Below are 113184 nucleotides of genomic sequence, written 5' to 3' on the forward strand. Positions count from 1 at the left end.
ACGGCCTGCTCGCGGACAGCAACGACAGCCGGGCGGCGGTGATCAGGGCCGTCGAGAACATCAAGACCTGCACGAACCTCGGCCAGGCCGCCGAGGACCTCCGCGGCGCCGCGGGCCAGCGCAACGGTCTTGTGACCCGCCTCGAGAAGCTCTCCGTGGACAAACTGCCCGACCACCAGGCGCTCACGTCATCCCTGACGAGCGCCTGGAAGGCCTCCGCGTCCGCAGACAACCACTACGCGGCGTGGGCGGACCAGGTCGCAGCGGGCGGAAAGAAGACCTGCCGGGGCGGCAAGGCGCGGGTCACGGGCCACACAGCCGCGGCCAACAGGGCGAGCGGCGACGCCACCACCGCCAAGAAGCAGGCGTCCCGCCTCTGGAACTCCATCGCCGAGGAACACGCCCTCACCCAGCGCCAGTTCACTCAGCTCTGACACCAGCGCCTGGTCGGAGGGGCTGCGCCCCTTGGGGCTGCGCCCCTCCAACCCACTTGGGCGGGTGGGTGGGAAGGCGGCCCGCCCCGCAGGGCGGGGCGCTGCTGAGCCGACGCGCGGGACGGGCGGAACTTCCGCTTCCCGAGGAAGGCGCCTCAGCCTTCCTCGGGCCCGCGCTTCAGCCTTCCTCGGGCCGGTCCTCGAGCGTCTTCGTGACGTTCACCGACCCGTTCCCCACCGGCACCAACCGTCCGCCCCGTACCTCCTGGTACGTCACCATCGCGTTGGTTATGCGCGGAAAGCCCCGTACCGCCAGCATGTCCTCGTACCGCCAGCTCAGCTTCGGCGTCAGCCCGCCCGTGTCCACGCCGTCGTCTCCGATCCGCCCGTCCAGCGTCCGCCGTACGGATCGCGCCGTGACGTCCCCGCCGCCGAGGGACTCGACCGCTGCGCGGAGCACCGTGTACGCGATCCACGTCGTCTGGACGCCCGGGTCCGCCGGGTCGATGCGGTTGTCTCCGAACGCGTGCTTGTTGACGACCTCGCGCATCGGCTCCCAGCGCGGGTCGCTCGCGGCCGGGTACCACCCGGTCACGGACGCGCCCTCCAGCGGGCTGGACTTGCCGCCCGTCCGCGTCACCAGCGCCTGCTGCACGCTGCCCAGCACCGACGCGATCTTCACCTTCTGCCCCTCCTCCTGGAGGCGGCGGAAGGAGTCGAAGAAGGTGTCGGTGCGGTCGCCGAGCGCCGCGGTGACGCACGCGCCGCCGGCCGTCGCGGCGTACGTCCCGGTCCCGAGGAGCGCCGGGTCGGCGCCCGCGCGCGCCAAGGCGCTCTCCGCCTGCGGCGTGTAGTCGGTCGCGTCCTCCGGTGCCCGTACGTCGCTGGCGGGCGTGTGGCGCGCCGCCCGCAGGCCCGCGTTGAGCAGGGACGGCATCTGGTCGCCCGCGATGGTGTCGGGCCGGACAAGGGAGATCCGATCGCAGCCGCGCGCGAGCTGCCGCCCGTTGCCCGCAAGCAGCGTGGCCATACCGCCGTTGACGGGGTACGAGAGCGGGCTGGTGAACTCCTCGTCCGTGGCGCCATATCCGCCTATGTACGGAATTCCGGATGCCTCCAGCTGCGACATGAAGGACCGCCCGTGCTGGCTGTACGAGCCGACGACGGCGACGACGTTCTCGGCGATCGCCCGCCGCGCGCAACGGCCCGCGTTCACCGTGTCGTTGCGCTCATTGCAGGTGAGGACCTTCAGCTCGCGGCCGCCGAGCCCGCCCCTGCTGTTGATCCAGCGCGCGTACGCCTGCGCCATGGCGGGCATGCCCGGCACATTCGTCGCCTTGGTGCCCTCGGGGGCCCAGGTCATCACCACAACCGGATCCTTGGAAGCCCCCGAAACCGCCGGGAGCGAACCACAACCGGCGAGCACCGCCGCACACGTCGCCAGGGCGCTCACTGAGGCAATCGCCACAGCCTTGACGGGGCGAGGCGGGCGAGCCGGGCGAGGAGAGCCAGAAGCGCGAGTAGAGAGAGAAGAGAGAGAACTGCGAGTGGGGCGCGAAGGGGAGCGTCGCCGTCCGGTCATACCGCATAACCCTTCCGGCCGCCCCATAACGGAGGAGTGATGTTTGGGCAACGCACGGTGGATTGAGGGTGAACAGCGGGGGACGGTTCGCGACAGCTTTGTGAAGAACGTACGATCGGCTGCCGTGCAAGGTGCTGAGAAGTCTTCCCGTCGCGGCCGTCGCTCCCCCACCATGGGCGGCATGCCACTCAACGACATGCCGTGGTGGCGCTGGCGCAGCAATGTGCGCTCCGCGCTGCACATGCTCTCGGACCCCGTCTTCCAGCAGGAGTGCTGGCTGGCCGGCCGCGAAGGCTACGGGGACGTCACCGACGCCGTGTACCGGCTCGTCGAGGACACCTGGCTGGACAACTGGTCGGCGGAGAAGTACGTCGGGACGATCTTCCGCGACTCGCAGGAGGCGGCCCTCGTGGACGTCGCCGTACTGCGGGTGCTGCGGATCATGCACCAGGTCGGGCCGGACGCGCCGGTCGCGGCCTACATCGAGCACCACGGATGGTCGGAGGCCGTACGGGCCGCCCGCGAGGCTCACGTACGGCTCGCCACCAACGACGGCGACGACCCGGACTCGCCGCCGCGCTCGCTCGAGGTGCTCGCGATCATGAACCGGGCGGTCCAGCAGCAGGGATCGGCCCAGTAGCCCTGCCCGGTCCGGCACGGGGCGGACAAGGCCCGGTCGGGCCCGCGCCGGACAGAGGCGCTGTCCAGGCCCAGTCCAGGCCGGGTCCAGGTCCGGTCTGCGGGTGTGCGACCCTATTAGGTCATGAACGAGTCGCAGCACGCCGCGTCCCCCCAGGCCCCCGAGCAGGACCCTGAGCAGTACGTCCTCACCCTGTCCTGCCCGGACAAGCAGGGCATCGTGCACGCCGTGTCCAGCTACCTCTTCATGACCGGCTGCAACATCGAGGACAGCCAGCAGTTCGGGGACCACGACACGGGGCTGTTCTTCATGCGGGTGCACTTCTCGGCCGACCGGTCGGTGACGCTGGAGAATCTGCGGGCCAGCTTCGCCGCCATCGGCGACAGCTTCCGGATGGACTGGCAGATGCACCGGGCCGACGAGAAGATGCGGATCGTCCTCATGGTCAGCAAGTTCGGGCACTGCCTGAACGACCTGCTGTTCCGTACGCGGATCGGCGCGCTGCCGGTGGAGATCGCGGCCGTGGTCTCCAACCACACGGACTTCGAGGAGCTCGTCTCCTCGTACGGCATCCCCTTCCACCACATTCCGGTCACGAGGGAGAACAAGCCGGAGGCGGAGGCGCGGCTGCTGAAGATCGTCGAGGAGGAGCGCGTCGAGCTGGTGGTGCTGGCTCGCTACATGCAGGTGCTCTCGGACGATCTGTGCAAGGCGCTGTCGGGGCGGATCATCAACATCCACCACTCCTTCCTGCCGAGCTTCAAGGGCGCGAAGCCGTATCACCAGGCGCACGTGCGCGGTGTGAAGCTGATCGGAGCCACGGCGCACTACGTGACGGCGGATCTCGACGAGGGCCCGATCATCGAGCAGGAGGTCGAGCGGGTCGGCCACTGGGTTACGCCGGACCAGCTCGTTGCGGTCGGCCGCGACGTGGAATGCCAGGCGCTCGCGCGAGCGGTGAAGTGGCACAGCGAACGCCGAGTTCTCCTCAACGGCGCCAGGACGGTCGTCTTCGCATAAGGGTTGTGGGCGTGCGTTCCGCGGGGCGGAACGCATGCCCACAACCCCGCTACAAGCGCGACAGCGAGGCCGTTGCCGCGAGGACGTCGCGGATCGCCTCGCGGTCGCCGTCCTGACCCGCCGCCGCGTCCTCCGGCAGCACATGCCCCGCCGCCAGCTGGCAGAACTCCGTCGCGTCCAGCGCCACCCGCGCCACCTCCTCGTCCGGCGAAGCCACCGCGGCAGGCGAGTCCAGCGGGATGAACCAGTGGCCGCCGCCCTTGCCCTCCACCTCCAGGTGGAGCGTACGCCCCGGCTCCCCCGCGACCCCCAGCCTCCGCGGCGGGCTCGCGAGCCCGACCCGGCGCCGCCCCGCGAGGGCCACCGGCAGCTGCCGCACCACCAGGTCGATCATGAGGTGCAGATGCCCGGCCGCGGGCGGGTCGTACGGATAGTCCACGGCCTCCGCGATGTCCGACGCGTGCACCCAGCACTCGAAGGCCCGGTCCAGGAACGAGTCCCGCAGCGGCAGCCCGAAGTCCCCGTACGACACGTCGAGTCCGGCAGCCCCGCCGCCCGCGAAGCTGACCCTGCGGATCAGCGAGTGCGCCTGATCGCGCCACGGTTCGCGCACCGTGCCCGGCGGCTCCGGCATCTCCGTGCGCCAGTACGCCTCCGTGCGAGCCGCCGCAGACGCCGGCGGCTCGCCGCCGGCCCCGGCGCCCGACGCGAGTTCGCCGAGCGGATCGGGCAGGCCGAGCACGCCTGCCACCATGCCGTCCACCGCCATCAGATGCGCGAGCACCCCGGCGACCGTGGCCTCACGCTCGACGCCGCGCCTGCCCTCGAACCAGCGCAGCCGGACCGGCGTACACCACTCCGACTCGCCCATGTCGTGCAGCAGCGCGTCCAGCCGCGCGGTCTCCGCGTCGTACGGCGCCGCCCACTCGGGCACCGGTATGCGCGCCGGGCGCCGCAACAGGCAGCCCGCGAGCGTGCGGGCGCGCAGCATGGGGTCGAGGTCCAGGTTGTCCTCCTTGTGCAGGAGGCCGACGGCATCGCGCAGCCGCAGGGCCTCGTCCGCACACATGGCGCAGTCGGTGAGGTGCGCCTCGACGGCCGCCGTCTCCTCGGCCGAGCACGCGGACAGCGCCCACGCACCCAGCAGCGACTTCAGCACCCTGTGGGTGTACGGAACGGGAGGCACGGAAGGACTGGCCGGAGCGGGCAACTCCGGGCCGGGCGCGGGCCTGGGCGTAGTCGGAGCCGTGGCCGCATCCGGCGAATCCGCCGCATCCGGCCGCTGGGATACGTCCGGCCGCTCGGATACGTCCGGCCGCTCGGATACGTCCGACTGCTCGGATACGTCCGGCCGCTCCGTCACGTCCGGCCGCTCCGACAGGTCCCGCAGATCCGGAAGCGGCCCGCGGTCCTCCGCCGCCGACCGCGGAGGAGGTATGCGCGGCCGCCGCGCCCCGCCCGCACCCTCCGACGCGTCATCGCCCGGCTCGTCGGGCCGCCCAGGCCCGAACGGCCCGTTCACAGCGCGCTCCCCTGCCCAGGAGGCAGCGGCGGCGCCGCCTGCCCCGACCCCGGCACCGCCGAGTCGACGTGCGCCGTGGACAGCAGCTGCAGCCCGAGCCGCAGCCTCCGCCGCGCCTCGTCCTCCGTCACGCCCAGATCGGCGGCGGTCTGCCGGTAGTCGAGGTGCTTGAAATACGCGAGTTCCAGCGCAGCTCGCAGCGGCGCGGGCATGGAGTTCCGGATGTAGTCGGCGCGGGCCGCCGCGGAGGCGGCCCGGACTTTCTTCTCTATCCGCTCGGCCGTCCCGCTTTCGCCGCCCTCACCCAATAGCTCCGACTCGGTCTCGCGCAGCCGCCGCACCGCTTGCCGGTGCGTGATCGAGGCGACCCAGGAGCGCAGCGGCCCCTGCTTGGGGTCGTACGCGTCCGGGTGCTCCCAGATGTAGCCGAAGATGTCGCGCGTGATGCGGTCGGCGGCGGCTTCGTCGTCGAGGACCCGGTACGCCAGACCGTGGACGAGCGAGGCGAACCGGTCGTACAGCTCGCCCAGCGCGGCCGCCTCGCCGCGCGTCAGCCGCTGCTGCATCTTCCGGTCCCAGCGGGGAGACACGTCGTTCGCCATCCGGCCCCCATCCATCCGCCGTAGTCCGCATCGACCGTCCACATCGACGTCCTCATCGAATGTAGTAGGCCATACCGACAACGCACGCCCTTTGCATCAATGTTCGGTGCACGGGCAACTACTGCTGGTATAGATCCGGTCACGTTGCTTGCTTCTCCTGAGACTCCTGTTCCCGAATGCGCATAGGGTCGTTGGGAGCGGTTACCGAGTCGCGTGTTTCAAGGGGTAACGCCCGGGCAGCCGAGCTTGGAAGGACTGCTTCCGCATAGCGATCGCACAGCGAGCAACCGAAGGGACGTCGGTCGAGTGACCTTGAAAGTGATGGAGACCGAGCAGGGCGAGTGGGCCGTCCTGCGCATCTCCGGTGAGATGGACCTGGTGACCTCGCCCGCGGTGCGGCAGCACGTGCACGACGCGGTGGCCGAAGGACGCCGCAGCCTGGTGCTCGACCTCGCCGGTGTCCGCTTCTGCGACTCCAGCGGCGTAGGCGTCCTCATCGCCTCCCGCAGGCTGATGCGCTCCTGTCAGGGCCGGCTACGGCTGATCCTCCCCGCGCGCGGCGCCGAGGACGGCTCACACGTGAACCGCGTCCTCACCGCGCTCGGTGTCCGCCGCCTCTTCGAGGTCTACCCGGACGTCGCCTCCGCCGTCGACGAGACCGCGAGCCCGCTCTCCGCGTAACCGGCTTCCGCGCGGCCGCTGTCCGCGCAGCCTTCCGCCGTCGCGAACTCGCACCACACCACCTTCCCGCGCACCGACCGCTCGTGGTGCCCCCAGTCCTTTCCGAGCGCGGTCACGATCGCCAGCCCCCGCCCGCCGCAGTCCTCCGCATCGTCCGCGTCGCCCGCGTCGCCCGCGTCGCCCGTTACGCCCGTTACGCCCTCCGGCCAGCGCGGCGGCGTACGCAGCGGGTCCCCGACCTCCACCCGCAGCCGCCCGTCCCCGCACCACAGCGCCAGCGCGATCACCCCGCGCGTACAGCCGCACGGGCAGACCGCGTGCCGTACGGCGTTGGTGACCAGCTCGCTGGCCACGAGCTCGACCGATTCGGCCAGTTCCCCGCCGCCGAGGCCCCAGGTGGCGAGCACGTCCCGGACGTGACGGCGGGCCTGCGCGGCGGCGAGCGGGGTGTGGGGCAGCGGCAACCTGCTGATGTGCAGGCCGCGTTCGGTTTCGTGATTCACGTCACCACTGTCAGTGGGGACAACTACTCTCGGCTACAGGTTGGTCGCTAACAGCGTCCACAGTTGCACGGAGCGGTAGCAGTTAGCAGTACAGGGGGTACGCCATGCCGAATCCGAACGACCTCGACCCGTCCAAGTCCCCGCTCGCGTTCTTCGGCTCGGAGGTCCGCCTCCACCGCGAGAAGGCGGGCATGTCCCAGAAGGATCTGGGCAAGGGGCTCTATTGCTCCGGCGCCCTGGTGGGCTACATCGAGACGGCGAAGCGCTTCCCCACCGAGGAATTCGCCAAGCGCTGCGACAAGATCTTCGAGACGGACGGCTCGTTCTGCCGACTGTGGCCGCTGGTGGCACGGCTGGCACTGCCGTCGTGGTTCCGCGCGTACGCGGAGTTCGAGGCGGCGGCGACAGCGATCCGCACGTATCAGGCCCAGACGCTCTACGGTCTGCTGCAGACCGAGGACTACGCCCGAGCAGTGATGCGCACGAGCCGCCATCGCGATCTGGACTCTTTGGTCACGGCGCGAATGGAACGCCAGCGCATCCTGACGCGGGCGAACGCGCCAGAAATCTGGGTCGTCCTGGACGAAGCAGCGCTGCGTCGGCGCCCGGCTGACGACGAGGTCATGCGGGCTCAACTCCAGCGGCTGTTGAACTACCGCTACGACCCCAAGATGATCATCCAGATCCTGCCGTTCAGTGCGGGCTTCCCGGCCTCGCTCGACGGCTCGTTCACCCTCCTCGACATGGATGAGGGCGCGGACTTCGTCTACAGCGAAGGGGTCGGAACCGTGCAGGTTATGGCTCATCCGGACGAGTTCAAACAGGCAGCGTTCCGATACGATCTTCTGCGGACCGCCGCGCTGTCCGCGGAGGACTCGGCGGAGCTGATTGCCTCACTCCTGGAGGACCTATGAGCACCAATTGGCGCAAGTCCAGCTACAGCAGCGGCCAGGGCGGCGAGTGCATCGAATTCGCCGAGCTGACGGGTTCGGCGGACGCCGCCGTAGCAGTCCGTGACTCCAAGGATCCGGACGGTCCCCGGCTCCACTTCACCGGTGATGCATGGCACATTTTCCTGAACTTCGCCTCGGAGCAGGACGTACGTACTATCTGACCCCGGTACCCGACGTGAACGTGAGGCCGACCGTGGATCCCGCTGAATACGAAGCCAAGATCGCCCGCCGTTTCGCCACCTTCGACCAGGACGGCAACGGCTACATCTCACGCGAGGACTTCAACGCCGCTGCCGCCGCCGTGCTGACGGAGTTCGGCGTCGTCGCCCGTTCGATGAAGGGACAGGCGCTCTACGAAGGCGCCGAGGCATTTTGGCAGGGTATGGCGGCGATAGCCGACACGGACGGTGATCAGCACGTATCGCGCGAGGAGTTCGTCAACGAGGCCGTGAAGCGGCTGCGCGACAACGCGCAGCGGTTCGCGGAGATCGCCAGGCCGTTTCTCCGTGCGGTGATACGGGTCGCCGACACGGACGGCGACGGCGTGATCACGCCTGAGGAGACCGTGCGGGTGGCGCGGGTGCTGGGCGTCAAGCCGGAGGCTTGCGGCCGGGTCGCTGCCACGCTGGACGGGGACGGGGACGGCCGGATCACCGAAGAGGAGATCATCGCCGCCTTCGCGCTCTACTTCACCACCGCGGACCCGGACGCCTGACGCCGGGTTGTGGGCATTCGTTCCTTCCCCAGACTCCGTCCGGGGGGACCCCCAAGCGGAACGAATGCCCACAACCGGTTAAGCCGGGACGAGTTCCAAGCGGGCGCCGAACTCCCGTACCACCGACTCCTCCCCGAACGGTGCCAGCCGGTGCCGCAGATCCCTGAGGTATTCCGCCCCGCGGTTGGACCGCAGCCCGTCGAGCATTTCGACGGCCCTCGTGCCCGTGTGGCACGCCAACTCGATCTCCCGTTGCTGGACTTGCGCGGAGGCGAGCAGGACGAGGCCGATGGCCCGCCGCCGTACGCGCGACTCCGGGTGCCCGGCGAGCGATTCATCCGCCTTGCGGCACGCGGCCTCGGCCTGGCCCAGGTCGCGGTGGCAGTGCGCCAACTCGTCGGCCAGATAGGCGTAGTCGAAGTGCGCGATCCACGGCGGGTCGTCGCCCGTTCCCGCGGAGGACGAGCCGTCGGCCCGGTCCATGGCCGCGACCGCCCGCGCCGCCACCTCCTGGAACGCCCGCGCATCCCCCATCAGCGCGTGCCCGCGCGCCTCCGCCGCGAAGAACATGGCGTCCGCCCGCGGGGTGACCTGCCCGCGCGTCCCCTCCTGAGCGGCGCGCGCGAGCTGCGCGATCTCGCGCGGGTTGCCGAGCGTCGCGGCCAGGTGGCTCATGCCGGCCGCCAGCACGTATCCGCCGAAGCCCCGGTCCCCCGCGGCCTGGGCGAGGCGCAGGGCCTGGATGTAGTAGCGCTGCGCGAGCCCCGGTTGGCCGGTGTCGACGGCCATGTAACCCGCCAGCTCGGTGAGTCGGGAGACGGCGGCGAAGAGGTCGCGGCCGACCGCCTCCGCGTAGGAGCCGCTGAGCAGCCCGGACACGACGCTGTTGAGGTAGTGCACGACCACGGGCCGTACGTGACCGCTGCCGAAGCGGTGGTCGAGTTCGACGAGGGCCGTTGTCATCGCCCGTACGGCCGCGACGTCCGCGCGTCCGACCCGCGCCCCAGCCGTACGCTCCACCCGCGGGTCGCCACCCGTGATGAGCCAGTCGCGGCTCGGTTCGACGAGCGCGGAGGACGCGACCGAGGAGCCGGAGAGGAAGTCCCGGCGCCCCACGTCGCTCCGCCACAGCTCGCAGACCTGCTCGATCGCGCCGACGACCGTGGGGGAGAACTGCAGGCCGATGCCTGAGGCCAGGTTCTTGCCGTTCGCCATGCCGATCTCGTCGATCGTGACCGTCCGGCCGAGTTTGCGGCCGAGGGCCTCCGCGATGATGGCGGGGGTGCGGCCGCGCGGCTGCTGGCCGCGCAGCCAGCGCGCGACGGACGTCTTGTCGTAGCGCAGGTCGAGACCGTGCTCGGCGCCGCACATGTTGACCCTGCGGGCCAGGCCGGCGTTGGAACAGGCGGCCTCCTGAATCAGCGCCTGGAGCCGTTCATTGGGCTGACGCGCTACGAGTGGCCTGGCGGCCATGGCACTACCCCCTTAGTCGATGCAAGTGATCTCTGCCCCGCCGTGATCCCGTAAATTCCTTGTATTGGTGCAGTTCAGCGTCTTAGGTGGTCTTCGTCAGCCTTCAGTGTTCTTCAATGGTCTTCTGTGGGACTGACCGGAACTCAGCGGGTACTTCCGGATGACTCGTGCGCTCTATGCCGCATTAGGGGATACCCGCGCGTCGCACACCATTCGCGTGCGCGCCCCCGCCAGTGCACCTGTGCGCCCCGCGTGCCAAAAGGTTGCTGCCGAGAAACGGCGGCCGGGCCCGTAACCCCTGGTGACGAGGGAAGTTGTGATGAACGTGGATGAGACCATCGGAGTTCCCGGAGCCGCCGGAGTCGCAGGAAACGTCGGCGCGCGCGGCGTCACCCGCGTCGGGACCGGCACGGGCACCGGCCCCCCTCAGATCCCCAGGCAGCGGAGCGAATTGCTGCTCGACATCGCGGTGCGGTACGCGGAGGAGCGGCAGTGGGATGTGTTCCCCGGGACGTGGCTCGAGGCGAGCCGGGGAAACGTGGGCTGCTCGTGCCGGGACGCGAACTGCCCGGCCCCGGGCGCGCACCCGGCCCGGCCGGACTGGGCGGCACAGGCGACGGCCAGCGCGGTCGGCGTGCGGCGGCTGTGGTCGAAGCAGCCGCTGGCATCGATCCTGATGCCGACGGGGCGTACGTTCGACGCGCTGGACGTGCCGGAGTCGGCCGGGTGCCTGGCGCTGGCCCGGATGGAGCGGCTGGCGCTGCCGCTGGGGCCGATCGCCTCCACGCCGGACCGGCGGATGCTCTTCTTCGTGCAGCCGGGCGCGGCGACGAGGGTGCCGGAGCTCGTACGGAAGCTGGGCTGGCCGCCGCGGGCGCTCGATCTCGTCGGGCGGGGCGACGGGGACTATGTGGCGGCGCCGCCGACGCGGGTGGGGGCGCGGGGGTCGGTGCAGTGGGCGCGGCAGCCGACGGCGGTGAACCTCTGGCTGCCGGACGTCGAGGAGCTCATCAGCCCCCTCTCCTACGCCTGCGGCCGCGAGGCGGCAGCTTCCCGCGCACGCTAGGGGTGTTTTACGTTCGGGCCTGGGGCGTTGGGCTACGGGGCGGCCGGCTTGAAGAGATCGGCGGCCGGGTGAACAGTGGGCGGCGTCCCGGTGGCTTCGACGAACCACTCCCGACCGAGCAGCAGCCCGAAGACAGGGGAGGGAAGCCGGACCAGCGCCCTGAAAATCTGCGCGCTCCGGCCGGTTCCCGTCACCTGGGAGCGGTGGGCGGCAAGGGCCGCTTGCTTCTGTGCGGCGAACCGCCGCACGTCGACCGAGTGTGTGATCGCCTCGCGCGGACTGTACGCAGTGCGAAGCGTCTCGGGGTCGTAGCGCAAGGGGACCCTCAGTAAACGTGCCAGCCTCACGAGGCGGCTGACGGCATCGCGCGGCATGGTCGCCTCCAGCAGCCGGGGCACGCCCGCCAGTTCGGCGGCACGCTTGCCCACCTGATGCGCCTTGACATGATCGCGGTGGCCATAGCCGCCCCTGGCATCGTGGATCAGCAGAACGTCGGCATTCTCCTCGCGCAGGATCTTCGCGAGTCGTTCGGCGGCCTCTTCCGTTTGCGCCCTCATAAAGCGTGCTCGATCCGGCGGATCCGGGTAGAGGTCCTTGCCGTGGCCGCTGTCGGCATATCCCAGGTGCGCCACACGGACCACGCCGAGCACGGACGCACTCGCCCGCAGTTCCCCCAGGCGGGGAGGCTCGCTGCCCTTCGGGGCGGCGCCCATCAGGCCGTCGGTCGCGGCCACGATCACCGTCCGATGGCCGTCAGCCGCGGCGCGAGCGAGCGTGCCCGCAGTGTGCAGAACCTCGTCGTCGGGGTGGGCGGGAAAAGCCACAACAGTTGCCATGGGCCCATTCTGGCGCCCTTGGCAGCAGGGGCGGCATAGTGCCCGGCAGGGGGGCAGGGGCGGCCGGGCAGGGGCGGCCGGGCAGGGGCGGCCGGGCAGGGGCGGCAACCACAACCCGGGCGAAGAGACCGCCGCGGCGCGAAGCAGTACCCCGCGCCCGCCCCGTCATGGGCGGGCGGTCGTGACGTCACCGGCGGACGGTCGTAACGGTCCGCTGCGGGGAGAAACGTCCCCACGTGCCGTCGGGGAGTTTGGCGCGGATCTTCACCGAATACGTCGTGCCCGGCTGCTCGCCGACGTAGAAGCTGTGCGTGGCGCGGCCCTTGGGCGGGGCGGCGCCCCATGTCAGCGTCGTGGCGAACGTGCCGTCGAGGTAGATCTCGTACGCCGCGATCTCGCCGCCCGTCTTCGGCGGCACCCACGACAGGTCGAGGTAGTGCTTCCCCGCGGCGGCGCGGGCCTTCGCCCGGAAGCCGGTCGGCGCTGTGCCGGCGCCCCCGCCCGGCCCCGGGGCGGTGGTGAGGTCCAGAGCGCGGGCGGCCGGTGAGACGTTGTCCGCGGAGTCTCGCGCCCGGACCGTGAACGTGTAGTCCGTGCCGGGCCGCAGCCCGGTGAGCAGCGCCGTGGTCTCGTCGCCGCTGACGCTGTGGATCTTCGCGTCGCCCTGGTAGACGTCGTACGAGGCCACGCCCACGTTGTCCGTCGACTTGCCCCAGGCGAGGGTTGCGGCGCGGCCGCCGTCGGCCCGGCCGCCCAGGTGCACCGGACGGGTGGGCGGCTCGCGGTCGTCGGCGGCGGCCGCGGACAGTGTGGTGACACGTATGTCCTTGCTCGCCATGGAGAGGTTGCCCGCAGCGTCCCGGGCCCGGACGGTGAACGTGTAGACGGCCGACGGCTTCAGGCCCGCGACATCGACCATGTACCGCTCGCCGGTGACCTTCTTGACCAGCCTGCTTCCCTCGTACACCTCGTAACCGGCGACCTCGACGTCATCGGTGGGGCGGCTCCACATGACGTGGACGGAGGTGGAGCTGCCGGCATGGACCGTGACGCCGGCCGGGGCCGAAGGGGCCTGCGTATCCCCGCCGTTCGCCCCGCAGGCGGACAGGCAGGTGGTCAGGCAGGCCGTCAGGAGGAGGGCGGGGGCGGCAGAGGTCAGCACGGCGAGCCCGGGAATCCGTCTCACGGTCATGCCTTCCATTCGGCGACGATGAACGGAATGGTCTAGACATATATGGCACAGGTGCCGGTCCTCATCAAGAGGCCACAACACAGTGCCCGCACCGTGATCCGCCGCCCGTATCGTTGGCCACGGTTCGGGGCCCAGCGAGGGCCCCCGCCCACGGGGACATCGACACGGGGACACGAAAGGCGCCATACGTGGTACTGGAGCCAGAGCACATCGACCAAGCGGCGGGATCGGCGGCTGCGGGAGCCGCAGCGGCGACAACGACCGGGGCCGCGCCGCCCGCCGTCCGTATCCACGGGCTGTGGAAACGATTCGGCGAGCAGGTCGCGGTCGCCGGAGTCGATCTCGAGCTGCCCGCAGGCCAGTTCATCGGGCTCGTCGGCCCGAACGGCGCGGGCAAGACGACCACGCTCTCCATGGTCACCGGCCTCCTGCGGCCCGACTCCGGCCGCGTCGAGGTCGGCGGCCACGATGTCTGGCGGGACCCGGTCGCGGTCAAGAGCCGGATCGGCGTACTGCCCGAGGGCCTGCGCCTGTTCGAGCGGCTGTCCGGCCGCGAGCTCCTCGCGTACACCGGCCGGCTGCGCGGCCTCCCCGGCGAGGAGGTGGACAAGCGGGCCACCCAGCTGCTGGACGTCCTGGACCTGGCGAGCGCGCAGCACAAGCTCGTCGTCGACTACTCGACCGGCATGCGGAAGAAGATCGGCCTGGCGGCCGCCCTCCTCCACAACCCCCAAGTCCTCTTCCTCGACGAGCCCTTCGAGGGCGTCGACCCGGTGTCGGCGCAGACGATCCGGGGCGTGCTGGAGCGCTACACCGCGTCCGGCGCGACCGTCGTCTTCTCCAGCCATGTGATGGAGCTGGTGGAGAGCCTGTGTGACTGGGTGGCGGTGATGGCCGCGGGGCGGATCCGCGCGCACGGGACGCTCACCGAGGTGCGGGGCGGCGCGGGCTCGCTCCAGGCCGCCTTCCTGGAGCTGGTCGGGGCGGGCGGCCGCGGCTCCGGACAGGACCTGGACTGGCTTGGCGGCGGCGCCCGATGACCACCGCCGCTGCTGTTCCTCCTTCTTCTCCTTCTTCTCCCTCTTCTCCTCCTCCTTCCTCGCCTTCGGCCGCCTCCGTCACGCCCGTCTTCGTACGGCTGAAGCTCTCCCTGCTGCGGAACGGGCTGCGCCAGTCGTCGGGGCGTACGGCCGCGTACGTCGCGTCGATCGTCGTGACGCTGCTGTTCGCCGCGCTGCAGATGCTCGGTCTGATCGCGCTGCGCGGCTACGCGCACGCACCCGCGCTCGTCGTCACGGTCATCGCGGTCATCGCGCTCGGCTGGACGGTCATGCCGCTGTTCTTCCCCAGCGGCGACGAGACCCTGGACCCGACGCGGCTGGTGATGCTGCCGCTGCGGCCGCGCCCGGTCGTCGTGTCGCTGCTCGTCGCCTCGCTGATCGGCGTCGGCCCGCTGTTCACGCTCACGCTCGCGCTCGGCTCGGTGATTGCGGTCGGGCGCGGGGGCGCGGGGGTGGCGGCGGGCGTGGTCGCCGTACCGCTGGTGGTGCTGGTGTGCGTGGCGCTCGCACGGGCGGTCGCGGCCGGGAACATACGGCTGCTGACCAGCCGCAGGGGGCGTGATCTTGCGCTGCTGAGCGGTGTGGTCGTCGCGGTGGGCGCGCAGTTCGTGAACATCGGCGTGCAGAAGCTGGCCCAGCCGGACGGGCTGAAGGTGCTGGAGCCGGTGGCGGACGTGCTGCGCTGGGTACCGCCGGCGTCGGCGGTGGACGCGGTACGGGCGGCGGGCGACGGCGCGTACGGGCAGGCCGCGGTTCAACTGCTGCTCAACGGGGTGGCGCTGGCGCTGCTGGTGCGCTGGTGGCAGCACAGCCTCACCCGCCTGATGACCAGCCCGGACGGCTCGACGCTGCAGGCGGCCACGCGGGAGGAGGGGAAGGAGGGCCGCGGCTCCGGTATCGCCGGGCTGACCCGGCTCCTTCCGGCCGGCCGTACGGGAACGGTGATGCTGCGGACGCTGCGCTACGCGTGGCGCGACCCGAAGGCGAAGGCCGCGTGGGCGACTTCGCTGGCCATCGGCCTGCTGCTGCCGGTGGTGACGGCGGTGCAGGGCGGCGGCAGCGTGTATACGGCCTGCTGGTCGGCGGGTCTGCTCGGCATGCTGATGTACAACCAGTTCGGGCAGGACACCTCGGCCTTCTGGATGGTGGCACTGACGATCTCGACGCCGCGCGACGCGTACCTGGAACTGCGGGGACGGGCCATGGCGTTGGGCGCGGTGGCGCTGCCGTACGTGACGCTGGTGGTGCTGGCGGCGGCGGCCTTCATGGGCCAGTGGGAGGCGATCCCCGACGCGCTGGGCCTCTCGCTCGCCCTGCTGGGCGCGCTCCTGGCGACGGGCGCACTGGCCTCGGCGCTCTTCCCGTACTCGATCCCGCAGGACAGCGGCTACAAGAACGTCGCGCCGGGTCAGGTGGGCCTGGCCTGGATCAGCATCATGGGCGGGACGCTGGTGGGTGCGCTGCTGTGCGCGCCGCTGCTGGCTCTGGACATCTGGCTGCATGTGTCGGGTGGCCACGCCTGGCTGTGGCTGATCCTCCCGCTGGGCGCGGCGTACGGGCTGGGTGTCGCGGTCCTGGGCCTCCGCTTGGCGGCACCGCGGGTGGCGGCGCGCCTGCCGGAGATCCTGGCGGCGGTCAGCAAGAAGTAACGGGCTTACTTGCCGCGGCTGCCCGCGCGTACGGCACCCCGTGGGCCTGCTCCGACCTGGCCCCCGGGCGACCCATGGTCGTGCCCTCGCTCGCTACCCAGGCCGTCGGTGACCTCGACGGCGGGAGCACGGGACAGAATCGGGGACCAGAAACACCTGCTCAGTCACCGGCGGCGCTCAGTCACCGGCGGCGCGCCTCGCGAACCGCATCCCGCCCCACATCAGCAGTCCCGCAACGGCCGCTCCGCCCAGCGCGTACGCCGCTGCGTACGGGCAGGTCGTGGACAACCAGCACCTGAAGTCGTCGGTGTCGCAACCCGGTCGCGGCCTGCGCCTGCGGCCGCCGAAGGACACCAGGAAGGCCATCAGCGACAGCACGCAGAGCAGTCCGAAGGCGCCCGCGACGGGGGTGAGGAGCCACGCCTGCCTGCGGCCTTTCCGTCGGAGCCGGACGAACCACGTTGCTGCCGCCAGCGCCACCGCAGGGGTGGCGACCATGAGGAAGCCCGCGGATACCGCGAAGGCGCGGCCCCCTCCCGGCCAGGCGGGGGCCAGCGACCGCCACAGCCCCTGACCGAACACGAACGTTCCCGCGATGCCCCCGGCGATGGCCGCGGGCACGGCCGAATAGGCCAGAGCTTTCCGCCACTTCGACTCGGGCGGGCGCTGATTGTCCGTCTCCCCTGCGCGCGCCGCGGCCGCGGCCTCCGCCTTGGAGCTGCGCCCGCCTGCGGCAGCGCTTCTCGGCCTTACGGCCCATCAGTTGGCGGCGGCCTGGGTGGTGCGCCAGGTCGGGAGGAGCTCGTCCAGGAGGGCTTCCGTGCGGGGCGGGAGGCCGCGGGCGCCGCCGCTCAGGGCATGGTTGCGCTCGATCAGGGCCTCCGCCGTCGACGTCAGCAGAGCCGTGTCGCCGGTGGCGTGGACGGCGCGGAGGAGTTCGTTCCAGAGGCGCTCGTCGGCCGGGGCCGACACCAGTGAGGTGTTGAGGGACTCGATGGCCGCCGCCGGGTTGTCCGCGCCCAGGTGGTGCGCCGACAGCGCCAGCGCCACGTCCGCGACCAGCAGGGGCAGTTGAGCCTCGATGATCTCGTGGGAGAGCCAGCCGTAGCGGCCCGCGGGCCGGTCGGCGAGGAGGGGGCCGCGGGCGAGCGCGAGGGCGTCGGTGAGCAGCCGCTCCCGTACGGACGCGCGGCGGGCGCCGCGCCCGGCCGTCGCCTCGTGGTGGAGCGTGCGCAGCACGTCCAGGTCCGAGACGACGGACGAGGCCAGGGTCAGCCGCCCGGTGTCATCGGTGCGCAGCCGCGGCGCGCCGTCCGGGTCGTTGCCGAGCCAGCTGCGCAGCCGCTCGATCAGCGCGTCCCGAACGTCCTCGGTCGCACCGCGCGGCCACAGGCCGGACGCCAGGACGCGCGGGTGCACGCCCTCGCGGTGCAGCAGCAGCATGGCGAGGGCCTCGTGGAGCAGCGGGCTGCGCTCGCCGTCGGGGTCCTCGAGGCCCATGACCTCGTACGGGCCCACGAGTCGCGCGTACACCGCGGGCCGCCCGCGCTCGGTGATGTCCACCATGAAAGGCAGCCGGGACACGTCCGCGCCGCCGTCGCCGCCTCGGCCGCCTTCGCCCGCGCCGCCGTCCGGGTCGAGGTCCGCGGCCGCGAACAGCTCGACCACCGCCGCGTGCTGCTCCTGCGGCAGCAGCTGGGCCTTGAGTTCGAGGCCGAGCAGCGGGGCGAGCAGCCGGCCGTCGGAGGTGATCTCCAGCTCCCAGGTCGCGCCGGGGAGGCCGTCGGACGTGGCACCGACGAGGTAGCCGATGCCCAGCCGCCCCGAGTCGGCGGCGAGTTCGGCGATCTCCACCGCCTCTTCCTCAGTCGGCTCGGCGGCCAGCAGTACCAGGTGAGGGGCCCACTGGGTGTGCTGCGCCTGGCCGGTGCGGCCGGTGAGCACCGAGTCGTGACCGGCGTTGCCGAGTGCGCGGCGCCTCTGCCCGGTCTCGGCCCGCATGTCCTCCAGCAGCGCGGCGACGTCCTCGACGTGGCGTATGCGGGTCGGGGCGAGGGCCCCGAGCTCGGCGCCGAAGCCGACGAGGGTCACGGTCAGCCGGTCCGACCAGCCGTTGGTGGCGAGTTCGGCGGCGACGGACGCGAACACGGCCGTACGGTCGGCGGCCCGGCCGGACAGCGAGACGATGCCGGGGACGGCCTCGAGGTTGAGCAGCAGGCGGGCGTCGTCGAGCGTGCCGAGGCTGACGAGGCCGGGGTACGGGGCGGCGGCCTCGTCGACGTCCTCGATCGACCGGAGGTCGGAGCGCTGCACGCGCCAGAAGGTCTGGTCCTGGCCGAGCTGCCAGGGCGCGGGCGGCTGGCCGGCGGGGTGGGCGAGCTGGAGGTGCAGCTCGGCGTCGGTGAGCCACGCGGCGTAGACGGTCGGCAGCGTCTTGGACTCGGCGCCGAGGGCGGCGGCCAGCCAGCGCAGCGCGCGGTCGAGGTCGCGTACGGCGTCGGGGTCGGCGCCGACGAACAGCGAGTCCTGGATGTCGGCGGCCGCGCCGGTGGGCGTGGCGAGCTCGGGTGTACGGCCGCCGACCGCGCGCATCGCCGACTGCCACAGCGCGGCGCGGCGGCGCCGGCCGAGCGCGGCGAGCAGGCCGGCGGCGAGCAGCGGGGCGCCCATGAGGGCGTCGGAGAGGCCGAAGGAGGAACCGGATTCGGCGGCGGGGGTGGCGACTTGCTCGTGCCCCCCGGTGGGGCCGGGGTCGGCCGGGAGCTGTTCGGGCCCTGTCGGGGAGTCGGGCGTGACGGAGATGGGCTGCGTCACGCCGTCGCCGCCGCTCGGGCTCTGCGTGGGGCTGGACTTGTCGTAGTCGGCGATCTGCTCGCGGACGTTCTCCGGCACCTTCGGGCCGTCGTCGGGCATCTCGACGAGCTCGCCGCCGTGCGCGTCCGCGGGCATCTCCATGATCCAGCCGGGGCGGATGAGGCTGGCCTGCGAGAGCCGCGAACCGTCCGGCTGTACGCGGTCCTTGTTGAGCTCGTAGATCTCCTTGTAGCGGCGGCCGTCGTCGAGGTGCCGCTCGGCGATCTCCCAGAGGGAGTCGTGGTGGCGGCCCTCGGGCGGCTGGATGCGGTAGAACTTCGTACCGCCCTGCTCCATCCGCGCCTTCTGCCCGCCCTGCACCTTGGTGTTGTCCGCGTGCTGCGCGACCTGCTGCGCGGCCTCCGCGACCTGTTCGGCGACGAACTGACCCGGCGTCTGCTGAGCGGCGGCGACGGTGGGGCGCTGGTTGCCGTCGAGCTGCTGGCCCAGCTGCGACAGGCCGGGCGTAAAGCTCGCGGCGGTCGCGCCGACCAGCAGCAGCGCGGCGACCAGCTGCCGCGCCAGCATCTGGCTCGGCCCGGCCCCGGGAATCCGCGCGGGCACCCCGACCCCGGACAACTCCGCCCTGGCCTCCACGAGCACACAGGCCGTGAACTGCGCCCACGCCACCCACACGACCACGGTCAGCACCTTGATGAAGACGGTCGCCGTGATCTCCTGCTGCAGCGTGTCGAGCGACGGCACAGTCCGCGGCAGCGGCCACCCCACCTGCGACGCGAGCGCGAGCGGCACACCGACGAGCAGCACGGCCAGCGCGATGAACGCGAAGAAGGCCTTGACGAAGTCACCGGCGGTGCGTTGGCGTCCGATCCGGACGGGGGTGGGGCTGCTGGTGCGCGCCATGGCGGGGTTCCTACCTATGCCTTCGTGGGGTCGCAGTTGATGGGCGGATAAGTGCTCGAGGGATGAGCCTAGTCAGCGGGTGCCACGGCAGTCGACGTACCAACGGTTCGTCCTGGTTCCAGAGGCTACGAGACCCACTGCAGCGTTCCCGCCGCAACGTCGAACAGCTCGACCTGCCTGTATGTCGAGCCCATCAAACGCCTTCTTGCCCTCCAGCCCGATCTCCCTGCCACGGACGTCGAGGTCTGCGTTTGCGTGGTCCCCATGGATCCTTCGACTTCAGCGGTTGATCGACTGGATTTCCTGGACAGTGACGTCCTGGGTTGTGCCGAAGGAACCATCGGGGAGCTTGCCGCCGGTGCCGCCCGAACCCTTCCAGTTGATCTTCCAGGTGACGGTGGCCTTGAGCTGGTACGGGCCGTCGTCACCAGAGGCACGGAGGTAGGTCAGGCCGCAAGGCGGTGTCTGGTCGGCAGAACCCTTGGTGTACGGGGTGCCGATGCTGCCGTCCTTGTTGATGGGGCACTCGCCGGAAGCGGGGTGGAGTCTGGCGTCCTTGGTGCCGGGCTCAAGCTTGAGGGAAACCGGGGTAGCGGTGGCCGTCGACTCGATGTCGAGGACCGGAACGGAGGCGGTGACGGAGACGGGCTTGAACTGGGCCTTGTCCAGCCAGGCCCAAGTGGGGAGGTTCACCTTCTGGTTCTGAGCCGGTGACAGCTTGATCGCGGTGTCCGGGACACGGATTTCGGCATAGGCAAGTTGAGCAAGGATTTCGGGGGTGACGGCCTCGGGAATGTCAGCCGGCGGCGGGTCGCCATTGTCGACCCAGAAGACGGGCTTGTCGCAGGAAGTTGCGGCGGGTTCGCCGATGCGAGCCTCATTTACGTGGGAGTCCCACCAGTAGCCCTTGCCAGCCTTGTCAAGATTGAAGTTCTTGTAGGGCTCGCCATCTACGTAGCGCTTGCGCTGGTCCGCGTCCCACTGGTACCCGGTGGACTCGGACTCCCAGATAGGCTCAGCATACTTCTTGAACTGTGCCGGAGTGTACTTCGGGGCGTACCAGCACGCGGGCGGCGTCCAGTCATTGACAGGCGCCACTGGCCCGGCTGTGTCGCCCGAGCCGTTCTTCGAACGGTCGAACACGACGCCGCCCGCGTGCGCCGACACTGCGGGACCGTTAGCTTCTGCACCGGTGTCGACTTCGGTCTCTGATTCGCCGGGCCCTTTTGCTGAAGCGATGCCGGGAATCAGGGTAAAAGCGATCGCGAAGATGCCGACGGCTGCGGCACGGCAGGACCGATCTACGAAGCGCACGTCTTGTCCCCCCTCTTCGACAGGACTTTCGTGGTCTGCCAGACGCCCTGATCGCTCTTCTCCAGACGCGTGTTGTAGAGCACGTACGGGCTCTCGTCGGAAGGAGACTTGTCGACCTTGCCGGTCTTGCGATCCTTGTTGTAGGCCTTGCTCTCGTCAGCGCAATAAACGGCACTGGCCGAAGTCTTGCCGGACATTTGGACCTTGGGAGCGAAATAGCGTGTGGTGCCAGTGAATGTAAGGTCTTCCTTCAGCCATGCCTGGATCCATTTGGAGGCACTGGCCGCTGCTTCGCCTTGGCGGTAGTAGGTGACCGCGGGCGAGTTGGCGTCACCGCGGAGAATCGCATCATCGACGACGTTCACCGTCCGTGACACGTCGGCAAGGACCGCATCCTTCGTCGGGTCCCCTGTCTTCCAGCCTTCAAAGACGTTCCTGACGTCCTTCGGGAACGTGATCTTGGGGCGGTCGGCAGTGTCCGACGGGCTGGCACTCGGCGACGCCGACGCGTTGTCGTTCTTGTCAGCGCCAGCGATCTTGTCACCCTTCGGCTCACTCTCACCTCCGCACCCGGTCAGCAAGATCCCGACAGCGGCAACGAAGGTCGTAGCGGTTACAAACAGACTCCGGGCAGTCACAAGCGCCCCCTCCAATACGCGACATAGGAAGTGCCTACGCTACTGCACACGCTTGTTGTTTCAGCAGCAGAGCGAGCTTGCCTCAGGCATCCTGCTGGCATGACCTGCTCCCCTCCAGGCGCTGCTCGTCGATGACCTGCCATTCGCCCGTGCTGCTCTTCTTCAGTTGTGCGCGGAGCTCGAAGAAGGAATTCAGGCTCGGCTTGGTCTTCTCGACCTTGCCGGTTTTCACAATCTTGTCGAAGGCCTGGCTCTGGTCCTCGCAGAAGGTGACCAGAGCCTTCCCGTCCTCGAGGGACTTGACCTCACGGGCGTAAAACCGGTCCGTCCCGGTAATGGTGGCGCCGTCGTCCTTGTAGACCTTGAAGTTCGCCACGTACTCGGCGTGGGCTTCTTCCGCCCAGTAGCGGTTGAAGTTGTCCGTCGCCCTGGCCTTGGCGAAGGCCTCCGACATCGCCATCAGCGCGTAGCCGTGGTCCTTCAGGACCTCGTCCTTGGCCTTGTCACCGGTCTTGTCGTCGTCGATGACGACCTTGACATCTGACGGCAAGCCGAACTCCGGAACTCCAGCACCGCCCTTCGCCTCCGCGGACGCGGACGCCGACTCATTGTTCGGCTTCTGCGTGCCCGCGGTCTCGTCGCCGCCCCCGCCACCGTCGTCGCCGCTCCCGCACGCAGTGGCCAGCAGCAGGACTCCGGCAACGGCCACGACCGCGGCTCCCACGAATCGGATCTTCATTGAGCAAGCACTCCCGGTGACTTCGCGGGGTGGAGCGGTCAGCGGACGATCGTCTGGATCTCCTTGACGGTGACGTCCTCCTCGTACACCGACAGCCCGTCCGGCAGGGCCGGCTGCTGAGGGGCGTCGTCGGGGTTGGCCGAGGCGGTCCAGTGGACGTCCCAGACGATCTCGGCCTCGAGGGTGTACGTGCCGTCGCCCGAGGACTTCTTGTACTGGATGTTGCAGTCCGAGCCGGCGCTGTCCACCTTGTAGCCGCCGTCGCCCTTCACCAGGTCGTACTCGCAGGTCCGCGGGTCGGCGTAGTCCGTACCGGCGTCGATACGCAGCTTGCTCGGCGTCGCGACGGTGGTCGCTGCGATGTTCACGCCGGCTTGGGCGTTGTTGAGGCTCGCCGTGACCCACACGCGGTCCAGCGGCTGGGCGAACTTGACCTGGGTGTCGAGGTTGACGACCTGCTTGTCCGGACCCGGCCGCAGCTCTACGGGCGGGGCAGGCAGCTTGGTGCGGTCGTACGCGAGGCCGGCGAGGATCTCCGGGTCGATCACTTCCGCGGGGGCGGGTTTCTGGGGCTCGACCCAGATCCAGAGCTCACCGATGTTGCACGACCGGGGCGACATCACCGGTGTACGTTCGTACCACATCCCCTTCTTGCCCTTGTGCGCGTCGGTCTCCTGCTCCCGACGGTCCTGGGTGTCGTGGCTGATGCCCTCATACGGGCCTTTTTTCTCGAGTTCCTCGTTGTGCTTGGCGAGTTCCTCGTTGGTGTACCTCGGTTCGAACCAGCACGGCGGCGGGGACCAGGAGGAGTTGGAGCTGGTCATCGGGGTGCCACTGCCGTTGTTCGTCACCTTGTACTGAACCTGGGAGCCGATGTCACCGCTGCCGGAATCCGGCTGTCGCTGTTGGTTGGGGTCTACAGTGCCATTGCCCCGACCCGCCATGGCGTCTGCCGCCATCACGGTGTGCAACCCCATCACCATCGCTGCCGCCACCAGGACGGTGGCTGCGCGTCGGGCCCTCAGGCATCCTTTTGACATGACTTACTCCCCCTCTGCCCCAAGTATTCGGTGATCTGCCAGGCCCCGGCGCTTCCCTTCTCGAGTACCGTCCGAATCTCGATGAAGGAGTCCAGGCTGGGCTCATCCCTGTCGACCTTGCCGCTCTTCACGTCCTTGTCGAACGCCTTGCTCTGGTCCTCGCAGAACGTGACGAGCGCCTTCTTGCCCTCCTGCGACAGTACGGCCCGCCCGTAGAACCGGTCGGTTCCGGTGATCGTCGTGCCGCTCTTCTTGTATTCGTCGAAGACCGCTCGGAACTTGTCCGCGGCTTCGCCTTGCCAATAGCGGTCGAAGTTGTCCGTGACCTCCGCTTCGGCGTATGCCTCCTGCATCGCCATCAGCGCGTACCCGTGGTCCCTCAGGACCTCGTCCTTGGCCTTGTCACCGGTCTTGTCGGCGTCGACGACGACCTTGACATCCGACGGCAGGTCGAACTTAGGCGCGCCCTTCTCCTCGGGGGACGGGGACGCCGACTCCTTCTCCTCCTTCTGCGCGCCCGCGATCTCGTCGTTGGCCTTGCCGCCGCCGTCGCTCCCGCACGCAGTCGTCAGCAGCAGGACTCCCGTCGCGGCCACGGCCGCGGCGCTCACGAATCGGATCTTCATGGGGTAAGTACTCCCAGTGCCTTCGTGGTTGGTTTGAAGGTGAGTCGGGTCCAGGGGAGATCAGGGTAGTCAGCCAGTGTCACGAAACCCCCGTCATCCTGTGCGGACTTCGGCACGGGCCTCGCCGTGGACCGTGATCGAGCCGTCGTAGAAGAGACCCGTGAGGATGGGCTCGTACGTCAGCTGGACCTCCACCTCGACGAAGTCGACGTCGCCGTCCAGGCAGCGGGAACCCGCGATGTCGGTGCCCGAGAGGCCGACCTCGCGGGCGAAGTCCTGGACGCGGGCTCCGCAGTTCTGGTAGTTGATCGGGGCCTGGCCGCCGCGGCCTTCGCGGAGAGCCTCCTTGTCGAGGTCCTGGGCGGCGTAGCGGGCGGCCTGTTCCGCGATGTCGGCCGCGCGCTCGCGCTGGGAGATCGACAGGCCGCCGTCGATGACGAACGCGGCGAGGGTCAGGAACAGCACCGCGAAGATGATGACAGCGGCCGCGCCCGAGCCCCGGTCGTCCAGGCGAGTGCGGAGCGTGCGCAGGCGGGCGGATACGGCGGCGCGGACTCGGGCCGGGTATGGGCCCGGTGCGGCGGCGTGGGCACGGGCGGGGGCCGGAGCCGATACGGCCTTCAGGGTCTTCACGCCGCTCACGCTGCCCTCCGGAACGGGTCGAGGGGGGACGTCGAGCGGCCCGTCAGCTTCGTCGGGATGTCCAGACCCAGCATGCCGAGGCCTCGGATCTGGCAGCTGACCTCGACCGTGAAATAGCCTCCCGGCTGGAAGCCCGGGCTCGTCTTCACCACGTCGACGCCGCCCGCGCACACGTCCGCGAGATCGGACTCCGCGACCTTCCGCGCCTCCGCCATGGCGATCCCCTGCTCCTTCTGGATCGAGCCGGCGCGGGCGGCGTCGCGTGCCGCTCCGTCCACCGCGCCACGGCCGTCGACCAGTTGGCCGAAGGCCACCAGCACCAGAATGAACATGATCATCACCGGTGCGAGGATGACCACCTCGACCGTCGACAGGCCTGAGTCCCCTGCAGCACGTGGGCCCCCGATCCATTCGGCTCCCACCCGTCCGGCTTCGGCCCGTCCGGCTTCGGCCCGTTCGGCTCCCGCCCGTCCGGCTCCCGCCCGTTCGACTTCGGCCCGTCCGGCTCCCGCCCGTTCGACTTCGGCCCGTTCGGCTCCCGCCCGTTCGGCCTCGAGCACCTTCGCCTCGTCCATCGTCCTCAGCCCTCAGCCCTCAGTCCTCGACGAATCGCTCGACCGGGCCCCGCGACTGCGCGTACACGGTCAGGTCAAGACCGGGGAAGACCGTCGGCACGTTCGCCTCGACCTCCACGCCCACCGTGTTCGCCGCCGGTGCGATGGGGCTGGTCTGCGGGCCGATGAGCAGGTTCGGGCCGAGCTGTTCGATGTAGTCGTCGGCCTTGGACTTGGCCATGCCGCGCCAGCCGCCCGGGTTCTCGTCCGCCTGGGCGCGGGCCTCGCGCGCGCCCGCCTGGGCCGCCGCCTGGGCGACGTGGTCCGCGAAGAAGTACAGCGCGAACTGCACCGTCGCGAAGATCATGAAGAACAGCACCGGCGTCAGCAGCACGAACTCGATGGCCGTCATGCCCCGGTCGTCCGTACCCCGGTCGTCCGTACCCCGGCCGCTGCCGCCCGTACGACCACCCGCGCAGCACCGGCGTACGCCCACGCCGCTGTCGCCGCGGGCAGCCTCCAGTCTGCGTCGCACGGCATGGCGCGCCCGTGCCTTGGTGCGTCTCATGATTCGAGTCCCCGTTAAAGCCTGGTGAGTTCAGCCGTCTGTTGAGCCGTGAGTTCAGCCGTACGCCGCGTCAGCAGGTCTTGCTCGCGCTGGCGCCCTTGATGCAGTCGCCGACCTTGTTCGCGCCGTCGCTCAGCGCGGTGTTGATGATGGCGGCGACCACGCCGACGATCGCGACCACGACCGCCGAGATGATCACCCACTCCACCGCCGAGGCGCCGCGGTCCAGCTCACCCGAGCGGGCGCGCTCGACGCGCCCCCGCAGGAAGGTGACCAGGAAGTCGACGGCCGGGTGGTGGCCCAGTCCGCTGAGCCCGCCGAAGCCGAATCGGGATCCGGAGTTCATGGTTCGTGTGTCCTCTCAAATGGGTGGGGAAGCAGGGAAAGTCGGAGAAAATCGGACCGTTTCAGACCTGGAACACGCGCATCGCCGCCGGAAAGATCAGGAACACCAGAAAGCCTGCGCACAGCAGCAGTTGCGCCACGAGCATCGACTGCGATTTCTCACCGGCCGCCCCCTCGATCTCCGCCAGTTCCCGGTGCCGCATCGTCTCGGCACGCGAGGCGAGCGACTCCCGCACCTTCGCGCCGTCGTCGGCGACGAGCGCCAGCGACGACGAAAGGTCCTTCAGTTCTTCCACGCCCAATTCCCCGCCGAGGTTCCCGAGCGCCTGCCACTGACTCGTACCCGTGATACGCGCGTCCGCAAGGCAGTTGCGGACGCGCCGCAGCGCCCAGCCGTCGCTGACCTCGGCCGCCGCCATGAGCGCCTCGGGCAGGCCGCGCCCGCCCGCGAGGTTCATCGAGACCAGGTCCAGGTACGCGCCGACGACGCGCCGCAGGTCACGCCGCTTGTCCGCCGCGTCCCGCCGTACCTCCAGGTCGGGCAGCATGAAGAAGATGCCCGCGAAGACCAGCGCCAGCCAGATCGGGATGACCGGGCTGCTGCCGACGCCGAGCGTCCAGATGACCGCGAAGACCAGCGGACCGAAGAACAGGCCCACCGCGCTCAGCAGCACCTTCGTGGCCAGGAAGGACTCCCAGCTGCGGCCGAGGACGGCCAGGTCGGCGCGCAGCGACCGCTGCTCCCACCCCTGCTGGAGGTAGATCTCCGCGACGCGCTGTCCGACGCGGGCCCGCATCGGGCCGAGCCTGCCGCCGCCGTCCCCTGCCTGGTCGCCACCGGCGTACGTCGCGCCGCGAGCCCGCAGCGCGTCGATCTGCGCGACGGTCGACACCGAGCTGCGCCGCGAGGGCATCATGGCCCGCAGCAGGACGTAGAGCCCGAGGCCGAGTACCGCCCCGATCAGCACCGTCTCGGTCATCGCGACGCCACCTCCTCATGTGCGGACTGCTGCGGATGCCCCGAGCGCGGCCGTACGAACGTGACCGCCGGCTGCTCCCGCGTCAGGAAGCGGTCCGGAGTGTCGATGCTGGAGAGCTTGCGCAGCCACAAGAAGCCCATCGCGAACAGACCGCACACGCACGCCAGGACCAGCTGCCCGACCGCCGTGCCGTACGGGGCCACGAAGTCCCGGTTGAAGACGGAGAGTCCGAGGACGAAGGCGATGGAGACGCCGACGACGATCTGCACGCTGCGCCGGGTGCTGGACCGCTGCGCCATGACGCGCTGCCGCATGTCGACCTCCTCGCGCGCCGACTTGGCGAGCGCGCCGAGGACCTCGCGCAGACCCGGGCCGCGCAGCCGTGCGTTGAGGATCAGCGCGGCGATGATGATGTCGGCCGACGCGTCGTCGATCTCGTCGGCGAGGTGCTGGAGTGCGTCGGGCAGCGGCGTACGGGAGCGCAGCCGGTCGACGAGCGAGTCGAGGTGCGGCCGCAGCGCGGGCGTGGCGGCGCGCGCGGACGCCGGAATGGCCTGTTCCAGGCCGACGGCGCCCGCGATGGTGTCGCGCAGCGACTCGGTCCAGGACGCCAGGCCCTCGACGCGGCGCATCGCGGCCCGCTCCTCGGCCGCCCCGCCGAACAGCTTGTCCCAGGTGAAGACGAGGATGCCCGCGGCGATGCCCGCGACGGCCCAGCGGGTCAGCAGCAGCACCAGCAGGCCGGCGCCGGCGGCGATGGAGCCGCGGCGGGAGGCGAACCGCGCGAGCTCGGCGGCCCGTTCGCTCGCCTTGGCCTTCTCGTGCTCGGGCTTGGCGGGCAGCCCGCGCACCGCCGCGATCAGCAGCGCGAGGCCGCCGCCCGCGACGACGCCGCACAGCAGCGCGTACAGCACGGGAAGCGAGAAGAACCCGCCCATGGAAGAAATGGAGTTCATACGCGCTCAGTTCACCCCCAGGTCCCGGTCGGCCGGTAGCCGTGGACGGTCAGTTCTTCGAGGCAGGCGATGGGCGCGTGCGGCACGATCCGCCCGTCGGGCGTTTCCGCGAACACCTCGCTGGACAGCACGCGGCCGTCGACGCCGTTGACCTCGCGGATGGAGGTGACGGTACGGCGCAGCCGCCCGCCGCTCTCGTAGTTGTTGCGGCGCTCGATGAAGACGACGAAGTTGATCGCGCCGGCGATGAGCATCTGGCTGGCCTCGATGGGCAGCCGCTCGTTCGCCTGGAGCGCGTAGGTCGAGATGCGGTTGAAGACCTCGCTCGAGCTGTTCGCGTGGATCGTGGACAGCGAGCCGTCGTTGCCCTGCGACATCGCGTTGAGCATGGTGACGATCTCGTCGCCGAGGACCTCACCGACGATGACGCGGGAGGGGTTCATACGGAGCGAACGCCGTACGAGCTCGGCCATGCTGATCGCGCCCTGCCCCTCGGAGTTGGGCAGCCGCTCCTCGAACGCCACGACGTTCGGGTGCAGGTCGTGGAAGGTGTCGAGGCCGAGCTCGAGCGCGCGCTCGACGGTGATGAGGCGTTCGTGCGGCGGGATCTCGTTGGCGAGGGCGCGCAGCAGCGTGGTCTTTCCCGCGTTCGTGGCGCCCGCGATCATGATGTTCTTGCGGGCGCGCACGGCGCAGGCGAGGAGGTTGCCGATCTCGGGGGTGAGCGTGCCATTGCCCACGAGGTCGGACATGAAGACCTTGCCCATGCGGGCGCGGCGGATGGAGAGGGCCGGGCGCCGGGTGACGTCCATGACGGCCGACAGGCGCGAGCCGTCCGGGAGCCTGAGGTCCAGCTGCGGGTTGGCCGAGTCGAACGGGCGGGAGGAGAGGCCGGAGTAGGCGCCGAGGACCTGGATGAGCTCGATGAGCTCCTCGTCGGTCTCGGCCACGGCGTCGCCTCGCACCTCGCGGCCGTCCGCGTAGCCGACGAAGACCTGGTCGCAGCCGTTGATGTCGATGTTCTCGACCTCGGGGTCGTCGAGCAGCGGCTGGAGGCGGCCGACGCCGAAGAGGGCGGCGTGCACGGCCGCGGCGTACGCCTCCTCGGTCTCGGCGTCGAGCGGCGTACGCCCGTAGTTGATCTCGGAGCGGGCGTGGTCCTCGAGTATCTGGGCTATGACGGCGCGCGCGTACTGCCGCTCGTCCTCGGTCGACATGGGCGCGACGCCGGACGTCTGGTCCATACGGCGCTGCTCGGCGATGCGGTCACCGGCCTCCTGCCGGAACCGCTTGACGAGGGAGTGGTCGACTGCGCTACGGGACTGCTGCCCCGCGGAGCCGTTGAGAGTACGGCCCCGCCCCATGGTGTGACCGGTGCCGCTCACCGGACCACCCCTGCGGAGCCGGTGGGCGGCGGCGCGGAGCCGCCGCCGGGCATGGGACCGGGGGCGCCGCCGTGCGCGGCCGGGCCGCCCGGCATCGCGCCGGGACCGACGGGGCCGGCCGGGTCGCCGTGCGCTGCGGCACCGCCGTACTGCATGGTGCCCTGGCCGCCACCCGGCGCGGCCGAACGGCCGCCCGGCGCGGGCCGACCGCCGCCGTGGCCGGGCTGGCCGGATGGGCCCGGCTGGCCGGAGTGGCCGGGCTGACCGGAGTGGCCGGGCTGGCCGCCGCCCTGGGTGCTGCCGTAGCCGGCCGGCCCGCCCGGTCCGCCGCCCGGCATGGGCTGACCACCGCCATGCGCGGACGGGCCGCCGCCATGCGCGGACGGGCCGACGGGGCCGGGCATCGCGGAGGGCCCGGCCCACGCGGCGCCGAACTGCTGGTGCAGATCGCTCGCCACCTTGCGGGCGGAGCGGATCAGCAGCGACTTCTCCAGCCTGCCGCGCTTTCGGCCCGCCAACTGGTCCGCCCCTGCGGGGTCGTGGGCGATGACGCCGACGACGCGGGCGCCGGTCTGCGAGGCGACGAGCATGTCGTTGACCTGGCCCGCGATCCGGGTGTTGCCCGGGTCGGCCACGAGCAGCACGCCGATCAGGGGCAGCCCGAGCTGGGCGGCGCCGCGGTGCGAGCCGTGCAGCTTGGCGGACAGAGCCGCGGCCCGGTCCCGTATCCGGGCGAGGTGCTCCGGCTCCGTACGGGCGACCAGGAGTACGAGCGCGGCCTGCGGGAACATGTCGATGCTGGGCGAATCCGGGCCGATCCGGCCGCAGTCGGCCACGACGTCGGCAGCGCCGTGCGCGGAGTCGGCGAGCCCGGTGAAGGCGCGGCCGAGGGTCGGCCAGAGCCCGGCGAGACCGGCGGCCTGCTCCGAACTGCTGAGACCGACCAGCACCTCGAGCCCGCCCGACATGGGCTGGGCGTGGTCCCAGAGCTGCTCGGCGGCGAGGCCGCGGCGGGCGGTGGCGGCGACGGAGAGCATGCCGAGGTTCGGATCGAGCGGCCCGCCGTGCGCGGCGGCACTGCGGTACACGAGGTCCCCGCCCGCCTGGTCCGCCTCGGCCAGCAGCACGCGCCGCGGCCAGACGGCGGAGAGCGCCACGGCGGTGGTGGTGACGCCGGGCGAACCCTTGTCGGCGGCGAGAGCGATGAGCGCCATTGTCCTTTTGTCCCTGTCCCCTAGCTGCGCCGGGTGGGCTCGGTGCCCCCCAACACCCTTGTCAACTGGCGCTCTTCGGCACGCGTACGACGGCGACCTCACCGGCGGAGGCGGAGGGCGTCAGCACCCGCGCCTCTTCCGCGGTGACCAGGACGGAGACGGGGAGGTCGCCGCTGCTGATGGTCTCGCCGCTGGTCTCGGTCACTTCGCTGACCCGGGCGCTCGCCACGAGCAGATTGTCGGCTGCGGTGCCGGATCCGGTGTCCGAGTCGGAGCCGCTGGAGCCGGACTCCCTGGCGGCATCGCTGCCGACGCGGTAAAGGGCCACCGTGTCACCGGCCTTGAGGCCCTTCGGATACTGGCCGTCCTTGAGGGAGAGGCCGACGAGGGCCTTGCCGTCGGCGATGTCCGGCTTGCCGGTCAGCATCGACCCGACGAGCAGCGAGCCCTCGGTGAGATCGGTGGCGGCCCAGTACTCGGTGTTGAGCAGATCACGCTGATCCCATGTCACGTATTGCACACCGGAATCCTTGGCGACCATCACGGATTCCACCGCGCTCTGCGGGACGCGCTTTCCGGCCGACACCGGCTCCGTAATCTTCACAACTTCAATACGTTCTCCGGCGCGCAGCACCAGAACCGTGGTGCCGAGGGCACCGATCAGGATGAGCAGCACGGCGAGGGCAGCCAGCGCCGGCTTACGCTCGCGGGGTGCCGTAGGAAGCCTGTCCCCAACCGGCTGACCAGCTCCGGAAGCCCTGTGACTCCCCGCCCCCGCACGCTCCTGGACCTTCACGTCACCCGTCCCCGCAACTCAAGTCAACATTCGGGCATCTACGCCAAATCAGCCCCACCCGGCGCGAATACTCAGCTGGCGTGAGGCTGTCAAGTCATCGCACCGTATCAGCAGCACATAAGCGCCTCAAGGCGAGCCATTGATCGTGAAACGATGCAGGGAGCGGTCGTTATCGGGCCGCAAACCCTCAGCGGCGATCACCTTGCGCATCCATGCCATTATCTGGGCGCGTGAGGGACCTTCACGGGGATGGGGACGGGGACGGGATGGGGACGGGGGGAGCGGGATGCGGGTTCACGGAGTGCGGTTGCGCGGAGCGCGGGTGCATCGGGCGCGCGGGGTACGGGCCGGACTTGCCGCGGTGGGGGCGTGGCTGGCCGTTCTGACGATGGGCGCCAGTGCCGCGCTCGCCGCACCCGCCGAGTCCGGGCCGACGGCGTCCGTACGCGCCGACTCCGTACGCGCCGAGTCCGTACGCGCCGACTCCGTACGCGCTGAGTCCGTACGCGCTGAGTCCGTACGCGACGAGTCCGTACGCGCCGAGTCCGGGCGGCCCGACCGCGCCCAAGTCGCGTACCTCGCCGGGCAGCTCCGCCGTAACCCGATCCACATCAGCGACCAGATGCCCCGCGAACTCGCCCGCTCCGCCGCCCCGGTGCTCGCCAGGGCCGCCGAGCGGCTCGACGCGCCGGTGTACGTGCTGGCGCTGCCGGTCGGGATCGCGGACGTACCGGACGAGAAGCTGCTGGATGCCGTGCACGCGCGGCTCGGGCGGGACGGCTTGTACGTCCTGCTGGACGAAAGCAGCGTGGGCGCCGCACGCCCCTACGGGGTCGGCATCTCCGCCGAGGACGCCGCCGACGCCGCGTACGCCGTCTCGTACGAAATGCCCTACGACGCGGGCGCCGAGCGGAGCTTCCGGCGCTTCGTCGAGGTCCTCGACTCGGGGAAGGCACGGCAGCGCTACGAAGCGGCGCGCGTGAAGTACGACCACGACTCCGGCGAGGAGCCCGCCGCCCTGCACACCTCCCCCACCGACCGCAAGAACCAGAGCTTCGTAACGGGGATCGTGCTGGCGGGAGTTCCGGTGCTGCTCCTGGTGCTCGCTCCGTACGTGCGGCACTGGCGCCGGACCCTCCCCGCCTCCTCGGAGGAACGGGGGAACCAGACATGAGCAGCAGACTCCGTACGCGCGCCGGCGCGGCCGCACGGCCCGGCACACGGCCCGCGACCCGCCTCGCCCCGTTCCTCGCCGCCGTGTTGGGCGCGGCCGTCGCGTCCGCCGTCCTCATCGCGCTGGCCGCGCAGTGGCGGTTCGACGACACCTCGTCCAGCGACAGCACCCCGCCCACGGCCGCCGACATGGCCGCCCGCACCGAACGGGTCTCGGAGGGGCTGCGCCGCGGGCCGCTCTACACCGACCCCGAGAGCCCTGACCCGTTCACGGCCGCCGAGCGCTCCGCGCTGCGCGACCGTATCGAGAGACTGGACGTGCCTGTCTACGTCGCCGCTGTGCCGTCCTGGCCGGACGACGAGTCGGCGGGCGACAGCCTGCTGTTCGCGCAGCGCCTCCACGACGGGACGCGGCGCGACGGCCTGTACGTCGTGGCCGACCCCCTCGACGGCGACGTCGAGCTCGTCAACTACGGGGCGAGACTGGACACCGCGTATCTCGAAGCCGTCCCCGACGCCATCACCAGCCCCGACTACGACGACCTGTCCGACGATCTGAAACTGGCCGAACGGCTCGGCAAGCTCGTGTCGTACATCGCCGAAGCCCCGGCCGGGCCTGCCGGTTCGCCGCCGTACGAGCCGCCTGCCGCGGCGGATCCGATCGCCGAGGACACCCTGCCGGGGCTGTTCTCGGGGTACTTCGTGCCGGGCGTGGTGCTCGGTGCGTTCGGCGCACTCGCGCTCGGCGGACTGACGGTCCCGGTGCTGTGGGGCGTACGGCAGTACCTGATCGGCCGTGCGGCGACTCGTACGCGTGGCGGCGTGCAGCTGCGCAAGGGCGCGCAGGAGCCTACGACCCCTTACGGCAAGCTGCTGCGCCGCGCCGCGGGGGCCGTGGCGGGCGTCGCCGGTCTCGTCCTCGTGACCCTGGTCGCCACCGTCCCGGAGGGATTCGGGCTCGGGAGCTCACCCGCGCTGTTCGAGGCCATTTCCGACCGGGACCGGGCGCTGGAGGCGATCATCGTCGGCTGGTATCTGCTCACGGTCCCGATCGCCGGTCTGCTGCAGACGCCCGTCGCTCGCTACCGGCGCGCCCGGATCGGCACGGGCTGGGCGCTCATCGCCGCGTACTGGGCCGTGGGGCTCCTGGTGGCCGTCGGCGCGTGGTACGCGGAAGGCGCCTTCCCCGCTCATGGAGGCAGCGGCAAGAGCGGCGGCCTGTTCGGCGCGGCGCTGGCCCTGATCCTGGGCGTGCCGGCCACGTACGCCTGCTCCGGCGCCGTCTTCCTGCGCCCGCGCGCTCCGCGGCAGGCCGAGGGGGCGGGGGCGGGGACCGGGGCAGGGCCGGAGCCGGGGGCAGGGCCGGGGCTGGGGTCAGGGCCGGGGCCGGGGTCAGGGCCGGAGCCGGGGGCAGGGCCGGAGCCGGGGGCAGGGCCGGAGCCGGGGTCAGGACCGGGGCCGGGGTCAGGACCGGGGCCGGGGGCAGGGCCGGGGCTGGGGGAACTCGTCCGCGGGCAGCTGACCATGGTGGCGCTGGGTGTCTTCGGATTCTGCGGCGTGTTCGGCGGCATGGTCAGCGCGGTGCTGACGATTCCGAGGGAGGGCGCGCTGGCGATGTTCTGGCCCGGCGCGGCCTGGGGCGGGGCACTCGGCGCGGCTCTCGCGCTGGCGCTGTGCGGGGTCGCGGAGCGGGGCGGTGGCGAGGCGCGGGCGGAACGGCGCCGCGCTCTGCTGGGAAACGCGGCGCGCCTGGCCCGTATCGGCGGCCTGATCTTCGCCGTCGCGCTCGGCATCGCACAACTGGGCTGGTTCCTGCCGCCTTTGGCGATCGGCCTGGGGGCGATCCCGGCGGTGGTCGCGACCCTCGTGCTGCTGGCGAAGTACACCCGCGCCCGCAGCTGGTTCAGCTTCACACTGCCGGACCCGCCGCGGGCTCCGTCGGACTGAGCGGGGTCGACCGCAGCCTGAGACCGAGAGACGCTGAACCGGAACGCCCTTCTTGGGCCACTCTTGGGCCACCGAGCAGCTGCGGCTATCCTCAGCGAGCCCGCGGCCCCTCATGCAGAGGACACCGAACGATTATGGCCAATCCGTCCCCGGCCTCGCGCGCGCAGCAGGCACAGCAGCAGCGGACGCAGAAGTCGTCGTTGGGAAAGCTCGGATTCACACTGAGCCTCTTGCTCGTTCTGGCGATCATGACCGCGGCCGCGATCGGTGGAATGCGGGTCATGGTCGTCGGGAATACCGAACTTCTGTCCGCTGTCCTACCGGAGGACGGCCGCGGGGCCACGGTGGTCGGAGGTCTGGCGTTCGGGGCACTGGCAGGGATGCTCGTGCCCGTGATTCTGCTGTCCGTCGTCAAGCCGGATGCCCACGGTGACCGTGTCTCCCTTCAGCAGGGGGCCTGGCGACTCCTGGGCGTCGCGTGCATCACGATCTACTTGGCTGCGGTGTCGGTGCTCGTTGCACAGCTTGGCTGGCTGCTTCCCGAGAATGTGACGACTGCCCTGGCTGTCCCGCTGATTGGTCTCAGCTGGCTTCCGGCCGCCGTCCTCGCCTCATCGGACCGTTTCAAGGCATCCGGTCTGGGACGCCTGCTGCCGAAGTCACGCAAGACGGGCTGAAGCCGCGATCTCGTCGGCCATCGCCGTGAGCGCCTCACCGAGCTCAGGGGTGTCCCAGGTCATCACGAGCTCAAGGGCGGTCCCAGGGAACTGGCTGGGCAGGACATAATGCGCGACGCCTTCCAGCACCTTCGTGGAGTCGCTCTCCGGATCGGTCGGTTCCATCCTGTGCACGCGTAGGGCCGGTCCGAGCGGCAATGCGACCTCGGTGAGGCGTGGCAGCAGGAAAAAGGGGCCTTCGATCTGTTCTGCCTCGGCCCGCAGCACCTCCAGGCGGCAGGACTCGATGGGAATCCTGAGTTCACGGACGTGGAGGACGGCGATGGAGGGGCCTCGGGCGGGTGCCAAGACACCCGCCGACAGCGCCCGTCTGGCCCGAGCGACCTCCGCCAAACGCATCAGGTCCTGGGCGAAGGCGTGGTGGAACCGGCGCTCGGCGTCCTCGCCCAGGTGTCGACGTGCCGTATCCTGCGCCCATTCCTGGGGAGCCTCGGAGTTCAGGTCGAGGACCAGCCAATTGTCCGGCTCGGGCAACGACACCGCGCACGTCTCCCAGCCCGATACGTCCGTCGTGTGCGCCACCGCTCACCTCCCTGCCAGTGAACTGTCAGCGCCGGTGACGTCGAGGCCGGACCGGCCCAGCAAGAATTCGTTGACGACCGACCCTGAGACGTCCTGGGCGGCGTTCACAGCGCTGACCGTATCCGAGGTGCCCCCGACGGTCATGGCTCCCATTGACAGCCCGCTGAATACGGCTGTCTGGCGGAAGGCGTTCGGAGTTCCGATCTCGGCCAGCGTCGCGGGGCTGATGGCCTTGATCCTGCCGAACTCGTCCACCATTCCGGGACCGGCGTACATGTTGCCGACGCCTCGCAGGCCGCCTGCTTGCCACGCGTCCTTGAGCGCACCGAAGTTGCCTCTGACGTCGCCCAGAACACGAAGGTTTCCACGGATCGTGGCGAGATCATCCGTGAACCCCCCTCGCAGGCCTCGGAAAGCGGCGCCGAACGACACGTTCGGCCGCGCGGCGTCCCAGCTACGCGCACCGGCCCGCCTGCCCACCATCTCGACCACACGCATCCGGCGCTGCGCCGAGTTCAGCTGCGGCGCGGTTGTCCGTACGAAACGGTTGGCCGCGTCCCACACCTTGCTGCGGCCCAGAGTCGCGGAGAGCTTGGAGGCGCTGGAGAAGACCCGCCCGATACCGAACGTGGCCAGTCCCAGGACGTCCATCGCCACATCCGTCCACTCGGCATCACCATTGATGAAGAGCAGCAGGTGGCACACGAGAGAGATGGCCGTGGCGACGAGGGCGATGGTCCCGAGGACGCCCGCGAGGGCCTGGCCGATCACGGGTATCCAGCCGACCAGCAGCGAGACGATGCCGCAGAATGCAGCGATCACTCCCGCAACATTCGCGATGACATTCAGCGCATCCCGAAGCTCGTCCAGCCACGAGTCGTTGAGGTCATCCCCCTCCGTGACGTCGTGGATCTGCTTCGCCGCGGCATCTCCCGACTCCTTGTGCCGCGACTTCAGCTTCCCGAGCTTCGCCCGCAAGTCGTCCAGCGCTCCCTGCGCTGTATCGGCCTTGTCGTCGAGGTCCTTCTGGCCCTTTTGGTCCGTCCCCTTCGGGGGGTTGTCCGCCTTCCGCCGGGCGGCCGTGACCTCGCCCGCCGCCGTCTCGGCCTGCTCGAGCAGCCGGTCGGCCTCGCGCTGGATCTCCTCGAGATCGGTGTAGTAGTCCTTGAGGGCCTTGCCGGCCTCGTCGTACCGCTTGTGGGCCTTGCTGACGGTGTCCGCGGTCTCCTTCGCCTTCTCGGCGAACTCCTTGCCCGCATCGGAGTCCCAGCTCTTGAGGTCGCCGAGGCGGCGCAGCGCGGCGGCGGTCTTCGAGATCGTCTCCGCGGTCTTGGTGAAGCGGGTGGACAGCGACTTGAGGTCGTGGACGTCTCCGGGTACGGGGTCGGAGTCCTCCCCCAGCGGCTCCCACTTCCAGTCGGCGGGCCTGCTCACTTCTTCCCGCCCTTTCCGCCGTCCTTGCCGTCCTTGCTGTCCTTGCCGTCCTTGCCGAGAAGGGCCTTCATCAGCTCGGTGTCGATCTGCTCGTACGCCTCACCGGCCTTCTCGGCGACCTCGCCGAGGCCCTTGATCTCCTCGATCATTTTGGTGCGGTTGTCGTTCCAGCCGTCGGAGAAGTCCTGCAACCGCTCCTGGAGCAGCTGGTGCCCGACGGTGCGGCGGTCGTAGACGTCCATCAGCTTGTCGAGCCCCTCGAACTCGGTGGCCACGGTCCGCAGCCCGCTGCCAGCGGTCCGCAGGTCCTCGGTGGACACTTTCAGCTTCTCGCCCACGCCGTCTCCCCGTTCTCGTTCTCGTTGTCGTTGTCGTTGTGGTTATGGTCATGGTTCGGCCAGCGGAGCGTGCCCGCCACGGCATCGAACAGCTCGGCCATCGCGTCGGCGATCGGCTCCAGCGGAGTACTGAAGGTCAGCATCAGCGTCTCGTCACGCCCCGGCACAGGTACGAAGTATTCGACGACGGTGTCCGCGAACTCCGTTCCCAGACGCTTCGATTCCCTGCTCCGCTCCGTGCGCCGCCGCCGCGCTGCGGCCCCCGCCGCCGGCAGCTTCACGGGCTCCACCTCGCCCTGGCCTTCTCTGGCCAACGCGGCGACGGTGTCGAGCGCACGGAAGCGCTCCTTCACGACGGACACCAGGAGCGAGGCCGAAAGAGGCACTCCGCTCACGTCCATGAAGGAGAGGTAGAGGACCACCCCGCCCTTGTCGGCCCCCGCTTCCGCGGCTCCGCGCAGCAGCTCTTCGGACTCGCGGCGCAGGATGGGCTGATCGTCTACGCCCTTGAACTGCCGGTCGATCAGAGCTCGTACGGACGCCTCGCGCCGCTCCGGCGGCTGCAGCGGGATGCGATACCAGTCCTCAGGAGTGAGCAGACCGAAGCCGCTGCCCCTGCGCGGGCGCGCGGGATCCCCGTCGGATCCCGGCCGATGTGTCATGCGTCGCCTCCGCGCCGTCCGATGGGCGGCCCGTCCATACGCCTGTTGGGGGCCAGGGCCGAGTGTCACCCGGCCGCTGGGCGAGTCACTCTACGGGAATGTTTTCGGCCACGCAGCCGACCGGTCGCCGCGCCCTGACCGGGGGTCGGCGACCGGTCTGCTGCGCGGCCGCGCTGCCCGCATACAGGACGGCCCGTGTCGACCGTCGGCCAACAGACCGTCACGGATGGTATATGCCCGGCTGATCCCGGCCAGGGCGGTGCCCAGCACTGTCAGCACGAGGAACCGGCCCCGCGCGCGCAGCTAGAGGACTGCGGTCGGTCCGACAGCCAGGGCAACGAGGTTGCTCGGCAGCGTGGCCAGCTCACGCGATGGGACGACGATTTTTGAGTCGATCCACGCACCGGCGAAGGTCGCCGCGCACGCGACCAGGAGCATCACGCCGCATCGCCAGAAGGCCCCGACGGCCGTTCGGGTGGTGAGGTCAGCGACCAGTGGGGTGGGGGCGGACATGCCGCCATCATGACGCCAAGGCCGCCACAGGCGGGCGCCGGCCCGCGGGCCGCTCCGATCCTAGGAGCCGCTCCAATTGTCGGAACTTGATGCAGGTCCGGGGGACGTGACACCTGGTTGAGGCCGCCCCACTAGTGTGATGATCGCTGCCTCGGGTGGAGCCTCAGACCCTCAGGCATCCAGCGAGCCCGTCCATCGACCGCAGACACGGACCGGAAGGCGACATGAGTGATCTACGGCTTGAGGGAACGATCTTCGAGCACCTGCGGAAGACCTTCTCGACCGTCGCCGGCCGTATGGATACCGCTCGCCGCTCACTACGCCATGCCGATGGCTCGGTCGTGGGTGCCGGCAAACTCATTGACGATGTCCACGACTTCGCCGACGAATGGGGATACGGCATGAAGCAGCTGGGCAAACACGCCGACGATGCGGTCAAGATGATCGACAAGATCGACAAAGCCTTCAGCGATCTGGACAAAGAACTCGCCGAGACGATGAAGCCCAAGAAGAACACCAAAAAGGGGAAGTGACGTTGGCCCGCCCCTCCTTCCCACACATCGGCTGGGACCCCACCCCCGGCGACGTGGTGGAGACCCGAGAACTGGCCAAGCAGCTGGCTGGACTTGCCTCAGAACTGGGCACCGCCCTGCGCGAGCTGAAGCAGATCGAGGCTGGTGCCTGGAAGGGCAAGACCGCCGTCGCCTTCAGCGATCACATCTCGGACGACGTCACGCCGCTGATCCAGAAGAGCCACGACTCCTTCGACAAGGCGGCCCGTGCCCTGCGCCGGTGGGCCAGGGAGCTTGAGCTCTTCCAGGACGAGGCGGACCGGTTGGAGAAGTCGGCGGGGGAAAAGCTCGGCGATCTGTCCGACGCCAAGGCAAAGGACAAGGAAGGCAAGGGCAGCAAAGACGTAGGCGACGCGTCCACGGCCGTGGACGATGTCACGAACCAGGTCCATGACCTTGAGAAGCGTTACGCCGACGCCGCCGCGCTCATCAGTAAGGAACTCGACAAGGCCAGCGACATCGCGCCCAACGAGCCAGGCCTCTTCGACAAGATTGTCAGCGGTGTCAAGGGCGCGGTGGACTGGGTCAAGGACCACGCCGACATCATCGCGCTGGTCGGTGACCTGCTGAGCGACCTGACCGGAATTCTGGGCTTCCTGGCCATCATCACCCTGCCCTTCGAACCGCTCGGAGCGATCTTCGGTGCCGCTGCCCTGATCACCGGTGCACTCGCTCTGGGCGCACACTCCCTCGCCAAGCTAGCGGGCGCCGATGTGAGCTGGGCGTCGATCGGACTCGACGCAGTCGGACTGCTTCCCGGCATCGGTCTGTTCAGCAAGGGGGCCAAGGTGGCGAAGACCGGCAGGGCCTTGACGAGGACCGCCAAGACCTTCGGCACCGGATTCAAGGGAACCAAGATCGCATCGGCGAAGAACCTGTTCGCCGCCGGAGACATGGCGAAGAAGGTCGAGGGCGGGGTCGGTCTGCTGGGCAGGCGGGTCGTCCTGGGTGGCACCGCCAAGAACTTCGGAATGATCACCCACGGGAGCAGCGGCGCGATGAGCCGTCTCGCGGGCCTCGCCCAAGCGGGTTACCACGAGGGCCAATGGCTCGGCACCAAGGGTCTGCAGGCGATTACCGGGGGCAAGGTGGCTCTCAATCCGCTCGGCGCGGGTATAGCCCTGGACGCCGGCTTCAAGATCGCACCTAAGATTCACAGCATCCCCCAGCACGTCGGCGAAGCCGTCAATCCCGGCGACCGGTTCCAACAGTCGGCCAACTGAAAGTTCAGCAGTCATGGCAATTTGGCAACCCGACCCGGGCGAGATTCTCCTCGCCCGTGCTCCCATCATGTTCGCAACAGGCGCGGCCACTCCAGTCTCCGGCATGCGGTGGTTCCGCGACACCGAACGCAACGACATCCAGCACGAGTTGCCCGGCTGGCCGGAAGGGCCCACGTACACCATTCGTTCCAAAGGCGACCGACGGGCCCGGGGAGCGGCGCAGGGCGTATTGCGCACGCTCGGCGCCGTGGCCGTTGGTGTCCTGACCGGCGGCGGAGGCGTTGGCAGCATCAGCACCCTCGGGCGCCCGCAGGACCCGGCCAACGAGGTCGAGGACTTCCCCGTCCTCTGGGGAGCTCCCGGCAGCCTCGCCCGGACCCTGCCCTGGCAACTCGATCTCGCACGACGCCCCGAGGACCAGCGCACCCACCTCATCGTCACCGACCGGCGTGTTGTCATCGTCGGTCTGCTGAAGGCGGACCTCATCAATGACGAAGTCCTCTGGGAGACCGAGCGCGCCAACCTCTCCAGGGTGGAACCCAAGGATTTCAGCGCTACGAAGTGCAAGGATTTCTACGCTACGCAGTGCGACGTCAAGGTCGACTTCGTGGACGGCTCCTGGTGCAGACTCGCCTCTAACTATCGCGAGAGCGTCTGCCAGCACCTGACGTATCCGCTCGAACTGATCAGCCCCGAGGCTCTCACGCCAGGACAGCGGAGGAGAGTCGATGCCTTCGTGGACGGCAAGACAGTCGTCGGCGGCCCCGTGGTCACTCGCCTGCCCGACTTCAACTATCTGATCGAGATCAGGGATTCGGAAGCGGTCAGCGCGTTCTCCGGAGTCACATTCCTCTCCGACGTCATGGACCAGGACGGCGAAGATCCGGATTACTGACGACGTCGGCTTCTGAGCAGAAGAGCAGAACGGCACTCAATGACCACGATCATCAGTCCCGCCTCGGCCGAACCGACAGACGGCGGCGACATACCGCCCATCTGGTTCACCGTCCCCGAGGGCTTGTTCGCCCTCCCGATCGCCGCCGCCCCCGAGGAGCGGTCCGCCCGCGCCGATGCCTTCGTACGCGAGCTGTATTCGGAGGGCGACGAAGCCCTTTGGACGCCCGCGGCCCCTTACTACACCGCGATCGCCGAGTTCCTGGCCGAGGGCGGACTCTCCTACTCCGCGATGGGTCTGTTCTCGACCGACGAGGGCGGCGTCGCCCAGTGTGCCTTCACAGTGGCCGCCGTCGAGACCGACCAGTCGGACCCGGGCACGGCGGCCGAAGGCATCCTGGCGGTTCTCGACAGTGATCCGCTCAACGACGCCCGCTGGTTGGACCTGCCCTGCGGGCCTGCGGTCTCCTGCATCACGCTGCGGGAAGTCGTCGTGGGTCCCGAGGTAACGGCCACCGGCGAGGAGACCAAACTCCTCACCGGGCAGATCCAGGTCCACATCCCGTTCGCCACTGGCCCGTACACCGCGGTCTTCACGCTGTACACCGCGTCGGTCGACTACTGGGGCGAGTTCTGCGACATGACTATGGCGATACTCCAGACGGTGTCGTTCACCGATCCCGACTCCGACCTCGAATCCGACGAAGACACCGACACCGATCGGTGACGCGCTCAGGGTCGGCGATGCCGACCATCGATTGACCCGGCCGTAGGGTTGGGGGGCGATCAGGCGACGAGTGGGGAGCGGGAGCATGAGCCGGTGGGTCGAGGCGCAGACGGTTGAGCGCGGGGGATTCCGGATTGACGTGCCGGAGTCGTGGTGGGAGTTCGACGTGCGGCCCGAGTCGCGGGACGACAGCATCCGGCAGATGGTCAACGAGCGCATCCGCGCCGTACCGGATATGGCCCCGCACCGCGATGTCCTGACCTCCTTCCTCCAGCGGTCCGCGCGCGAGGCGTGGGAGTCCGGGGCCGTCTACTGCGGTTGCATGGCGGAGAGTTTCGGCGGCGAGGTACCGATCACGGCTTCGGTCACCGTGTCCCTGGTCGGCGCCCGTACGTCCGACGGGACCGTCCTGCCCACCGACCCGGCCGCCATCGTCGGGCAGCTGAAGCCCAGGATCGCCAAGCGGGAGGGCGACGCCTGGCGGAAGGTCACGACGGTCGACATCCCCGAGGTCGGCATCGCCGCCCGCACGCACGGGATCGAGGACATCGAGATCCCTCCGGACAACCGGACGGTACGCGCTGTGCTGATGCAGACCTTCATCCCCGTCCCCGGTGAGGAGGGGAAGGTGGCGCTCGTGGCCGGCAGCAGCCAGGTCCTCGATCTCGCGGACTCCTTCTTCGACATCTTCGACGCCGTGACCTCCACCTTCCGCTTCGCGTAACGGCTGTCACTGCGGAGCCGGTACGCCAGGCGTAGCGTCATAGGGTTTGAGACCGTAGGTGGGCTACTACCGGGCTACCGCAGGGGGAGGTAATCGACATGGGTGGCAAAAAGCCCGATTTCGCGATTCCGCTGAGCGAGCTGGAGGGCTTCGGCGGGCGGCTGAGATCGATCAAGTCCCGTATGAACGGGACGAAGAAGATGTTCGAGGACTACCGCGAGGACATCGGGGACGGCGGAGTCGTCGACAAGCTCGAGGAATTCGAGTCCGGTTGGGAAGACGGCCGCGAGGACATCGGCCAGCAGCTGGGGGGTCTTGCCGACATGGCCGACGCGGTCGTCCGCGAGGTCCGCAAGGTCGACCACGACCTGGAGAAAGAGCTCAAGAAGAACACGAAGAAGGACGAGCGCCAGATCGGCAGCGGCAAGGGCGGCGGAACGGTCAAGGTAGGCGGGGACGGGGACGGCGGCAAGGACGGCGGCGGCAAGGGTGAGAAGTAGGGCGCCGAGAAGTGACCGGCACCGGTGGCCACGCGCTGCTGAAACCCGATCACGACAAAGCGGTGAACGGAGCAGAAGTCAATGAGCATGGATCCCCTGCTCATCGGTCCGCGGTGGTACAGGATCCTGCTACATGCGGTACTGACTCTCGTGTTGATCTTGGCTGGCACAGCGGCGCTGCTCGCTGGAGGCGGCCTCAGCCTGCTTGGGTCTGAGTCCTCCACCGGACTGGACGGCTTCGGAGACCGCGCTCTCGCATTCACGGTGGCGGTGTCTATTGGCATACTCGCGCTTCGCCTCGCGTTCGGGTTCGGCCGTGACACCCTCGCGCTTTGGACGACAAGGCCCGGGTCAGCAACGGCCACCACAGCCGAGACCAGAATTCCGGTGGCGCTCTACGCAGGTACTGGGTACGGCGCCGCGGCCGGAATTGTCCTCAGCACAAGCGCCTCCGGCATTCCGCTTTGGGGTGCCCTGCCGATCGCCTGGGGTCCACCGCTCGCGCTGATGGCCTGGCGCACTCCCGGCATGCTGAGGGCGCGACGTGATCGCCTCGACGCCCGCGCCGCGGCTCGCCCGGCGGGCCCCGTCGTCACCACCCGCAATCAGCGCGTCGTACGCAGAAAGACCCGCGCCCAACGGCGGGCTTGACCATCCTGCAGCGACAGCTCAATCGGCGCTCTCGCTGCCGATGCCTTCCTCGGCGGCCCAGCCGCCCTCGTCGTCGGCAAAAACTCGCACGCCCCTGACGAACTCGTCGAAGTCCGGCTCTGCAGCGACCAGACGGCCCAGGTCACCGGTCGAGGCGAAGGCGATCACGTCGACGGCATGCTCGTCGTCGCGGAGGGCGTACCAGAGGTTCGCGGAAATCGTCTGGTCCTCAAGGAGTACGTGGTTCAGCGATCGGAGGCCGGTCCCCAGATACTCCGTGTGGAAATCCGTGACCTGCGGTGTGCGCATGGTGTCGGGACTTCCGGCCCTGACGTGTTGGCGCAGCGTCGCTGCACGTTCGCCCTCGGCAGGGCCGAACCAGAGGTGGAGGGCCAGCGGGCTTTCCTCGGTGTCCGCGAAGTAAAGGTAGTGGTCCTGCCCCAGCGCAGCATCCTTGAACGCCTGGCGATGCGCGATGAGCAGCTTCGAGAGTCGGCGGACCTCTCGACGGTTCTCGGGGATGTCATTCATTGCGAGAAGGACGTGGGCTGCGCTCTTGCCCCAGTCCTTTTCGCTGTCCCAGGGGGATTCGGCCCATTCATCGCTGGCCGGGATCTCGACCCACCGCTCGATGTCGTAGTTGATATCAACCCAGCTCACTCTTACTCACTCTCCTACGGAGCGTAGTCGTACCACCCGGCCTGGCTGAGATTCCAGTCCTTGGCATCGTCGTAGGGCTCAACGCTCGGTTTGTCAGGCATCACGAAATCGCTTTTGCCGATCGCCTTGTCGGTCACGTCGATCCCGGTCCCTGCGCCGAAGGCACCGAGATTCGTGTTGCCGCTCCGAGCCGTCTTCTGAGCCACTTCCTGGGTGGCCGCGTCCCCGCCCCGCTTCGCCGCCTCGTGCTGTGCGAATTTCTGCGCGGCTGCGAGCTCTGGGTCACCACCGGCCTTGAGGATCTCCTTCGGGGTCGGCTTCGGCATGTTCGTGGCCACTCGCCTCGGCTTGACGCCATCGAGCAACCGCTTCTTCTGAGCCATGATGGCCTTCCTCGCCTCATTGCTCTTCGCCTGGTTGTACTTCTGTGTCAGCTCATCGAGCTTGCCCTGGATCGCCGCCTTGCCCGACTTGGCCTCCTGGCGAGCGGCCTTCACCGAAGCGCTCTTGGCCGCCGTCGCGCCGGCTTTGATGCCCTTGGCGGCGAGGGAGCCCACCCTCATGGTGGCAAGCGAGAGGATATCCAGAGCCACGTCACCCCAGCCACCATTGCCCGTGAGGGCCATAAGAACGTGTGAGGCAGTGGTGACCACGGTGACTGCAGTGCCCAAAGTAAGCAGCATCGGAGCCAGCGCCAGCAACCAAGGGGCCGTGGCGAACATCATGATCACCAGAGCTGCGAGAGCGGCGATGGTGGCTATCCAACCGAGGACCTCCAGCACTGCCTTGATGGTGTCAAGGTTCCTCTCGATCCAGTTGGACGTCCAGCTCCAGAAGCCGTCCTCGATGGCATCGTCGATGATTTCGCGAATCTTCCCTGCTATGTCGTCGGCATCCGACTCATAGTCACCGACGGCCGTGTTGAATCGACTTCGTGCCGCGTCGAGTTTGTCCCGCGCCTCTTTGAGCTGGGTCTTCTGGTGGGCGTCGAGTTCTTCCTCGGCACGCTTCGCGGCCTCGGAGTCAGGGTCCGTGGTCCCGACAAGTCCCTTGATCGTCTCCTCGGCTGCCTGCGCCGAGGTCAGCGCGCCCTCGGTCTCCGACTGGGCGTGCTCGAGCTTGTCCGCCCAGTCCTTGAGCTTCGCGGACACCCGCTCGTACCTGCCCGCGGTCTTCTCCAGCTTCGCCTTGAGCTTGTCCGCGCCGTCCTTCAGCTCGTCGACGTATTTGCCCTTGAGTCCTTCGCCTTCGCCAATGGTTTTGAGCCGCTTGATCTGCTCGCGGATCTCACTGGCCGTGTTGTGCATCGTCTTCTGACCGGAGCGCACGTCCTCGACATCGCCCGGGGTGGGGTCCGAGTAGCGGTCCCCGGTAGCCAGCGGATGCCAGTCCTTCGGCCGTGGCTTGCCGTGTCCCATGTGAAAGGAGTCCCCCGCGGTCTATTTCTTGTCCTTGGCCTTGTCGGCGAGATCCTTGTCGGTCTTCCTGAAGGCGTCTTTCACCTTCGTTGTCATCTCGAGAACTTCGCCAATGTTCCACAGCGTCTGCTTACGGTTGTCCGACCAGTTGTCGGCGAACTCATGCATGGCGTCACGAAGGGGCTTGGCCCCGACGGCCTCAGCGAGGGCGTCCTGACGCTTCGTACAGCGCTCGAACTCACGACGGAGAATCTTCAGCGACTCCTCGGAGCCCTCGAGCAGCCTGTAGTCCACCTTCAAGTCGGATTTGTCGCCCATTGGGCTTTCCCTCCCCGCGCCCCGACGTACGTAGGCTCAGCCTTTCCCAGCCTGTTCAACCGGTCAAGCTGAGGCGGTCGTTGATCACCTCGTACGCTGCTTCACTATGTGTTCCGACAGCGCGCCGCCCGAGACGGCGGAGACCGCCAGCAACGGCTACAGCCTCGTTCTCCCACCCGGGTGGGTCAGAATCCCGCTGCGCAAGGGTACCGAGGACGCCATTCGCGAGGTCGTCAAGCGGGCCTTCGTCAGGGCACCGGAAGACGTGCCCCGGGACGAGCTGGCCAAACTGCGCGTCCAGTTGGAGTCGCGCCTGCGAGAGACGGCCGCTCATGCGGCAGAGAACTCAGGCCTCGATCTGTATCTGCCGACGGCTCCACGGGGTGGCGTCGGCATCACGGGCTCCTTCGTCGTCTCGGAGATGCAGATCCGAGGCGGCGACTCGCTGGAGGCAGATGATGTCGCCCGGGAGCTGGCGGCCGGGTCGACGGCCCAGAAAGTCACCGTGGACGGCCAGCCGGGCGCGCGCACTGGGCGCGTCGTTCCGGCGGACGAGAGGCGCGGAGTTCCGTACGCCTCGCGTCATGTGGACTATGTGCTGCCGGTGCCCGGCAGCTCAGGGCGCTGGCTCACGGTCGCGTACTCCACTCCTGCGGACGGTGACGCGGCCGGCGAGTTCGCTGACCTGTTGGTCGAGCTGTTCGACGCGATCATGTCGACCTTCGACTGGCTGCGGCCGAAACAGTAGGCCGGCCGTCGGAATGCCGCGGCACCGCACGGTAGAGGTCCCCCGAGAACGGCCGCGGGCCCGGCCCCGCGGCAGGTTTTTGCGGATTGCCGCGGCGCCGGGCCCCTACACCACATGAGGCCGAGGCGGCCAAGTCGGCCGAGCGGGCCGAGACGGCCAGAAAGGCCGGGAAGAGCTACTTCTTGAGGCCGCGCTCGAGTTCCGAGTCGAGGTTCCGGAAGGCCTCGGCGGCCTTGTCCAGGAACTGGGCCATGCCGTCCATGCCCTCGATGGTGTCCGTGGCGCCCTTGGTGAACTCTTCGTAGGACTGGTCGAACTGCTTCGACGCCTTTTCCGTGACGAAGCCGTCGTTGATGAGCTTCTTGACGTACTTCTCGGCAGCCTTCAGGTCCTTGTCGATGGCTTCCCGGTGCTTCCGAATCTTGTCGGCCGCGTCCTCCATGTCCTGGTAAGTGAGATTCACATCGCCCTTGCCCATAAGGCTCCCCTTCTTGTCAGATGTGCCGCAGGGCAGACCCCCGTGGCTACCGTGCTTCTCGTGATGCGGATTCGTGTGATGGTCCGCTCGGTAAGGCAGCTTACGGGTGAGGACACCGCCAACGCAGCCGCGGTTCCCGGGGCTTGGCATCCTCAGCCGTCCCCGGGAGCCGACAAGTCCGATAGGCCCCGTTGTCCGTCGGGCCCGTTGTCCATCGGGCCCGCAGGCCGGATATCGTCCCTTGTGCAGTGAGGTTCGCGTACCGGGGGAGCCTCGTACGACTCGAGGAGGTCGATCGTGCGCCTGACTCTGACCGTCGTGGATCCGCTCGGCGGTGCCGGCGCCGATGTCGTGCTCGATGCCGATCCCGAGGCGCAGATCGGCGACGTGGCGCGCGAACTGGCGCAGCAGGTGGGCGCGGCGGGCGCGGGCGGCCAGGCGGGGGGCGCTCAGATCATCCCGCTCCAGAGCCAGCGCGGTGCGGCCGGCGGCCCAAGTGGCCCCGCCGGCCCGGGCGGTGGCCCAGGTGGTGGCCCGGGCGGCCGAGGCGGCGCCTCCGTAGCGCCCCTGGTGTACGTCGACGGGTACGCGCTCGACCCCTCCCTCACCGTCGCCGGTTCCCCGCTGCGCGAAGGCGCGGTGATCAGCCTGGGCGACCCGGCCGGGTGCCTGCCCGGCGAGCCCGCAGGCCTGGTCGAGCTGCGCGTCGTGAGCGGCCCCGAGGCCGGTTCCGTCCACCGGCTCGGCATCGGCCGGTACGAGATAGGCCGGGGCACCGCGGCCTACATCCGGATCGACGACCCCGAATTGCCCGACCGCGCGCTGGTCCTGTCCGTCGCCGCCGACGGCACCTGCCAGGTCGCCCAGCCCGCCGGGGCCGGGGCCGGGACGCGAGCGTCCCAAGGCACCCGAGCATCCCAGGGCGCCCGCGGATCCCAACGGCCCCAGGCCTCGCAGAAGCTGACCCTCGACGGCAAGGAGCTGGAGGGCGACAAGGCCGACTGGCCGCTGGGCGGGCAGATAGGCGTCGGCAACACCCTCCTCGAAATCGTCCGCTACGCACCCCCGAACGCCGCGCTGAAGTGGTCCGAAGACGGCGCGGGCCTGGACTACAACCGCCCGCCGCGGCTGCGGCCCCCGGACCGTACGACGAGGTTCCGGCTGCCCAGCCCGCCCCGCGAGCACGAAGCGCGCCCGCTGCCCTGGCTGATGGCGTTCATGCCCCTGGTCGCCGCGGTGACCATGGCCATGCTCATGGACCGCTGGTACTACCTGATCATGGCTGTCATGAGCCCGATCATGCTCTTCGCCAACTACTTCATGGACAAGAAGCACGGGCGCAAGTCGCACGCCAAACAGGTCGCGGAGTACAAGGAACACAAGGCGCGCATCGAGAAGGACGCCCAGGACGCACTCGTGGCCGAGCGGCTCGACCGCCGGGCCGCCATGCCGGACCCCGCCACCGTCCTGACCCTCGGCACCGGCCCCCGCACCCGCCTGTGGGAGCGGCGCCGCACCGACCTGGACCACCTGCTGCTCCGCGTGGGCACCGGGCAACTGCCCTCGGAGGTCGTGCTCGACGACCCCGAGCAGGACGACCACCGCCGCGAGGTCACCTGGAAGATCGAGGACGCCCCGGTCGCGCTGCCGCTGCGCAAGCTCGGCGTCGTCGGCCTCGCCGGCCCCGGTGACTCCGCTCGCGCCCTCGGCCGCTGGGCCGTGGCCCAGATCGCGGCCCTGCACAGCCCGGTGGATGTGCAGTTCTACGTGCTCACGGAGGGCTCGGCCCGGGACAGTTGGGACTGGATGCGCTGGCTGCCGCACGCCCGCCCCTCCAGCGGGCAGGACGCCAACGCCCTGATCGGTACGGATGCCGAAACCGTCGCGGCCCGCGTCGGCGAGCTGACCCAGCTCCTGGACGCCCGCCAGAAGGCGGCGAAGGAGTCGGGCGGGCGTAACGCCAGCTTCTCCGACCCCGACATCGTGGTCGTCTGGGACGGCTCGCGGCGGCTCCGCTCGATGCCCGGTGTCGTACGGCTGCTCCGCGAGGGCCCGGCCGTGGCGATGTACGCGGTGTGCCTCGACGACGAGGAGCGGTTCCTGCCGGGTGAGTGCCAGGCCTTCGTGATCGCCGAGCCCAAGCCCGAAGACCTGTCCCGCCCCGACGCCCGTACCGAACCGGCCCAGGCCGGCCAGGCCGTGCAGGCGGGCGGCTTCCCGTCCTTCCAGGCCTGGCACCCCGGCGCGCCCGGGGCCTCCGGGCACACCGACGCCGCGCTCGCCGCCCCCCTGCTCCGGCTGCGCGTCGAGCAGACCGGCGCCGAGACCGTGAAGAGCGTGCGGCCGGACTTCGTCTCCCCCGCCTGGTGCTCGCGGCTCGCCCGCTCGCTGTCCCCGCTGCGCGACATCAGCGGGGAGAGCGAGGACGCTGGACTGCCCGGCGCCAGCCGCCTGCTGGACGTCATCGAGATGGAGCCGCCGACCGGGGACGCGGTCGCGGCCCGCTGGCGTCTCGGCGGCCAGTCGACGATGGCCGTGATCGGCGAGTCGTACGACGGCCCCTTCGGCATCGACATCCGCAGGGACGGCCCGCACGGCCTCATCGCCGGTACCACCGGCTCCGGTAAGTCCGAGCTGCTGCAGACCATCGTCGCCTCGCTCGCGGTCGCGAACACCCCCGAGTCGATGACCTTCGTCCTCGTCGACTACAAGGGCGGCTCGGCCTTCAAGGACTGTGTCCAACTGCCGCACACCGTCGGCATGGTGACCGACCTCGACGCGCACCTCGTCGAGCGGGCCCTGGAGTCCCTGGGCGCCGAGCTCAAGCGGCGCGAGCACATCCTCGCCGACGTCGGGGCCAAGGACATCGAGGACTACCAGGACCTGGTGCGCCGCGACCCGTCGAACCAGCCGCTCCCCCGGCTCCTCATCGTCATCGACGAGTTCGCGTCCATGGTCCGCGACCTGCCCGACTTCGTCACCGGCCTGGTCAACATCGCGCAGCGAGGCCGTTCGCTGGGCATTCACCTGCTGCTCGCGACCCAGCGGCCGAGCGGTGTGGTCTCCCCCGAGATCCGGGCCAACACCAACCTGCGCATCGCGCTCCGCGTGACCGACGGCAGCGAGTCGACGGACGTCATCGACGCGCCCGACGCCGGCCACATCTCCAAGTCCACGCCGGGCCGGGCGTACGTACGCCTCGGCCACGCCTCGCTCGTGCCCTTCCAGTCCGGCCGCGTCGGCGGCCGCCGCCCGGGCGCGGCGGACCCGCAGACCGAGGCGCCGTGGTCCGGCCGTCTCGACTGGCAGGACCTGGGGCGTGGCGCGCTCAAGCGCCCCAAGGCTGCCGCCCGCGAGGAAGAGGAGATCACCGACCTCAAGGTCCTGGTCGACGCCGTCCGGGAGGCCAACGAGCGCCTCGCCATCCCGGCGCAGCACAGCCCGTGGCTTCCGGCCCTCGACACCACCCTGCTGCTGGAGGACATCCCGGCGGTACGGGGCGCGGGCACGCTGGCCCCGGCCCCGTACGGCATCGAGGACCTGCCCGCCGACCAGGCACGCCGCCCCGTCGCGCTCGACTTCGCGACGTTCGGCCACCTGATGATCGGCGGTGCCCCGCGCAGCGGCCGCTCCCAGGTGCTGCGGACCATCGCCGGCTCGCTGGCCCGTACGCACTCGGTGGCGGACGTCCACATCTACGGCATCGACTGCGGCAACGGCGCCCTCAACGCGCTGACCCGGCTGCCGCACTGCGGCGCGGTCGTGGGGCGGGCGCAGACCGAGCGGGCCACCCGGCTGATCAGCCGGCTGTCCGGTGAACTCACACGCCGTCAGGAGCTGCTCGCCGCCGACGGCTTCGCCGACATCGGCGAGCAGCGCGCGGCGGTCGCAGAAGAGCAGCGGCTGCCGCACATCGTGCTGTTCCTCGACCGCTGGGAGGGCTGGCTGCCGACGCTGGGCGAGCTCGGCCACGGGGAGCTGACGGACGAGCTGATGGCCATCATGCGGGAGGGCGCGAGTGTCGGCATCCACGCGGTGATCACGGGTGACCGCCAACTGCTCCTGGGCCGCATCGCCACGCTGACCGAGGACAAGTACGCGCTGCGGCTCGCGGACCGCTCGGACTTCTCGATGATCGGCGTCAACGCGCGGAAGGTGCCCGAGGAGATCCCGCCGGGCAGGGCCTTCAAGAACGAGTCCGGCATCGAGACGCAGTTCGCGCTCCTCGCCCCGGACGACTCGGGGCAGGGGCAGGCCGCCGCGCTGGCCGCCATCGGCGAGACGGCGACCGCGCGCGACGCCGGACTGCCGCGCTCCCGGCGGCCGTTCCGGGTCGACGTACTGCCCAGCCGGATCTCGTTCCAGGACGCGTGGGAACTGCGCGACGGCGAGACGGCGCGGTCCCCGCTGTGGGGCCTGATCGGCGTCGGTGGCGACGAACTCACCGCCTTCGGGCCCGATCTCGCCCAGGGAATTCCGGCCTTCGTCATCGCGGGACCCGCGAAGTCGGGCCGCAGCACCGTCCTGCTGAACCTCGCCCGCTCCTACCTCGAGCAGGGAACACGCGTGGTGCTGGCCGCCCCGCGGCCGTCGCCGCTGCGCGAACTCGAGGGCCGTGACGGCGTACTGAAGGTGTTCACGGGTGAGGACATCGAGGAGGACGAGATGGCCGAGGTGCTGAGTTCGGCCAGCCGTGAGGCGCCGGTGGTGGTGCTGATCGACGATGGGGAGATGCTGGACGACTGCGACGCCGGCGACGAGTTGAAGAGGATCCTCACGCGGGGCGGCGACAGCGGCCTGGGACTGGTGCTCGCGGGCGACGAGGAGGAGGTCTGCTCGGGCTTCCGCGGCTGGCAGGTCGAGGCGAAGAAGGCGCGGCGCGGGGTGCTGCTCTCGCCGCAGGACTCCTCGAGCGGTGACCTGATCGGCATCCGGACCACCCGCCAGATGGTGGGCGACCCGGTCGCCCCAGGCAAGGGGCTCCTGCACCTCGGAAGCGGCGAGGCGTTCACGGTGACGACGCCGATGTAGGCGTCCTCAGTGAGGGGTTGTGAACTGTTGTGGGATGAGTGTGTTTTAGCCAGCGCGAGTACGCATCAGCGAGTCTTTGATCACGGATTGCCGTGTGCATGAGCGTGATCGAGGTGGTTGTCGGTGGTGGCCGGTAGGTTCGAGGTCGTCACGATGAAGGGAGGCGGGCGGATGCCGCAAAAGGCGAGCATGCAACGGCAGTTGCGGTCCATCATTGCTTCCTGGACGCGTTTCAACGTGCAGGGATCAGCTTCCTCTGACGAACCAATGGAGGGTGGCCAGCGAAGCCCTGACGGGGAAGAACTGCTTCGAATTCCTCTGGCCGAGCTGGAGCAATTCATTGCTGCGCACCCGAGTCATCCCCTATCCCTCCAGTCGTGGGAAGCTCTTCGGGACAAGAGCGTAGGCAATATGCAGAACGCGGCCCTTCCTAAGGGAACTCGACTCCGATGGGCCCAAATTGCCGTCACGGCTGTTCACCGTAAGCATGATGCAGGTCAAGTGGATCAACGTGCGTCCGTCGCCGAGGAAGCGAGAATCCGCGCCTACACCATTCGCGAGTTCGGCCGCGTGGACGACGGGACTCTCAGAGATCTCCCATTGCTCTTTGGTCAGGTCATCCAAGCCGTTGGGTTGAGCCGTGAGGAGGTGTTCCTTTCAGCTGCGACGTGGCAGGATTCTGGGCCATCAGAAATGTTGACACTGCGGCGAATCAAGAACCTCTTGACCCCCTTGAAGGATGTGGAACCTTATGTCGAAGCGGACGAACCCATGAAGGCGCAGCTCAAGCCCTGGTTGACGCTGATTTCACAGCTGCCCTAAGAGGTGCTTGTGCCGGAACTGCTGTAGGGCCAGGCTGCTTCCCCTCAGTTCCCGGGATCGCGGAGCAATACCTTTTCCAGGCTCAAGGGGGAAACCGAGACCTACGTCTCCACGCGCTGAGCGCATTCGAGACCGCTTCGACCGTGTGATGAGGACGGCGGCCGGCCACGGACTCGGCGTGTACAAGGCCAAGTGGCGTACCCCATCGACGTGTTATCGCCTGGCGTGCGCGGAGAGATGGTCTTTCTCCTCCGGAGCCCGCACACCTCCGGTGGATGGCGTGGTCAGATTACGCATAGAGGGGCATGACGCGAGCGTGAATGGACCGGCACAGGCGGCGCGGCGACGCGGGCGAAGACCACGCCGACCAGTGGCACCACTCAGGGCGTCGTTGTCGAAGAGGTCCAGGCGATCAATCGCCGATGTGGCGGGCTGCTACGGTGGCGGCCGCGATGTCGTGCGTCACTGCCAAGCGGCATACGACATCGGCGCGTTACGGCCTCTCTCAGCGGAGGGGTGGTCTGTATCCTCACGCTGCGCGGCGGGTAGGGGTTCATGCGTGCGAGCGTTGCTCGTGCACCGTGACTGGCTGTTGGCATGACGGGGGTTGTTCGGGGTGGGGTATCGGCCGACGGATTGGCCCTAGGCCCCCCGACATCATGACCAGAGAATTCCTGATGCGCCTCGACGAGGGCATGCTTGAATACTTTCGCGATATGGCCAACGAAATGGTCGAGCGCTTCGAGATCCCCCGCGCGGAGGCGGTGGCGAGGATCAACGAGAGGTACCGCGACTCGGAGATCTCTCCTTACCCAGACCTCATGTGCCACGAGTTCCCGGAATTCTGGGCTTACGGCGTCTACTACTACCCCAACGACAAAGGACAGCTTCCGTCCGGCGAGGAGGGCGAAGACTTCGACCTCTCCACCCTGCAGATCCGGCCGGCTCCGCCGAAGGTCTCCCCCGTCTGGCCCCTCAGGGAAGAGGACGACAGCTGACCGGATCGTGGCTCCCCCGAGGTCGCGTCAGACGGGCTGGATGCCAAGAGCCGCATCCTGCGCGAGCTCGGCCGCTTCGAGATCCACGAAGCGGCACGGCGGTTCCTCTCCGAGCTCGACGGTGTGGGGACCCCACGGGTGGCCGCCGGGCCCGGTCACGGCCCAGTCGCCGCTCGATCCCCTCACGGCCGAGTGGGACAACGAACCTTCGCGGGGCTCAGCTGGAGGCAACGTCCCCAGCCATATTCTCATCGAAGCCGTGGATGACTTCGGCTGGTCGTTCAGAGACAGAATTCCCAGCGTTCACCGCCGCCGCCACAGGCGAAGGGCCGAGGAGGTGGGCGGCGACTCAGCGGGGGATCTCCTCCACGTCCGAGAAGCCCTCCGCCTGGCTCCACCGAAGCCGCGTCACACGCTCGATGGAGGCGTTGGTGAAGCTGAGCCTCTTCGCGTCACCGGCGACCCTGCCCCCGTCCCAACCGTCGAAGTTCTTAGTCATGTTGGTGTCCCACTTCGCCAAGCTCTTGACGCCGACCGCGGCGATGGACTCCGTCGGAGGCTCACCGTCCGCGCAGTAGAGGCCGAAGTTCGCGATGGCCGCGACGGTGCCGCCGAAGGCCGTGAGCGAGATGCCCGGGCAGGGATCGGTCTTGGTCTTGTAGATCACCTGCGGCTTGCTCCACCCCTTGGCCTTGGGGCTGTAGTGCTGCTCCACCAGTCCGCGGCCGGCGTCGTAGTACATGCCGACGCGGCGGCTGTCGTCCAGCTCGACCACCTCGGTGTCAGCGGACTCGGGTAGCCGGTGGGAGTAGTCGGAGGCGTGAGTTTCCCCCGCCTCCGCACCGATCTCGCCGCAGGCTGCTGTCACCGCCACCGCCACCGAGAGCGCTCCACTCATGATCAGTACGCGACCACCGCATATCCGCATGCTCATCTCCCGTTCACATTGCTTGGGACGCCACAGGGCATCGTGCTGGTGAACGAGGGCCGTTGGGCTCTGGTTCAACCCCACATGTGAGCAAGAGGAGCGCCAGCCCTGGCCTCGGGCGCCGGCATACAGCTGGTCGCCGCCGGCGGTGGCCGCCTGGCACTCGCGGCACGGCGCGGACCGGCACACCTTGCCCGGCCGCCTTGAAGACCTGCCGCCGATCCCGCGGTGGCCGGCCCGTCGTCGGAATCGGTGGCAACAGCGGCTCTGCCCGAGCCGGCTGTTTGCCGGTCAGATCCCCACGCCCCGGCCCCACCGAGCGGACCTCGACACAGATGGCGCCAGGCGATCACCGGCCCTGACAAGGCAGAATACGTGAATGACTGAGCACTGTTGTGAAGAGATGACCCGCCGCGTGGACTGGCACTGCGACACTCACACCGACCCGTTCGCTTGCCCGGACGCGCTCGTTGGATTCAGTGCAAAGTTCCGGGACTACGGGCTGATCGTCCACGACGGCGGCACCTCGTACATCGGCATCCTCTTCTGCCCGTGGTGTGGTCAGCGCCTGCCCGAATCTCAGCGGGACCGGTGGTTCGACGAACTTGAGGCCCGGGGCATCGACCCGTGGGAGGACGACGTGCCCGCAGAGTTCCAGGACGGCAGCTGGCTTCAACAGCGTCATGAAACCTCCTGAACGCGACTTTGTCGCCGGAGCAGGACGTAGCCCGGGCGGACCCGCGGTACAGGCTCGCCGCGCTGTCCTGACAGAGGCAACCGACTCGACGACGCGACGTCAGCCACGTCCCTCGGTGGACATGCCGCGGGCTGGTTCACCAGCCATCGCGCAGAGCGTGAGGTGGAGCAGCAAGGGGTGGACCAGGTGGCCGTCAGCCGTTGGCGGGTAGCGCCAGGACAGCGGCCAGGTGTGGCCCTCCAAGGCGGGGATACTGACGTAGCAGTCGCCCCGAAGTGAATCGGCCGTTGCGCGGTGGGAGCCGTGCGGCCAGCGACGATGGCCCGTGCTGCCGGGTGGAACGAGGAAATAGACGTATCGCGGGCCGTTGGCCTGCTGGATGACCGGACCCGGTGTGCCCGCCGTCAGGCGGGCGAGTTCGTCGGCGAGCGCGCGGCCGAACGATCCGGCCAGGCGTACGGCGTCGAAGTGGACGCCTGCCTTGTGAAGTTGATGTCCGGAGTCCGGAACCCACGGCAGTACGGCATCCAGGCTGTGACTTTCTGTGTTCATGGGACCACTGTCGGCGCGGCTGGCTAGCCTGACCAGGGACAGAGCGTCGACACCGGTTACCCGCAACTGCGGCCGTTTCGGCGTTGATTGGGTGTTGAGTCACGTTGAGGTGGCGGCCGGAAGTGACACAGGGCAAAAAGCAGGACAGGGACAAGGACAAGGCGTCGCCCGCCTCGCAGTACTTCGCCGAGGTGCTGCGCATTCTGCGGGAGCAAGCGGGCCTCACGCAGGATGATCTGGGCACGCGGATGAACTACACCGGCGCTGCGGTCAGCGCCGTGGAGACGTGTGCCCGGCCCGCGACCGACCAGTTCATCGCCGCGGCCGAGAAGGCGTTGGGGGCGGGCGGGGTGATCAAGGCGGCGATCAAGTATGTGCGCATGGAGCGCTATCCGGCGTACTTCCAGGGCTTCGTACAGCTGGAGCAGGATGCCCTGAGCGTGTCCTCGTACTGCACACAGATGATCCATGGCCTGCTGCAGACTGAGGATTACACCCGCGCGCTGCTGAAGTGCGACTGGCCGCCGATGGATGAGGACGAGATCGAGCGGCTGGTGGCAGGGCGGATGGAGCGTAAGGCACTCTTTGACCGCAAGCCGGTGGCGGTGGTCAGCGTCGTCATGGAGGAAGCGGCGCTGCGACGGGTGATCGACGGCCGGGATGTCATGCGCGCTCAGTACGCGCAGCTCATCGAGTGTGCCAGGCGACCCAATGTCGTCATTCAGGTGATGCCAATGAGCCAGGGCGAACACGCTGGATTGCGCGGCCCGATGACGGTCGTCGAGACTCCCGAACATGCAGCTCTGGTCTATCTGGAGGGGCAGGGAAGAAGCTCGCTCGTATCCGATCCGGGCGAGGTGGCGGTGCTCGCCCGGCGTTATGCGATGATCCGGTCACAGGCGCTCGGGCCGAGCGCATCAATCGACTTCATCAAACAGTTGGCGGGTGAGCTATGAACGACCTGGTGTGGTTCAAGAGCAGCTACAGCGACTCCGGCGGCGGTGAGTGCGTCGAGGTCGCGGTTCGGCCCGGTGCGGCCGTGCACATACGGGACTCCAAAGAGCCCCACGGGCCTGTGCTGGCCTTCGAGCCCTCCGCCTGGGCAGACTTCATCGGATACGTGTCGGTATCCCAGAAGCCCTGAATCCGCTCGCTGTTCGGTGCCACCCATGGCGGGATCTGCCAACGGTTGGGAAATGGCAGACCATCTATGACTGGCACAGCCAATGGTCGGCGGACGGCACGTGGGAGGGCATCCTGCGAGCTGTCCAGACCCATGGCCCCCGGCCGCTCGATGTCCACTGCCGAGTGGGAGCGCGCTTACGGCCCCCGCCGGATCGCCGCGTAAATCACCCGTAGCGTCAGGATCGCGCTCACCGCCAGCAGGTTGTAGCCGAGCAGCGGGAAGAGCTCCAGGTTCGAGGTGACGTGCGGGCCCCGGCCCGTGCCGAGGGCCAGGAGGAAGACGGCCATCAGGCCCGTGCCCGCGGCCAGGAGGGTCACCAGGAGTTGGTGGACCAGGCCCGCGATGAAGCGGCGGTCGCGGTCGTCCGCCAGCAGGCGGACGCGGGCGGTCAGGCGGCCCTGCTCCAGGGACGTCGTGATGCGTTCCGCGCGGCGCGGCATACGGCGCAGCATCGGGAGCAGGGGAAGGAGTTCCTGGGCGACCGCGCGGGTCAGGGCCGCGCCGTCCAGGGGCTGTGCGTTCCACGCGGGGTCCTCGTACGCCTCGTCGGCGTACGGAGTCCCGGTCCACGTCGCGTACGTCCGGGTGACCCGCGATGCCAGACGGGCCGCCGGGGCCGCGGCCAGGCGCTCCGTCACGAGTGCCGTCGCCTCCCGGCGCGCCTCCGCCACCAGGTCGAAGCGCGGCGAGATGCGCGTCAGCGTGCCCTCCAGGGTCGCCAGGGCGCGGAAGACGGCGGCGACCTCCGGCGGCACGGTGAGCCCGAAGCGGGTGAGCAGCCGGAAGAGGGCCGTGAAGGTCTGCGCATCGGGGCGGCTCGACGGGCCCAGGTGGCGGGCCATGAAGCGGCCCAGTTCGCGCTCCAGCAGCAGGGCGTCGAGCGCCGGCCCGTCGTCGGCGGCGTCACCGGTGTCGGCGCCGGCGCCGACACCAGCGCCGGCGCCGGGGCCGTCCGGCCGCGGGCCCAGAAGTTCGAGCACCGCATCGCACATGCCCGCCGGGTCGCCGCGGTCGACGGCCAGGAGCAGGTACTGGATGGCGTCCCGCACGGTCGCGTCGATCCGGCCCACCGAGCCGAAGTCCAGCAGGCCGATACGGGGGGCCTGCACGTCTCCGTACTGCCCGCCGCTGTAACGCGGGTCGCCGTAATGCACGTCGCCGTAATGCACGTCTCCGTACTGCCCGTCGCCGTAATGCACGTCGCCGTACTGATCGTCATCGCCGTGCCGCTTCCCGTCGGCCGCGAGCAGCAGGATGTTGCCGGGGTGCGGGTCGGCGTGGAAGACGCCGTCGCGCATGATCTGACGGAGCATCGCGCCCAGCACCGTACGGGCGAGCGCGTCCCGGTCAAGGCCGCGGGCGTCGGCGTCGGCGCCCGCGCGCTCCAGCGTCACGCCGTCCAGCCACTCCTGGACCATCACCCGCGCCGACGAGAGCTCGTGGTGCACGGCCGGTACGCGTACGGGCGCGTCCTGCGCGCGCCCGTCCCCGGCCGCCGCGACCGCGTCCGCGTTGCGCGCCTCGATACGGAAGTCCAGCTCCTCGCGGACGGCGACCGCGAAGCCGTCCGCCAAGTCCCGTAGCCCCAGGCCCTGTACGGAGCGGGCGCGGAGGTGCAGGCCCTGGGCCATCGCCAGGACGATGTCGAGGTCGCGCTCGACGGACTCGCGGATTCCGGGGCGTTGGACCTTGACGACGACCGTCGAGCCGTCGCGCAGGGTCGCGCGGTGGACCTGTGCGATGGAGGCGGCGGCGAGCGGCTCGTGGTCGAAGTCCGCGAAGACGTCGGCGAGGGGTGCGCGGAGCTCTTCGCTCAGTACGGCCTCGACTTCGCTCCAGGGCGCGGGCGGTACGTCGCTCTGCAGGCGGCTCAGCTCCTCGACGATGTGCGGGGGCAGCACGTCGCGGCGCGTGGACAGGACCTGGCCGAGCTTGATGAACGTACCGCCGCACTCCTCGAGGGCGAGGCGCAGTGAGCGGGCGGCCTCGCGGCCCGCCTCGTCGGCGACGGCGGCCCGGTCGAGGCCGGCGCGGCCACGGACGTAGCGGCCGAGGCCGTGGCGCATGAAGATCCGGCTGATCTGGGAGTAGCGGCGGGCCCGGGTGAGCCTGCCGCGTACGGCACGCGCCCACTGCACCGGGCGCGGCCAACTGCCGGACGGCACCAGGATCTCGACGAGGACGAGCACCGCCATCGCGGCGAGGAGGGAGACGGTGAGCGAGACGGTGAAGAGGGCGGCGCGGCTGTCGGTGTCGTGGAGGGACTGGTTGAACAGCTGAAAGGCGGTCATGCCGGCGGCGCAGGCGATGAGCGTGCGCAGGAAGCCGATACGGATGCCGAGGAGGCGTCGGGCGCCGGCCGAGATGCCCGTGAAGAAGATGGCGACGGTGAGGAGGACGGCAAGGGTGGTGAGGAGATAGTGGGCGGCGTGATCAATGGCATTGGCGGCGGAGACGGTCGCGGTGGCCACGGTGGTCACGGTGGTTACGGCGTCGGGGGCCGCGGAGGCGCCATGGGTCGCTGCGGTTGCGGCCGCGCTCGCTGCGGTCTCGGTGGTGGTGGCGCCGGCGGCGGCCTGCGGTAGCGCCTGCGGCAGCAGCAGCGGCATCGTCGGGGGTCCCCCTGCGGGGGAGGCAGCGGCGGCGGATGTCGGGGTCCGGCCGCCGGGGCCTCCACGTCGTCGGAATGCCACCGGAGCCTAGGGCATCCGCCGCCGCGCCCGCGCGGCCGTGCGGCCCTGCCTGCCCGCACCCGGCGCGAGGAACCCGGCCTCAAGCCGAGGACCGCGGTCGCACCTCGGCCGCGTGCGGCCAGGCGTACCCAGCCGGGCGCGGCCAAGCGCTCGCCCGCGCCCCGCCGTTACGACGTCAGGAGCGCTGCCTGGAGGAATGGCTCCAGGGCCGCTCGCCATGGCTTCGGCTGGTCGTAGTGGACCAGGTGGCCCGCGTCCGGGATTTCGGCGTATTCGCCGCGGGGGAGGACGCGGACCATCTCCTGGGCCTCCGCGCGGCCCAGTTCGCCGTCGACGCCGCGGACGACGAGGGCCGGGCACTGGACCAGGGCCAGTTCCTCCCAGTGCGCGTCGTGCACCCATGTCTCACGCGACATCAGCATCTGGCGGCGGGAGAAGACCGGCCGCCAGCCGTCCGCGCGCTCCGCCATCACCTCCGCGTAGAACTCCCCGCGGGACGGGCGCGGGCGCTCCAGCCAGGGGTCGTCCTCGCCGAACCACTTACGGACGTCCGCGAGCGTCGCGAAAGGCAGCGGCCAGGTCTTGAACCACTCCTCCCATTCGCGCTGCGACTGCGCGCCCAGCGCCGAGGCGCGCATGTCGCAGATGACCAGGGCCCGTACGAGGTCGGGTCGGCGGGCGGCGAGCTGCCAGGCGGTGAGGGCACCCATGGAGTGGCCGATGAGGATGACCGGGGCGAGGTCGAGCTGTCCGATCGCGGCCTCGGCGTCGGCCACGTAAGCCTCCCGGGTGTACGGGCCGTCGGCCGGCTTCTCGCTCCGGCCGTGACCGCGCTGGTCCAGCGCGACGGCCCGGTGGCGGGCGGAGAGCCAGCGGGCGGTGCCGGCCCAGTGGGAGGCACGGCCCATCAGCCCGTGCAGCAAAAGCACGCCGGGCGCCTTCTCGTCCTCCCGGCCGCCCTTCGGCGGGTCGGCGAACTCCCAGGCGGCGAGCCGCACGCCATCGGCTCCGGTCACGTCGATACGCCGCACCATGTGTCCTGGCACCCCCAATCCTTCCGGCCGCTCCGCGTCGTCAGCTCCAGGGTCCTTGCGCACGTGCTTCCGTACATGCTCGTCGCGTACGGGGTGGAACACCTACACATTATCGAACCCCTATTCGAACGGAGGCTTCTGGCACGCAACACCCCTCGTTCGAGTGACCACGCTCCAGGATTGACGACCGGCGCCGAGGGGAGACAGCTACCGGGAGGCGGGCCCTAAGGGGAAGGGGGCCCGCGGGGAACGACCCTGAGCGCTCGGGGCTCCGGGTCGTCGCGGGGGAACCAGGGGAGGCGGGGCCCCGGATGCCGATCGCAACGATCGCACCGGGGCCCTCGCCGGTGCTGCGGACATGACGGGCACTACGGGTGGACCAGCACCCATTCATCCACGCTCCCTCCCCAACCCCGGCGAGCCAAACCCTCGAGAGCCCGCACGCCGCATGCCTCGCCACAGCGTTGCACGCGCGGGGCCCGGCCGCTGCCATTCCGCCGCCTTTTCACGGTAAACCGGAGGATTCCGGCCCGGCTCGAGGAAGCGCGTACGAGCGCGCGCGCACGCCCGTCGGCAACCCCCCGGGCCACGCAAGGGAGTTCAGTAGCCCCAGGAAGCCTCAGGGGAGTTCAAGGAACGCACAAGCCCCCGGGGAAGAGAAAGAGGAACGGCAAAGGAACGACAAGGGGCTAGGGGGAAGTGAGGGACGGTCAGCGCTTGGCCACGAACAGAGCCACGAGTCAGCGCTTGGCCACGAACACATGCGACGCGATGTCCGCCGCCAGCTCCGCCGCCTCACCGCTGCTGCCGACCAGCACCCCGCCCGCCGACTCCGTCACGCTCACCACGGCGCCCGGCTGCACCCCGGCCCGCCGCAGCGTGTACATCAGCTGCGCGTCCGTCTGAATCGGCTCACCGATCCGCCGCACCACCGCCGTCTTGCCCTCGGCGCCCGGGTCGAGGTCCGCCAGGCTCACCATGCCCTCGTCCAGGAACGGGTCCGCCTCGGCCTTCTCGCCCAGCTCCTCCAGGCCCGGAATCGGGTTCCCGTACGGCGACTCGGTCGGGTGCCGCAGCAACTCCAGCACACGGCGCTCCACCGCCTCGCTCATCACGTGTTCCCAGCGGCACGCCTCGGCGTGCACCTGCTCCCACTCCAGGCCGATCACGTCGACGAGCAGGCACTCGGCGAGCCGGTGCTTGCGCATCACGCGCGTGGCCAGCCGACGGCCCTCCTCGGTGAGCTCCAGGTGGCGGTCCCCGGCCACGGTGACCAGGCCGTCGCGCTCCATCCGCGCCACCGTCTGGCTGACCGTCGGGCCGCTCTGGTCGAGCCGCTCCGCGATCCGCGCGCGCATGGGGACCACACCTTCCTCCTCGAGCTCCAGGATGGTGCGGAGATACATCTCCGTGGTGTCGATCAGTCCGGACATGCGTGCCCCTCGAATGTGTCGTGCGGTGGCCCTGAACCCAATTCTGACGCATCCCACCGACAATCGGGCCTGGTCCGCACCACTCCGGTCGATTGCGGTATTGACACGGGACGGGTCCTGGTCCCAACGTGATCCGCGCCACCAGGTACGTACCTTTGCGCAACACCTTGGCGCGCACCCCTGCGCGCGCCGGGCCGCACTCCCTGCACGCACCCCTGCCGACCGAACGAAAGGGCCCCAGCGGCGATGAGTGAGAACAAGCTGGCCGGGCAGTTCTTCGACGCCGCCATCGAGCTGCTGCGGCGGGTCCGCGACGAGGAGGCGGAGAACATCGCCGCGGCCGGATCGCTGATCGCCGACACCGTGGCCGGCGGCGGGCGGCTCTTCGCCTTCGGCGCCGGGCACTCCTCCCTCCCCGCCCAGGACGTCGTCTACCGCGCCGGCGGCCTCGGCCTGATGAACCTGCTCGCCGTGCCCGGGACCGTCGGCGTCGACGTCGTGCCCGCCACGCTCGGCAGCGCGCTGGAGGGGGTCGACGGCCTCGCGGGGGCCGTACTGGAGACCAGCCCGGCGCGATCCGGGGACCTGCTGGTGATCATCTCGCTGTCCGGGCGCAACCAGCTGCCCGTGGAGATGGCCCTGAGCGCCCGGGCGCTCGGGCTGAAGGTCATCGGCGTGACCTCGGTGGCGTACGCGGACGGCACCCGCTCCCGGCACTCCTCGGGCTCGTACCTCAAGGACCACTGCGATCTGGTCCTCGACAGCAAGATCGCGATCGGCGACGCGGAGCTGACCGCCGAGGGCGTCGACGCGCCTTTCGCGCCCGCCTCGACCGTGGTCACCAGCGCCGTCATGCAGTCCGTCATGGCCGCTGCCGCCGGCGAACTTGCCGCCCGCGGGATCACGCCGCCGCTGCTCCGCTCGGGGAACGTGGACGGCGGGCACGAGTGGAACGCGCGCGTGTTCGCGGAGTACGCGGACAGGATCTTCTTCCGGCATCAGTGACGGCGCGGGGCGCGGCGGGGCGGCGCGGGGCGCGGCGGGGCGGCGCGGGGCGCGGCAGGGCGGCGGGGGGCGCAAGGCGACGCACAGCCGCCACGCGGTCAGTCAGCGCTTGAGCGCGGCCGGTGAGGTCAGCGCTCTCGGCGCAGTTGGCGGGCCAGGTCGAGCGCGGCTGCCACACGGCCCGCGACCTCCTCCGCGTACGCCGCATCCGCGCGCTCGAAGGGGCGGCGTCCCGCGGACCGCAGGAAGGTCGCAACGCCCAGCGTGCGCGCCCGGCTGCGCAGCACCACGCACAGGGCGTGCACCGAGTCCTCCGGCCATTGACGCGCGCGTGCCCACTGGCGGGCCTGTTCCGCCGCCGAGCCCGCGTCCGTACGAGCACCGGCCCCGGCCCCGGAACCAGGACCGGCCCCAGCACCGGCGTCGGCTCGGCCGCCCGTACGACCGCCGGTCCGCCCTCCCGTACGACCCTCCGTACGGCCTTCACGGCCTTCCGTACGGACCCCCGGACCGGATCCGAACGGGCTGTACGCCGGGCCCGCGCTGGCCCTCACCGCGCCCGTGCGCTCGACCGCCTGCAGCGCTGGGTGCCCCTCGGCGTACCGCACGGGGATGCCGCCGGGCACGATCGGCGAGCACGGCCCGCCGCCGGTGCCCGCGGGCGTGGCCGCAGCCCGTACGAGACGGACCGGCTCGCCGTCCTTGGCGATGTCGAGCAGAGCGTGGTCGGCGAAGCCCGCGAGCGCGAAGTCGATGAAGACGGTCGCCGCCTCCATCGGGTCCTCGCAGTCGGCGGCGGTGCGGCCCGCGCGGTGCAGCTGGTTGGCGCGGAACCGCACCACCGAGCTCTCCTGCTCGAGCTGCTTGGCCTCGGTGACGTCCTGGAAGAACCAGCCGACGCCCAGTGGCACCGGCTCCTCCGCCAGCGGCGACGCGAGCCGCAGGAAGCCGCTGCGCCAGCAGCGACGCTCGCCCTCGCCCTGGGCACCCTGGGCGGCGTCGGGGGCGCGCAACGTCACCCATACGTCGGTGGGCACGGAGGGCGGGCCTTCGGCCAGTACGTGCTGGAACGCGCTCTCCAGCTCCTCCAGGCCCTGCGACAGCAGTTCCCCCAAGGGGCGGCCGAGGACCGCTGTACGCCCGGCGCGCAGGGCGCGCGCCGCGTAGGCGTTGGCGACCGCGGGGCGCAGGTCGGCGTCGACGAGGACCGCGCCCCAGGGCGCGTCGTTGAACAGCGCCTCGCTCAGCGCGATCGACCGCTCCAGGTCGATCTGGGCGTGCACCTCGCTGAAGGCGCAGTAGACGCCCGCCGGGCGGCCGTCGGCGCCGCGTACGCCCGCGGTCTGGGTGCGTACGAGCACCCGGCCGCCGTCCTTGGTGACCAGCGCGAAGTCGTGGACCTGGCGGCCCGGGGCCTTCATGGCGCCCAGCAGCCGGCTCTCCACTTCCTCGGCATCCGCAGTGCGCACCGCCCAGCCGCCGAGACCGCGGCGGCCGACGGCCTCCTCGGCGGTCCAGCCGAGGATGCGCTCGGCCTCGCGGTTCCAGTGGGTGACGACGCCGTCGGCGTCGAACGCGCACAGGGCGGCGTCCATGCCGTCCAGCAGCGCGGCGAGCAGGTCGGAGTCCTCGCAGTCGGGCGAGGGCGGCGAGGGAGGCTGTGCGGGGCCCTCGGCGCCGGAGCCTTCTGGGGTGGCGGCGCCGGTGTCCGCCGCGTCGCGGGAGTCCGCGGAGCCCGCAGCGTCGTCGGCGGATCCGGCCGGTCCATCCGAGCCGGGTCGGCCCGGCGAGCCCGCGCCGCCGGCCGGCTGGGTGGGGCCGGGAGGCCGGGAAGCAGTCACCTGGCACCTCCTGCTGGACGTGGCTGCGTGTGCTGCACGTCAGATCATTCAAGTGGAACGTGACACAGCCCACACCGTGTTCCCGGAAATTGGCTCTACGGCAAGCCTTCCCCACGATCACGCCCAGGCCCAGGGCATGTTCAGGACAGCCGCACTTGTCCCTTCTTCGTAGCGGCTTTCGAAGCGGCGGTGATCAACCCCTCTCGCGCAGCGCGATCCACCGGGCGTCGGCCCCGGCCTGCTCGTCGACTCCTCGACAAAGGTCATCCGGGCCCCACCATGCGCAGCCGGACGCGGTGTCGGCGTTGCCGCTACCGGGTTCCCCTGAGGAGCTCGTTGAACATGGCGCCGAGGGCGATCGTGGGAGTGGCTCGTGCTCCGGAAAAAGGGTTGTGGGCCGGAGGGACCGGTGCCTAGCGTGTGGGGCACACGAGAAGGGAGGTGGTTCGGCAGATGTATGAAATCCGGACGCGTGAGGTGGCTGCGGGCTAGCGGTCCGTCGTCGCGCTCAAGCGCATCGCCGGACCAGCGCGGGAGAGATCCGCGCAGCCGGCCAATCCCAAGCAGTCACCCGACCCGCGAGCTGCCGGTACGTCCGACCGGCCCCCTTGCGCCTCTCGGCGCCTGGGACAGGCTCGCGGGTCGTCTGCGTCCTCGCCCCCGTGCGCCCCGGCCTCCGGCCGGGGTTTCGTGTTGGGGACGTGGCTTTCCGCCGTCCGCCGGCCTGCTCCGACCTGCGCCGGGCAACCGGCGGGAGGAGCTGGCGTGGGGCGGCCCCTTTCACGGCACTGAAGCGTGATTTGTGGGCCGGCTCGCCGACGGGCCGCAGACGACGAACTGCCGTGCCGGCCCGTAAATCATGCCGCCGGGAAAGGGGCCGCCCCACCGCGCCTCCGGCACCGGAGGACAAGCGAAGCTCCCGGCCCCCGGGCGTTTGTAGCGCCAAGGAGCCCCCACGGCACCTCCCCCCTCCGGCGGGGCGCGGGAAGACGGGGCGGAGCCCCGTGGCTCCCTCCCGCTCCCGCGCGGAGCGGCCGGCCGGCCGGCCGGCGAGGCTACGGGCACAGGCGCTCCACGCGCCATGTCCCCCCGTCCATCAGGGCGTAACGAAGGCGGTCGTGGAGGCGGTTTTCGCGGCCTTGCCAGAATTCGACCGAGTCCGGGCGGACACGGTAGCCGCCCCATTCCGGGGGGACCGGGACCTGGGTGTCCGGCGGGTAGCGGTCGGCGAGTTCGCCGTAGAGGCGGTCGAGTTCCTCGCGGGAGGCGAGCATCGAGGACTGCTCGCTCGCCCACGCGCCGAGCTGCGACCCGTGCGGCCGGGTACGGAAGTACGCGGCCGTCTCGTCGCGCCCCGTCCGTTCCGCCACGCCGCTGACGACTACCTGGCGGGCGATCGGGTGCCAGGGGAAGAGCAGCGAGATCTGCGGGTTGGCGGTCAGCTCGCGGCCCTTGCGCGAGCCGTAGTTCGTGTAGAAGACGAAGCCGCGCTCGTCGAACTGCTTCAGCAGCACCGTGCGGGAGCTCGGCCGTTCGGTGGCGGGGTCCGCGGTGGAGACGATCATCGCGTTCGGCTCGAAGATCCCGCTCGCCGCCGCCTCCTCGAACCAGCGGGTGAACTGCTCCATCGGCCCCGCGGCCAGATCCGCCTCCGCCAGCCCCTCCGCCCGGTAGTGCTCGCGCATGACCGCCGGGTCGAGCGCGCGCCGGGTGGGATGTTCCGGGTCCAGCCTGATGGGGTGTTCCGGGTCAACGTGTGCCACGCGCTTATCTTGCAGCATCGTGCGGAGCGGGCATCCAGCGCCTCCGGCCCGTACGACGGCCCGTACGACGGCCCGTACGACGGACCCGTACGCCGGTGCCGTACGCGCCGGTACGCGGCCGGCCTCGCGGCACTGAGTGCAGGGCGCCAATTCTGCCCGGCCTGGGTATTCGTAAACCCATCCCCACAGGGGTGGCACAGTGTGCCGCTTCTCACGCTTCCCCGCACCTACGGAACCCGCCAAAATCGTGGGCTGGGCCACTGTGGCCTCCGGGCACCGCGCGATGGCGTGTCCGGGCTGTACTGACGTGTACTGATCTGTAGGGACTCTGCATCGACCGGTGACGAACCGCCAACCATCGCCCCACCGAACCACCCGACCCGGGCCAGGGTGAGCACGACCTCCGCGGGGCATCACCGGGGTGACCGATAGGGACCGCCAGCCGCATCCGCCGGCCGCGTACCCGTACCGGCACCGACAACCCAGACAGCTTGGTCACAACGCAAGCACGAGCCGTTAGGCACGAGCCGCAAGCCACAAGCCAAAAGCCGCGTGTCGACCACATCATGAGGAGCCGCTGATGTCCGACTTCGTACCCGGACTCGAGGGAGTCGTCGCGTTCGAAACGGAGATCGCCGAACCCGACAAGGAAGGCGGCGCGCTCCGCTACCGAGGCGTGGACATCGAGGATCTGGTGGGTCACGTCTCCTTCGGGAACGTGTGGGGCCTGCTGGTCGACGGCAGCTTCAACCCCGGCCTGCCGCCCGCTGAGCCCTTCCCCATCCCCGTCCACTCCGGCGACATCCGCGTCGACGTGCAGTCCGCGCTCGCGATGCTCGCGCCCGTGTGGGGCCTCAAACCGCTGCTCGACATCGACGAGGCGCAGGCCCGCGACGACCTCGCCCGCGCCGCCGTCATGGCCCTGTCCTACGTCGCCCAGTCCGCGCGCGGCCAGGGCCTGCCCATGGTCCCGCAGCGGGAGATCGACAAGGCCGGGACCGTCGTCGAGCGCTTCATGAAGCGGTGGCGGGGTGAGCCGGACCCGAAGCATGTGCAGGCCGTCGACGCGTACTGGACCTCCGCCGCCGAGCACGGCATGAACGCCTCCACCTTCACGGCCCGGGTCATCGCCTCGACCGGCGCGGATGTCGCGGCGGCGCTGTCGGGCGCCGTCGGCGCCATGTCCGGGCCGCTGCACGGCGGGGCGCCGTCCCGCGTCCTCGGCATGATCGAGGAGATCGAGCGGACCGGCGACGCGACCGCGTACGTGAAGCAGGCCCTGGACAAGGGCGAGCGGCTCATGGGCTTCGGCCACCGCGTGTACCGCGCGGAGGACCCGCGGGCGCGCGTGCTGCGCCGTACGGCCAAGGAGCTGGGCGCGCCGCGCTTCGAGATCGCGGAGGCGCTGGAGCGCGCCGCGCTCGAGGAGCTGCACAGCCGGCGGCCCGACCGCGTGCTGGCCACGAACGTGGAGTTCTGGGCGGCGATCGTGCTGGACTTCGCGGAGGTCCCGGCGCACATGTTCACGTCGATGTTCACTTGCGCCAGGACGGCGGGGTGAGGTGTTATCCGGGGCCCCGCCCCGGACCCCGGGATCCAGGGATGCTGGGGCGGGCCCCCTGCTGACTCGCCATGGGCCGCCGCGGCCCGGGCCGCCCGGGCGCTGGATACGAACCGCCGGGAGCCGGGTCCAAGTCGTCAGCCTCAGGCCAGGTCAGGTCGTCGACCAGCGGGGCCGGGTCGCCGGGCAGTGAACACGGGCCACTGGGCCCAAGCCGTCAGCCGGGCGCCGGGCCCAGGCCATCGAACGGCGGGGGCCGGGCCGCCCGGGCGATGGCCTCCGACCGCCGGGTGGCGGGCTCACGTTGTCAGCCCGCCGGGCGGAAGCCGGCAGCCGCGCCGGCGGGAGATCACGGAGCGGGGTTCAGGGCCGCGTCGAGGATGCGGGCCCACTGCTCGACTACGCGGGCGCGGCGGGGGGCGTCGTCCGTCAGGAGGTTGGCCAGGCCCAGGCCGCGGGCCATGTCCAGCAGGCCCTGGACGGTCTCGCGTACGCCCGGCCGGGCCTCGTCCGCGCCGAGCAGCTGCACCGCCAGCCGGTGCGTCTCACGTCCGACCCTGGCCTCCAGCGCGGTCACCCGCTCCCGCAGCCCCTCCTCCTCCGGCGCGTTCGAGGCCGCGACCCACAGCTGGAGCGCCGCCCGGAAGAGCGGGCCCGTGTAGAGGTCGACGAGCTCCTCGACGATCATCCAGGTGCGGGCGACGGAGCCGGGCGGCGGCAGGTCGCGGGTGAAGGCCCGCAGCGCGCCCGACCGCTTCTCCGCCACGTACTCGACCGCCGCCGTGAACAGGTCCTCGCGCGTGGGGAAATGGTGCTGGGCCGCGCCGCGGGAGACCCCGGCCCGCTCGGCGACGACGGACACCGTGGAGCCCGCCCAGCCGTACTCGGCCAGGCAGGCCACCGCCGCCTCCAGCAGCCGCTGCCGGGTGGCCCTGCTGCGGTCCTGCTTGGGGTCGCGTACGGCCGCCCGGCCGGTCACCGTGCCCATGCCGGATCCCGCCGTTCCAGGAAGGCCGTCATGCCCTCGCGTGCCTCGCCGGAGGCGAAGAGGCGGGCGGAGAGCTCGGCCAGCGCCTCCGTGTCCCGGTCGAAGGCGCGCAGCACGCGCGCGGTGGTCAGCCGCTTGGACTCCGCCAGGCCCTGCGGGGAGGCCCGGCGCAGGCCGTCGAGTACGGGTTCCAGGACCGCGTCCACGTCCTTCACGTCGTCCGCGGCGAGCGTGATGAGCCCGATACGGGCCGCCTCCGCCACGTCGAAGCGCTCCCCCGTGAGGTAGTAGCGGCCGACGGCGCGCGGGTCGAGGCGGGGCAGGAGCGGCAGCGAGATCACCGCGGGCGCGAGGCCGAGCCGCGCCTCGGTGAAGGCGAAGCTCGCCCCGGGCCCGGCCGCCGCGATGTCGCAGGCCCCCAACAGGCCGAGACCACCGGCCCGTACATGGCCCGTCACCCGTGCGACGACGGGCTTCGGCAGCTCGATGATGCTGCGGAGGAGGCGCGCGAGCCCCATCGGCCCGTTCGCGGAGGGACCCTGACCGCTCGCCTCGCTCCCGCCGCTCACCCCGCTCCCGCCGCTCGCCTCGCTCAGGTCCGCGCCCGCGCAGAACGTTCCGCCGGTGTGGGTCAGCACCACCGCCCGCGTCGCCTCGTCCTTCGCCGCCGCCTCCAGGCCCTCGTACAACTCGGCCACGAGGCGGGCCGACAGCGCGTTGCGGTTGTGCGGCGAGTCGAGGGTGAGCGTGGTGATGCCGCGCTCGCGGCCGCGGCGCACCAGCGGCGGCCCCGCCGCGCCCGTGCCCGCCTCCGTCACGGTGCCGTTCGTCATGAGGGCGCTGAACTCCTTTCCCGGTCCCGCAGTTCGCGCCGGAGTATCTTGCCGCTCGCGGCGCGCGGCACCGCGTCCAGGAACTCGACCCGGCGCACCTTCTTGTACGGCGCGACACGCTCGGCAACGTACGCCATGACCTCAGCGTCCGTGAGCGCCGCCCCCTGCTGCGGGACGACGTACGCCTTGGGCACCTCGTTGCCGTCGCCGTCCACGACCCCGATGACGGCCGCGTCGGCGATCCGCTCGTGGGTGAGGAGGACGGCCTCCAGGTCGGCGGGCGCGACCTGGTAACCCTTGTATTTGATGAGCTCCTTGACCCGGTCGACCACGAACAGCCAGCCGTCGGCGTCGACCCGCCCCACGTCCCCGGTGTGCAGCCAGCCGTCCGCGTCGATCATCGCGTCGGTGGCGTCCGGGCGGCCCAGGTAGCCCTTCATGACCTGCGGGCCGCGGATGAGGATCTCGCCCTTCTCGCCCGGGCCGAGGTCCCGCGCCGGGTCGTCCAGGCCGGTGATCCGCATCTCGGTGTTCGGGGCCAGCTTGCCGACCGTCCCCGCAGGCGGGTTCTGCGCGCCGCGCGGGACCGCGTGCGTGCCCGGGGAGAGTTCGGTCATCCCGTACGCCTGCATGACCGGCGGCAGCCCGAGGCGGCGCGAGCACGCCTCGGCGAGCTCCGCGTCCAGCGGTGCGGCCGCGCTGACGATGTACTCGAGCGAGGACAGGTCGTGGCCGTCGACGGCCGGGTGCTTGGCGAGCGCCAGCACGATGGGCGGCGCCACGTAGAGGGCGTTGACCCGGTGCTTCTCGATGGCGGCCAGGAACTGGCCGAGGTCGAAGCGAGGCAGCACGACGACGGTGGAGCCGTTGCGCAGTGGGGCGTTCATCAGAGCCGCGATGCCGTAGATGTGGAAGAACGGCAGGACGGCGAGGGTGCGGTCGCCCGGGCCGCTGGGGATCAGGCTGTAGAACTGAGCGAGATTGGTGGCGATGCTGCGGTGGGTGAGCATCACGCCCTTGGGGGTGCCGGTGGTGCCGGAGGAGTACGGGAGGGCCGCCAGGTCCTCACCGGGGTCGATGGCGACCTCCGGCTCCGGCGCCGTCGAGGCGAGCATCTCCTCCACGGAACGGTGTCCCTCGGCGCTGTCGCAGACGAAGATCTCCCGGACGCCGCCCGCCTGTTCCGCCGCCTTGCGGGCCGTGTCGAGCAGTGCGGAGACGGTGACGACCCAGCGCGCCGCGCAGTCGCGGAGCTGCTTGGCGAACTCCTCGGCGGTGGCGAGCGGGTGGACGGTGGTCACGACGGCCCCCGCGCGCGTGGCCCCGTAGAAGACCGCCGGGTAGAGGATCGTGTTGGGGCTGTGCAGGGCGAGCACGTCTCCCTTGCGGACGCCGGTCTCGGCGAGCGCGGCCGCGATCCGGCGGGTGAAGCCGTCGAGCCGGGCGTGGCTCAGGGTGGTGCCGTCGAGGCCGTCGATCAGGGCGGGCAGCTCGCCGTACTCGGCGGCCCGGCCGAGTACGGCGTCGTGGACGGGGAGGTCGACGGCGGGGACATCGGCGTACTCGCTGCGCAGCACCATGGCGATCCCTTTCGACGCGGAGCCGGTGGACGCACCAGAATCCCCTGTTCTAGTACGACTTGGGGAGTCCCAGGGACTGGTGGGACACGAAGTTGAGGATCATCTCGCGGCTGACCGGCGCGATACGGGCCACGCGCGAGGCGGTGATCATCGTGGCGAGGCCGTACTCGCGGGTGAGGCCGTTGCCGCCGAGCGTGTGCACCGCCTGGTCAACGGCCCCGACCGCGGCCTCCGCGGCCGCGTACTTGGCCATGTTCGCGGCCTCGCCCGCGCCCATGTCGTCGCCCGCGTCGTAGAGATGGGCCGCCTTCTGCGTCATCAGGCGGGCCAGCTCGAGCTCGATGTGCGCCTGCGCGAGGGGGTGGGCGATGGCCTGGTGGGCGCCGATCGGGTCCTTCCACACGGTGCGGGTGCGGGCGTAGTCGACCGCCTGGGCCAGCGCGTGGCGGCCCATGCCGAGGGCGAAGGCGGCGGTCATGATGCGCTCGGGGTTGAGCCCGGCGAAGAGCTGGAGGAGCCCGGCGTCCTCGTCCCCGACGAGCGCGTCGGCGGGGAGCCGTACGTCGTCGAGTACGAGCTCGAACTGCTTCTCCGGCGCGGAGACTTCCATGTCGATCGGGCGGAAGCCGAATCCGGGTGCTCCGCGGTCCACGATGAACAGACACGGCTTGAGTCTGCCGGTACGGGCGTCCTCGGTGCGGCCGACGATCAGCGTCGCGTCGGCGATGTCCACGCCGGAGATGAAGACCTTGCGGCCGGTGAGCAGCCAGTCGGCGGCGTCGCCGGTGCCGTCGCGGCGGGCGGTGGTGGTGATGCGGTGGGAGTTGGATCCGGCGTCGGGCTCGGTGATACCGAAGGCCATCCTGCGGCTGCCGTCGGCGAATCCCGGCAGCCACTGCCGCTTCTGCTCCTCCGTGCCGAAGCGGGCGATGACGGTGCCGCAGATGGCGGGCGAGACGACCATCATGAGCAGCGGACAGCCGGCGGCGCCGAGCTCCTCGAGCACGATGGCGAGCTCGGCTATTCCGCCGCCCCCGCCGCCGTACTCCTCGGGGAGGTTCACCCCGAGGTAGCCGAGCTTCGCGGCCTCGGCCCACAGCTCGTCGGTGTGCCTGCCCTCGCGGGTGACGGCCGCGAAGTACTCGCGGCCGTAGCGCGCGCCGAGCGCGGCCACGGCGGATCGGAGGTCCTTGTGCTCTTCGGTCTCGACGACGGGGGTGCCGGTGCTCATGACGGGTCCTCCTGTACGGCCTGTACGACGGCGAGCAGGGCGCCGACTTCGACCTGGCGGCCTGGGGCGGCGTGGAGCGCGGTGAGGGTGCCGGAGGCGGGCGCGGAGATGCGGTGCTCCATCTTCATCGCCTCCAGCCAGAGCAGGGGTTGACCAGCGGCGATCGTGTCGCCTACCGAGACTTCCGCGACCCGGACGACCGTCCCGGGCATGGGCGCGAGCAGCGAGCCGGGCTCGGTGTGGTCGGTGGGATCGGGAAAGCGGGGGAGGGCGGTCAGAGTGACCGCGCCGAGCGGGGAGTCGACGTGGATACGGGTCCCGTAGGCGGCCACGTCGAAGTCCCGCAGCACACCCTCCACTTCCAGGGCGACGCGCTCGGCCTCGGCGGCGACCAGCCGCACGCCCGGGAAGTCGTCGGCCGCCAGGCCGTCCCGGGTGAGGCGGTAGCGGATCTCGTACGCGGTGCCGTCCGGCTCGGAGCGGTAGGTCTTGGACTGCGGCTGGGACGGGACGTTGCGCCATCCGCCCAGGCGGGAAGCCAAGGTGCTACGAGTGCCGCTTGCACCCGGCGACGATGCGCCAGCCCCGGTGTGGACTTCCGTTTCGTTCCCGCGTGCGGGCCAGTGGTCGAGGTGTGCCCACCCTCCCCCATAGCCTGAACGGCATGGGGGTACCCCCATCGCCCTGGCGGAACGGCTGCCCACAACCCTTGCGCCCGCGGCGTCCGCAAAGGCGGCGGCCAGCGCCGCGAGTCGCGCGACAGCGGCGGCTCCATCCGAGCCCACCGTCAGCTCGCCCAGACGGCTCTCCAGCCACCCCGTATCGACCTGGCCATCCACGAACTCCGGGTGCCGGAGCACGCGTACCAGCAGGTCGCGGTTGGTCACCGGGCCGTGGATACGGGCGCGCTCCAGGGCGTGGGCGAGCTTGCGTACCGCCTCCGCCCGGGTCGGGGCCCAGGCGATGACCTTCGCGAGCATCGGGTCGTAGTGGACGCCGATCTCGTCCCCGTCCGCGTAACCCGAGTCGACCCGCAGTCCGGCGTCCACGCCCGCCGGGTGCGCACGGTAGGCGGCGGGGTCGGAGGGGTAGGGGTCCTGGAAGCTTGGGGTCCCCCCTGACGAAGGCAAGGGGAGTATTTGTGGGCCGCTATACGTTCCAGGACCCCTGCCCCGGAGGCCCCGGCGCCGGACCCACGACGCACCCGCCACAGCGAAGCGGTGCAGCACCCCCGTCTGCGGCTGCCAGCCCCGGCCCGGGTCCTCGGCGTAGAGGCGGGCCTCCACGGCGTGGCCGGCCGGCTCCGGCGGCTCGGCGGGGAGTTTCCCGCCCTCCGCCACACGCAGCTGCAGCGCAACCAGGTCGAGCCCGGACACCGCCTCCGTCACCGGGTGTTCGACCTGCAGCCGGGTGTTCATCTCGAGGAAGTACGGGCGCCCGTCCTCCGAGACCAGGAACTCGACCGTGCCCGCGCCCGTATAGCCGATCGCGCGAGCGGCACCCGCGGCCGACTCGTGCAGCGTGCGCCGCAGATCTACGGCGAGGCCCGGCGCCGGGGCCTCCTCGACGACCTTCTGGTGGCGGCGCTGCAGGGAGCAGTCGCGGGTGCCGAGTGCCCACACCGTCCCGTGCGTGTCGGCCAGGATCTGCACCTCGACATGGCGGCCCCGCTCGACGTACGGCTCGGCGAAGACCTCGCCGTCGCCGAACGCCGAGGCCGCCTCCGCGGACGCGGCGCGCAACTCGCCGTCGAGAGCGGCGAGTTCCCGCACCACCCGCATGCCGCGCCCGCCACCCCCCGCCGCCGCCTTCACCAGCAGCGGCAGGTCCGCCTCGGTGACCCGTGCCGGGTCGACTGGGGTGAGGAGCGGCACCCCTGCCTCCCCCATCAGCGTCTTCGCCCGCGTCTTGGAGGCCATCGCCTCGATCGCCGCGGGCGGCGGGCCGATCCACAGCAGGCCCGCGTCGAGGACGGCACGCGCGAACTCCGCGTTCTCGGAGAGGAACCCGTAGCCGGGGTGGACGGCGTCCGCGCCCGCCGCGAGGGCGGCCTTGACGATCAGGTCGCCGCGCAGATACGTGTCGGCGGGCGCGCTGCCGGGAAGGCGTACGGCCGCGTCCGCCTCCCGTACATGCAGCGCCCCGGCGTCCGCGTCCGAGTACACCGCGACCGTCCCGACCCCCAGCTCGCGGCAGGTGCGGAAGACCCGGCAGGCGATCTCGCCCCGGTTGGCGACAAGGACGGACTGGATCACGGACTGGCTCACGGACTGGATCACTGTCACGGGAAGAACCCTCACATCCGGAAGACGCCGAAGCCGCCACGCGCACCCTCGACCGGCGCGCTGTGGATCGCGGACAGGCACAGGCCGAGCACGGTGCGGGTGTCGCGCGGGTCGACGACCCCGTCGTCGTACAGCCGCCCGGACAGGAACATGGGCAGCGACTCGGACTCGATCTGCTGCTCCACCATGGCGCGCAGTGCCGCGTCCGCCTCCTCGTCGTACGGCTGCCCCTTGGCCACCGCCGACTCCCTGGCGACGATCGACAGCACGCCCGCGAGCTGCTGCGGCCCCATCACGGCCGACTTGGCGCTGGGCCAGGCGAAGAGGAAGCGGGGGTCGTACGCGCGCCCGCACATGCCGTAGTGCCCGGCCCCGTACGACGCGCCCATCAGCACGGACAGATGGGGCACGCGCGAGTTCGACACCGCGTTGATCATCATCGCGCCGTGCTTGATGATGCCGCCCTGCTCGTACTCCCTGCCGACCATGTAGCCGGTGGTGTTGTGCAGGAAGACCAGGGGGATGTCGCGCTGGTTGGCGAGCTGGATGAACTGGGCGGCCTTCTGCGACTCCGCGCTGAAGAGGACGCCCTGCGCGTTGGCGAGGATCCCGACGGGGTAGCCGTGCAGCGTCGCCCATCCCGTCACCAGGCTCGGCCCGTACAGCGGCTTGAACTCGTCGAAGTCCGAGGCGTCGGCGATCCGGGCGATGACCTCGCGCGGATCGAAGGGGATCTTCAGGTCGCCGGGGACGATGCCGAGGAGCTCGTCCTCGTCGTACTTGGGCGGCTCGGCCGGGCCCGGATCGGGGTGCGCTTTGCGCCAGTTGAGCCGGGCGACCACCCGCCGCGCCTGCCGCAGCGCGTCGGGCTCGTCGAGCGCGAAGTAGTCGGCGAGCCCGGAGGTGCGGGCGTGCATCTCGGCTCCGCCGAGGGACTCGTCGTCGCTCTCCTCGCCGGTGGCCATCTTGACCAGCGGCGGGCCGCCGAGGAAGACCTTCGAACGCTCCTTGACCATGATCACGTGGTCGGACATGCCGGGTATGTATGCCCCGCCTGCCGTGGAGTTGCCGAAGACGACGGCGATGGTGGGGATCCCGGCGGCGGAGAGCCGGGTCAGGTCCTTGAACAGGGCCCCGCCCGGGATGAAGATCTCCTTCTGGCTCGGCAGATCGGCCCCGCCGGACTCGACCAGGCTGACCACCGGGAGGCGGTTGGCGTACGCGATCTCGTTCGCGCGGAGCGCCTTCTTCAGCGTCCACGGGTTGCTGGCCCCACCGCGTACGGTCGGGTCGCTGGCCGTGATCAGGCACTCGACGCCCTCGATGACGCCGATGCCGGTGACGATGGAGGCCCCGACCCGGTAGTCGCTCCCCCAGGCGGCGAGCGGCGACAGCTCCAGGAAGGGCGTGTCGGGATCGAGCAGCAGCTCGATGCGCTCGCGGGCGAGGAGTTTGCCGCGCTTGCGGTGGCGGGCGACGTACTTCTCGCCGCCGCCCGCGATGGCCTTGGCGTGCTCGGCCTCCAGCTCGGTGAGCTTGGCGAGCATCGCCTCGCGGTGGGCGGCGTAGTCGGCGCCGGTCGTGTCCACGGCGGACCCGAGCACGGTCACCGCGTCCCCTCCGGGGAGGAAGAGCAGTGGACGCCCGCCCGCCCGCCTGCCGGCACCCTGGTCACGTGTCCGTGCTTCACGAGATCGTCCCTTCGTCGAGTGGGAGTCCACGGCTGCCGCCCTCCCCTGCTGCCGCCAAAAGCACTTCCGGAATGGGGAGGTATCGGCCGCGCAGCCACTCGGCCAGGCCCTTGGCCTGCGGGTCGAAGCGGTGCTGGGCCGCCACCCCCTCGCCGAGCAGTCCTTCGACCACGAAGTTCAGCGCGCGCAGGTTCGGCAGGACGTGGCGGGTGACGGGCAAGTCCGTGGCCTCCGGGATGAGTTCGCGGAACGTGTCGGCGGTCAGGGCGTGGGCCAGCCAGCGCCAGGCGTCGTCCGACCGGGCCCACACTCCGACGTTCGCGCTGCCGCCCTTGTCGCCGCTGCGGGCCCCCGCGACGAGGCCGAGCGGCGCGCGGCGGGCCGGGCCCGACGGCAACGGCTCGGGCAGCGGCGGCTGTTCGGGCTCGGCGAGCTCGCGCGTGGCCTGGGGCGGCGGTACGGAGACCCGGGTGCCGTCCGGCAGCACCGCCGTATGGGAGACGGCCGCCGCATCCACGTACGTCGCCTCGAAGACGCCGTACGGGGCGCCCTTGCCGGGTGGGGCCGTGAGGTGGAAGCCGGGGTAGCTGGCCAGGCCCAGCTCGACGGCCGCGCTGCTCACCGCCCTGCCGACCGCCTCCGGGTCGGAGTCGCGGACGACGAGGCGCAGCAGCGCGCTCGCCTCCTCCTCGGCGGGCGCGTCGGCCCGGTCCGTACGGGCCAGCGTCCACCGCACCTCGGCCGGGCGGCGTTTGGCCAGCGCCGATTCCATCTGATCCCGTACGAGCGCGGCTTTGGCCTCGATGCCGAGGCCGGTGAGGACGAAGACGATCTCGTTGCGCCAGCCGCCGATGCGGGTGAGGCCGGCCTTGAGGGTCGGGGGCGGCGCCTCGCCCCGTACCCGGCCTATGCGGACCCGGTCCGGGCCGTCCTGGGTCAGCCGTACGGAGTCGAGGCGCGCGGTCACGTCGGGCCCGGCGTACCGGGCGCCCGACGTCTCGTAGAGCAGCTGCGCGGTGACGGTGCCGACGGTCACGGCGCCGCCGGTGTCCGGGTGCTTGGTGATGACGGAGGAGCCGTCGGGGTGCAGCTCGGCGAGCGGGAAGCCGGGGCGGCGCACGTCGTGGTTGGTGAAGAAGGCGTAGTTGCCTCCGGTGGCCTGGGTTCCGCACTCCAGGACGTGCCCGGCGACGACCGCTCCGGCGAGCGCGTCCCAGTCGTCGGCCGCCCAGCCGAAGTGCGCGGCCGCGGGACCGGTGACGAGGGCTGCGTCGGTGACCCTGCCGGTGACGACGACGTCCGCGCCGGCACGCAGGCAGGCGGCGATGCCGGCGCCGCCGAGGTAGGCGTTGGCGGTGAGGACGCCGGGGCCCCAGTCGCGGTAGGGGCGCGGGGGTGGGTCCTGGCCCGGGTGCGGGTCCTGGCCCGGATCCGGGTGCTGGCCCGGGTCCGGGCCGCGTCGCAGGTCGTCGCCCTCGACGTGGGCGACGCGTACGGGAACGCCGACGCGGTCCGCCAACTCCCGGATGGCGTCGGCCAGTCCGGCGGGGTTGAGCCCGCCCGCATTGGTGACGAGCTTGACGCCCCGGTCGGCGGCCAGACCGAGACCGTCCTCGAGCTGGCGGAGGAAGGTCTTGGCATAGCCGAGCCCGGCGTCCTTCGCGCGGTCGCGGCCGAGGATGAGCATGGTCAGCTCGGCGAGGTAGTCCCCGGTGAGGACATCGAGCGGCCCGCCGGTGAGCATCTCGCGTACGGCGTCGAAGCGGTCGCCGTAGAAGCCGGAGGCGTTGCCGATGCGGAGGGGGGCGTGGTGCGCGGTGGTCCGGGCGGGGGTCATGCGCCGGCCTCGGCCGTGGAGCCAGGGTCGGGGTTGGCGGGGTTGCCGCGCTCGGCGGAGTCGCGGGGGTTGCCGGACCCGGCCGGGTGACCGGGGCTACCGGACCCGGCGGGGTCACCGGGGCTGCCAGACCCGGCGGGGTCACCGGGGTCGCCAGACCCGGCGGGGTCACCGGGGCTGCCAGACCCGGCGGGGTCACCGGGGCTACCGGACCCGGCCGGGTGACCGGGGCTACCGGACCCGGCGGGGTCACCGGGGTCGCCGGGCCTACGGCTGTCGCCCGGCTTGCGGCCTCGGCCGGGCGGTCCTGCGAAGGCCTGGGCGATGTCGAGCCAGCGGTCGGCGTCCGGCCCATCGGCACGTACGGCCAGGTCGGCGCGGTGTCCGCGCTGGGTGACGAGCAGGCAGAAGTCGAGCGCGGGACCGGTGACGCGCTGCGAGGCGTCGGCCGGGCCGTAAGTCCACGACGAGCCGTCGGGTGCGGCCAGTTCGACCCGGAACTCCTCGGCGGGCGGGGTCAGGCCGCGTGCGAGATACGCGTAGTCCCGGGCCCGTACCCCGATCCGGGCGACGTGGCGCAGCCGCGGGGTGGGAGCCCGGTGGACGCCGAGTGCGTCGGCGATGTCCTGGCCGTGCGCCCAGGTCTCCATCAGCCGCCCGGTCGCCATGGATGCGACGCTCATGGACGTCGCGTACCAGGGCATTCGTACGTCCCACGGGTGCTCGGACAGCGCCCACTGCACCGCCAAGCGGCTGTCCCGCCAGCGCTGCAGCAGCTCGGCGGGCGGCTGTTCGGCACCGCGCAGGGCGGCCTCGTCGACGAAGGTGTCCGGCGAGGCCAGCGCCTTTTCCGCCTCGGGGGCGAAGCCCTCGGGGTCGGTGGCGGAGCTCACCGCCTGCTCGTCCGTCCAGGCGAGATGAGCGATCTGGTGGGCGATGGTCCAGCCGGGGGCGGGGGTGAGCGTGGCCCACGCCCCGGGTTCCAGCCCGGCGACAAGCCGGTCGAGCTCCTCGCCTTCGGCGTACAGATCGTCGATCACGGCTCCGGGATCGGCCACGGTGCGCTCCCCCTCATCAGCTTCTGCTGTCCTACGGGAATGGCACATTGACGTTGCGTCAGTCGGCGTCGGCAGAGCGAGGCGATGCCGACTGACGCCGTCGATGGGCAGCAGCGTGGCAGCAGCCGAAGAAACAAGCAAGCGTGCTTGCATGATTATTTGTGCGGGCGTTGGGGGGTGGGGCGGGCCCCAGGGAGGGGCGGCTTGCGGCTTCCCGCCGTGGGGCAGGGATGCGGCTCGGCCGTCCTGCGCTTTCGTCTCGCGCCTCCGGCGCAAGGCGGCGGGCTACGGGAAGGGGGTCTGGGGCCGGTTCGCGGTTTGGCGGGCCGGTGGGTGGCTTTCGCATCCCCTCATGCCGGGGGCATTGGAAGGGGTACGCCCTTTGCGCATGAGTTGCGAAATACTTGCAAGATCAATTAATTCCGAAAGGGGTAGCCTACGAGCAGACTGCTCGCCTGCAAGAGGAACCACACATGGTGCCCGAGAAACGCGAAGACGCAGCGCCCGACAGAGGTCACCTGAGCCTCCAGGGCGACTGCGGGAACTGCTTCGGGCTGTGCTGTGTCGCACTGCCCTTCTCGGCCTCCGCTGACTTCGCGGTCGGCAAAGACGCGGGGCAGCCCTGCACCCATCTGACTTCAGAGTTCCGTTGCGGCATTCACACCCGCCTCAGGCAGCAAGGCTTTCCGGGCTGCACGGTGTATGACTGTTACGGCGCGGGACAGAAGGTCTCCCAGTTCACCTTCGGCGGGCAGGACTGGCGGCAGGCCCCAGAGACCGCACAGCAGATGTTCGAGGTCTTCCCGATCATGCGGCAGCTCCATGAGCTGCTCTGGTACCTGACCGAGGCGCTGGCACTGCAACCGGCCCTCCGCGGTGAGATACGCCGCGCGCTCGACGAAACCGAACGCCTTACGCAGCTCGGTCCCGACTCCCTCAGGGAGCTGGATGTGGCAGCACACCGGCAGGACGTCAATGCCCTGCTGCTCCGCACGAGCGAGCTCATACGAGCCAAAGCCCGTCGCAAGAACAAGGAGAACAAGGACCGCCGAGGTGCCGACCTCATCGGGGCCAACCTCAAGGGCGCAGATCTCAAAGGCGCCAACCTCAGAGGGGCCTACCTCATCGCCGCCGACCTCACCGACGCGGACCTGAGATGGGCCGACCTCATCGGAGCCGACCTCAGAGATGCCAACCTCACGGGCGCCGACCTCACCGACAGCATCTTCCTCACTCAGCCCCAGCTGAATGCGGCAAAGGGCGACGGCGGCACGAAGTTGTCCCCTTCCCTGACCCGCCCAACGCATTGGTCCCACCGCCGAGGACAGCCGGATACGCCGGACCCGATCGCGTCCACGTGAACCCGACGGCCCGCCAGCGCACCGAAACGAAAGACGGCCGGGCCCGAATGCCGCCCCGCGGCGCCACGCCGACACGTACGAATCACTCGCCAAGCGGCAGATCGTCTCGATGCGCCCCGTAGAAATCGGCCTGCCGAGCCATGATCTCGCGCATCGACGTACCGCGCGGAACCCCGTAAACGGTCGGGAAAGTCAAGTTCGCGCTGTACCTCCCACAGCTCATCGTGCCGGTCCGGCGAGAAGAGCTCTGCTGGATCGCCGGCGGCGATCCAGCCGATCGGGACCACAGCGCCAGGCACGAGGCGCGAGTTGACGTGCAGAACACTGTGGATCCGCAGCTCGGAGCCAGCTCCCGCCACCGCCCCGGGAAACAGCGACGCACCCGTCGCGACGAAGACCTCGTCCTCGACCGTCGCGCCGTTGACGTGCGCGTGCGGGCCGATCAGGACGGCATCGCCCAGCGTGGCGGGGTGCACGGCCCGCCCCCGCACCAGCGCGTTCTCCATGACCACCACGTCCGCGCCCGTCCGCACCTCCCCGTCCTCGGCGGACAGCACGGCCCCGTGCAGCACCCGCGCCCGCTCCCCCAGTACGACGGCCCCGCACAACACGGCGGACGGCGCGACGTACGCGGACTCGGGAACCACCGGTCTCCTGCCGCGATGCTCCAGCAACATGCGTAGGAGCCTAAACGTACGGTCGTTCCTTGGACCGCAGGCGGTGGGACACCGACGACCGTTTCACGGGCCTCGCATCGGGCGAGGCGATGGTCCCTCCCGTCCGGGGGCTCCTGACGTATCCGGGCCGCGACAGCTGGTCACCGAGGACCCCGACGCACACCTCCTCCCCCCTGCGGCGCGCGTGCGAGGGGGCGGACTCGCCGTGGCGGCTCATCGGGGCCCAACTTGCGGATGACGGCGTCTTCGTCTCACACGGACACCTGATCCGCCTGCGCATCCATCGTTGACCCGGAGCAGGGCTCGCCGTGCTCGCCCGCGGTGGGCAGTCGGCCGAAGGACAGTCGCGCCCATACCGTCTTGCCCTGCGGCTCCCGCAGCCGGTGCCCCACCTCGGAGGCCACAGCCGCGACGAGCCGCAGCCCCCTCCCCCGCTCGTCGTCCGCGCCAGGATCCGCACGGCGCGGCGGAGAGGCGCTTCGGTCGGACACCTCGATCAGGCATTCCCGGCCAGTCGCAGCGACCAGCACGTCGAAGGGCTCACGTGGCACGCGAGCATGCTGTACGGCATTGGCGGCGAGTTCACTGCACACGAGCACCGCCGCGGCCACATCGTCCTCGGCATAACCCCATCTGCCCAATGCGCGTTGCACCTGCCTCCTCACGAGCCGGACGCATTTCTCGTGCGGCGTGAACGACATCTGCCAGGTGAAGTCCGCCCGCTGCGCGGGGACGGTCGTGGGCGGTGGCTGCATTGCTTCCCTCCAGGAGGAGCGGGGTGCTCCCTCGGATCGTCCGAACGGTCACCCCACCCTGCTGCTGCCGCGACACTCCGGATATGTCGATGTGCGCGTGGAATGTATGCAGGGCCTGCATATCGGGGAGGAACAGCACGTTCACAGCCGGGAGGAGCGAGTCGTGGCGGGACATGCTCAGGACAGCTACGAGCAAGCAGCTGACGAACAGGTGGAATTCACCTCACTCGACGGACTGCGACTGCGCGGAACGCTCGTGCCCGCCGGGGGCGCCGGGGGCGCCGGGGGCGCCGCAGGGGCAGTCGTGCTCGTCCACGGAGGAGGCGTGACCCGCGAGGAGGGGGGATTCTTCAAACGACTCGCGCACGGCCTGGCGCAATGCGCGTCGACGACCGTCCTCCGTTTCGACCTGCGCGGTCACGGCGAGAGCGAGGGACGGCAGGAGGACCTGACTCTGGCGGCGGTGGCCAATGACGTTCGCGCGGCCGCGGATTTCATCTCCAAGCGGGCGGGAGCGCCAGGGGGCGTGCACATGGTCGGCGCCAGCTTCTCGGGCGGCATCACCGCCATGGCCGCAGCTGCCATCCCCGAGACCGTACGGAGTCTGGTGATGCTGAACCCGCTCCTCGACTACAAGCAGCGGTTCATCGACGAAAAGCCCTACTGGACTGGCGACCTGCTGCGGCCACAGGAGGCGCAGACCCTCCGGGAGGCCGGCTATCTGGCGCACTCGCCGACCTTCAAGCTCGGACGGCCGTTGCTCAACGAGGTCTTCCACGTCGTACCCGATGCCTATCTGGCCGGGGTTCGGCAGCCGACGCTGATCGTGCACGGCACCAAGGACACGTTCATCCCGGTCGACAGCTCCCGCCACTACATCGAACGGCTGGGAAGCTCCGCCCGCAGGCTCTTGGAGATCGACGGAGCGCAGCACGGCATCGCCATGCACGACGACCCTCGTTACGAGCACCCGCAGACCCGGAAGTGGCAAGCAGAGACGATCCGAGCCGTGTCCGACTGGATCAAGATGGCACAGGCGGCCGAGCCGTGTCCCGAAGCGCTGCATTGAACTCCCGCACCTGGGGGTGGCGGTCCCAGGGGAGGAGCCGGTCCGACAAGCGCGTCAGCTCCCGTAGCGTGCGCGACGATGAAGTGGCCTGGGCAGCCCTGAGCACCTCGAGCCCGACAGACGCCGCCTCTGCGGGCTCGCCGACCATCGCCAACGTAACGGCCATCAGTGCGGAGAAGTAGGCCCGGTCCCGGTAGGACAGGGCCTCCGAGGCCAGGCACCTCTCGTAGACCGGCACCGCACGGGCAGGCCGACCGGCTTCGGTGAGACACATCGCGGCCTGAAGTTCGAGCGTGCGTGAGCTGTAGCCAGTGCCCGGCAGGTACGCACTGCCACCCGTCGCCCCACTCCCCGCTGAGCCGAGGAGCGTACGTGCCTCGTCCAGCTTGCGCTCCACCGCCGCGACCGTCTCGCCGAGCATCGCCCGGCTGCGAGCCTCCTGCTGCACGGCCTCGGCCCTCAGACCCGTCGGCAGCCCCCAGCTTCGGTCCTGCACGGCAACCGCGAGATCGCCCATGGCCCGTGCATCCCGGGTGTCCCAACAGCCTTGGCTCTTGCGCAGCATGGCGTACGCCTGCAGTGGGCGGTCACCGGCCTCCCGCGCCCACTCGATGGCCCGGTCCCGCCAGTGTTCCGCCACGTCCAAGGAGCCGATGTCCCGGTACAGCCACCCACCGAATTCGGCCACCAGCGACCCGACCGACAGCAGGCTGATCCGGACGGCCGGCTTCGCCTGTCGGTTCATGGTCTCGACCACGGCGAGCAAGCCCAGCGTGGCAGGAAGCGCCACCCTCGGCCCGCACCGCCCGTCCTCGGCAGCGCAATCGTCCAGCTGCTGCCGGATGTGCCGGACGACGCCCTCGTCCGCGTACCGGCGAGCGTCCTGCATCGCCGCGAGGAGGTGCCGGAGGTCGTCGGGGCGCAGGGAAGGCAGAGCGGGAAGGACGGCGAGGGCTCCACTCGTCCTCGCGAGGAACGCGCGGCGCCCTTCGGATCCCGGGCTGCCCGGGAGCTTGAACCACAGCAGGTCCGCCGGGATGCGGAGCACCCGTGCCCAGTGAATGAGCCTGTCCAACTCCTGGGGAGCGGGGCCGTTCTCGATGCGGCTCAGCTGAGTCTGGGTGAGCCCGAGCCAGCCCCCCAGAACTCCTTGGGACAGAGTCCGACCGTGCGCGGGATGGGTTCGATACGCCCGGAACACCTCGCCCATGTGCCAACTGTCCAGCGCGGCCGCCATCGGTCCGCTCGCCCAGAAGGCATCGTCGAGCAGCGGTGGCGCGGCCAGAAGTCCCCGCATCTCCTTGCGACATGGGCCGCACACGCCGGTGGTGTTGTCGACCGCGAGCTGCCCACCGCATCGCTCGCACACCCGGCCCGCTCGGATACGTGCCACGACGCCCCCTCCTGCATGAATGCGAAGCGTGCTGTCCGCATAACGGTACGCATCCGGAGGTGGGCCCGCGGGCGCTTCGAGCAAGGTGATCCGCCGTCGGAGCCGGTCGGTCGTGCATCCCGGCGGAACGCCGGGGCGGCACAGCGCATCGTCATCCTCGGAATGCGCTGTGCCGACAAGCCGGTTCAACCCACGCGGTGGTACGGCCGGTTCAGCCGGTACGGCTGGTCAGCGGCCGGTTCAGCCGGTACGGCTGGTCAGCGGCCGGTTCAGCGGCCGCGGCCGAGCTTCTCCTTCAGGCTCTTGCCCTCGGCCGACTCGGACAGCGTGTCCCAGAGCTTGGCCGAGCTGACCGAGGTGTAGACCCCCGGGGCACCCTGGGCCGCGCAGCCGTCCCCGTACGAGACGATGCCGATCTGGATCGGCTGCTGGCGGCCGGGGACGTTACGGAACAGCGGGCCGCCGCTGTCGCCCTGGCAGGAGTCCTTGCCCTCGACGCCGGCACAGATGTTGACCTTCGCGTCGTAGCTGTCGTAGCTCACCTTGCACTCGTCGTGCGTGAGCAGCGGCACCTTCACCTCGCGCAGCCGGTCCGGGAAGTGCGGCATCTCGGTGTCGGTGTTGCCCCAGCCGGTGACGATCGCCTTGGCACCGGGCCGGATCAGCGCGTCCGTGCCGGGGGTCGGGAGCTTGATGGGGGCGATGCCTCTGACCGGCTTGGCGAGTTCGACGAAGGCCATGTCGTAGGCCGCGTTGCCCTTGGTGTAGCGGGGGTGTACGACGATGCCGCCCGGGTCGCCCTCGCCCTCGGACGGACGGGCGTTGCGGATCTGGCCCTGCTGGGAGTTGGACAGGACGGTGCGGCCGACCGCGACCTGGAGGTCCTTCGCCTCCATGCCCTCGACGCAGTGCGCGGCGGTCATGACGACGTTCTGGCTGATCAGACTGCCGCCGCAGAACTGGCGCTTCTGTGCGCTCCCGGGGCCCTTGCTGAGCAGGGCCGTCATGAAGGGGTACGCGTCGTTGGACACGTCGGTGCCGCCGATGATGCGGGCGCTGGGCTTCGAGCGGTCGCCGGACGGCGCCGCCGACCCGGCCTTGTCCGCGGCCTGTGCCAGCGGGGCGGCGGCCGCTACAAGGGCCACGGCGGCGGTGGACGCCAGCCCGGCGGCGGCTATTCGCTTGGCGCGGCGGCGGGAAAGAGAAAGACGCATGGGGGGTTGTCTCCACTTCTGCGGGACTGAGCTCCGGCAGGCGTGAAAGGGCTCGGGGCACGCGTGTCCGACAAGCCCCAACCGGCCTGAGGAGTAGCGACGTTGAGAAACGTTAGGACCCCATCCGCGGCCCCGTCAAAGAATTCTGCAGAAGTCCTGCAGAAATGGAGTTGAGCAGGACTGAAGAATTGACGGGGCATTCCTCTCGCCAATTCGTCAGACGCGAAAACGGGCCGCGGGGTTCACTCGTTCCCGGAATTTGTGCCGTCATCCGCCGACGCGTCCGCCGGTGCGTCCGCCCGTACGCCCGTTGGTGCGTCCGCCCGTACGTCCGTCGGTGCGTCCTCCGGTACATCCGGCGGCACGTCCGCGGGCACCCGCGCCAGCCCTTCCGCAAGCACCTCCGCGAGGTGGCGGCCCGGCCTCGCGCCGAGCTGGGCGAGCTGCGTACGGCAGGAGAAGCCGTCGGCCAGGATCTCCGCCTCCGGCGGGGCGGACCGTACGGCAGGGATGAGCTGCTCCTCCGCACAGGCCCGCGACACCTCGTAGTGGCCGCGCTCGAAGCCGAAGTTCCCCGCGAGGCCGCAGCAGCCGCCGCTCAAGTCGCCGGTCAGCCCGGAGCGTTCGCGGAGCTTGCGCTCGGCCGCGTCGCCGAGGACCGCGTGCTGGTGGCAGTGGGTCTGGCCGGCGACCGGGCGGCCGAGGCGGGGCGGTGCCCAGTCCGGGGTGAGCTGGTCGAGCGCCTGCGCGAAGGTCAGGACGGATCCGGCGAGCCGCGCCGCTCTCGGGTCGTCCCGGCCCACCAGCTCAGGGAGGTCGGTCCGCAGCGCGGCCGTGCAGCTCGGTTCGAGCCCGACGACGGGGAGCCCCGCGTCGAGCGCGGGGGCCATGGCGTCCAGCGTGCGCCGCATGACCTTGCGGGCCCGCCCGAGCTGCCCCGTCGAGACCCACGTCAGCCCGCAGCACACGCCCTTGGGGGGCAGGACCACGCGCAGCCCGGCGGCTTCGAGTACGGCGACAGCGGCCTGGCCGACGGAGGGGGAGAGGTAGTTGGTGAAGGTGTCGGGCCACAGCACGACGGTGCGCTCCCGCGCGGAAATCGCGGTGTGGCCCGGCGTACGGCCGCTGCGCGGCTCAGCCGGGGCCGCCCCGGCAGGCGGCGTCGCCGAGGATGCGCTCTCCGGCCCGGCTTCGCGGCCGGGACTCGGCCGCGGGGCCGCCGCCGGCCTATGGCCGGACCCGGCCGGCCCCGTCCCGCCGTCGGAGCCGGCGGCCCCGCGCTCACGGCCCGCAGCCCGTTCGGCGGCGGCCGAAGCCGCCCTCCGTGCGTGCCACCACCGCACCAGCGGCTCCGGGGCCGGCTCCGGAATCGTGCGCTCCGGGGCGATGCCGCCCAGCCGCTTCACCACCGCCGCCAGCGGCGCGACGCGGGCCGCCGCGCCCGCCGCGCGGCCCAGGCGGAGGGCCGCCACCGCGCGGAGCCACACCGGCAGCCACCCCATCGCGTAGTGCGCCGCGGGCCGCACCCGCCCCTCGTAGTGGTGGTGCAGGAACTCCGCCTTGTACGTGGCCATGTCCACCCCCACCGGGCAGTCCGTACGGCACCCCTTGCACGACAGGCACAGGTCCAGCGCCTCCCGGACCTCCTCCGAGCGCCAGCCGTCCGTCACCACCTCGCCCGCGAGCATCTCGTGCAGCAGCCGCGCGCGCCCGCGCGTGGAGTGCTGCTCCTCCCCCGTGACCCGGTACGACGGGCACATCACGCCCGCCCCCGCGACCGACGGCGCCCGGCACTTGGCGACGCCCACGCACCGCCGCACCGCCGCCGAGAAGTCCCCGCCGTCGTGCGGGTACCCGAACGCGACGTCCACCGGTTCCCGCGGCAGCACCTCGAAGCGGAGGTTCTCGTCCAGCCGCGCGGGCCGTACGAGCATGCCGGGGTTCAGGCCCCCCGCCGGGTCCCAGAGGTCCTTGAACTCCTCGAAGGCCCGCACCAGTTCCGGCCCATACATCCGCGGCAGCAGCTCCGCCCGCGCCTGCCCGTCCCCGTGCTCGCCCGACAGCGAGCCGCCGTGCGCGACGACCAGGTCCGCCAGGTCGGACGAGAAGTCGCGGAAGCGCCGTACGCCCTCCCCGCTCAGCAGGTCGAAGTCGATACGGACGTGGATGCAGCCGTCGCCGAAGTGCCCGTACGGGGTGCCGCGCAGCCCGTGCTGGGACATCAGCGCGCGGAAGTCGCGGAGGTAGTCCCCCAGCCGGGGCGGCGGCACCGCGCAGTCCTCCCAGCCCGGCCACGCCTCGCTGCCGTCCGGCATGCGGGTCGCCGTGCCCGAGGCGTCCTCGCGGATGCGCCACAGGGCGCGCTGCTCGCTCGGGTCGGTGACGAGCGCGTGGTCGGTGGTGGCGTCCGCCGCCGCGCGGCACAGCTCCTCGGCGCGCGCCCGAGCCTCCGCCGCCGTATCGCCGCCGACCTCGGCGAACAGCCAGGCCCCGCCCTTCGGCAGCCCGGCCGCCGCGGCGCCCGGCACGAGGTCGGAGGCCATGCCCTCGACCGTCAGCGGGGCGTACGGGAGGAGGGTGTGCGCGGCGTCCGCGGCCGCGCCCTCGTCCTGGTACGCCAGCACGGCCAGCACCCGGGCACGGGGCGCGGGCACGAGCCGTACGGCCGCCTCGGTCAGCACACCGAGCGTGCCCTCGCTGCCGGTGAAGGCCCGCGCCCAGTCCGCGCCCTTCTCGGGGAGGAGCGCGTCGAGGGCGTAGCCGGAGATACGGCGGGGGAGGTCGGGATAGCCGGTGCGGAGGAGGGCGAGGCGGCGGGAGACGAGCGCCCCGGCGCCCTCGCGCAGGGCGGCGGGGAGCCCTTCCGTACGGCGCCCGAGCCGGGCCCGCTCCCCGCCGTATGTCAGCACGTCCAGCTCGTGCACGCTGTCGGCCGTGGTCCCCCAGGCGACCGAGTGCGAGCCGCAGGAGTTGTTGCCGATCATGCCGCCGAGGGTGCAGCGGCTGTGGGTGGACGGGTCGGGACCGAAGGTCAGGCCGTACGCCCCGGCCGTGCGGCGCAGATCGTCGAGGATCACGCCGGGCTGGACGACGGCGGTACGGGCCTCCGGGTCGATCTCCACGATCCGGTTCATGTGCCGGGTGAAGTCGAGTACGACGCCGGTGCCGGTCGCTTGCCCGGCGATCGAGGTCCCGCCTCCGCGCGGCACGACGGGGACGCCGGACTCGCGGCAGACGGCGAGGACGGCGGCGACGTCGGCGGCGTCGAGCGGGGTGACGACGGCGTCGGGCACGCGGCGGTAGTTCGAGGCGTCCATGGTCATCAGCGCGCGGCTCGCCGCGTCGCGGGCGACCTCGCCGCGTACGGTCGCCCGCAGCGCGGCCTCCAGCTCCCGTAGCTCACTCATGGTCACTAGCGTGCCCCCTACACCCGGGTGTGGGCACGCGTTCCACCGGGTGTGGGCATTCGTTCCCACCCCGTTGTGGACATTCGTTCCGCGGGGCTGGGGGCACCTCCCAGCGGTAGCTGGGGGAGGGTGGGCACAACGGGGCCACCGGCGTGCAGCCGCGTACGAGACGGCAACCCGCGGCGGCCGGTTGCGCGCCGTTGCCGGGTGCGGGCCGGGTGTGCCCACCCTCCCCCATAGCCTGAACGGCATGGGGGAACCCCCATCGCCCCGCGGAACGAATGCCCACACCCGGGGCGGCAGGGCCGGATGCCGACATCCGTGTCTCATCCGGTGGACATCCGTCTGGGCATCCTGCGCCGACGGATTAGGCTTCGGGACGTGGCCGAGATCCAGATTCCCGCTGATATCAAGCCCGCCGACGGACGCTTCGGCTCGGGCCCGTCCAAGGTGCGTACCGAGGCGCTCAGCGCCCTGGCTGCCACCGGTACCTCCGTGCTCGGCACGTCCCACCGCCAGGCCCCGGTCAAGAACCTGGTCGGCCGGGTGCGGGACGGCGTGCGCGCGCTGTTCTCGCTGCCCGACGGCTACGAGGTGGTCCTCGGCAACGGCGGCTCCACCGCCTTCTGGGACATCGCCACCCACGGCCTGATCGAGCGCAAGTCGCAGCACCTCTCCTTCGGCGAGTTCTCCTCGAAGTTCGCCAAGGCCGCCAAGCTCGCACCCTGGCTGGACGAGCCGACCGTCATCTCCTCCGACCCCGGCACACACCCGGCGCCGCGCGCCGAGGCGGGCGTCGACGCGTACGCCCTCACCCACAACGAGACCTCCACCGGCGTCGCCACCCCCATCAAGCGTGTCCCGGGCGCCGACGAGGGCTCGCTCGTGCTGGTGGACGCGACCTCCGGCGCCGGCGGCCTGCCCGTCGACATCCGCGAGACCGACGTCTACTACTTCGCCCCGCAGAAGTCCTTCGCCGCTGACGGTGGCCTGTGGCTGGCGGTCTTCTCGCCCGCAGCCCTGGAGCGCGCCGCCCGCGTCCACGCCACGGGCCGGCACGTCCCGGAGTTCTTCTCGCTGCCGACCGCGATCGACAACTCCCGCAAGAACCAGACGTACAACACCCCCGCCCTCGCGACCCTCTTCCTGCTCGCCGACCAGCTGGACTGGCTGAACGGGCACGGCGGCCTGAGCTGGGCCGTCGAGCGGACCGCGGACTCCTCCGCGCGGCTCTACGGGTGGGCGGAGAAGGTCTCGTACGCCACGCCGTTCGTCACCGACCCGGCCCAGCGCTCGCAGGTCGTCGGGACGATCGACTTCAGCGACGACATCGACGCCGCCGCGATCGCCAAGACGCTGCGCGCGAACGGGATCGTGGACACCGAGCCGTACCGCAAGCTGGGCCGCAACCAGCTGCGGATCGCGATGTTCCCGGCCGTCGAACCGGCGGACGTGGAGGCGCTGACGGCCTGCGTCGACTACGTGGTCGACAAGCTGTAGCCAAAACGCATACCGGCATACGGATACGGGCCCTCGGCGCACACCGCGCCCAGGGCCCGTACCCGTCCTCAGCGGCTCAGGTTCTGGTACTTCCGCACCGCCAGCGGCAGGAACACCAGCGTGATGACGACCGGCCAGACGACCGCCATCAGCAGCGCGTGCCCCTCGATCCAGCTGCCGCCGCCCGGCACCGGGTTGCCGAAGAGGTCCCGGATCGCGTTGGCCGTGGACGAGACGGGATTCCACATCGCGATGGCGCCCAGCCAGTCCGGCATCATCGACGGCGGCGTGAAAACGCTCGAGATCATCCCGAACGGGAAGGCGACGGCGAAGAGGTTCCCGGCCGCCTCCTGGCTGGGGACCAGCAGGCCGAGGAAGACGCCGATCCAGATCAGCGCGAACCGCAGCAGGATCAGCAGCGCGAAGGCGGAGAGGGCCTCGAGGAGGCTGCCGTCGGGGCGCCAGCCGACCGCCAGGGCGATCACGGCCAGCACCACCAGGTCCAGGCAGGCGCCGATGACGTCGGAGACGCCGCGCCCGCTCACCACCGCCGAGGGCGCCATCGGCATGGAGCGGAAGCGGTCCATGACGCCCTTCTCCTTGCCGATGGCGACCATCATCGCGGTGTTCATGAACCCGAAGGCCATCGTCATGGCGAACATGCCGGGCAGGGCGTAGTCCTTGTAGTCCGCCCCGCCGCCCACGTCCATCGCGCTGCCGAAGACGTAGACGAACAGCAGCACCGAGACGATCGGAAAGCCCAGCTGCCAGGCGATGTTGGCGGGCTGCCGTACGAGATGGGTGAGCTCGTTGCGGACGATGGTCAGGCAGTCCGCGACGGCCCAGTACAGCCGCCGCTCGGGTCCGTCCAGGCCGGCATCCAGTGCGGTGCTCATGCCGCCGCCCCCTCCCTCTCCTCCGTACGGCGTCCCGTCATCCGCAGGAACACCTCGTCCAGGGTCGGCCGCCGCACCCCGAGGTCCTCGACGGCGATCCCCTCGTCCTGCAGCGTCCGCGCGACCTCGGTCAGCGCGGCCACCCGGTCGGTCACCGGCGCCGTCACCCGCAGGTCCTCCCGGTCGGCCTCCGGCTCGGCCCCCGCGGCCGCCACCCGCGCCACGGCCTTGGCCACCGCCGGCAGATCGGCGGCCTCCCGCACCACGACCTCCACCTGGTCCCCGCCGATCTCCCGCTTGAGCTCGGCCGGGGTGTCGTCGGCGATCGTCCGCCCGCGGTCGATGACGGCGATACGGTCCGCGAGCTTGTCGGCCTCGTCCAGGTACTGCGTCGTGAGCAGTACGGTCGTGCCGCCCGCGACCAGCGAGCGCACCGCCTCCCACACCTCGTTGCGGCCGCGGGGGTCGAGACCTGTCGTCGGCTCGTCGAGGAAGAGCACCTCCGGGGCGAGGATCATGCTCGCGGCCAGGTCGAGCCGCCGCCGCATCCCACCGCTGTACTCCTTGACGCCCTTCTCCGCGGCCTCGGTGAGACCGAACTGCTCCAGCAGCTCGTCCGCCCGCCGGGCCGCCCGCTTCCTGTCCATGTGGAACAGGCGGCCGAACATGGCCAGGTTCTGCCGCCCGGTCACGATCTCGTCCACCGCCGCATACTGCCCGGTCAGCCCGATACGGCGGCGCACCTGCCGCGGCTGCCGCGTCACGTCCAGGCCCGCGACCCGAGCCCGTCCCCCGTCGAGCCGGACGAGCGTGGACAGGATCCGGACGGCCGTGGTCTTGCCCGCCCCGTTCGGTCCGAGCAGGCCGTGGACGGTGCCGCAGCGCACGGCGAGGTCGAAGCCGTCGAGCGCGCGCTTCTCCCTGTACCGCTTCTCCAGGCCCTCTGCGAGGACCGCGAACTCCCTTGCCGGCATGGGCTCCCCTCACTCCCTCCCATAAACTGAGTACAGCGTACTCTGAACTGAGTACAGCGTACTCCATTGCGAGTACGCCGTACTCAGTTTTTCCGCGGCCGCTTTAGGATGGGAGCACCATGACGACGACAGAACACAGCGGCAGCGGCGACCTCAACCGCAGTCTCGAGCTCCTCTGGGACTTCGGCGCCAAGCCCGCCCGCGGCCCGAAGCCCGGGCTCAGCCTCGACCGGATCGTCACGGCCGCGGTCGCCGTCGCCGACGCGGAAGGGCTCGACGCGGTCTCCATGCGCCGCGTCGCCGCCGAGCTGGGCGTGGGCACGATGTCGCTCTACCGCTACGTCCCGGGCAAGGCCGAGCTGCTCGACCTGATGCTCGACAAGGTCAACGACGTAGGCGACGCGACCGAGATCGCACCGGGCGCGGGCTGGCGGGCGGCGCTGGAGAAGGTCGCGCACGGCAGCTGGAGGCTCTACACCCGGCACCCCTGGCTGCTCCTCGTCGACCAGGCCCGGCCCGTCCTGGGCCCCAACGCCCTGGCCGGCCTCGAACTCGCCCTCGGCGGCATGCGGGAGGCCGCCCTCTCCGACAAGGAGAAGATGGGCGTCCTCGTCGCCCTCGACGGCTACGTCAGCGGCTGCGCCCGCAGCCACCTCAACTCCGTACGGGCGGAGCAGCGCACCGGCATCACGGACGATGAGTTCTGGAACACGCAGGCGCCGATCCTGGAGAAGGCGATGGCCACCGGGCGCTACCCGCTGATGGCGGCGCTGGCGGACGACACCTTCACCGGGAGCGGCGAGGAGATCTTCGAGTTCGGGCTGCAGAGGCTGCTGGACGGCCTGGAGGCATTCGTGGAGCGCCGCTCGGGATGACGGCGGCCCCGCCTCGTGCATCTATGGAGGCATGGCCACTCCAGGACTCGCACCCTTTGTGAAGCAGGGCTGCATCCTGCTCACCACGCACAAACGGGACGGCTCGACCGTAGGAACGCCCGTCCACATCGCCGTCGAGGGCGACCACGCGTACATCAGGACCTTCGGCAAGTCGGGCAAGGCGAAACGGATGCACAACTTCCCCGACGTGGAGATCGCCCCCTCCACGCGCCGCGGCAAGCCGACGGGCACCTCCCGCAAGGCGCACGTGCGGCTGCTCGAGCAGGGCAGCGAGGAGAATGCGCACGCGGCGGAGCTGATCGGCCGCAAGTACCCGGTGGTGCAGCGCTACCTGGTCCCGGCGGCGCACCGGCTGCAGCGCGACAAGACGCTGCACTACGAACTGCGGCTGGTCGACGAGGACTCGCCCTCATAGCGGCGCCTGCCCCCGGGGCGAGGGACCGACAGCATCTCGCCGTCACCGGCATCGTCACCGGCGCCGTAACCGGCCTCGTCACCGGCGTCGTACGAGCCTCCGCAGGCCGAGCACCAGCACCACCGCCCCGGCGACGGTCAGCCCGCCGACCACGAGGTTGCGGTCCTCGTCCTGTGACGCCGCCCCGCTCCGGTCGCCGCTCTCCCGGCCGGAGCCGCCCTGCTCACCCTTGGCCGTCCCGGCCGCCTTGGCGGCCGAGTCCGGCAGGAGCTCGCCCTGCAGCGCCACACGCGTCACCCGGCTCTGCACGCCCTCCGTCCCGTACATCAGCGCGCGGCCGTCCCGGGTGAACGACACGGACTCGCCCTGCCGCTGCATCGGCAGGCTCGGCTGCCCGATCGGTTCGATCCTGGCGCCGGCGCTGCCAGCGCCGCTCGCGCCGCGCGCCGCCCAGCGGTAGGCGCGCGCCTCGAAGTAGCTGCGCACCACCAGCCGGGTTCCGTCGGGTGAGAAGGCCCCGTCCGTGGCCCAGAGCCCGATGTCGGCGATGCGCCGGAAGGTGTTCACGCCGGACGCCGAGAGCTCGGCCGGGCCCTCGTACAGCCCGCCGCCCTCCTCCCGCTTGCTGACGATGTAGACCCGGCCGGTCTTCGGATGGACCATCAGCGACTCGGCGTCGCGCGGCCCGCCGTCGTAACGGACGGTGTGGCGCACCGGCGTGACCGTCGTGTCGCGCAACTTCTTCGGCTCCGGGAAGCGGTAGATCCACACCTCGGGCCAGCTGCCGCCCAAGTTGTCCCCGATGTCCCCGACGTAGACGTGTCCGTCGGGGCCGACCGACACCGCCTCGACGTCGCGCGGGTCGATCCCGGCGAGGGTGACGGTCGCGACCGTACGGCCGGTGGCGCTGTCCACGGCGTAGACATAGGGGCCGTCGTCGCTGTCGTTGTGCGTCCAGAACACCCCGGGGTGCGCCCGGCTCGCGGCGAGACCGCTCGACTCCGTTATGCGCGAGTCCTCGATGGTGAACGACTCCGGCGACCCGCCGTCCGCGGCGGCCGGCACGGCGGCGGGCACGGCCAGGACGGCAGAGGCCAGGACGGCGGCGCCGAGGCCGCGAGCAAGCGAACGCATGCCCCAAGATTGCCATCTGCGCGCGTCGGCAGGACGGCAAGGGCGGCGCGGGCCGTGTCCCCGGCAGCCGCGCGTCCCTGACTGCCGCGCGCGTCCCTGACAGCCGGACGCCGCGGGGGCCCTGTTGACCCATGCGGCTGAGGTGTCACCGAGGTGTCCGTGAGGTGTCCAGTGTCACGTCGCAGGCCGGGCGGCCATCCGCGATGATGACCGGATGCGGATGATGTTCGTCGGCGACTCGATGACGATCGGTGGCGCCGGTGAGCACACCTGGCGCTACCGGATGTGGCAGCACCTCAGCGCTGCGCCCGGCGGGCCGCACGAGTTCGTCGGCCCGCGCACCGCCCTCCACGACTGCGTCGCCGGCGCCCCCGTCTCCCACGACTACGCCGACCCGGCCTTCCCCGTCGCCGCCCGGCGCCATCTCGCGGGCTGGGGCGAGGGATGGCTCCACATGGCGCCGCTCATCCGCGAGGCGGTCGCCACGCACCGCGCCGACCTCCTGCTCGTCTCGCTCGGCCTGATCGACCTCGGCTTCTACACCGACGCCGACCAGACCGCGGCCAACGTCCGCCGCTTCGTCGCGGAGGCGCGCGAGGCGAACCCGGGGATCCGGATCGTGGCCCTGCCCGTCGTCCCCAACGTCCGCGCGCACACGGACCCGCCGTTCGCGGCGGAGTGCGAGCGCTTCAACGAGCGTCTGGAGAAGGCGATCGTGAACCTGGACGCGCCGCACTCCCCCCTGCTCCTGGCCTCCCGCCCGGCGGACTGGTCGATACACCACGACACGTACGACGGCACCCACCCGAGCCCCTCGGGCGAACACAAGCTCGCGGCGGCCTTCGCCAACGCACTGCACCAGGCCTGGGGCCTGGGCGCCCCGTACCGGCCCGGCAGTTGAGACCCCGCGCACCTCGCCCGTCTAGCCGCCAGTACGGCCGCCTGACCGCCGACTTCACGATGCCCGACAAGCACACGCGCCCACCCGCACGCCGCGCTGCTCGCCACCGGCGGGCAGCGCTTGCCTCGAGTGCGCTCCAAGGCGTTGGCTGTGCTTCATGGAGTACACGCAGCTCGGACGCACCGGACTGAAGGTCAGCCGACTGGTCCTCGGCACCATGAACTTCGGGCCCGTCACCGACGAGGCCGACAGCCACGCGATCATGGACGCCGCGCTCGCCGCGGGCGTCAACTTCTTCGACACCGCCAACGTCTACGGCTGGGGCGAGAACAAGGGCCGTACCGAGGAGATCCTCGGGTCGTGGTTCGCCAAGGGCGGCGAGCGCCGCGAGAAGGTCGTGCTCGCCACCAAGGTGTACGCGAACATGGGCACCGCGGACGCCCCCTGGCCCAACCAGGACAAGCTCTCCGCGCTCAACATCCGCCGCGCCGTCGAGGCCAGCCTCAAGCGGCTGGGCACCGACTACATCGACCTCTACCAGTTCCACCACGTCGACCGCGCCACCCCCTGGGACGAGATCTGGCAGGCCATCGACGTCCTGATCCAGCAGGGCAAGATCCTCTACGCCGGGTCGAGCAACTTCGCGGGCTGGCACATCGCGCGGGCCAACGAGGCCGCCCGCCGCCGCCTCACGACGTACGGCCTGGTCAGCGAGCAGTGCCTCTACAACCTCGCCGAGCGCCGCGCCGAGATGGAGGTCATCCCGGCCGCCCGGGAGTACGGCCTCGGCGTCATCCCCTGGTCGCCGCTGCACGGCGGCCTGCTCGGCGGGGCGATCCGCAAGGCGCGCGAGGGCGGGGCAGGGCGTACCGCGTCCGGCCGGTCGGCCGACGCACTGCGGAACGCCAAGCAGCGCGAGCAGATCCAGTCGTACGAGGACCTGCTCGACAAGCACGGTCTGGAGCCCGGCGACGTCGCGCTCGCCTGGCTGCTCACCCGGCCCGGCGTGACCGGCCCCATCGTCGGGCCGCGCACGGCCGCACAGCTCGAATCCGCGCTGCGCGCAGTCGAGCTGGACCTTTCGGACGAGCTGCTGGCATCGCTCGACGAGATCTTCCCGGGGCCCGGGCCCTCGCCGGAGGCCTTCGCCTGGTAGCGGCGGCGGATTCGATCCGCTCAGGGGCTGTCGTCGTCCGGGCGGCCGCGCCGGTCGTGCCTGCCGCTCAGCCGAGCACGGCCGCCAGGATGACCACGACGAGTATCACGACGAGAGCACCGCTCACGATCCGGCTTCTGGTCTTCGCGTCCACGCTTCGAGGTTAGCCGGGCGGCCGGAGGCCCCGACCGCGGGCCCGGCCCGTACGCCCGGCGCCCGGCCCGTACGCCCAGCCCGTACGCCCAGCCCACGCCGGTCAGGCGCCCAGCGGCCAGGCCTCGATCGTCTCGTAGCGCGGCTGCTCCCCACTCACCCCGCCCGTCGGCAGATTGCTGCGTACGAGACACAGCTGCTCCACCGTCCACGGGCTGCCCTCGAATTCCGCGAGCGCCTCGACGTACGGCCTGAGGTTCATCTGGCTACGGTTGCGGGCGATCGTCAGATGCGGGGCGTAGGGGCGGTGCTCCTCCATCGGTACGCCCGCTCGCCGTGCGCCCGCCGCGGCGGAATCCGCGAGCCGCGCCATGGCCTCGGCGTCGCCGTCCGCGCCGACCCAGACCACCGCGCGGGAGAACCGGCCGCCCCGGGCGAGCCGGATCTCGAAGGGGTGGTGACGGTGCGCGGCCCGCCCCAGCCGGACGGCCAGCTCCGGTACCACGTCCTCGGGCACTTCCCCGTAGAACGCGAGCGTGAAGTGCCACCCGGCGCGGCCGGTCCAGCGCAGCCGGTCGGCGCCCGGCAGCTCCCGCAGCCGGGCGACCTCCACGGCGAGCTCGTCGATGGCAGCCTCCGGCGGCACCACGGCGGCGAAGAGTCTCATGCGGCCAGTTTCGCGCAGATGGCCGTTCCAGGTGCCTCGGGCCTCATGCCTCGTGCCTCGTGCCTCGTGCCTCGTGCCTCGTGGCCGACGGCTGAGGCCCCGGGCGATCGATCGTCGCCCGGGGCCCCGGCACGTCACCACCACCGGCGCTACGCCGCTGCGGAAAGCCGCCCCTCCTCGGCCGGCCCCTCCGCCGCCGGGCCGCCCGGCTCCGCGGAGTCGGGCGCGGCCACCCGCGGTACGAACTCCACGTGCCGGTGGCCGCGCCGCAGGTCCAGCTTCAGGCGGAGGCCGCCGACGCGCGCCAGCATCAGGCCGACTCCGGCCGCCGCACCTGCCGAGATCAGGCCCCCCGCGAGGAAGCCGATGCGGGCCCCGAAGGCGTCCGTGATCCAGCCGACGATCGGCGCGCCCAGCGGCGTACCGCCCACGAAGACCATCATGAACAAGCTCATCACCCGGCCCCGCATCGCTGGATCCGTCGCCAGCTGCACCCCCGAGTTGGCGGTGACGTTGATCGTCAGGCCGAACATGCCGATCGGCACCAGCAGCGCGGCGAAGACCCAGAAGGCGGGCGCGAGGGCCGCCGCGATCTCCAGGACGCCGAAGAGCAGCGCCGCGCCGACCAGCAGCCGGAAGCGCGAGGTGCCGCGGCGGGCGGCGAGCAGGGCCCCGGCCAGCGAACCGGCGGCCATCAGGGTGTTGAGCAGGCCGTACGTACCGGCGCCCGCGTGGAAGACGTCGTCCACGAACGCGGTCAGCCAGATCGGGAAGTTGAAGCCGAAGGTGCCGATGAAGCCGACCAGGACGATCGGCCAGACCAGGTCGGGCCGACCGGCGACGTACCGCAGGCCCTCGCGCAGCTGGCCCTTGCCGTGCGGCGCGCGCTCGACCTTGTGCAGCTCGCCCGTCCGCATCATCAGCAGGGCGGCCAGCGGCGCGAGAAAGGACAGGCCGTTGAGCAGGAACGCCCAGCCGCTGCCGACGGCCGTGATCAGGACACCGGCGACGGCCGGGCCGACCAGCCGGGCGGACTGGAAGTTGGCGGAGTTGAGGCTGACGGCGTTGCGCAGCTCCTGCGGCCCGACCATCTCGGCGACGAAGGCCTGCCGCGTCGGGTTGTCGACGACGGTGACGACGCCGAGCAGGAACGCCATCAGGTAGACGTGCCAGACCTGGACGTGGCCGCTCAGGGTCAGCACGGCGAGCGCGAGGCCGGTGAGGCCCATCGCGGACTGGGTGATCAGGAGCAGCTGCCGCTTCGGGAAGCGGTCGGCGATCACGCCGCCGTACAGCCCAAGGAGCAGCATGGGGAGGAACTGCAGCGCGGTGGTGATGCCGACGGCTGCGGAGGAGCCGGTGAGGCTGAGCACCAGCCAGTCCTGGGCGATGCGCTGCATCCAGGTGCCGGTGTTGGAGACCACCTGTCCGGTGGCGAAGAGCCGGTAGTTCCGTACCTTCAGGGAGCGGAAGGTGCCTCCGCGCGGCTCCTGGGGTTGGGCGTCGGCGTGAGTGTCGTCGTATTCGGGCTTCGGTGCGGGGGCGGAGTCTGCTCCGGGTCCCGTACTCAAAGTGGGTTCGCCTCCTCGTCGTGGCGTCGTGGCGTCGTTCGGCCTTCCTTCACGTCTTCGGGCTTCGACGCCCTACGGGTCTTCCGGCCGCGGCTACAGCTGCGCCAGCTTCTCCAGCACGGGCGCGGCGGCGCGCAGCGCGGCCCATTCCTCTTCGTCGAGACCACCGGCCAGCTCGGCGAGCCAGGCGTTGCGCCTGCGCCGGCTCTCCTCGAGCATGCTCTCCGCCCGCTCGGTCTGCCTGACGACCTTCTGGCGGCGGTCCTCGGGGTGCGGCTCGAGCCGCACCAGCCCCTTGGCCTCGAGCATCGCCACGATGCGGGTCATCGACGGCGGCTGCACATGCTCCTTGCGGGCCAGCTCACCGGGGGTGGCGGAGCCGCACCGCGCGAGCGTGCCGAGCACCGACATCTCGGTCGGGCTGAGCGACTCGTCGACCCTCTGGTGCTTGAGCCGGCGCGACAGGCGCATCACGGCGGACCGCAGAGCGTTCACAGCGGCTGCGTCGGCGGCACTGGTCAGTTCCGGCATGTTCCTTAGGGTACCTCATTACCGTGCCTAAGGACTAGCCGCACAGCGCAGCGCCCCATAAACACACAGTCACCCATATGAGTGAGACCGTTCCGGAAAGTGACGCACGGCTCCCGCCTTGGCCGGGACCGTGTCCGTATGGGATCGATGGGATCGGATGTGCTCAGTCTTCGGATAGACCATGACCTTCTCGACCGGATCCGACAGCACGCGGCGAAGCGCGGCATGAGCGTCCAGGACTACGTGGTCCGCACGCTGATGCGCGACGACTTCGACGAGCGCTTCAAGGCGGCGGTCGACGAGACGGAGAAGTTCTACGGGGTTACCTGACGCCGAGCGCCTGCTCGATCGGGCTGGGCAGGAAGTGGACGAGGAAGCAGACGCCGACGGCGTTCAGCAGCCACGGCACCGTACGGAACCTGCCCGCCGCCGCAGCAGCAGGATGAAGGACAGCACGCCGATCCCGATGCCGTTGATGATGCTGTACGTGAACGGCATCGAGATCATCGTCAGGAAGGCCGGGGCCGCGGCCGTGTAGTCGCCCCAGTCGATCTCCCTGACGTTTCCGGCCATGATCAGGAGACCGGCCACGACCAGGGCGGGTGTCGCCGCCTGTGGGGGCACGACCGTCGCGAGTGGGTGAAGACCAGGGCCAGGCGGAAGGCCCCGCCGGTCACGAGGTTCGCAAAGCCCGTACGCACACCCTCACCGACACCCGCCGTGGACTTCAGGCAGCAGGTGGTCGCGGAGGCCGAGCCGAAACCGCCGCCCGCGACGGCCGCGCCGTCGCCCATCAGGACCCTTCCCATGCCGGGCGACTGGCCGTCCTCGTCGATCAGGCCCGGCCTCCTCGCCGACGCCGATGATGGTGCCCGTCGCGTCGAAGAAGCCGGACTCCTCCGGTGGGGGGTGCGCACCGTCGCCGGGTGCGGGTCCGGTGTGCCCACCCTCCCCCAGCTACCGCTGGGAGGTGCCCCCAGCCCCGCGGAACGAATGCCCACAACCGGACGGCATAGGCTGGGGGCTATGACGATCGACCCGAAAGGCGCCCGGACGATGGGGAAGTGGACACCGCGGCACGAAGCCCCGGAGCCCCTTGAGGGGAACGTCGTCGGGACGATCACCGGGGGAACCGTCCTGTGGTTCGTCCTCTTCCTCGTGCAGCTCCCCTTCTACGCGTGGTTCGAGCACCACGGTCATCTGTGGTGGCTGTGGACCTGCCTCGCCGGGGGCGGCCTCGGGCTGCTCGGCATCTGGTACGTACGCCGGCGCGACGCCGCCCTCCGGCGGACGGCTGACGCCGCCGCCGGGAAGCAGGGAGAGCCCGAGTAACGGGCGGACCGCCGCGGGCCCGCGGCTCCGGCTCCCGGCTCCCAGCTCCCGGATCCCCGCTCCCCGCTCCCGGCTCTCTTCGGCAGGTGAACGACACCTTCCGCCCGTAGCGTCGGAGTCATGACGCAGCGGCCGCAGACCGACAGCGGAGCTCCCTTCGGCGGCCTCGTCCAGCTCGGCCCCGGCGACAAGGTGGTCGTCGACGGCGAGGTGGCCGAGGCCGACGAACGGCTGCACGTCCCCGCGCCCTTCGGCTTCGACCTGGACACCACTGGTTTCGGTGCCCGCGAGGCCGAAGCCACCGGTGAGGAGCCGGCGGCCGGGGCGTGAGCCCGACCAGCACTCGTGGCTCCGGCTACTGGTCGAACCAGCGGTCGCGGGCCAGTTCCTCCGTGCGGGAGGCGTCCTCCAGGAGCGCCGCGACCTCGAAGCGGCGCGGCCACTGGCCCGCCGCCCAGGCCAGGCCCGCCGCCACGCCCTCCAGAGTCGCCGCGTGCAGCACGCCGTCCGGGGTCAGGCGCCAGTCCGCTTCGACGCCGTCGACCAGCAGCTCCTCGTACTCGACGTACGAGGCGGGCGTCGCGGGGCCGAGCAGGATGCGCACGGATTCCGGCACCTCGTGCGTCTCGCCCGCGCCTGCGCCATCGCCTTCGCCTTCCGGCGAGGCGACCCGGCCCTCGTAGACCTCGCTGAGCCGCGGCACCTGCAGCAACTCGGCGAGTTCCACCGCCCGTCCGGGCCGTACGGGCAGCAGCGCCCGGTCCGTCGCGAGCGGCAGCAGGTCGGGCGCGTCCGCGACCAGGGCTTCGGACGCGTCCACGACCCGTACGTCCCCGTCGACGACCGCCCGCAGGTCGTCGGGCAGCGTCACCTGTTCCGGGTCGAGCTCGGCCAGCGCGCTGTAGATGGCGTGCAGTTGGGCAGGGGCGACCGGGCGGCCTGGGTCGGCGAGGCGGGACAGCAGCTCGGCGGCGCCGCCCGGTTCGTCGAGCAGCGCGGCGACGGACGTGCGCACGCCGAGCGCGCGCAGCACCTGCTCGTCCTCGAAGCCGTGCGCATCCGCGGGCTCGTAGAGGCCGGCAAGGAGCGGGTCGCCGCCCGCGGCCCGCAGCCCGGCGGGGCGGCGCCCGTCGAGCACGGGGTTGCCGCGCAGCCACCACGCCGTGTACGGGCGGACGGTCTCGGTCGTGCCGTCCGGCAGCAGGATCCGGACGCGCTCGGTCAGCGCTTCGCGCAGCGGGGGCTCGGCGAGCAGCGCCAGCGCCTGCGGCCAGGCGTCGTCGTCGACGAGGTCGAGGTCGCGGACGGCGACGATCTCGGTGGCGACCGGCGGCACGGGCAACTCGGGCAGCCGGTCGAGCACGTCCTCGCACCACACGTCGACGGAGTCGCACAGCCCCACGTCGTCCGGCTCCGCGAAGTCGCTGTCGCGCGGCTCGAGTTCGTCGGGATCGAGGACGACGTCGGAGGCCCGTACGAGCGAAAAGTTCGCCAGCACGCCGACCGCGGTGAGCGGCTGCTCGCCCCAGCGCTCGGCGAGCTCGGGGTCGCAGGCGGCGAGTTCGCCCTCGCGGATGACGCGCTCGAACGGGCTGCCGGGGAAGACGAGTTCACCGGCGGGGGCGAGCTCGCCGTCCTCGTCGGGGAGCGCGAGCGCGGCGAGCCAGGGCTCGTCGCCGGGCGCGAGCTGGGCGTCCCGTACGAGTCCGAGGACGGCCTCGGCCAGCTCGTCGCCGTCGAGGGTGTCCGCGTCCTCGTCCCAGATCTCGCCGGCCTCGAGGGAGTTGGCGACGGCGGCCCGCACCTGGGGGGTGGTGAGGACGGCGCGGGGGGTGGCGGGGGTCGCGCCGAGCTTCTCGAGGAGGGGGTGGGCGGCGTCGGGGTGGGCGACCTTGAGGCCGAGGCGGGCGAGGGTGGCCGCGCTGGTCGGCGGGGCGGGGGCCGGCTCGGTGGCCGGTGCGGGGATGCGGGTCGCGCCGACGACGACGTCCGCGACGTCGGGGTGACGGCGCTCCTCCGCGGTGTCGTCGGCGCCGGGGAGCGGCAGCAGGACCTGGCGGGGGCCGATGGTCGTACGGCCGTCCGCGAGCGGTACGGGCAGGCCGCTGAGGCGGTCGGGGTCGATGCCGGTGAGGCTGTCGTAGAGCCGCCGCCACCAGGCGGGGGCGCGCTCGACGCCCGCGAGCCGGTCGATGGCCTCCCCGAGCGGCACGCGCGCGACGCCGAGCGCGCGCAGCTCGGACCGCCGCTCGAGCCCTGCGGGCAGCAGGCTGGGGAACAGCTCGGCGAGCACGCGTACGGTCTCGGCTCCCGCGCCTTCGACGATCTCGGCGTCGACGGGCCGAAGGGCACCGTCCGCGGCGTCGGCGTCGGCGTGTGCGTCGGCAGCGCGGGCTGCGGACCCGGCCTCGCCGGGCTCCGCGTCGGCTCCGCCGGCAGCGTCGCGCTCGCGCCATGACGCGGCGTCGTCGGCCCTCGGCGTCCTCGGCTCCCCGGCCCACGGGTCGTGCGGGCCTGTGCCACCGTGCCCAGCGGCGGCCGTGCCCGGCTCATGGCCCCCGGCCGCGCCGGGCTCGCTCCGCGCCGCGCCAGCGGCGGCCGCTCCGGTGTACGCGGCTCCGGCCGCATCGGGAGCCGGAGCAGCCCAGGGGTCGCGGGGCTCGGACCCGCGGTCCTCCGGGGAGGCCGCCGTAGGCGAGGCCGCGCTGGGGAGGAAGGGGATGCGGGGGAGCAGGCGCAGGATCTCCGCGCGCACGCGGCCGTCCAGTTCGCCCTTGCCGAGCGGTCCCGGGACGAGGTCGATCGTGCCAGTGCCGACGGGGCGCCAGTCCCGCACGAGCCCGGCGTACGCCTCCGCGGCCCGCTGCGCCAGGAAGTCCGTGAGCGGCCCGGGCGCCGCGTGGCGGCGGGTCGGCTCGAGCGGGAACGAGGCGATCAGCAGTGCGGGCAGGTCGAGGGGCTCGTCGGTGGGCGTCGGGGCGTGGACGACCGGCGCGGTGCCGGGCCGCGCGGGCGCGCCGCCCCGCGCGTCGTCCACGGGCACGGCCCACGTTACGGACCAGACCGGGCGCAGCCGTTCCTCGGTCGGGCGGTCGGCGAGCAGCGCCGCCTCCAGCTGCCCGCCGGCGGTGGCGGTGCGCCAGCGCGTCGTACCGTGCGCGCTGTCCTCGATGACGGTGTACGGGCCTTCCTGACGACGCGTCAGGGTGCGTACGCCCTCGGGCGTGTCCACGACGACCTCGGAGAGGCCGGGGAGCGTGAGCAGCAGCGCGTCGTCGACTCCGTCGAGGAGGCGGGCGGCGAGGTCCGCGGCCGCGCCGTCGCGCAGCGGCAGCACGACCGCGGTGTCGTAGCCGACGGGCGCGGTGCCCTGCGCGGGCAGCGGCAGCCGCAGCAGCGGTACGTGGCCGTCGCGGCGGCGCAGTTCGTCAGCGAGGCCGGTGCTCGCTTCGGCCGCCTCCTGCGCGAGCTCGCGCGCCTCGGCGAGGGACCAGCGGACTCCGCCGGTGCGGCCGACGATCGCGGGCTCGTCGCTGACGGCGAGGACGGCCGCGAAGCCGACGCCGAAGCGGCCGATGGCGTACGCCGCGTCCCCGTCGCGCTTCGCGGACGCGCGGAGCGTGGACAGGGACTCGACGCCGGCGGCGTCCAGCGGAGCGCCGGTGTTGGAGGCGACGAGGGCCGCGGGGGCGGCGGGGGCGGTGTCCTCGGGGCCCTCCGAGGGGTGGAGGGTGAGCCGGAGCCGGCCGGGGACGGCCGCGCGGGCGGCCGCGTCGGCGGCGTTCTGGGCCAGCTCAACGACCAGCCGGTCGCGGTAGCCGCCGAGGGCGAGGTCCTCCTCGGCATTGGCGTCCTCCCGGAAGCGGGAGGGGGACGCGGCCCACGCGTCCAGCACGCCGCGCCGCAGCCGCGCCGTCCCGAACGGGTCCGCCCCGTCGGCCGTCGCCCGCACCATCGCCGTGCCGCTCACGTGTCGTCTCCCTCGTGCCACACCACCGATTGTCAGCGCCGAACGTACCGCTTGCGACGCCCCCCGCGCTCCGCCGTCCCAGCCCCGGGGCAGAACGGCGCCAGGGCCGGGGGGGCGGGGGACGCGGCCACCGCGAGGACGGGGAACGGGGCGGGGCACCGGCCTCGCGCGGCGGGAGCGGGGGCGAGGTCGCCAGGCCGGGCGGGGTGTATTGGGCGGCTTCGCGCCGTTGGGCGGCATTCGGCCCGGCCGTCTGCGGCTTTCGTTTCGCGCCGTCGGCGCAAGGCGAAACCGAATGACGGCCGGGCCCGAATGTCGCCCCGCGACGTGAAGCCACCCAACGCACCCGCGTGGCAACGGCCCGACCGGCGAGGTCAGGAGTGGCCGAGCTCCTCCTCCGGGCCCGTGGGCTCCACCGAGCCGCCCGCGCGGTCCGGCCGCAGCGGGAGGGGGTCGACCTGCGTCTCGTCGATCACCGGCGGCGCCGGTCGCGGCGGCTTCGGCATGACCGCGGCCTCCGAGTGGCCGCCGCACCCGAACGCCAGCGATACGACGTGGCCGTCCGCCGGCGAGAACTCGTTCGCGCAGATCCCGAACGCCTGCCGCAGCGAGCCCGCGAGCGGCACCAGGAAGCCACACGTCACACACGACGCGGGCGCAGCCTGCGCGATCGGCGTCTTCGGGCCGTAGCCCTCCTCCCAGCGGTCCGCCGCCGTGTGCAGCCCGTAGCGGGAGAGGACGCGCGCGCGGCGCATGCCCAGCTCCTCGGCGACCGCCGCAATGCTGCCCCTGGCCGGGGGGCCGGGCAGCGCGGACGGCGGCACCGCGGACACCTCCGCGTCCTCCGCCTCCGCGAGCTCCGCCACGTTGCGCGCGTACTCGGCCTCCGCCGATACCGCCGAGTTCGGCGGCGGCTCGTCCTCGCCGGAGAAGCCCGGCTCCAGCCGGAGGTCGTCCGCCTCGGTCGGCAGCAGGTCGCCGGGGCCCAGGTCGCCCGGCCGCAGGCGCTCGCTCCACGGCACCCACTCCGGCGCGAGCAGCGCCTCGGGTCCGGGCAGCAGCACCGTCTCGTCGAGCGTGACGACCTTGGCGCGGGAGGCGCGGGCGACGGTCACGGCCCAGCGCCAGCCGCGATAAGCGGGCTCGCGGCAGGCGAAGAGGTGCGTGACGACCCGGTCACCTTCCGCGACCGCCCCGAGGTGCTCGCCGACCGAGTCCTCACCCGCGGCTTCCACTGCCGCGGCGAGGGCGAGTTCGACCGCCTCGGCGCACATGCGGTCAGGGGTACGGCTTCGCATCGTCGCAGCACTCACAAGAATCGATTCTCTCCTACGCCGTATCACGCGTGCGCCGACCGAACCGGCCGTGCGGCCGGAGGGGCGGCGGCGGAGCGGACCGCAGGACCGCGTCGACGTCCGCGCCCGATCGGCCTCGGGCGCACCTGCTACAACCCATTCTGCGGGATCGCCGGCGGGTGCGCGGCCAAGTACGACGGCCGGTGGCGCGTAACGCACGCTACCCCTCTCGCGAGCGCCCGGCCCACCCTCCCCCTCGGCTTCACCGGCCCGACAGGGACCGGACATGCCGCCGCCTGCACCGAACACCCACGCCCCGTACGAGTTGGGGCAGTATGACGGAGTGGCAGCAGACTGGTCGTCCGCACGCACGAGTCCGCTCCGCCGCGTCGGCGCGGCGGTCGGACGGGCGCTGCACCTGCCGTTCACGGCCACCGCGCGCGGCATCCGCCGCGCCACCCACGCCCACGGCGCCGGTGAATCCGGCCTCGGCAAGCTGATCGAGCTGCACGCCGTGAACGGCGCGGGCGACATGCTGATCACCATCGCCCTCGCCTCCACCGTCTTCTTCTCCGTGCCCACGGACGAGGCCCGCGGCCGGGTCGCGCTCTATCTGGCGATCACGATGGCGCCCTTCACCCTGCTCGCCCCCGTCATCGGCCCGGCCCTCGACCACTTCCCGCACGGCCGCCGCGCGGCGATGGCGGGCGCCATGCTGGCCCGCGCGCTGCTCGCGCTGATCCTGTCGAGCGCCGTGGTGACCGGCGGCATCGAGCTGTACCCGGCGGCGCTCTGTGTGCTGGTGGCCTCCAAGGCGTACGGCGTCGTGCGCAGCGCCGTCGTACCCCGGCTGCTGCCGCCGCGCTTCGCCCTGGTCAAGGCGAACTCCCGGGTGACGCTCGGCGGTCTGCTGGCCACGGGCGTCGCGGCGCCCGTGGGGGCAGGGCTGCAGGCCATCGGGTCCGGGTGGCCCCTGTACGCCGCGTTCGTCGTGTTCTGCGTCGGCACCTTCCTGGCCTTCACGCTGCCGCACAAGGTGGACTCGGCGAAGGGCGAGGCGAAGGCGCGCTTCATCTCCCACGAGTTCCATGCGCCTCACCGGTCGCATGAGCCGCGGACTCAGACGCAGACTCAGAGTCAGACCCGGACTCAGTCTCAGACGGCCGCCGCCGCGAAGACCCGGCGGGGCGGCGCGGCACGGCCGAGGAAGCCGGGTCTGCGGACCGTCGGGCCGTCCGTGTTCCACGGGCTGCAGGCCAATGCCACGCACCGCGCGCTCTCCGGCTTCCTCATCTTCTTCCTGGCGTTCCTGCTGCGCGAGCATCCGCTGGGCGATCGGACCGCGGCCGTCTCGCTCGGCATGGTCGCCGTCGCGGCGGGTGTGGGCAACGCGCTCGGCACGGCGGTCGGCGCGTGGGTCAGGTCCCGTACGCCGGAGAAGATCATCGTGGCGGTGCTGGTGCTCGCGCTGGGCTCCTCGGTCCTGGCCGCCGTGTTCTTCAACCAGTTCACGATCACGGCACTCGGCGCCGTGGCCGGGTTCACCCAGGCGCTCGCGAAACTGTCGCTGGATGCGCTGATCCAGCGCGACGTACCGGAGCAGGTACGGAACTCCGCGTTCGCCCGCTCAGAGACGCTGCTGCAGATGTCGTGGGTGGTGGGCGGAGCGGTCGGCATCTCGCTGCCGCTGAACGGCATCCTCGGCATGTCCGTGGCCGCGGCGATGGTCGGCGCGGGCGCGGCCACGACCGTACGAGGGCTGCTGACCGCCGGGCGCCGCGGCACGCCGCACCCCCGCGTGGCGTGAGCAGAGCGGGCAGATAGCCTTCCCGCATGACCCCTGCGCTGTTTAGGAGCAAGACCCGCCGCACCGCTGTCGCTGCCGGTGCCGCCGCCCTCGGGCTCGTCGCCCTGTCCGGGTGCGAGAAGCCGACCCCGATGGCGACCGTCACCGTGGGCTCGAACTCCGTGTCCTCCGAGGCCGCCTGCTACAGCGAGGGCAAGAAGCTGTCCCAGGAGGAGCTGCAGGACTGCATCGGCGGGAAGTCCGGCAAGAAGCTCACCGTGCACGACGGCGAGAGGATCCGCGTCGGCGTCGACCCGGAGGTCGCCGAGTCGGGCTGGGCCATGGTCGTGAACGGCCAGGGCACGATGGCCGAGGCGAGCGAGGACACGTACCGCACCTTCGACTTCGACCAGATCTTCGCGCCGCAGCAGAGCACGGCGGGCGCGGCGGCGGTTCCGAAGACCGCACAGGTCGCGATCATCGAGGTGACGAAGTCGGGCGAGGCGAAGGGCGTGTGGCAGTTCACGCTGAGCCGGGCGTCCTGACGTACGGCCGCCCCCGGCGATCGGCTCCGCACTGATGCGCGCGCGCCCCGACGGACAGCCGTCCGGAGAGTCGTCTCCGGACGGCGGGCCCCGGCGGGCACGCGTCCTCGTCGTCACCGCGGTGGCGGCTGAAGCCGACGCGGTGCAGGCCGGGCTGAGCGATGCGCTCGCCTCGCAGGCCGATGCCGCGGGCGATACCGCGGGCGATGCCGCGGGCGATGCCGGGTCTTCGGGGCGCCGCTTCCCACCCGCGCGGAGCGCGCGGCCAGGGGTTGACGTCATCGCCGCCGGGGTCGGGCCCGCCGCTGCCGCCGCGGCAACCTCCACGGCGCTCACCACCGCCGAACTCGCGGGCGCCCCGTACGGCCTCGTCCTCTCGGCCGGTATCGGCGGCGGCTTCGCGCCCCTCGCCCCCGTCGGGGCGGTCGTCGTCGCCGAGGCGATCGTCGCCGCCGACCTGGGGGCCGAGACACCCGACGGGTTCGCGCCCGTCGAGGAGTTGGGCTTCGGCCGCTCCCTCCACACCCCGCCTCCCGAGTCGGCCCGGCGCGCCGCCAAGGCGCTGGAACAGGGCGGCCTGCACGCCGTACTCGCACCCGTCCTCACCGTCTCCACCACGACCGGTTCCGCCGGGCGCGCCGCCGAGCTCCTGGCGCGCCATCCGCGCGCCGCCGCCGAGGCGATGGAAGGTTTCGGCGTCGCCGAGGCCGCCGCCGCGCACGGCGTGCCGGTGCTCGAAGTACGGGCGGTCTCCAACCCCGTCGGCCCCCGCGACCGCGGCGCCTGGCGGATCGGCGACGCCCTGGAGGCGCTGCGGCGCGCCTTCCACCTGCTCACTCCGATCGTCGAGGAGGAGTCCCGATGAGCCAAGCGCAGGGCGGCACCGTCACGATCGCGTACTCGCCGTGCCCGAACGACACGTTCGTCTTCCACGCGTGGGCCCACGGCCACGTCCCGGGCGCGCCCGCGCTCGACGTGACGTTCGCGGACATCGACGTCACCAACGGCATGGCGGAGCGCGGCGAGCTGGACGTGCTCAAGGTGTCGTACGCGGTGCTGCCCTGGATCCTCGACCGGTACGCGCTGCTGCCGTGCGGCGGGGCGCTCGGCCGGGGCTGCGGACCGCTGGTGCTGACCCGCGGGCCGGGCACTTCCGGGGACGGGGACCTGGCGGGCAGGACCGTGGCCGTGCCGAGCGAGCGGTCGACGGCCTATCTCCTCTTCCGGCTGTGGGCCGCGGACAAGGTTCCCGGCGGCGTCGGCAAGGTGGTCGTGATGCCGTTCCACGAGATCATGCCCGCCGTGCGGGACGGCAAGGCCGACGCCGGGCTCGTGATCCACGAGGCCCGCTTCACGTACCAGGACTACGGTCTGCACTGCCTCGCCGACATGGGCGAGCACTGGGAGGCCACGACCGGACTGCCGATTCCGCTCGGCGCGATCGTCGCGAAGCGCGAGCTCGGCGAGGAGCGGCTGCGGCAGCTCGCGGATGCCGCGCGGGACTCGGTGCGAATGGCGTGGGCCGACCCGGACGCCTCGCGCGCGTACATCATGGAGCACGCGCAGGAGATGGATCCGGCGGTCGCAGAGCAGCACATCGGGCTGTACGTCAACGAGTTCACGGCCGGTCTCGGCGACGAGGGCTACGCCGCCGTGCGCGCCCTGCTCACGCGCGCGGCGGCCGAGGGGCTCGTACCGCCCCTCGGCCACGATGCGCTCGGCTTCGGCTAGCCGGGCAGCCTTTCGGCGGCCGGCCCGGCTGTCTTTCGGTCAGACGTCCAGCTGGTCGGCCACCGCCCGGAGCATGCCCGCGATCTTGCGGCCGTGTGTCTTCTCGGGGTAGCGGCCGCGCTCGAGCTGCTGCGCGACGCTCTCCAAAAGCGTCGTGAGGTCCTGGACGATCGAGGCCAGCTCGTCCGGCTTGCGGCGCTGCGCCGCCGCGACCGAGGGCGTCGGGTCGAGGAGGGTCACCGAGAGCGCCTGGTCGCCGCGCTGCCCGGCGACGACGCCGAACTCCACGCGCTGGCCCGGCTTGAGCGTGTCCACTCCGTCCGGCAGCACGGAGGAGTGCACGAAGACGTCGCCGCCGTCGTCCCGGGAGAGAAAGCCGAAGCCCTTCTCGCTGTTGAACCACTTGACCTTGCCGGTAGGCACGTCCGTCCTCGTCCTCGTACTCGTCGGGGAAAAGCAAACACAAAACAGCTCTGGATAGCAGTACAGCGGGCCGCCAGACCCGCCACCTCCAAGGCTAATGGTCCCGTGCCTGGTGACAAGACGTCGCCGGGTGGTTCCGATACGCTCCTGGAGCCGACCTACCCTGGTCGGGTGACCAATGAAACCAAGCGCCCGGCCGCCGGGCCCGGCGACCGCCTCGTCCGCGCCGGCGTGATCGTCTTCGTCGTCGGCGCGTTGGCCACGCTGGCGACGGTGGCCCCCCTCTTCCTCGGCGCCGAACCGCTGCCGCCTGCCGCGTACTTCGTGTCCATGCTGATGGGGGCGGGCTTCGCGATCGCAGCGGCCGGGGTGCTGCGGTCGGTCGCGGCGCAGCGGCGTCAGGCGAATCAGGCGGCGCGCTCCACCGCGTAGCGCGCGTTGTGGGCATTCGTTCCGCGGGGCTGGGGGCACCTCCCAGCGGTAGCTGGGGGGTGGGCACAACGCGACCACCGGCGTGCAGTCGGCGACGATGCGCCGGCCCGCCGCGGGGGGTTGCCGTCTCGTACGCGGCTGCACGCCGGTGGCACGGGTGTGCCCACCCGTTCCGCCCCGCGGAACGAATGCCCACACCCCGGCCGTATTCTTAGGCTCGCCTAACTTGCCGGGCCTCCACGTAAGGAACCGATGTCAGCCGCGACCGCCG

At 71.1% G+C, this 113184-nt stretch carries 103 protein-coding genes and 5 pseudogenes (2 of these 108 running past the window's edge); 46 read left to right on the forward strand and 62 right to left on the reverse strand.

Annotation, left to right across the window (positions count from 1 at the left end):
- Window positions 1-434: the final stretch of a hypothetical protein gene (locus ACTWQC_RS05310; protein ID WP_443314345.1), read on the forward strand. The gene continues 1234 nt to the left of window position 1, outside the view; 434 of the gene's 1668 nt are visible here — the last part of the coding sequence; its start codon lies beyond the left edge, outside the window; it ends in the stop codon at window positions 432-434.
- A gap of 178 nt (window positions 435-612) precedes the next feature.
- Here ACTWQC_RS05310 and ACTWQC_RS05315 read toward each other — a convergent pair whose 3' ends face one another.
- Entirely contained in the window at window positions 613-2016 is a 1404-nt protein-coding gene (locus tag ACTWQC_RS05315) for an ABC transporter substrate-binding protein (RefSeq protein WP_443314346.1), read from the reverse strand.
- A 172-nt stretch (window positions 2017-2188) separates the two neighbouring features.
- Between ACTWQC_RS05315 and ACTWQC_RS05320 the strand changes: the two genes are divergently transcribed.
- The gene (locus ACTWQC_RS05320) at window positions 2189-2656 is read left to right on the forward strand and encodes an SCO4402 family protein (RefSeq protein ID WP_443314347.1); all 468 of its coding nucleotides are present in this window, start codon (window positions 2189-2191) and stop codon (window positions 2654-2656) included.
- 123 nt (window positions 2657-2779) lie between these two features.
- Complete coding sequence (gene purU, locus ACTWQC_RS05325) at window positions 2780-3676, forward strand: formyltetrahydrofolate deformylase (RefSeq protein WP_443314348.1); 897 nt, start codon at window positions 2780-2782, stop codon at window positions 3674-3676.
- 49 nt (window positions 3677-3725) lie between these two features.
- Here purU and ACTWQC_RS05330 read toward each other — a convergent pair whose 3' ends face one another.
- Together ACTWQC_RS05330 and ACTWQC_RS05335 are read right to left on the reverse strand one after the other, a co-directional pair.
- Window positions 3726-5198 (reverse strand): MDMPI N domain containing protein, encoded by a 1473-nt coding sequence (locus ACTWQC_RS05330; protein ID WP_443314349.1) that lies wholly within the window; start codon window positions 5196-5198, stop codon window positions 3726-3728.
- A complete protein-coding gene (locus ACTWQC_RS05335; RefSeq protein ID WP_443314350.1) occupies window positions 5195-5800 on the reverse strand; it encodes a sigma-70 family RNA polymerase sigma factor in 606 nt (201 codons plus the stop codon). Before ACTWQC_RS05335 ends, ACTWQC_RS05330 begins: the two co-directional genes overlap by 4 nt.
- A gap of 306 nt (window positions 5801-6106) precedes the next feature.
- Here ACTWQC_RS05335 and ACTWQC_RS05340 point away from each other — a divergent pair, with 306 nt between their 5' ends.
- On the forward strand, window positions 6107-6481 hold the full coding sequence (locus ACTWQC_RS05340) for an STAS domain-containing protein (RefSeq protein WP_443314351.1): 375 nt from the start codon (window positions 6107-6109) through the stop codon (window positions 6479-6481).
- Here the strand turns inward: ACTWQC_RS05340 and ACTWQC_RS05345 are convergent.
- A complete protein-coding gene (locus tag ACTWQC_RS05345; RefSeq protein WP_443314352.1) occupies window positions 6427-6984 on the reverse strand; it encodes an ATP-binding protein in 558 nt (185 codons plus the stop codon). The two genes, ACTWQC_RS05340 and ACTWQC_RS05345, sit on opposite strands and share 55 nt — an antisense overlap.
- A 104-nt stretch (window positions 6985-7088) precedes the next feature.
- On the opposite strand from ACTWQC_RS05345, the gene ACTWQC_RS05350 reads away from it, so the two are divergent.
- The 3 genes from ACTWQC_RS05350 to ACTWQC_RS05360 are packed head-to-tail and all read left to right on the forward strand — an operon-like array spanning window position 7089 to window position 8652.
- Window positions 7089-7898, forward strand: a complete 810-nt coding sequence (locus ACTWQC_RS05350; RefSeq protein ID WP_443314353.1) for a helix-turn-helix domain-containing protein — start codon at window positions 7089-7091, stop codon at window positions 7896-7898.
- Window positions 7895-8098 carry a DUF397 domain-containing protein gene (locus ACTWQC_RS05355; protein WP_443314354.1) on the forward strand — a complete coding sequence of 68 codons (204 nt, stop codon included), beginning with the start codon at window positions 7895-7897 and terminating at the stop codon, window positions 8096-8098. Before ACTWQC_RS05350 ends, ACTWQC_RS05355 begins: the two co-directional genes overlap by 4 nt.
- Before the next feature lie 32 nt (window positions 8099-8130).
- Window positions 8131-8652, forward strand: coding sequence for an EF-hand domain-containing protein (locus ACTWQC_RS05360; RefSeq protein ID WP_443314355.1), 522 nt, complete (start codon window positions 8131-8133; stop codon window positions 8650-8652).
- A gap of 78 nt (window positions 8653-8730) precedes the next feature.
- On the opposite strand, the gene ACTWQC_RS05365 is transcribed toward ACTWQC_RS05360, so the two are convergent.
- The gene (locus tag ACTWQC_RS05365; RefSeq protein ID WP_443314356.1) at window positions 8731-10125 is read right to left on the reverse strand and encodes a transcriptional regulator; all 1395 of its coding nucleotides are present in this window, start codon (window positions 10123-10125) and stop codon (window positions 8731-8733) included.
- A 319-nt stretch (window positions 10126-10444) separates the two neighbouring features.
- Between ACTWQC_RS05365 and ACTWQC_RS05370 the strand changes: the two genes are divergently transcribed.
- Window positions 10445-11191 carry a bifunctional DNA primase/polymerase gene (locus ACTWQC_RS05370; protein WP_443314357.1) on the forward strand — a complete coding sequence of 249 codons (747 nt, stop codon included), beginning with the start codon at window positions 10445-10447 and terminating at the stop codon, window positions 11189-11191.
- A gap of 32 nt (window positions 11192-11223) precedes the next feature.
- Here ACTWQC_RS05370 and ACTWQC_RS05375 read toward each other — a convergent pair whose 3' ends face one another.
- A complete protein-coding gene (locus tag ACTWQC_RS05375; RefSeq protein WP_443314358.1) occupies window positions 11224-12027 on the reverse strand; it encodes a PIG-L deacetylase family protein in 804 nt (267 codons plus the stop codon).
- Between the two features lie 187 nt (window positions 12028-12214).
- Window positions 12215-13228, reverse strand: a complete 1014-nt coding sequence (locus ACTWQC_RS05380) for a fibronectin type III domain-containing protein (RefSeq protein ID WP_443314359.1) — start codon at window positions 13226-13228, stop codon at window positions 12215-12217.
- 179 nt (window positions 13229-13407) lie between these two features.
- Between ACTWQC_RS05380 and ACTWQC_RS05385 the strand changes: the two genes are divergently transcribed.
- The gene (locus tag ACTWQC_RS05385) at window positions 13408-14259 is read left to right on the forward strand and encodes an ABC transporter ATP-binding protein (protein WP_443314360.1); all 852 of its coding nucleotides are present in this window, start codon (window positions 13408-13410) and stop codon (window positions 14257-14259) included.
- Window positions 14256-15929, forward strand: a complete 1674-nt coding sequence (locus tag ACTWQC_RS05390; RefSeq protein ID WP_443314361.1) for a transporter — start codon at window positions 14256-14258, stop codon at window positions 15927-15929. The genes ACTWQC_RS05385 and ACTWQC_RS05390 overlap by 4 nt, the downstream gene beginning before the upstream one ends.
- Window positions 15930-16106: 177 nt before the next feature.
- Here the strand turns inward: ACTWQC_RS05390 and ACTWQC_RS05395 are convergent, their stop codons facing one another.
- The 16 genes and pseudogenes from ACTWQC_RS05395 to ACTWQC_RS05470 form a co-directional block, all read right to left on the reverse strand.
- The gene (locus ACTWQC_RS05395; RefSeq protein WP_443314362.1) at window positions 16107-16550 is read right to left on the reverse strand and encodes a hypothetical protein; all 444 of its coding nucleotides are present in this window, start codon (window positions 16548-16550) and stop codon (window positions 16107-16109) included.
- 138 nt (window positions 16551-16688) lie between these two features.
- Window positions 16689-19646: a BTAD domain-containing putative transcriptional regulator gene (locus tag ACTWQC_RS05400; protein WP_443314363.1), complete on the reverse strand. Its 2958-nt coding sequence runs from the start codon at window positions 19644-19646 to the stop codon at window positions 16689-16691.
- Window positions 19647-19925: 279 nt separating this feature from the next.
- Window positions 19926-20960, reverse strand: coding sequence for a hypothetical protein (locus tag ACTWQC_RS05405; RefSeq protein ID WP_443314364.1), 1035 nt, complete (start codon window positions 20958-20960; stop codon window positions 19926-19928).
- Window positions 20948-21598 carry a hypothetical protein gene (locus ACTWQC_RS05410; protein WP_443314365.1) on the reverse strand — a complete coding sequence of 217 codons (651 nt, stop codon included), beginning with the start codon at window positions 21596-21598 and terminating at the stop codon, window positions 20948-20950. Before ACTWQC_RS05410 ends, ACTWQC_RS05405 begins: the two co-directional genes overlap by 13 nt.
- Before the next feature lie 82 nt (window positions 21599-21680).
- Entirely contained in the window at window positions 21681-22337 is a 657-nt protein-coding gene (locus tag ACTWQC_RS05415; RefSeq protein WP_443314366.1) for a hypothetical protein, read from the reverse strand.
- Between the two features lie 38 nt (window positions 22338-22375).
- Window positions 22376-23377 carry a hypothetical protein gene (locus tag ACTWQC_RS05420; protein ID WP_443314367.1) on the reverse strand — a complete coding sequence of 334 codons (1002 nt, stop codon included), beginning with the start codon at window positions 23375-23377 and terminating at the stop codon, window positions 22376-22378.
- Entirely contained in the window at window positions 23359-24003 is a 645-nt protein-coding gene (locus ACTWQC_RS05425) for a hypothetical protein (protein ID WP_443314368.1), read from the reverse strand. The genes ACTWQC_RS05420 and ACTWQC_RS05425 overlap by 19 nt, the downstream gene beginning before the upstream one ends.
- A gap of 93 nt (window positions 24004-24096) precedes the next feature.
- Window positions 24097-24534 (reverse strand): TadE/TadG family type IV pilus assembly protein, encoded by a 438-nt coding sequence (locus ACTWQC_RS05430; RefSeq protein WP_443314447.1) that lies wholly within the window; start codon window positions 24532-24534, stop codon window positions 24097-24099.
- A gap of 107 nt (window positions 24535-24641) precedes the next feature.
- Window positions 24642-25067: a TadE/TadG family type IV pilus assembly protein gene (locus tag ACTWQC_RS05435; protein WP_443314448.1), complete on the reverse strand. Its 426-nt coding sequence runs from the start codon at window positions 25065-25067 to the stop codon at window positions 24642-24644.
- 172 nt (window positions 25068-25239) lie between these two features.
- Complete coding sequence (locus ACTWQC_RS05440; RefSeq protein WP_443314369.1) at window positions 25240-25767, reverse strand: TadE family protein; 528 nt, start codon at window positions 25765-25767, stop codon at window positions 25240-25242.
- 70 nt (window positions 25768-25837) lie between these two features.
- A complete protein-coding gene (locus tag ACTWQC_RS05445; RefSeq protein WP_443314370.1) occupies window positions 25838-26113 on the reverse strand; it encodes a hypothetical protein in 276 nt (91 codons plus the stop codon).
- A gap of 61 nt (window positions 26114-26174) precedes the next feature.
- Window positions 26175-27092: a type II secretion system F family protein gene (locus ACTWQC_RS05450; protein WP_443314371.1), complete on the reverse strand. Its 918-nt coding sequence runs from the start codon at window positions 27090-27092 to the stop codon at window positions 26175-26177.
- On the reverse strand, window positions 27089-28048 hold the full coding sequence (locus tag ACTWQC_RS05455) for a type II secretion system F family protein (RefSeq protein ID WP_443314372.1): 960 nt from the start codon (window positions 28046-28048) through the stop codon (window positions 27089-27091). The genes ACTWQC_RS05450 and ACTWQC_RS05455 overlap by 4 nt, the downstream gene beginning before the upstream one ends.
- Before the next feature lie 11 nt (window positions 28049-28059).
- On the reverse strand, window positions 28060-29412 hold the full coding sequence (locus ACTWQC_RS05460) for a CpaF family protein (RefSeq protein WP_443314449.1): 1353 nt from the start codon (window positions 29410-29412) through the stop codon (window positions 28060-28062).
- Window positions 29413-29780: 368 nt separating this feature from the next.
- Window positions 29781-30647 (reverse strand): annotated as a pseudogene (locus ACTWQC_RS05465) (hypothetical protein); the annotation flags it as partial.
- Between the two features lie 61 nt (window positions 30648-30708).
- Window positions 30709-31323, reverse strand: coding sequence for a hypothetical protein (locus ACTWQC_RS05470; RefSeq protein WP_443314373.1), 615 nt, complete (start codon window positions 31321-31323; stop codon window positions 30709-30711).
- A 442-nt stretch (window positions 31324-31765) separates the two neighbouring features.
- On the opposite strand from ACTWQC_RS05470, the gene ACTWQC_RS05475 reads away from it, so the two are divergent.
- The 3 genes from ACTWQC_RS05475 (at window position 31766) to ACTWQC_RS05485 (ending at window position 35240) form a co-directional block, all read left to right on the forward strand.
- A complete protein-coding gene (locus ACTWQC_RS05475; RefSeq protein WP_443314374.1) occupies window positions 31766-32617 on the forward strand; it encodes a hypothetical protein in 852 nt (283 codons plus the stop codon).
- A complete protein-coding gene (locus tag ACTWQC_RS05480; protein WP_443314375.1) occupies window positions 32614-34563 on the forward strand; it encodes a hypothetical protein in 1950 nt (649 codons plus the stop codon). Before ACTWQC_RS05475 ends, ACTWQC_RS05480 begins: the two co-directional genes overlap by 4 nt.
- A 134-nt stretch (window positions 34564-34697) precedes the next feature.
- The gene (locus tag ACTWQC_RS05485; RefSeq protein ID WP_443314376.1) at window positions 34698-35240 is read left to right on the forward strand and encodes a hypothetical protein; all 543 of its coding nucleotides are present in this window, start codon (window positions 34698-34700) and stop codon (window positions 35238-35240) included.
- Here ACTWQC_RS05485 and ACTWQC_RS05490 read toward each other — a convergent pair.
- The 5 genes from ACTWQC_RS05490 to ACTWQC_RS05510 form a co-directional block, all read right to left on the reverse strand.
- Entirely contained in the window at window positions 35223-35822 is a 600-nt protein-coding gene (locus ACTWQC_RS05490; RefSeq protein ID WP_443314377.1) for a hypothetical protein, read from the reverse strand. The genes ACTWQC_RS05485 and ACTWQC_RS05490 overlap by 18 nt on opposite strands.
- Before the next feature lie 3 nt (window positions 35823-35825).
- The gene (locus ACTWQC_RS05495; protein WP_443314378.1) at window positions 35826-37256 is read right to left on the reverse strand and encodes a hypothetical protein; all 1431 of its coding nucleotides are present in this window, start codon (window positions 37254-37256) and stop codon (window positions 35826-35828) included.
- The gene (locus tag ACTWQC_RS05500; RefSeq protein ID WP_443314379.1) at window positions 37253-37594 is read right to left on the reverse strand and encodes a hypothetical protein; all 342 of its coding nucleotides are present in this window, start codon (window positions 37592-37594) and stop codon (window positions 37253-37255) included. The genes ACTWQC_RS05495 and ACTWQC_RS05500 overlap by 4 nt, the downstream gene beginning before the upstream one ends.
- Window positions 37579-38256: a hypothetical protein gene (locus ACTWQC_RS05505; RefSeq protein ID WP_443314380.1), complete on the reverse strand. Its 678-nt coding sequence runs from the start codon at window positions 38254-38256 to the stop codon at window positions 37579-37581. The genes ACTWQC_RS05500 and ACTWQC_RS05505 overlap by 16 nt, the downstream gene beginning before the upstream one ends.
- 303 nt (window positions 38257-38559) lie before the next feature.
- On the reverse strand, window positions 38560-38769 hold the full coding sequence (locus tag ACTWQC_RS05510) for a hypothetical protein (protein ID WP_443314381.1): 210 nt from the start codon (window positions 38767-38769) through the stop codon (window positions 38560-38562).
- A 224-nt stretch (window positions 38770-38993) separates the two neighbouring features.
- Between ACTWQC_RS05510 and ACTWQC_RS05515 the strand changes: the two genes are divergently transcribed.
- From ACTWQC_RS05515 to ACTWQC_RS05540, 6 genes are all read left to right on the forward strand, one after another.
- Complete coding sequence (locus ACTWQC_RS05515; RefSeq protein ID WP_443314382.1) at window positions 38994-39302, forward strand: hypothetical protein; 309 nt, start codon at window positions 38994-38996, stop codon at window positions 39300-39302.
- Entirely contained in the window at window positions 39299-40564 is a 1266-nt protein-coding gene (locus ACTWQC_RS05520; RefSeq protein WP_443314383.1) for an enoyl-CoA hydratase/isomerase family protein, read from the forward strand. Before ACTWQC_RS05515 ends, ACTWQC_RS05520 begins: the two co-directional genes overlap by 4 nt.
- A 67-nt stretch (window positions 40565-40631) precedes the next feature.
- Entirely contained in the window at window positions 40632-41459 is an 828-nt protein-coding gene (locus tag ACTWQC_RS05525; protein ID WP_443314384.1) for a hypothetical protein, read from the forward strand.
- Between the two features lie 39 nt (window positions 41460-41498).
- Window positions 41499-42185, forward strand: a complete 687-nt coding sequence (locus ACTWQC_RS05530) for a hypothetical protein (protein WP_443314385.1) — start codon at window positions 41499-41501, stop codon at window positions 42183-42185.
- An 85-nt stretch (window positions 42186-42270) separates the two neighbouring features.
- Window positions 42271-42909, forward strand: a complete 639-nt coding sequence (locus tag ACTWQC_RS05535; protein ID WP_443314386.1) for a hypothetical protein — start codon at window positions 42271-42273, stop codon at window positions 42907-42909.
- A 98-nt stretch (window positions 42910-43007) separates the two neighbouring features.
- Window positions 43008-43409, forward strand: a complete 402-nt coding sequence (locus ACTWQC_RS05540) for a hypothetical protein (RefSeq protein ID WP_443314387.1) — start codon at window positions 43008-43010, stop codon at window positions 43407-43409.
- Window positions 43410-44078: 669 nt separating this feature from the next.
- Here the strand turns inward: ACTWQC_RS05540 and ACTWQC_RS05545 are convergent.
- Genes ACTWQC_RS05545 through ACTWQC_RS05555 form a run of 3 tightly spaced genes read right to left on the reverse strand, consistent with a single transcriptional unit; the run spans window position 44079 to window position 46456 of the window.
- Window positions 44079-44720 carry a hypothetical protein gene (locus ACTWQC_RS05545; RefSeq protein ID WP_443314388.1) on the reverse strand — a complete coding sequence of 214 codons (642 nt, stop codon included), beginning with the start codon at window positions 44718-44720 and terminating at the stop codon, window positions 44079-44081.
- A 14-nt stretch (window positions 44721-44734) separates the two neighbouring features.
- On the reverse strand, window positions 44735-46138 hold the full coding sequence (locus ACTWQC_RS05550; RefSeq protein ID WP_443314389.1) for a hypothetical protein: 1404 nt from the start codon (window positions 46136-46138) through the stop codon (window positions 44735-44737).
- A gap of 21 nt (window positions 46139-46159) precedes the next feature.
- A complete protein-coding gene (locus tag ACTWQC_RS05555; RefSeq protein ID WP_443314390.1) occupies window positions 46160-46456 on the reverse strand; it encodes a hypothetical protein in 297 nt (98 codons plus the stop codon).
- 106 nt (window positions 46457-46562) lie between these two features.
- Here ACTWQC_RS05555 and ACTWQC_RS05560 point away from each other — a divergent pair, with 106 nt between their 5' ends.
- A complete protein-coding gene (locus tag ACTWQC_RS05560) occupies window positions 46563-47204 on the forward strand; it encodes a hypothetical protein (protein ID WP_443314391.1) in 642 nt (213 codons plus the stop codon).
- 175 nt (window positions 47205-47379) lie between these two features.
- Here the strand turns inward: ACTWQC_RS05560 and ACTWQC_RS05565 are convergent, their stop codons facing one another.
- On the reverse strand, window positions 47380-47682 hold the full coding sequence (locus ACTWQC_RS05565; RefSeq protein WP_360845747.1) for a WXG100 family type VII secretion target: 303 nt from the start codon (window positions 47680-47682) through the stop codon (window positions 47380-47382).
- Between the two features lie 297 nt (window positions 47683-47979).
- Between ACTWQC_RS05565 and ACTWQC_RS05570 the strand changes: the two genes are divergently transcribed.
- The 3 genes from ACTWQC_RS05570 to ACTWQC_RS05580 all read left to right on the forward strand — a co-directional run bounded on the left by ACTWQC_RS05570 (window position 47980) and on the right by ACTWQC_RS05580 (window position 54533).
- Window positions 47980-52713 carry an FtsK/SpoIIIE domain-containing protein gene (locus ACTWQC_RS05570; RefSeq protein WP_443314392.1) on the forward strand — a complete coding sequence of 1578 codons (4734 nt, stop codon included), beginning with the start codon at window positions 47980-47982 and terminating at the stop codon, window positions 52711-52713.
- 171 nt (window positions 52714-52884) lie between these two features.
- Complete coding sequence (locus ACTWQC_RS05575) at window positions 52885-53535, forward strand: hypothetical protein (protein ID WP_443314393.1); 651 nt, start codon at window positions 52885-52887, stop codon at window positions 53533-53535.
- Window positions 53536-54194: 659 nt separating this feature from the next.
- A complete protein-coding gene (locus tag ACTWQC_RS05580; RefSeq protein ID WP_443314394.1) occupies window positions 54195-54533 on the forward strand; it encodes a hypothetical protein in 339 nt (112 codons plus the stop codon).
- A gap of 27 nt (window positions 54534-54560) precedes the next feature.
- Here ACTWQC_RS05580 and ACTWQC_RS05585 read toward each other — a convergent pair whose 3' ends face one another.
- Entirely contained in the window at window positions 54561-54719 is a 159-nt protein-coding gene (locus ACTWQC_RS05585; protein ID WP_443314395.1) for a hypothetical protein, read from the reverse strand.
- 163 nt (window positions 54720-54882) lie between these two features.
- Complete coding sequence (locus tag ACTWQC_RS05590) at window positions 54883-55431, reverse strand: hypothetical protein (RefSeq protein ID WP_443314396.1); 549 nt, start codon at window positions 55429-55431, stop codon at window positions 54883-54885.
- 409 nt (window positions 55432-55840) lie between these two features.
- Between ACTWQC_RS05590 and ACTWQC_RS05595 the strand changes: the two genes are divergently transcribed.
- Window positions 55841-56158, forward strand: coding sequence for a DUF6980 family protein (locus tag ACTWQC_RS05595; RefSeq protein WP_443314397.1), 318 nt, complete (start codon window positions 55841-55843; stop codon window positions 56156-56158).
- 99 nt (window positions 56159-56257) lie between these two features.
- Here ACTWQC_RS05595 and ACTWQC_RS05600 read toward each other — a convergent pair whose 3' ends face one another.
- Window positions 56258-56710, reverse strand: coding sequence for a hypothetical protein (locus ACTWQC_RS05600; protein WP_443314398.1), 453 nt, complete (start codon window positions 56708-56710; stop codon window positions 56258-56260).
- Window positions 56711-56832: 122 nt separating this feature from the next.
- On the opposite strand from ACTWQC_RS05600, the gene ACTWQC_RS05605 reads away from it, so the two are divergent.
- From ACTWQC_RS05605 to ACTWQC_RS05615, 3 genes and pseudogenes are all read left to right on the forward strand, one after another.
- Window positions 56833-57666, forward strand: coding sequence for a helix-turn-helix domain-containing protein (locus tag ACTWQC_RS05605; RefSeq protein ID WP_443314399.1), 834 nt, complete (start codon window positions 56833-56835; stop codon window positions 57664-57666).
- Complete coding sequence (locus ACTWQC_RS05610) at window positions 57663-57854, forward strand: DUF397 domain-containing protein (RefSeq protein WP_443314400.1); 192 nt, start codon at window positions 57663-57665, stop codon at window positions 57852-57854. The genes ACTWQC_RS05605 and ACTWQC_RS05610 overlap by 4 nt, the downstream gene beginning before the upstream one ends.
- 23 nt (window positions 57855-57877) lie before the next feature.
- A pseudogene (locus tag ACTWQC_RS05615) lies at window positions 57878-57982 on the forward strand (transposase); the annotation flags it as partial.
- A 48-nt stretch (window positions 57983-58030) separates the two neighbouring features.
- Here ACTWQC_RS05615 and ACTWQC_RS05620 read toward each other — a convergent pair.
- The 3 genes from ACTWQC_RS05620 to ACTWQC_RS05630 form a co-directional block, all read right to left on the reverse strand.
- The gene (locus tag ACTWQC_RS05620) at window positions 58031-60505 is read right to left on the reverse strand and encodes an ABC1 kinase family protein (RefSeq protein ID WP_443314401.1); all 2475 of its coding nucleotides are present in this window, start codon (window positions 60503-60505) and stop codon (window positions 58031-58033) included.
- Between the two features lie 251 nt (window positions 60506-60756).
- Window positions 60757-61623: an alpha/beta fold hydrolase gene (locus ACTWQC_RS05625; protein ID WP_443314450.1), complete on the reverse strand. Its 867-nt coding sequence runs from the start codon at window positions 61621-61623 to the stop codon at window positions 60757-60759.
- 740 nt (window positions 61624-62363) lie between these two features.
- On the reverse strand, window positions 62364-63056 hold the full coding sequence (locus ACTWQC_RS05630; RefSeq protein WP_443314402.1) for a metal-dependent transcriptional regulator: 693 nt from the start codon (window positions 63054-63056) through the stop codon (window positions 62364-62366).
- 246 nt (window positions 63057-63302) lie between these two features.
- On the opposite strand from ACTWQC_RS05630, the gene ACTWQC_RS05635 reads away from it, so the two are divergent.
- Complete coding sequence (locus tag ACTWQC_RS05635; RefSeq protein ID WP_443314403.1) at window positions 63303-64061, forward strand: SIS domain-containing protein; 759 nt, start codon at window positions 63303-63305, stop codon at window positions 64059-64061.
- 128 nt (window positions 64062-64189) lie between these two features.
- On the opposite strand, the gene ACTWQC_RS05640 is transcribed toward ACTWQC_RS05635, so the two are convergent.
- Both ACTWQC_RS05640 and pdxH read right to left on the reverse strand, forming a co-directional pair.
- A complete protein-coding gene (locus tag ACTWQC_RS05640) occupies window positions 64190-65902 on the reverse strand; it encodes a PAS domain-containing protein (protein ID WP_443314404.1) in 1713 nt (570 codons plus the stop codon).
- 1055 nt (window positions 65903-66957) lie between these two features.
- Window positions 66958-67587 carry a pyridoxamine 5'-phosphate oxidase gene (gene pdxH, locus ACTWQC_RS05645; RefSeq protein ID WP_443314451.1) on the reverse strand — a complete coding sequence of 210 codons (630 nt, stop codon included), beginning with the start codon at window positions 67585-67587 and terminating at the stop codon, window positions 66958-66960.
- Between the two features lie 658 nt (window positions 67588-68245).
- Here pdxH and ACTWQC_RS05650 point away from each other — a divergent pair.
- A pseudogene (locus ACTWQC_RS05650) lies at window positions 68246-69223 on the forward strand (citrate synthase 2); the annotation flags it as partial.
- A gap of 352 nt (window positions 69224-69575) precedes the next feature.
- Here ACTWQC_RS05650 and ACTWQC_RS05655 read toward each other — a convergent pair.
- From ACTWQC_RS05655 to ACTWQC_RS05690, 8 genes and pseudogenes are all read right to left on the reverse strand, one after another.
- Complete coding sequence (locus ACTWQC_RS05655) at window positions 69576-70214, reverse strand: TetR/AcrR family transcriptional regulator (protein WP_443314405.1); 639 nt, start codon at window positions 70212-70214, stop codon at window positions 69576-69578.
- The gene (locus ACTWQC_RS05660) at window positions 70202-71047 is read right to left on the reverse strand and encodes an enoyl-CoA hydratase family protein (protein ID WP_443314406.1); all 846 of its coding nucleotides are present in this window, start codon (window positions 71045-71047) and stop codon (window positions 70202-70204) included. Before ACTWQC_RS05660 ends, ACTWQC_RS05655 begins: the two co-directional genes overlap by 13 nt.
- Window positions 71044-72627: a 4-coumarate--CoA ligase family protein gene (locus ACTWQC_RS05665; RefSeq protein WP_443314407.1), complete on the reverse strand. Its 1584-nt coding sequence runs from the start codon at window positions 72625-72627 to the stop codon at window positions 71044-71046. The genes ACTWQC_RS05660 and ACTWQC_RS05665 overlap by 4 nt, the downstream gene beginning before the upstream one ends.
- A gap of 49 nt (window positions 72628-72676) precedes the next feature.
- A complete protein-coding gene (locus ACTWQC_RS05670) occupies window positions 72677-73858 on the reverse strand; it encodes an acyl-CoA dehydrogenase family protein (RefSeq protein WP_443314408.1) in 1182 nt (393 codons plus the stop codon).
- Complete coding sequence (locus ACTWQC_RS05675) at window positions 73855-76113, reverse strand: ATP-binding protein (RefSeq protein WP_443314452.1); 2259 nt, start codon at window positions 76111-76113, stop codon at window positions 73855-73857. The genes ACTWQC_RS05670 and ACTWQC_RS05675 overlap by 4 nt, the downstream gene beginning before the upstream one ends.
- Before the next feature lie 41 nt (window positions 76114-76154).
- Entirely contained in the window at window positions 76155-77753 is a 1599-nt protein-coding gene (locus ACTWQC_RS05680) for an acyl-CoA carboxylase subunit beta (RefSeq protein WP_443314409.1), read from the reverse strand.
- A gap of 76 nt (window positions 77754-77829) precedes the next feature.
- Entirely contained in the window at window positions 77830-79671 is a 1842-nt protein-coding gene (locus ACTWQC_RS05685) for an acyclic terpene utilization AtuA family protein (protein WP_443314410.1), read from the reverse strand.
- A 260-nt stretch (window positions 79672-79931) separates the two neighbouring features.
- Window positions 79932-80729, reverse strand: a pseudogene (locus ACTWQC_RS05690) (TIGR03084 family metal-binding protein); the annotation flags it as partial.
- 473 nt (window positions 80730-81202) lie between these two features.
- On the opposite strand from ACTWQC_RS05690, the gene ACTWQC_RS05695 reads away from it, so the two are divergent.
- Both ACTWQC_RS05695 and ACTWQC_RS05700 read left to right on the forward strand, forming a co-directional pair.
- The gene (locus tag ACTWQC_RS05695) at window positions 81203-82090 is read left to right on the forward strand and encodes a pentapeptide repeat-containing protein (RefSeq protein WP_443314453.1); all 888 of its coding nucleotides are present in this window, start codon (window positions 81203-81205) and stop codon (window positions 82088-82090) included.
- 314 nt (window positions 82091-82404) lie between these two features.
- Window positions 82405-82773 carry a hypothetical protein gene (locus ACTWQC_RS05700; RefSeq protein ID WP_443314411.1) on the forward strand — a complete coding sequence of 123 codons (369 nt, stop codon included), beginning with the start codon at window positions 82405-82407 and terminating at the stop codon, window positions 82771-82773.
- A gap of 245 nt (window positions 82774-83018) precedes the next feature.
- Here ACTWQC_RS05700 and ACTWQC_RS05705 read toward each other — a convergent pair whose 3' ends face one another.
- A complete protein-coding gene (locus tag ACTWQC_RS05705; protein WP_443314412.1) occupies window positions 83019-83522 on the reverse strand; it encodes an ATP-binding protein in 504 nt (167 codons plus the stop codon).
- A 163-nt stretch (window positions 83523-83685) separates the two neighbouring features.
- On the opposite strand from ACTWQC_RS05705, the gene ACTWQC_RS05710 reads away from it, so the two are divergent.
- Window positions 83686-84591 (forward strand): alpha/beta hydrolase family protein, encoded by a 906-nt coding sequence (locus ACTWQC_RS05710; protein ID WP_443314413.1) that lies wholly within the window; start codon window positions 83686-83688, stop codon window positions 84589-84591.
- On the opposite strand, the gene ACTWQC_RS05715 is transcribed toward ACTWQC_RS05710, so the two are convergent.
- From ACTWQC_RS05715 to ACTWQC_RS05725, 3 genes are all read right to left on the reverse strand, one after another.
- On the reverse strand, window positions 84545-85984 hold the full coding sequence (locus ACTWQC_RS05715; protein ID WP_443314414.1) for a helix-turn-helix domain-containing protein: 1440 nt from the start codon (window positions 85982-85984) through the stop codon (window positions 84545-84547). The genes ACTWQC_RS05710 and ACTWQC_RS05715 overlap by 47 nt on opposite strands.
- A 269-nt stretch (window positions 85985-86253) precedes the next feature.
- Window positions 86254-87198, reverse strand: a complete 945-nt coding sequence (locus ACTWQC_RS05720; protein ID WP_443314415.1) for a S1 family peptidase — start codon at window positions 87196-87198, stop codon at window positions 86254-86256.
- A gap of 242 nt (window positions 87199-87440) precedes the next feature.
- A complete protein-coding gene (locus ACTWQC_RS05725; RefSeq protein ID WP_443314416.1) occupies window positions 87441-90605 on the reverse strand; it encodes an FAD-binding and (Fe-S)-binding domain-containing protein in 3165 nt (1054 codons plus the stop codon).
- Window positions 90606-90986: 381 nt separating this feature from the next.
- Here ACTWQC_RS05725 and serC point away from each other — a divergent pair, with 381 nt between their 5' ends.
- Entirely contained in the window at window positions 90987-92105 is a 1119-nt protein-coding gene (serC, locus tag ACTWQC_RS05730; protein ID WP_443314417.1) for a phosphoserine transaminase, read from the forward strand.
- A gap of 68 nt (window positions 92106-92173) precedes the next feature.
- On the opposite strand, the gene ACTWQC_RS05735 is transcribed toward serC, so the two are convergent.
- Both ACTWQC_RS05735 and ACTWQC_RS05740 read right to left on the reverse strand, forming a co-directional pair.
- Window positions 92174-93001 carry an ABC transporter permease gene (locus tag ACTWQC_RS05735; RefSeq protein WP_443314418.1) on the reverse strand — a complete coding sequence of 276 codons (828 nt, stop codon included), beginning with the start codon at window positions 92999-93001 and terminating at the stop codon, window positions 92174-92176.
- On the reverse strand, window positions 92998-93975 hold the full coding sequence (locus tag ACTWQC_RS05740) for an ATP-binding cassette domain-containing protein (protein WP_443314419.1): 978 nt from the start codon (window positions 93973-93975) through the stop codon (window positions 92998-93000). Before ACTWQC_RS05740 ends, ACTWQC_RS05735 begins: the two co-directional genes overlap by 4 nt.
- A gap of 119 nt (window positions 93976-94094) precedes the next feature.
- Between ACTWQC_RS05740 and ACTWQC_RS05745 the strand changes: the two genes are divergently transcribed.
- A complete protein-coding gene (locus tag ACTWQC_RS05745) occupies window positions 94095-94850 on the forward strand; it encodes a TetR/AcrR family transcriptional regulator (RefSeq protein ID WP_443314420.1) in 756 nt (251 codons plus the stop codon).
- 31 nt (window positions 94851-94881) lie between these two features.
- Complete coding sequence (locus tag ACTWQC_RS05750) at window positions 94882-95286, forward strand: PPOX class F420-dependent oxidoreductase (RefSeq protein WP_443314421.1); 405 nt, start codon at window positions 94882-94884, stop codon at window positions 95284-95286.
- A gap of 78 nt (window positions 95287-95364) precedes the next feature.
- On the opposite strand, the gene ACTWQC_RS05755 is transcribed toward ACTWQC_RS05750, so the two are convergent.
- Complete coding sequence (locus ACTWQC_RS05755) at window positions 95365-96420, reverse strand: hypothetical protein (RefSeq protein ID WP_443314422.1); 1056 nt, start codon at window positions 96418-96420, stop codon at window positions 95365-95367.
- A gap of 214 nt (window positions 96421-96634) precedes the next feature.
- On the opposite strand from ACTWQC_RS05755, the gene ACTWQC_RS05760 reads away from it, so the two are divergent.
- Complete coding sequence (locus ACTWQC_RS05760) at window positions 96635-97321, forward strand: GDSL-type esterase/lipase family protein (RefSeq protein WP_443314423.1); 687 nt, start codon at window positions 96635-96637, stop codon at window positions 97319-97321.
- A 157-nt stretch (window positions 97322-97478) separates the two neighbouring features.
- Window positions 97479-98477: an aldo/keto reductase gene (locus ACTWQC_RS05765; RefSeq protein ID WP_443314424.1), complete on the forward strand. Its 999-nt coding sequence runs from the start codon at window positions 97479-97481 to the stop codon at window positions 98475-98477.
- A 256-nt stretch (window positions 98478-98733) separates the two neighbouring features.
- On the opposite strand, the gene thpR is transcribed toward ACTWQC_RS05765, so the two are convergent.
- The 3 genes from thpR to ACTWQC_RS05780 form a co-directional block, all read right to left on the reverse strand.
- Complete coding sequence (thpR, locus tag ACTWQC_RS05770; RefSeq protein ID WP_443314425.1) at window positions 98734-99297, reverse strand: RNA 2',3'-cyclic phosphodiesterase; 564 nt, start codon at window positions 99295-99297, stop codon at window positions 98734-98736.
- A gap of 149 nt (window positions 99298-99446) precedes the next feature.
- Window positions 99447-100868, reverse strand: a complete 1422-nt coding sequence (locus ACTWQC_RS05775) for an MFS transporter (protein ID WP_443314426.1) — start codon at window positions 100866-100868, stop codon at window positions 99447-99449.
- Between the two features lie 93 nt (window positions 100869-100961).
- Window positions 100962-101399: a MarR family winged helix-turn-helix transcriptional regulator gene (locus ACTWQC_RS05780; protein WP_443314427.1), complete on the reverse strand. Its 438-nt coding sequence runs from the start codon at window positions 101397-101399 to the stop codon at window positions 100962-100964.
- A 147-nt stretch (window positions 101400-101546) separates the two neighbouring features.
- Between ACTWQC_RS05780 and ACTWQC_RS05785 the strand changes: the two genes are divergently transcribed.
- Entirely contained in the window at window positions 101547-101729 is a 183-nt protein-coding gene (locus ACTWQC_RS05785; protein WP_443314454.1) for a ribbon-helix-helix protein, CopG family, read from the forward strand.
- Here the strand turns inward: ACTWQC_RS05785 and ACTWQC_RS05790 are convergent.
- Window positions 101722-102293: pseudogene (locus ACTWQC_RS05790) on the reverse strand (solute carrier family 23 protein); the annotation flags it as partial. The gene ACTWQC_RS05785 and the pseudogene ACTWQC_RS05790 sit on opposite strands and share 8 nt — an antisense overlap.
- Before the next feature lie 162 nt (window positions 102294-102455).
- On the opposite strand from ACTWQC_RS05790, the gene ACTWQC_RS05795 reads away from it, so the two are divergent.
- Both ACTWQC_RS05795 and ACTWQC_RS05800 read left to right on the forward strand, forming a co-directional pair.
- Window positions 102456-102731, forward strand: a complete 276-nt coding sequence (locus ACTWQC_RS05795; protein WP_443314455.1) for a DUF2530 domain-containing protein — start codon at window positions 102456-102458, stop codon at window positions 102729-102731.
- A gap of 120 nt (window positions 102732-102851) precedes the next feature.
- A complete protein-coding gene (locus ACTWQC_RS05800) occupies window positions 102852-103061 on the forward strand; it encodes a hypothetical protein (RefSeq protein WP_443314428.1) in 210 nt (69 codons plus the stop codon).
- A gap of 25 nt (window positions 103062-103086) precedes the next feature.
- Here ACTWQC_RS05800 and ACTWQC_RS05805 read toward each other — a convergent pair whose 3' ends face one another.
- Window positions 103087-106686: a sacsin N-terminal ATP-binding-like domain-containing protein gene (locus ACTWQC_RS05805; RefSeq protein WP_443314456.1), complete on the reverse strand. Its 3600-nt coding sequence runs from the start codon at window positions 106684-106686 to the stop codon at window positions 103087-103089.
- A 389-nt stretch (window positions 106687-107075) separates the two neighbouring features.
- Complete coding sequence (locus ACTWQC_RS05810; protein WP_443314429.1) at window positions 107076-108014, reverse strand: DUF3027 domain-containing protein; 939 nt, start codon at window positions 108012-108014, stop codon at window positions 107076-107078.
- A 268-nt stretch (window positions 108015-108282) separates the two neighbouring features.
- On the opposite strand from ACTWQC_RS05810, the gene ACTWQC_RS05815 reads away from it, so the two are divergent.
- From ACTWQC_RS05815 to ACTWQC_RS05830, 4 genes are read left to right on the forward strand one after another with little or no spacing between them, the layout of a single operon-like run.
- Window positions 108283-109803, forward strand: a complete 1521-nt coding sequence (locus ACTWQC_RS05815; protein ID WP_443314430.1) for an MFS transporter — start codon at window positions 108283-108285, stop codon at window positions 109801-109803.
- 26 nt (window positions 109804-109829) lie between these two features.
- Window positions 109830-110327 carry a hypothetical protein gene (locus ACTWQC_RS05820; RefSeq protein WP_443314431.1) on the forward strand — a complete coding sequence of 166 codons (498 nt, stop codon included), beginning with the start codon at window positions 109830-109832 and terminating at the stop codon, window positions 110325-110327.
- 34 nt (window positions 110328-110361) lie between these two features.
- A complete protein-coding gene (locus ACTWQC_RS05825; RefSeq protein WP_443314432.1) occupies window positions 110362-111192 on the forward strand; it encodes a futalosine hydrolase in 831 nt (276 codons plus the stop codon).
- Complete coding sequence (locus ACTWQC_RS05830; protein ID WP_443314433.1) at window positions 111189-112058, forward strand: 1,4-dihydroxy-6-naphthoate synthase; 870 nt, start codon at window positions 111189-111191, stop codon at window positions 112056-112058. The genes ACTWQC_RS05825 and ACTWQC_RS05830 overlap by 4 nt, the downstream gene beginning before the upstream one ends.
- A 39-nt stretch (window positions 112059-112097) precedes the next feature.
- On the opposite strand, the gene ACTWQC_RS05835 is transcribed toward ACTWQC_RS05830, so the two are convergent.
- Complete coding sequence (locus ACTWQC_RS05835; RefSeq protein WP_443314434.1) at window positions 112098-112481, reverse strand: cold-shock protein; 384 nt, start codon at window positions 112479-112481, stop codon at window positions 112098-112100.
- 171 nt (window positions 112482-112652) lie between these two features.
- Between ACTWQC_RS05835 and ACTWQC_RS05840 the strand changes: the two genes are divergently transcribed.
- Entirely contained in the window at window positions 112653-112913 is a 261-nt protein-coding gene (locus ACTWQC_RS05840; RefSeq protein WP_443314435.1) for a hypothetical protein, read from the forward strand.
- Between the two features lie 252 nt (window positions 112914-113165).
- A protein-coding gene (locus ACTWQC_RS05845) for a FecCD family ABC transporter permease (protein WP_443314436.1) crosses the window boundary here: on the forward strand, window positions 113166-113184 show its beginning. It continues 1013 nt past the right edge of the window; 19 of the gene's 1032 nt are visible here — the first part of the coding sequence; the start codon lies at window positions 113166-113168; the stop codon falls past the right edge of the window.

It is taken from the genome of Streptomyces sp. 8N616, assembly GCF_052246385.1.
In the GTDB taxonomy this organism is placed as follows: domain Bacteria; phylum Actinomycetota; class Actinomycetes; order Streptomycetales; family Streptomycetaceae; genus Streptomyces.

Coding starts and splice junctions, on each gene's coding strand:
- ACTWQC_RS05315 (WP_443314346.1), bottom strand. CDS start 2,016: ATGACCGGACGGCGACGCTCCCCTTCGCGCCCCACTCGCAGTTCTCTC.
- ACTWQC_RS05320 (WP_443314347.1), top strand. CDS start 2,189: ATGGGCGGCATGCCACTCAACGACATGCCGTGGTGGCGCTGGCGCAGC.
- purU (WP_443314348.1), top strand. CDS start 2,780: ATGAACGAGTCGCAGCACGCCGCGTCCCCCCAGGCCCCCGAGCAGGAC.
- ACTWQC_RS05335 (WP_443314350.1), bottom strand. CDS start 5,800: ATGGCGAACGACGTGTCTCCCCGCTGGGACCGGAAGATGCAGCAGCGG.
- ACTWQC_RS05350 (WP_443314353.1), top strand. CDS start 7,089: ATGCCGAATCCGAACGACCTCGACCCGTCCAAGTCCCCGCTCGCGTTC.
- ACTWQC_RS05355 (WP_443314354.1), top strand. CDS start 7,895: ATGAGCACCAATTGGCGCAAGTCCAGCTACAGCAGCGGCCAGGGCGGC.
- ACTWQC_RS05365 (WP_443314356.1), bottom strand. CDS start 10,125: ATGGCCGCCAGGCCACTCGTAGCGCGTCAGCCCAATGAACGGCTCCAG.
- ACTWQC_RS05370 (WP_443314357.1), top strand. CDS start 10,445: ATGAACGTGGATGAGACCATCGGAGTTCCCGGAGCCGCCGGAGTCGCA.
- ACTWQC_RS05375 (WP_443314358.1), bottom strand. CDS start 12,027: ATGGCAACTGTTGTGGCTTTTCCCGCCCACCCCGACGACGAGGTTCTG.
- ACTWQC_RS05380 (WP_443314359.1), bottom strand. CDS start 13,228: ATGGAAGGCATGACCGTGAGACGGATTCCCGGGCTCGCCGTGCTGACC.
- ACTWQC_RS05390 (WP_443314361.1), top strand. CDS start 14,256: ATGACCACCGCCGCTGCTGTTCCTCCTTCTTCTCCTTCTTCTCCCTCT.
- ACTWQC_RS05400 (WP_443314363.1), bottom strand. CDS start 19,646: ATGGCGCGCACCAGCAGCCCCACCCCCGTCCGGATCGGACGCCAACGC.
- ACTWQC_RS05415 (WP_443314366.1), bottom strand. CDS start 22,337: ATGAAGATCCGATTCGTGGGAGCCGCGGTCGTGGCCGTTGCCGGAGTC.
- ACTWQC_RS05420 (WP_443314367.1), bottom strand. CDS start 23,377: ATGTCAAAAGGATGCCTGAGGGCCCGACGCGCAGCCACCGTCCTGGTG.
- ACTWQC_RS05425 (WP_443314368.1), bottom strand. CDS start 24,003: ATGAAGATCCGATTCGTGAGCGCCGCGGCCGTGGCCGCGACGGGAGTC.
- ACTWQC_RS05440 (WP_443314369.1), bottom strand. CDS start 25,767: ATGAGACGCACCAAGGCACGGGCGCGCCATGCCGTGCGACGCAGACTG.
- ACTWQC_RS05445 (WP_443314370.1), bottom strand. CDS start 26,113: ATGAACTCCGGATCCCGATTCGGCTTCGGCGGGCTCAGCGGACTGGGC.
- ACTWQC_RS05450 (WP_443314371.1), bottom strand. CDS start 27,092: ATGACCGAGACGGTGCTGATCGGGGCGGTACTCGGCCTCGGGCTCTAC.
- ACTWQC_RS05455 (WP_443314372.1), bottom strand. CDS start 28,048: ATGAACTCCATTTCTTCCATGGGCGGGTTCTTCTCGCTTCCCGTGCTG.
- ACTWQC_RS05460 (WP_443314449.1), bottom strand. CDS start 29,412: ATGGGGCGGGGCCGTACTCTCAACGGCTCCGCGGGGCAGCAGTCCCGT.
- ACTWQC_RS05480 (WP_443314375.1), top strand. CDS start 32,614: ATGAGCAGCAGACTCCGTACGCGCGCCGGCGCGGCCGCACGGCCCGGC.
- ACTWQC_RS05485 (WP_443314376.1), top strand. CDS start 34,698: ATGGCCAATCCGTCCCCGGCCTCGCGCGCGCAGCAGGCACAGCAGCAG.
- ACTWQC_RS05505 (WP_443314380.1), bottom strand. CDS start 38,256: ATGACACATCGGCCGGGATCCGACGGGGATCCCGCGCGCCCGCGCAGG.
- ACTWQC_RS05510 (WP_443314381.1), bottom strand. CDS start 38,769: ATGTCCGCCCCCACCCCACTGGTCGCTGACCTCACCACCCGAACGGCC.
- ACTWQC_RS05515 (WP_443314382.1), top strand. CDS start 38,994: ATGAGTGATCTACGGCTTGAGGGAACGATCTTCGAGCACCTGCGGAAG.
- ACTWQC_RS05525 (WP_443314384.1), top strand. CDS start 40,632: ATGTTCGCAACAGGCGCGGCCACTCCAGTCTCCGGCATGCGGTGGTTC.
- ACTWQC_RS05530 (WP_443314385.1), top strand. CDS start 41,499: ATGACCACGATCATCAGTCCCGCCTCGGCCGAACCGACAGACGGCGGC.
- ACTWQC_RS05535 (WP_443314386.1), top strand. CDS start 42,271: ATGAGCCGGTGGGTCGAGGCGCAGACGGTTGAGCGCGGGGGATTCCGG.
- ACTWQC_RS05540 (WP_443314387.1), top strand. CDS start 43,008: ATGGGTGGCAAAAAGCCCGATTTCGCGATTCCGCTGAGCGAGCTGGAG.
- ACTWQC_RS05550 (WP_443314389.1), bottom strand. CDS start 46,138: ATGGGACACGGCAAGCCACGGCCGAAGGACTGGCATCCGCTGGCTACC.
- ACTWQC_RS05555 (WP_443314390.1), bottom strand. CDS start 46,456: ATGGGCGACAAATCCGACTTGAAGGTGGACTACAGGCTGCTCGAGGGC.
- ACTWQC_RS05560 (WP_443314391.1), top strand. CDS start 46,563: ATGTGTTCCGACAGCGCGCCGCCCGAGACGGCGGAGACCGCCAGCAAC.
- ACTWQC_RS05565 (WP_360845747.1), bottom strand. CDS start 47,682: ATGGGCAAGGGCGATGTGAATCTCACTTACCAGGACATGGAGGACGCG.
- ACTWQC_RS05575 (WP_443314393.1), top strand. CDS start 52,885: ATGCCGCAAAAGGCGAGCATGCAACGGCAGTTGCGGTCCATCATTGCT.
- ACTWQC_RS05580 (WP_443314394.1), top strand. CDS start 54,195: ATGACCAGAGAATTCCTGATGCGCCTCGACGAGGGCATGCTTGAATAC.
- ACTWQC_RS05590 (WP_443314396.1), bottom strand. CDS start 55,431: ATGAGTGGAGCGCTCTCGGTGGCGGTGGCGGTGACAGCAGCCTGCGGC.
- ACTWQC_RS05595 (WP_443314397.1), top strand. CDS start 55,841: ATGACTGAGCACTGTTGTGAAGAGATGACCCGCCGCGTGGACTGGCAC.
- ACTWQC_RS05600 (WP_443314398.1), bottom strand. CDS start 56,710: ATGAACACAGAAAGTCACAGCCTGGATGCCGTACTGCCGTGGGTTCCG.
- ACTWQC_RS05610 (WP_443314400.1), top strand. CDS start 57,663: ATGAACGACCTGGTGTGGTTCAAGAGCAGCTACAGCGACTCCGGCGGC.
- ACTWQC_RS05620 (WP_443314401.1), bottom strand. CDS start 60,505: ATGCCGCTGCTGCTGCCGCAGGCGCTACCGCAGGCCGCCGCCGGCGCC.
- ACTWQC_RS05625 (WP_443314450.1), bottom strand. CDS start 61,623: ATGGTGCGGCGTATCGACGTGACCGGAGCCGATGGCGTGCGGCTCGCC.
- ACTWQC_RS05630 (WP_443314402.1), bottom strand. CDS start 63,056: ATGTCCGGACTGATCGACACCACGGAGATGTATCTCCGCACCATCCTG.
- ACTWQC_RS05635 (WP_443314403.1), top strand. CDS start 63,303: ATGAGTGAGAACAAGCTGGCCGGGCAGTTCTTCGACGCCGCCATCGAG.
- pdxH (WP_443314451.1), bottom strand. CDS start 67,587: ATGCGCGAGCACTACCGGGCGGAGGGGCTGGCGGAGGCGGATCTGGCC.
- ACTWQC_RS05655 (WP_443314405.1), bottom strand. CDS start 70,214: ATGGGCACGGTGACCGGCCGGGCGGCCGTACGCGACCCCAAGCAGGAC.
- ACTWQC_RS05660 (WP_443314406.1), bottom strand. CDS start 71,047: ATGACGAACGGCACCGTGACGGAGGCGGGCACGGGCGCGGCGGGGCCG.
- ACTWQC_RS05665 (WP_443314407.1), bottom strand. CDS start 72,627: ATGGTGCTGCGCAGCGAGTACGCCGATGTCCCCGCCGTCGACCTCCCC.
- ACTWQC_RS05670 (WP_443314408.1), bottom strand. CDS start 73,858: ATGAGCACCGGCACCCCCGTCGTCGAGACCGAAGAGCACAAGGACCTC.
- ACTWQC_RS05685 (WP_443314410.1), bottom strand. CDS start 79,671: ATGACCCCCGCCCGGACCACCGCGCACCACGCCCCCCTCCGCATCGGC.
- ACTWQC_RS05695 (WP_443314453.1), top strand. CDS start 81,203: ATGGTGCCCGAGAAACGCGAAGACGCAGCGCCCGACAGAGGTCACCTG.
- ACTWQC_RS05705 (WP_443314412.1), bottom strand. CDS start 83,522: ATGCAGCCACCGCCCACGACCGTCCCCGCGCAGCGGGCGGACTTCACC.
- ACTWQC_RS05720 (WP_443314415.1), bottom strand. CDS start 87,198: ATGCGTCTTTCTCTTTCCCGCCGCCGCGCCAAGCGAATAGCCGCCGCC.
- ACTWQC_RS05725 (WP_443314416.1), bottom strand. CDS start 90,605: ATGAGTGAGCTACGGGAGCTGGAGGCCGCGCTGCGGGCGACCGTACGC.
- ACTWQC_RS05735 (WP_443314418.1), bottom strand. CDS start 93,001: ATGAGCACCGCACTGGATGCCGGCCTGGACGGACCCGAGCGGCGGCTG.
- ACTWQC_RS05740 (WP_443314419.1), bottom strand. CDS start 93,975: ATGCCGGCAAGGGAGTTCGCGGTCCTCGCAGAGGGCCTGGAGAAGCGG.
- ACTWQC_RS05745 (WP_443314420.1), top strand. CDS start 94,095: ATGACGACGACAGAACACAGCGGCAGCGGCGACCTCAACCGCAGTCTC.
- ACTWQC_RS05750 (WP_443314421.1), top strand. CDS start 94,882: ATGGCCACTCCAGGACTCGCACCCTTTGTGAAGCAGGGCTGCATCCTG.
- ACTWQC_RS05755 (WP_443314422.1), bottom strand. CDS start 96,420: ATGCGTTCGCTTGCTCGCGGCCTCGGCGCCGCCGTCCTGGCCTCTGCC.
- ACTWQC_RS05760 (WP_443314423.1), top strand. CDS start 96,635: ATGCGGATGATGTTCGTCGGCGACTCGATGACGATCGGTGGCGCCGGT.
- ACTWQC_RS05765 (WP_443314424.1), top strand. CDS start 97,479: ATGGAGTACACGCAGCTCGGACGCACCGGACTGAAGGTCAGCCGACTG.
- thpR (WP_443314425.1), bottom strand. CDS start 99,297: ATGAGACTCTTCGCCGCCGTGGTGCCGCCGGAGGCTGCCATCGACGAG.
- ACTWQC_RS05780 (WP_443314427.1), bottom strand. CDS start 101,399: ATGCCGGAACTGACCAGTGCCGCCGACGCAGCCGCTGTGAACGCTCTG.
- ACTWQC_RS05785 (WP_443314454.1), top strand. CDS start 101,547: ATGGGATCGGATGTGCTCAGTCTTCGGATAGACCATGACCTTCTCGAC.
- ACTWQC_RS05795 (WP_443314455.1), top strand. CDS start 102,456: ATGGGGAAGTGGACACCGCGGCACGAAGCCCCGGAGCCCCTTGAGGGG.
- ACTWQC_RS05800 (WP_443314428.1), top strand. CDS start 102,852: ATGACGCAGCGGCCGCAGACCGACAGCGGAGCTCCCTTCGGCGGCCTC.
- ACTWQC_RS05805 (WP_443314456.1), bottom strand. CDS start 106,686: ATGGTGCGGGCGACGGCCGACGGGGCGGACCCGTTCGGGACGGCGCGG.
- ACTWQC_RS05815 (WP_443314430.1), top strand. CDS start 108,283: ATGCCGCCGCCTGCACCGAACACCCACGCCCCGTACGAGTTGGGGCAG.
- ACTWQC_RS05820 (WP_443314431.1), top strand. CDS start 109,830: ATGACCCCTGCGCTGTTTAGGAGCAAGACCCGCCGCACCGCTGTCGCT.
- ACTWQC_RS05825 (WP_443314432.1), top strand. CDS start 110,362: ATGCGCGCGCGCCCCGACGGACAGCCGTCCGGAGAGTCGTCTCCGGAC.
- ACTWQC_RS05830 (WP_443314433.1), top strand. CDS start 111,189: ATGAGCCAAGCGCAGGGCGGCACCGTCACGATCGCGTACTCGCCGTGC.